The sequence below is a fragment of the Stenotrophomonas sp. YJH_SMC_40 genome, assembly GCF_059368615.1.
Genome location: NZ_JCAFRX010000001.1, coordinates 171,304 through 281,612 on the forward strand (window position 1 = coordinate 171,304; position 110,309 = coordinate 281,612).

General features: G+C 66.2%; 112 protein-coding genes and 5 tRNA genes (2 of these 117 only partly in view). 63 read left to right on the forward strand and 54 right to left on the reverse strand.

The annotated features are described in order from the left end of the window. A protein-coding gene (locus tag AC5P6X_RS00745; protein WP_088436327.1) for an NAD-dependent succinate-semialdehyde dehydrogenase crosses the window boundary here: on the forward strand, positions 1-1,151 show its 3' portion. It extends 214 nt beyond the left edge of the window; 1,151 of the gene's 1,365 nt are visible here — the last part of the coding sequence; its start codon lies beyond the left edge, outside the window; it ends in the stop codon at positions 1,149-1,151. 173 nt (positions 1,152-1,324) lie between these two features. Here AC5P6X_RS00745 and AC5P6X_RS00750 read toward each other — a convergent pair whose 3' ends face one another. The 8 genes from AC5P6X_RS00750 to AC5P6X_RS00785 all read right to left on the reverse strand — a co-directional run bounded on the left by AC5P6X_RS00750 (position 1,325) and on the right by AC5P6X_RS00785 (position 7,942). Next, positions 1,325-2,347, reverse strand: a complete 1,023-nt coding sequence (locus AC5P6X_RS00750; RefSeq protein ID WP_049451328.1) for a magnesium and cobalt transport protein CorA — start codon at positions 2,345-2,347, stop codon at positions 1,325-1,327. Positions 2,348-2,353: 6 nt separating this feature from the next. Then, positions 2,354-3,604, reverse strand: coding sequence for a lipoprotein N-acyltransferase Lnb domain-containing protein (locus AC5P6X_RS00755; protein ID WP_329755852.1), 1,251 nt, complete (start codon positions 3,602-3,604; stop codon positions 2,354-2,356). Further along, the gene (locus AC5P6X_RS00760; protein ID WP_005408827.1) at positions 3,601-4,482 is read right to left on the reverse strand and encodes a CorC family transporter; all 882 of its coding nucleotides are present in this window, start codon (positions 4,480-4,482) and stop codon (positions 3,601-3,603) included. Before AC5P6X_RS00760 ends, AC5P6X_RS00755 begins: the two co-directional genes overlap by 4 nt. 64 nt (positions 4,483-4,546) lie before the next feature. Further along, positions 4,547-5,134, reverse strand: a complete 588-nt coding sequence (locus AC5P6X_RS00765; protein ID WP_176414788.1) for a hypothetical protein — start codon at positions 5,132-5,134, stop codon at positions 4,547-4,549. After that, the gene (locus AC5P6X_RS00770; RefSeq protein ID WP_088436330.1) at positions 5,134-5,742 is read right to left on the reverse strand and encodes a hypothetical protein; all 609 of its coding nucleotides are present in this window, start codon (positions 5,740-5,742) and stop codon (positions 5,134-5,136) included. Before AC5P6X_RS00770 ends, AC5P6X_RS00765 begins: the two co-directional genes overlap by 1 nt. Positions 5,743-5,816: 74 nt before the next feature. Then, positions 5,817-6,425, reverse strand: coding sequence for a hypothetical protein (locus AC5P6X_RS00775; protein ID WP_049402731.1), 609 nt, complete (start codon positions 6,423-6,425; stop codon positions 5,817-5,819). A 48-nt stretch (positions 6,426-6,473) separates the two neighbouring features. Then, positions 6,474-6,959, reverse strand: coding sequence for an rRNA maturation RNase YbeY (gene ybeY, locus AC5P6X_RS00780; protein ID WP_049451332.1), 486 nt, complete (start codon positions 6,957-6,959; stop codon positions 6,474-6,476). Further along, entirely contained in the window at positions 6,956-7,942 is a 987-nt protein-coding gene (locus AC5P6X_RS00785; protein WP_033834734.1) for a PhoH family protein, read from the reverse strand. Before AC5P6X_RS00785 ends, ybeY begins: the two co-directional genes overlap by 4 nt. Before the next feature lie 481 nt (positions 7,943-8,423). Here AC5P6X_RS00785 and AC5P6X_RS00790 point away from each other — a divergent pair, with 481 nt between their 5' ends. The 3 genes from AC5P6X_RS00790 to AC5P6X_RS00800 are packed head-to-tail and all read left to right on the forward strand — an operon-like array spanning position 8,424 to position 11,433. Beyond that, entirely contained in the window at positions 8,424-9,380 is a 957-nt protein-coding gene (locus tag AC5P6X_RS00790; protein WP_049451333.1) for an HlyD family secretion protein, read from the forward strand. A gap of 20 nt (positions 9,381-9,400) precedes the next feature. Further along, positions 9,401-10,324 carry an ABC transporter ATP-binding protein gene (locus AC5P6X_RS00795; protein ID WP_088436333.1) on the forward strand — a complete coding sequence of 308 codons (924 nt, stop codon included), beginning with the start codon at positions 9,401-9,403 and terminating at the stop codon, positions 10,322-10,324. After that, positions 10,321-11,433, forward strand: coding sequence for an ABC transporter permease (locus AC5P6X_RS00800; protein WP_088436334.1), 1,113 nt, complete (start codon positions 10,321-10,323; stop codon positions 11,431-11,433). The genes AC5P6X_RS00795 and AC5P6X_RS00800 overlap by 4 nt, the downstream gene beginning before the upstream one ends. A gap of 158 nt (positions 11,434-11,591) precedes the next feature. Here AC5P6X_RS00800 and miaB read toward each other — a convergent pair whose 3' ends face one another. Together miaB and AC5P6X_RS00810 are read right to left on the reverse strand one after the other, a co-directional pair. Then, on the reverse strand, positions 11,592-13,010 hold the full coding sequence (gene miaB, locus AC5P6X_RS00805) for a tRNA (N6-isopentenyl adenosine(37)-C2)-methylthiotransferase MiaB (protein WP_012479666.1): 1,419 nt from the start codon (positions 13,008-13,010) through the stop codon (positions 11,592-11,594). Between the two features lie 165 nt (positions 13,011-13,175). After that, complete coding sequence (locus tag AC5P6X_RS00810; protein ID WP_012479667.1) at positions 13,176-13,796, reverse strand: glutathione S-transferase family protein; 621 nt, start codon at positions 13,794-13,796, stop codon at positions 13,176-13,178. Between the two features lie 80 nt (positions 13,797-13,876). Between AC5P6X_RS00810 and AC5P6X_RS00815 the strand changes: the two genes are divergently transcribed. The 7 genes from AC5P6X_RS00815 (at position 13,877) to AC5P6X_RS00845 (ending at position 19,935) form a co-directional block, all read left to right on the forward strand. Beyond that, positions 13,877-14,845 (forward strand): helix-turn-helix transcriptional regulator, encoded by a 969-nt coding sequence (locus AC5P6X_RS00815; protein WP_049451336.1) that lies wholly within the window; start codon positions 13,877-13,879, stop codon positions 14,843-14,845. A 46-nt stretch (positions 14,846-14,891) separates the two neighbouring features. Beyond that, a complete protein-coding gene (locus AC5P6X_RS00820) occupies positions 14,892-15,812 on the forward strand; it encodes a lytic transglycosylase domain-containing protein (RefSeq protein ID WP_005408839.1) in 921 nt (306 codons plus the stop codon). A gap of 194 nt (positions 15,813-16,006) precedes the next feature. Next, on the forward strand, positions 16,007-16,627 hold the full coding sequence (gene petA / locus AC5P6X_RS00825; protein ID WP_004151998.1) for a ubiquinol-cytochrome c reductase iron-sulfur subunit: 621 nt from the start codon (positions 16,007-16,009) through the stop codon (positions 16,625-16,627). After that, entirely contained in the window at positions 16,627-17,886 is a 1,260-nt protein-coding gene (locus tag AC5P6X_RS00830; protein ID WP_049451337.1) for a cytochrome b, read from the forward strand. The genes petA and AC5P6X_RS00830 overlap by 1 nt, the downstream gene beginning before the upstream one ends. Continuing rightward, entirely contained in the window at positions 17,879-18,628 is a 750-nt protein-coding gene (locus AC5P6X_RS00835; RefSeq protein WP_005408841.1) for a cytochrome c1, read from the forward strand. Before AC5P6X_RS00830 ends, AC5P6X_RS00835 begins: the two co-directional genes overlap by 8 nt. A gap of 134 nt (positions 18,629-18,762) precedes the next feature. Continuing rightward, positions 18,763-19,398 (forward strand): glutathione S-transferase N-terminal domain-containing protein, encoded by a 636-nt coding sequence (locus tag AC5P6X_RS00840; protein ID WP_005408842.1) that lies wholly within the window; start codon positions 18,763-18,765, stop codon positions 19,396-19,398. 84 nt (positions 19,399-19,482) lie between these two features. After that, a complete protein-coding gene (locus AC5P6X_RS00845) occupies positions 19,483-19,935 on the forward strand; it encodes a ClpXP protease specificity-enhancing factor (RefSeq protein ID WP_005412806.1) in 453 nt (150 codons plus the stop codon). A gap of 46 nt (positions 19,936-19,981) precedes the next feature. Here the strand turns inward: AC5P6X_RS00845 and AC5P6X_RS00850 are convergent, their stop codons facing one another. From AC5P6X_RS00850 to AC5P6X_RS00865, 4 genes are all read right to left on the reverse strand, one after another. Further along, a complete protein-coding gene (locus tag AC5P6X_RS00850; protein WP_005408844.1) occupies positions 19,982-20,332 on the reverse strand; it encodes a DUF3301 domain-containing protein in 351 nt (116 codons plus the stop codon). A gap of 67 nt (positions 20,333-20,399) precedes the next feature. Continuing rightward, complete coding sequence (locus AC5P6X_RS00855; RefSeq protein WP_088436335.1) at positions 20,400-21,401, reverse strand: DUF2272 domain-containing protein; 1,002 nt, start codon at positions 21,399-21,401, stop codon at positions 20,400-20,402. Between the two features lie 115 nt (positions 21,402-21,516). Beyond that, the gene (nadC, locus tag AC5P6X_RS00860; RefSeq protein WP_005408846.1) at positions 21,517-22,368 is read right to left on the reverse strand and encodes a carboxylating nicotinate-nucleotide diphosphorylase; all 852 of its coding nucleotides are present in this window, start codon (positions 22,366-22,368) and stop codon (positions 21,517-21,519) included. Beyond that, on the reverse strand, positions 22,365-22,634 hold the full coding sequence (locus AC5P6X_RS00865) for a Trm112 family protein (RefSeq protein WP_059033886.1): 270 nt from the start codon (positions 22,632-22,634) through the stop codon (positions 22,365-22,367). The genes nadC and AC5P6X_RS00865 overlap by 4 nt, the downstream gene beginning before the upstream one ends. Before the next feature lie 58 nt (positions 22,635-22,692). Between AC5P6X_RS00865 and purE the strand changes: the two genes are divergently transcribed. The 3 genes from purE to AC5P6X_RS00880 all read left to right on the forward strand — a co-directional run bounded on the left by purE (position 22,693) and on the right by AC5P6X_RS00880 (position 24,795). After that, the gene (purE, locus tag AC5P6X_RS00870) at positions 22,693-23,196 is read left to right on the forward strand and encodes a 5-(carboxyamino)imidazole ribonucleotide mutase (RefSeq protein WP_005412808.1); all 504 of its coding nucleotides are present in this window, start codon (positions 22,693-22,695) and stop codon (positions 23,194-23,196) included. Next, positions 23,193-24,341, forward strand: a complete 1,149-nt coding sequence (locus AC5P6X_RS00875; RefSeq protein ID WP_329755849.1) for a 5-(carboxyamino)imidazole ribonucleotide synthase — start codon at positions 23,193-23,195, stop codon at positions 24,339-24,341. Before purE ends, AC5P6X_RS00875 begins: the two co-directional genes overlap by 4 nt. A gap of 112 nt (positions 24,342-24,453) precedes the next feature. Further along, positions 24,454-24,795 (forward strand): carboxymuconolactone decarboxylase family protein, encoded by a 342-nt coding sequence (locus tag AC5P6X_RS00880; protein WP_005408850.1) that lies wholly within the window; start codon positions 24,454-24,456, stop codon positions 24,793-24,795. Positions 24,796-24,909: 114 nt separating this feature from the next. Here the strand turns inward: AC5P6X_RS00880 and AC5P6X_RS00885 are convergent, their stop codons facing one another. Further along, a complete protein-coding gene (locus tag AC5P6X_RS00885; RefSeq protein ID WP_099605690.1) occupies positions 24,910-25,488 on the reverse strand; it encodes a superoxide dismutase in 579 nt (192 codons plus the stop codon). Between the two features lie 121 nt (positions 25,489-25,609). On the opposite strand from AC5P6X_RS00885, the gene grxD reads away from it, so the two are divergent. The 12 genes from grxD (at position 25,610) to AC5P6X_RS00945 (ending at position 39,086) form a co-directional block, all read left to right on the forward strand. Then, positions 25,610-25,930 carry a Grx4 family monothiol glutaredoxin gene (gene grxD, locus AC5P6X_RS00890; RefSeq protein ID WP_005408852.1) on the forward strand — a complete coding sequence of 107 codons (321 nt, stop codon included), beginning with the start codon at positions 25,610-25,612 and terminating at the stop codon, positions 25,928-25,930. Continuing rightward, positions 25,927-26,703, forward strand: coding sequence for an SDR family NAD(P)-dependent oxidoreductase (locus AC5P6X_RS00895; protein WP_495215285.1), 777 nt, complete (start codon positions 25,927-25,929; stop codon positions 26,701-26,703). The genes grxD and AC5P6X_RS00895 overlap by 4 nt, the downstream gene beginning before the upstream one ends. Positions 26,704-26,935: 232 nt before the next feature. Beyond that, complete coding sequence (locus tag AC5P6X_RS00900; protein WP_495215286.1) at positions 26,936-27,247, forward strand: carboxypeptidase-like regulatory domain-containing protein; 312 nt, start codon at positions 26,936-26,938, stop codon at positions 27,245-27,247. A gap of 57 nt (positions 27,248-27,304) precedes the next feature. Continuing rightward, a complete protein-coding gene (locus tag AC5P6X_RS00905) occupies positions 27,305-30,184 on the forward strand; it encodes a TonB-dependent receptor plug domain-containing protein (protein WP_495215287.1) in 2,880 nt (959 codons plus the stop codon). A 252-nt stretch (positions 30,185-30,436) separates the two neighbouring features. Next, the gene (gene ppnN, locus AC5P6X_RS00910; protein WP_005408855.1) at positions 30,437-31,825 is read left to right on the forward strand and encodes a nucleotide 5'-monophosphate nucleosidase PpnN; all 1,389 of its coding nucleotides are present in this window, start codon (positions 30,437-30,439) and stop codon (positions 31,823-31,825) included. 161 nt (positions 31,826-31,986) lie between these two features. Further along, positions 31,987-32,502 (forward strand): GspH/FimT family pseudopilin, encoded by a 516-nt coding sequence (locus tag AC5P6X_RS00915; protein ID WP_005408856.1) that lies wholly within the window; start codon positions 31,987-31,989, stop codon positions 32,500-32,502. Then, on the forward strand, positions 32,499-32,999 hold the full coding sequence (gene pilV, locus AC5P6X_RS00920; protein ID WP_005408857.1) for a type IV pilus modification protein PilV: 501 nt from the start codon (positions 32,499-32,501) through the stop codon (positions 32,997-32,999). The genes AC5P6X_RS00915 and pilV overlap by 4 nt, the downstream gene beginning before the upstream one ends. Continuing rightward, positions 32,996-34,165, forward strand: a complete 1,170-nt coding sequence (locus AC5P6X_RS00925) for a PilW family protein (RefSeq protein WP_005408858.1) — start codon at positions 32,996-32,998, stop codon at positions 34,163-34,165. The genes pilV and AC5P6X_RS00925 overlap by 4 nt, the downstream gene beginning before the upstream one ends. 3 nt (positions 34,166-34,168) lie before the next feature. Further along, on the forward strand, positions 34,169-34,690 hold the full coding sequence (locus AC5P6X_RS00930; protein WP_005408859.1) for a pilus assembly PilX family protein: 522 nt from the start codon (positions 34,169-34,171) through the stop codon (positions 34,688-34,690). Positions 34,691-34,701: 11 nt separating this feature from the next. After that, positions 34,702-38,523, forward strand: coding sequence for a pilus assembly protein (locus AC5P6X_RS00935; RefSeq protein ID WP_049451346.1), 3,822 nt, complete (start codon positions 34,702-34,704; stop codon positions 38,521-38,523). Between the two features lie 13 nt (positions 38,524-38,536). Further along, positions 38,537-38,962, forward strand: a complete 426-nt coding sequence (locus tag AC5P6X_RS00940) for a type IV pilin protein (protein ID WP_005408861.1) — start codon at positions 38,537-38,539, stop codon at positions 38,960-38,962. Between the two features lie 47 nt (positions 38,963-39,009). Beyond that, positions 39,010-39,086, forward strand: a tRNA-Asn gene (locus AC5P6X_RS00945). 48 nt (positions 39,087-39,134) lie between these two features. On the opposite strand, the gene AC5P6X_RS00950 is transcribed toward AC5P6X_RS00945, so the two are convergent. Continuing rightward, complete coding sequence (locus AC5P6X_RS00950; RefSeq protein WP_262091504.1) at positions 39,135-39,671, reverse strand: GspH/FimT family pseudopilin; 537 nt, start codon at positions 39,669-39,671, stop codon at positions 39,135-39,137. Between the two features lie 129 nt (positions 39,672-39,800). Here AC5P6X_RS00950 and uvrB point away from each other — a divergent pair, with 129 nt between their 5' ends. The 3 genes from uvrB to AC5P6X_RS00965 all read left to right on the forward strand — a co-directional run bounded on the left by uvrB (position 39,801) and on the right by AC5P6X_RS00965 (position 42,180). Beyond that, positions 39,801-41,825, forward strand: a complete 2,025-nt coding sequence (gene uvrB, locus AC5P6X_RS00955; RefSeq protein ID WP_005408863.1) for an excinuclease ABC subunit UvrB — start codon at positions 39,801-39,803, stop codon at positions 41,823-41,825. A 107-nt stretch (positions 41,826-41,932) separates the two neighbouring features. Then, positions 41,933-42,007 (forward strand) — tRNA-Val (locus AC5P6X_RS00960). 98 nt (positions 42,008-42,105) lie between these two features. Next, a tRNA-Val gene (locus AC5P6X_RS00965) sits at positions 42,106-42,180 on the forward strand. Positions 42,181-42,274: 94 nt separating this feature from the next. Here AC5P6X_RS00965 and AC5P6X_RS00970 read toward each other — a convergent pair. From AC5P6X_RS00970 to AC5P6X_RS00980, 3 genes are all read right to left on the reverse strand, one after another. Continuing rightward, complete coding sequence (locus AC5P6X_RS00970) at positions 42,275-42,607, reverse strand: hypothetical protein (protein ID WP_123958394.1); 333 nt, start codon at positions 42,605-42,607, stop codon at positions 42,275-42,277. Positions 42,608-42,864: 257 nt separating this feature from the next. Further along, entirely contained in the window at positions 42,865-43,053 is a 189-nt protein-coding gene (locus tag AC5P6X_RS00975; protein WP_005408865.1) for a hypothetical protein, read from the reverse strand. 112 nt (positions 43,054-43,165) lie between these two features. Then, positions 43,166-43,735: a TlpA family protein disulfide reductase gene (locus AC5P6X_RS00980; protein ID WP_088436338.1), complete on the reverse strand. Its 570-nt coding sequence runs from the start codon at positions 43,733-43,735 to the stop codon at positions 43,166-43,168. Between the two features lie 162 nt (positions 43,736-43,897). Here AC5P6X_RS00980 and AC5P6X_RS00985 point away from each other — a divergent pair, with 162 nt between their 5' ends. Next, positions 43,898-44,038, forward strand: a complete 141-nt coding sequence (locus AC5P6X_RS00985; RefSeq protein ID WP_005408867.1) for a hypothetical protein — start codon at positions 43,898-43,900, stop codon at positions 44,036-44,038. 42 nt (positions 44,039-44,080) lie between these two features. On the opposite strand, the gene AC5P6X_RS00990 is transcribed toward AC5P6X_RS00985, so the two are convergent. Beyond that, positions 44,081-44,365 carry a hypothetical protein gene (locus tag AC5P6X_RS00990; RefSeq protein WP_005408868.1) on the reverse strand — a complete coding sequence of 95 codons (285 nt, stop codon included), beginning with the start codon at positions 44,363-44,365 and terminating at the stop codon, positions 44,081-44,083. A gap of 30 nt (positions 44,366-44,395) precedes the next feature. Next, on the reverse strand, positions 44,396-45,163 hold the full coding sequence (locus AC5P6X_RS00995; protein ID WP_088430695.1) for a MipA/OmpV family protein: 768 nt from the start codon (positions 45,161-45,163) through the stop codon (positions 44,396-44,398). 145 nt (positions 45,164-45,308) lie between these two features. Between AC5P6X_RS00995 and AC5P6X_RS01000 the strand changes: the two genes are divergently transcribed. The 12 genes from AC5P6X_RS01000 to pgsA all read left to right on the forward strand — a co-directional run bounded on the left by AC5P6X_RS01000 (position 45,309) and on the right by pgsA (position 58,868). Then, positions 45,309-45,980: a response regulator transcription factor gene (locus AC5P6X_RS01000; RefSeq protein ID WP_099480980.1), complete on the forward strand. Its 672-nt coding sequence runs from the start codon at positions 45,309-45,311 to the stop codon at positions 45,978-45,980. A gap of 1 nt (position 45,981) precedes the next feature. After that, complete coding sequence (locus AC5P6X_RS01005; protein ID WP_005408871.1) at positions 45,982-47,325, forward strand: sensor histidine kinase; 1,344 nt, start codon at positions 45,982-45,984, stop codon at positions 47,323-47,325. A 59-nt stretch (positions 47,326-47,384) separates the two neighbouring features. Beyond that, positions 47,385-49,784: a DNA internalization-related competence protein ComEC/Rec2 gene (locus tag AC5P6X_RS01010; RefSeq protein WP_329756580.1), complete on the forward strand. Its 2,400-nt coding sequence runs from the start codon at positions 47,385-47,387 to the stop codon at positions 49,782-49,784. 3 nt (positions 49,785-49,787) lie between these two features. Further along, a complete protein-coding gene (locus AC5P6X_RS01015) occupies positions 49,788-50,450 on the forward strand; it encodes a MotA/TolQ/ExbB proton channel family protein (RefSeq protein WP_495215288.1) in 663 nt (220 codons plus the stop codon). Positions 50,451-50,453: 3 nt separating this feature from the next. Further along, the gene (locus tag AC5P6X_RS01020; RefSeq protein WP_004152323.1) at positions 50,454-50,876 is read left to right on the forward strand and encodes an ExbD/TolR family protein; all 423 of its coding nucleotides are present in this window, start codon (positions 50,454-50,456) and stop codon (positions 50,874-50,876) included. Beyond that, on the forward strand, positions 50,873-52,621 hold the full coding sequence (msbA, locus tag AC5P6X_RS01025) for a lipid A export permease/ATP-binding protein MsbA (RefSeq protein WP_108270461.1): 1,749 nt from the start codon (positions 50,873-50,875) through the stop codon (positions 52,619-52,621). Before AC5P6X_RS01020 ends, msbA begins: the two co-directional genes overlap by 4 nt. Beyond that, positions 52,621-53,640: a tetraacyldisaccharide 4'-kinase gene (lpxK, locus tag AC5P6X_RS01030; protein ID WP_005408875.1), complete on the forward strand. Its 1,020-nt coding sequence runs from the start codon at positions 52,621-52,623 to the stop codon at positions 53,638-53,640. Before msbA ends, lpxK begins: the two co-directional genes overlap by 1 nt. 74 nt (positions 53,641-53,714) lie before the next feature. Further along, positions 53,715-54,488, forward strand: coding sequence for a 3-deoxy-manno-octulosonate cytidylyltransferase (kdsB, locus tag AC5P6X_RS01035; protein ID WP_049451354.1), 774 nt, complete (start codon positions 53,715-53,717; stop codon positions 54,486-54,488). Next, positions 54,485-54,973: a low molecular weight protein-tyrosine-phosphatase gene (locus tag AC5P6X_RS01040; protein ID WP_108270460.1), complete on the forward strand. Its 489-nt coding sequence runs from the start codon at positions 54,485-54,487 to the stop codon at positions 54,971-54,973. The genes kdsB and AC5P6X_RS01040 overlap by 4 nt, the downstream gene beginning before the upstream one ends. Further along, positions 54,970-56,382 carry a hypothetical protein gene (locus tag AC5P6X_RS01045; RefSeq protein ID WP_005412824.1) on the forward strand — a complete coding sequence of 471 codons (1,413 nt, stop codon included), beginning with the start codon at positions 54,970-54,972 and terminating at the stop codon, positions 56,380-56,382. Before AC5P6X_RS01040 ends, AC5P6X_RS01045 begins: the two co-directional genes overlap by 4 nt. Then, on the forward strand, positions 56,379-58,223 hold the full coding sequence (gene uvrC / locus AC5P6X_RS01050) for an excinuclease ABC subunit UvrC (RefSeq protein ID WP_164222323.1): 1,845 nt from the start codon (positions 56,379-56,381) through the stop codon (positions 58,221-58,223). Before AC5P6X_RS01045 ends, uvrC begins: the two co-directional genes overlap by 4 nt. 18 nt (positions 58,224-58,241) lie before the next feature. Further along, complete coding sequence (gene pgsA, locus AC5P6X_RS01055) at positions 58,242-58,868, forward strand: CDP-diacylglycerol--glycerol-3-phosphate 3-phosphatidyltransferase (protein ID WP_012510614.1); 627 nt, start codon at positions 58,242-58,244, stop codon at positions 58,866-58,868. Between the two features lie 75 nt (positions 58,869-58,943). On the opposite strand, the gene AC5P6X_RS01060 is transcribed toward pgsA, so the two are convergent. Continuing rightward, a complete protein-coding gene (locus AC5P6X_RS01060) occupies positions 58,944-59,267 on the reverse strand; it encodes a DUF7710 domain-containing protein (RefSeq protein WP_425524691.1) in 324 nt (107 codons plus the stop codon). Between the two features lie 75 nt (positions 59,268-59,342). On the opposite strand from AC5P6X_RS01060, the gene AC5P6X_RS01065 reads away from it, so the two are divergent. The 4 genes from AC5P6X_RS01065 (at position 59,343) to AC5P6X_RS01080 (ending at position 63,019) form a co-directional block, all read left to right on the forward strand. Next, positions 59,343-59,418, forward strand: a tRNA-Gly gene (locus tag AC5P6X_RS01065). 138 nt (positions 59,419-59,556) lie between these two features. Next, positions 59,557-60,663: an NAD(P)/FAD-dependent oxidoreductase gene (locus AC5P6X_RS01070; RefSeq protein WP_108270459.1), complete on the forward strand. Its 1,107-nt coding sequence runs from the start codon at positions 59,557-59,559 to the stop codon at positions 60,661-60,663. A gap of 115 nt (positions 60,664-60,778) precedes the next feature. Further along, positions 60,779-60,854 (forward strand) — tRNA-Gly (locus AC5P6X_RS01075). Between the two features lie 239 nt (positions 60,855-61,093). Further along, the gene (locus tag AC5P6X_RS01080; protein ID WP_027350564.1) at positions 61,094-63,019 is read left to right on the forward strand and encodes a tyrosine-type recombinase/integrase; all 1,926 of its coding nucleotides are present in this window, start codon (positions 61,094-61,096) and stop codon (positions 63,017-63,019) included. A gap of 27 nt (positions 63,020-63,046) precedes the next feature. Here AC5P6X_RS01080 and AC5P6X_RS01085 read toward each other — a convergent pair whose 3' ends face one another. After that, on the reverse strand, positions 63,047-63,670 hold the full coding sequence (locus tag AC5P6X_RS01085) for a LysR family substrate-binding domain-containing protein (RefSeq protein ID WP_222821537.1): 624 nt from the start codon (positions 63,668-63,670) through the stop codon (positions 63,047-63,049). Positions 63,671-63,774: 104 nt separating this feature from the next. On the opposite strand from AC5P6X_RS01085, the gene AC5P6X_RS01090 reads away from it, so the two are divergent. The 4 genes from AC5P6X_RS01090 (at position 63,775) to AC5P6X_RS01105 (ending at position 66,235) form a co-directional block, all read left to right on the forward strand. Then, on the forward strand, positions 63,775-64,074 hold the full coding sequence (locus AC5P6X_RS01090; RefSeq protein WP_027350562.1) for a helix-turn-helix domain-containing protein: 300 nt from the start codon (positions 63,775-63,777) through the stop codon (positions 64,072-64,074). Between the two features lie 120 nt (positions 64,075-64,194). Further along, complete coding sequence (locus AC5P6X_RS01095) at positions 64,195-64,644, forward strand: Rrf2 family transcriptional regulator (protein ID WP_222821613.1); 450 nt, start codon at positions 64,195-64,197, stop codon at positions 64,642-64,644. After that, positions 64,641-65,564, forward strand: a complete 924-nt coding sequence (locus AC5P6X_RS01100) for an NAD(P)/FAD-dependent oxidoreductase (protein ID WP_222821538.1) — start codon at positions 64,641-64,643, stop codon at positions 65,562-65,564. The genes AC5P6X_RS01095 and AC5P6X_RS01100 overlap by 4 nt, the downstream gene beginning before the upstream one ends. Continuing rightward, a complete protein-coding gene (locus tag AC5P6X_RS01105; RefSeq protein WP_222821539.1) occupies positions 65,561-66,235 on the forward strand; it encodes a class I SAM-dependent methyltransferase in 675 nt (224 codons plus the stop codon). Before AC5P6X_RS01100 ends, AC5P6X_RS01105 begins: the two co-directional genes overlap by 4 nt. Positions 66,236-66,299: 64 nt before the next feature. Here AC5P6X_RS01105 and mobH read toward each other — a convergent pair whose 3' ends face one another. Then, positions 66,300-68,096 carry a MobH family relaxase gene (gene mobH, locus AC5P6X_RS01110; RefSeq protein ID WP_329756865.1) on the reverse strand — a complete coding sequence of 599 codons (1,797 nt, stop codon included), beginning with the start codon at positions 68,094-68,096 and terminating at the stop codon, positions 66,300-66,302. 331 nt (positions 68,097-68,427) lie between these two features. Here mobH and AC5P6X_RS01115 point away from each other — a divergent pair, with 331 nt between their 5' ends. From AC5P6X_RS01115 to AC5P6X_RS01125, 3 genes are read left to right on the forward strand one after another with little or no spacing between them, the layout of a single operon-like run. Next, on the forward strand, positions 68,428-68,646 hold the full coding sequence (locus AC5P6X_RS01115; protein WP_006489017.1) for an AbrB/MazE/SpoVT family DNA-binding domain-containing protein: 219 nt from the start codon (positions 68,428-68,430) through the stop codon (positions 68,644-68,646). An 11-nt stretch (positions 68,647-68,657) separates the two neighbouring features. After that, the gene (locus AC5P6X_RS01120) at positions 68,658-69,059 is read left to right on the forward strand and encodes a putative toxin-antitoxin system toxin component, PIN family (protein WP_280156695.1); all 402 of its coding nucleotides are present in this window, start codon (positions 68,658-68,660) and stop codon (positions 69,057-69,059) included. A 56-nt stretch (positions 69,060-69,115) separates the two neighbouring features. Then, positions 69,116-69,487, forward strand: coding sequence for a DUF3742 family protein (locus AC5P6X_RS01125; RefSeq protein ID WP_222821542.1), 372 nt, complete (start codon positions 69,116-69,118; stop codon positions 69,485-69,487). Between the two features lie 13 nt (positions 69,488-69,500). Here AC5P6X_RS01125 and AC5P6X_RS01130 read toward each other — a convergent pair whose 3' ends face one another. From AC5P6X_RS01130 to AC5P6X_RS01150, 5 genes are read right to left on the reverse strand one after another with little or no spacing between them, the layout of a single operon-like run. Further along, positions 69,501-71,024, reverse strand: coding sequence for a conjugal transfer protein TraG N-terminal domain-containing protein (locus tag AC5P6X_RS01130; protein ID WP_222821543.1), 1,524 nt, complete (start codon positions 71,022-71,024; stop codon positions 69,501-69,503). A gap of 13 nt (positions 71,025-71,037) precedes the next feature. Next, positions 71,038-71,388, reverse strand: a complete 351-nt coding sequence (locus tag AC5P6X_RS01135) for a hypothetical protein (protein WP_222821544.1) — start codon at positions 71,386-71,388, stop codon at positions 71,038-71,040. Beyond that, a complete protein-coding gene (locus AC5P6X_RS01140; protein ID WP_222821545.1) occupies positions 71,385-72,782 on the reverse strand; it encodes an integrating conjugative element protein in 1,398 nt (465 codons plus the stop codon). The genes AC5P6X_RS01135 and AC5P6X_RS01140 overlap by 4 nt, the downstream gene beginning before the upstream one ends. An 11-nt stretch (positions 72,783-72,793) precedes the next feature. Next, the gene (locus AC5P6X_RS01145) at positions 72,794-73,744 is read right to left on the reverse strand and encodes a TIGR03756 family integrating conjugative element protein (RefSeq protein WP_222821546.1); all 951 of its coding nucleotides are present in this window, start codon (positions 73,742-73,744) and stop codon (positions 72,794-72,796) included. Further along, positions 73,741-74,178 carry a TIGR03757 family integrating conjugative element protein gene (locus AC5P6X_RS01150; protein WP_222821547.1) on the reverse strand — a complete coding sequence of 146 codons (438 nt, stop codon included), beginning with the start codon at positions 74,176-74,178 and terminating at the stop codon, positions 73,741-73,743. The genes AC5P6X_RS01145 and AC5P6X_RS01150 overlap by 4 nt, the downstream gene beginning before the upstream one ends. Positions 74,179-74,516: 338 nt before the next feature. On the opposite strand from AC5P6X_RS01150, the gene AC5P6X_RS01155 reads away from it, so the two are divergent. Beyond that, positions 74,517-74,672, forward strand: a complete 156-nt coding sequence (locus AC5P6X_RS01155; protein WP_226302237.1) for a DUF2958 domain-containing protein — start codon at positions 74,517-74,519, stop codon at positions 74,670-74,672. A 1-nt stretch (position 74,673) separates the two neighbouring features. On the opposite strand, the gene map is transcribed toward AC5P6X_RS01155, so the two are convergent. The 10 genes from map to soxR all read right to left on the reverse strand — a co-directional run bounded on the left by map (position 74,674) and on the right by soxR (position 85,128). After that, positions 74,674-75,441: a type I methionyl aminopeptidase gene (gene map, locus AC5P6X_RS01160; RefSeq protein WP_222821548.1), complete on the reverse strand. Its 768-nt coding sequence runs from the start codon at positions 75,439-75,441 to the stop codon at positions 74,674-74,676. Continuing rightward, on the reverse strand, positions 75,438-75,650 hold the full coding sequence (locus AC5P6X_RS01165) for a ParD-like family protein (RefSeq protein WP_121411132.1): 213 nt from the start codon (positions 75,648-75,650) through the stop codon (positions 75,438-75,440). Before AC5P6X_RS01165 ends, map begins: the two co-directional genes overlap by 4 nt. Before the next feature lie 455 nt (positions 75,651-76,105). Next, positions 76,106-76,639, reverse strand: coding sequence for an AAA family ATPase (locus tag AC5P6X_RS01170; protein ID WP_329756899.1), 534 nt, complete (start codon positions 76,637-76,639; stop codon positions 76,106-76,108). 5 nt (positions 76,640-76,644) lie between these two features. Further along, positions 76,645-78,021, reverse strand: coding sequence for a CoA transferase (locus tag AC5P6X_RS01175; RefSeq protein ID WP_222821550.1), 1,377 nt, complete (start codon positions 78,019-78,021; stop codon positions 76,645-76,647). A gap of 98 nt (positions 78,022-78,119) precedes the next feature. Then, positions 78,120-79,370 (reverse strand): RhtX/FptX family siderophore transporter, encoded by a 1,251-nt coding sequence (locus tag AC5P6X_RS01180; RefSeq protein ID WP_222821551.1) that lies wholly within the window; start codon positions 79,368-79,370, stop codon positions 78,120-78,122. 1 nt (position 79,371) lies between these two features. After that, complete coding sequence (locus AC5P6X_RS01185; protein ID WP_495215289.1) at positions 79,372-79,776, reverse strand: cupin domain-containing protein; 405 nt, start codon at positions 79,774-79,776, stop codon at positions 79,372-79,374. Beyond that, positions 79,773-81,383, reverse strand: a complete 1,611-nt coding sequence (locus tag AC5P6X_RS01190; protein ID WP_222821552.1) for a PepSY-associated TM helix domain-containing protein — start codon at positions 81,381-81,383, stop codon at positions 79,773-79,775. Before AC5P6X_RS01190 ends, AC5P6X_RS01185 begins: the two co-directional genes overlap by 4 nt. A gap of 64 nt (positions 81,384-81,447) precedes the next feature. Continuing rightward, on the reverse strand, positions 81,448-83,445 hold the full coding sequence (locus tag AC5P6X_RS01195) for a TonB-dependent siderophore receptor (protein ID WP_495215290.1): 1,998 nt from the start codon (positions 83,443-83,445) through the stop codon (positions 81,448-81,450). 219 nt (positions 83,446-83,664) lie between these two features. Then, positions 83,665-84,519, reverse strand: a complete 855-nt coding sequence (locus tag AC5P6X_RS01200; protein ID WP_495215291.1) for a helix-turn-helix transcriptional regulator — start codon at positions 84,517-84,519, stop codon at positions 83,665-83,667. A gap of 147 nt (positions 84,520-84,666) precedes the next feature. Next, complete coding sequence (soxR, locus tag AC5P6X_RS01205) at positions 84,667-85,128, reverse strand: redox-sensitive transcriptional activator SoxR (RefSeq protein WP_034036961.1); 462 nt, start codon at positions 85,126-85,128, stop codon at positions 84,667-84,669. A gap of 138 nt (positions 85,129-85,266) precedes the next feature. Here soxR and AC5P6X_RS01210 point away from each other — a divergent pair, with 138 nt between their 5' ends. Genes AC5P6X_RS01210 through AC5P6X_RS01230 form a run of 5 tightly spaced genes read left to right on the forward strand, consistent with a single transcriptional unit; the run spans position 85,267 to position 92,264 of the window. Continuing rightward, entirely contained in the window at positions 85,267-85,686 is a 420-nt protein-coding gene (locus AC5P6X_RS01210; protein WP_222821554.1) for a DoxX family protein, read from the forward strand. Beyond that, a complete protein-coding gene (locus tag AC5P6X_RS01215; RefSeq protein ID WP_329756903.1) occupies positions 85,683-86,789 on the forward strand; it encodes an efflux RND transporter periplasmic adaptor subunit in 1,107 nt (368 codons plus the stop codon). The genes AC5P6X_RS01210 and AC5P6X_RS01215 overlap by 4 nt, the downstream gene beginning before the upstream one ends. Further along, a complete protein-coding gene (locus tag AC5P6X_RS01220) occupies positions 86,786-89,881 on the forward strand; it encodes a MexW/MexI family multidrug efflux RND transporter permease subunit (RefSeq protein ID WP_329756904.1) in 3,096 nt (1,031 codons plus the stop codon). Before AC5P6X_RS01215 ends, AC5P6X_RS01220 begins: the two co-directional genes overlap by 4 nt. Continuing rightward, positions 89,878-91,359 carry a TolC family protein gene (locus AC5P6X_RS01225; protein WP_329756905.1) on the forward strand — a complete coding sequence of 494 codons (1,482 nt, stop codon included), beginning with the start codon at positions 89,878-89,880 and terminating at the stop codon, positions 91,357-91,359. The genes AC5P6X_RS01220 and AC5P6X_RS01225 overlap by 4 nt, the downstream gene beginning before the upstream one ends. Before the next feature lie 2 nt (positions 91,360-91,361). Then, entirely contained in the window at positions 91,362-92,264 is a 903-nt protein-coding gene (locus AC5P6X_RS01230; protein ID WP_329756906.1) for a LysR family transcriptional regulator, read from the forward strand. Positions 92,265-92,425: 161 nt separating this feature from the next. Here the strand turns inward: AC5P6X_RS01230 and AC5P6X_RS01235 are convergent, their stop codons facing one another. From AC5P6X_RS01235 to AC5P6X_RS01300, 14 genes are all read right to left on the reverse strand, one after another. Then, the gene (locus AC5P6X_RS01235; RefSeq protein ID WP_329756907.1) at positions 92,426-93,118 is read right to left on the reverse strand and encodes an alpha/beta fold hydrolase; all 693 of its coding nucleotides are present in this window, start codon (positions 93,116-93,118) and stop codon (positions 92,426-92,428) included. Next, complete coding sequence (locus tag AC5P6X_RS01240) at positions 93,115-93,723, reverse strand: LysE family translocator (protein WP_329756908.1); 609 nt, start codon at positions 93,721-93,723, stop codon at positions 93,115-93,117. The genes AC5P6X_RS01235 and AC5P6X_RS01240 overlap by 4 nt, the downstream gene beginning before the upstream one ends. A 61-nt stretch (positions 93,724-93,784) precedes the next feature. Beyond that, on the reverse strand, positions 93,785-94,405 hold the full coding sequence (locus tag AC5P6X_RS01245) for a glutathione S-transferase family protein (protein WP_329756909.1): 621 nt from the start codon (positions 94,403-94,405) through the stop codon (positions 93,785-93,787). 73 nt (positions 94,406-94,478) lie between these two features. Next, positions 94,479-95,078, reverse strand: coding sequence for an ATP-dependent Clp protease proteolytic subunit (locus AC5P6X_RS01250; RefSeq protein ID WP_222821562.1), 600 nt, complete (start codon positions 95,076-95,078; stop codon positions 94,479-94,481). A gap of 239 nt (positions 95,079-95,317) precedes the next feature. Next, the gene (locus AC5P6X_RS01255) at positions 95,318-96,094 is read right to left on the reverse strand and encodes a DsbA family protein (protein ID WP_329756910.1); all 777 of its coding nucleotides are present in this window, start codon (positions 96,092-96,094) and stop codon (positions 95,318-95,320) included. A 12-nt stretch (positions 96,095-96,106) separates the two neighbouring features. Further along, on the reverse strand, positions 96,107-98,986 hold the full coding sequence (locus AC5P6X_RS01260) for a conjugative transfer ATPase (RefSeq protein ID WP_329756911.1): 2,880 nt from the start codon (positions 98,984-98,986) through the stop codon (positions 96,107-96,109). Continuing rightward, complete coding sequence (locus tag AC5P6X_RS01265) at positions 98,986-99,417, reverse strand: TIGR03751 family conjugal transfer lipoprotein (protein ID WP_329756912.1); 432 nt, start codon at positions 99,415-99,417, stop codon at positions 98,986-98,988. Before AC5P6X_RS01265 ends, AC5P6X_RS01260 begins: the two co-directional genes overlap by 1 nt. Beyond that, the gene (locus AC5P6X_RS01270; protein WP_329756913.1) at positions 99,398-100,819 is read right to left on the reverse strand and encodes a TIGR03752 family integrating conjugative element protein; all 1,422 of its coding nucleotides are present in this window, start codon (positions 100,817-100,819) and stop codon (positions 99,398-99,400) included. The genes AC5P6X_RS01265 and AC5P6X_RS01270 overlap by 20 nt, the downstream gene beginning before the upstream one ends. Continuing rightward, on the reverse strand, positions 100,809-101,696 hold the full coding sequence (locus tag AC5P6X_RS01275; RefSeq protein WP_329756914.1) for a TIGR03749 family integrating conjugative element protein: 888 nt from the start codon (positions 101,694-101,696) through the stop codon (positions 100,809-100,811). The genes AC5P6X_RS01270 and AC5P6X_RS01275 overlap by 11 nt, the downstream gene beginning before the upstream one ends. Next, complete coding sequence (locus AC5P6X_RS01280; protein WP_032958271.1) at positions 101,693-102,382, reverse strand: PFL_4703 family integrating conjugative element protein; 690 nt, start codon at positions 102,380-102,382, stop codon at positions 101,693-101,695. Before AC5P6X_RS01280 ends, AC5P6X_RS01275 begins: the two co-directional genes overlap by 4 nt. Next, entirely contained in the window at positions 102,379-102,789 is a 411-nt protein-coding gene (locus AC5P6X_RS01285) for a TIGR03750 family conjugal transfer protein (protein ID WP_329756915.1), read from the reverse strand. Before AC5P6X_RS01285 ends, AC5P6X_RS01280 begins: the two co-directional genes overlap by 4 nt. A 6-nt stretch (positions 102,790-102,795) precedes the next feature. Continuing rightward, entirely contained in the window at positions 102,796-103,155 is a 360-nt protein-coding gene (locus AC5P6X_RS01290; RefSeq protein ID WP_009618155.1) for a TIGR03745 family integrating conjugative element membrane protein, read from the reverse strand. Between the two features lie 23 nt (positions 103,156-103,178). Continuing rightward, positions 103,179-103,412, reverse strand: coding sequence for a TIGR03758 family integrating conjugative element protein (locus AC5P6X_RS01295; protein WP_329756916.1), 234 nt, complete (start codon positions 103,410-103,412; stop codon positions 103,179-103,181). Next, on the reverse strand, positions 103,409-103,729 hold the full coding sequence (locus AC5P6X_RS01300) for an integrative conjugative element protein, RAQPRD family (RefSeq protein ID WP_427916875.1): 321 nt from the start codon (positions 103,727-103,729) through the stop codon (positions 103,409-103,411). Before AC5P6X_RS01300 ends, AC5P6X_RS01295 begins: the two co-directional genes overlap by 4 nt. A gap of 276 nt (positions 103,730-104,005) precedes the next feature. Between AC5P6X_RS01300 and AC5P6X_RS01305 the strand changes: the two genes are divergently transcribed. Then, on the forward strand, positions 104,006-104,473 hold the full coding sequence (locus AC5P6X_RS01305; protein ID WP_025513274.1) for a helix-turn-helix domain-containing protein: 468 nt from the start codon (positions 104,006-104,008) through the stop codon (positions 104,471-104,473). Between the two features lie 61 nt (positions 104,474-104,534). After that, the gene (locus AC5P6X_RS01310; RefSeq protein ID WP_025513273.1) at positions 104,535-106,160 is read left to right on the forward strand and encodes a DNA cytosine methyltransferase; all 1,626 of its coding nucleotides are present in this window, start codon (positions 104,535-104,537) and stop codon (positions 106,158-106,160) included. Here the strand turns inward: AC5P6X_RS01310 and AC5P6X_RS01315 are convergent. Next, positions 106,130-106,639 (reverse strand): very short patch repair endonuclease, encoded by a 510-nt coding sequence (locus tag AC5P6X_RS01315; protein ID WP_329756918.1) that lies wholly within the window; start codon positions 106,637-106,639, stop codon positions 106,130-106,132. The two genes, AC5P6X_RS01310 and AC5P6X_RS01315, sit on opposite strands and share 31 nt — an antisense overlap. A gap of 88 nt (positions 106,640-106,727) precedes the next feature. On the opposite strand from AC5P6X_RS01315, the gene AC5P6X_RS01320 reads away from it, so the two are divergent. Further along, positions 106,728-108,206, forward strand: coding sequence for an ATP-binding protein (locus AC5P6X_RS01320; RefSeq protein WP_025513272.1), 1,479 nt, complete (start codon positions 106,728-106,730; stop codon positions 108,204-108,206). Continuing rightward, positions 108,203-110,309, forward strand: the 5' portion of a protein-coding gene (locus AC5P6X_RS01325; protein ID WP_329756919.1) for a Z1 domain-containing protein. 554 nt of this gene lie beyond the right edge of the window; only the first 2,107 of its 2,661 coding nucleotides appear in the window; it begins with the start codon at positions 108,203-108,205; the stop codon falls past the right edge of the window. Before AC5P6X_RS01320 ends, AC5P6X_RS01325 begins: the two co-directional genes overlap by 4 nt.

Genomic DNA, 110,309 nt, shown 5'->3' on the forward strand with positions numbered 1-110,309 from the left:
AGATGGGCAAGCTCAAGGCCGAGGCGCTGGCCGAGGTCGACAAGTGCGCTGCCGCCTGCGAGTACTATGCCGATCACGCGGCCGACTATCTCAAGCCGCAGCTGATCGATACCGAAGCCCAGCGCAGCTACGTGCGCTACGAGCCGATCGGCTGCGTGTTCGCGGTGATGCCGTGGAATTTCCCGATCTGGCAGGTGTTCCGTTTCCTCGCCCCGGCGTTCATGGCTGGCAACGTCGCCCTGCTCAAGCACGCCAGCAACGTGCCGCAGTGCGCCGACCTGATCCTGGCGGTGTGCCGTGACGGCGGCCTGCCTGATGGCGTGTTCGACGTGCTGCACATCGACAACGACCAGGCCGCCGACGTGCTGCGCGACGCACGGGTGAAGGCGGTGACGCTGACCGGCAGCGAGCGGGCAGGTCGCTCGATCGCCTCCAATGCCGGCAGCCAGCTGAAGAAGTCGGTGATGGAGCTGGGTGGCAGCGATGCCTTCGTGGTGCTCGACGATGCCGACCTCGACAAGACCGTGGCCGCGGCAGTGAAGTCGCGCTTCGACAACAGCGGGCAGACCTGCATCGCGGCCAAGCGCTTCATCGTGGTCGAGGCGGTGGCCGATGAATTCGTCCGTCGCTTTGTGCAGGCGGCGGGCGAGCGCCAGTACGGCGATCCCGATGAGCGGGGCACCACGCTGGCGCCGATGGCTCGCGCCGACCTGCGTGACGAACTGCACAAGCAGGTGCAGGCCAGCGTGGCCAAGGGCGCGCGGGTGCTGATCGGTGGTGAGCCGATTGCCGGCACCCATGCCGGCTATCCGGCCACGGTGCTCGACCAGGTCGGCCCGGGCATGCCGGCGTATGACGAGGAGCTGTTCGGGCCGGTGGCCGCGGTGATCCGGGTCAAGGATGAGGCCGAGGCACTGCGCGTGGCCAACGACACCCGCTTCGGCCTGGGCGGCAGCGTGTGGACCGGCGATCCGGTACGCGGCGAGCGCTTCGCGCAGCGCATGGAATGCGGTGCGGCGTTCGTCAACGCCATCGTCAAGAGCGACGCGCGGCTGCCGTTCGGCGGCAGCAAGCAGTCAGGCTTTGGTCGGGAGCTGGCTGACCATGGCATCCATGAGTTCATGAACATCAAGACCGTCTACGTGGCTTGATCCCGAACGGTAGTGCCGGCCGTTGGCCGGCATTGCCGGGTTGCCGGGTTGCCGGCCAGCGGCCGGCACTACCAGAAGCGGGTCGCGTGCAACGACCAACGGTCGTGGCCTACCGGACTGCAGGGTATCGACGCCCATGTGCTTGGTGGGTATCGACCGTTGGTCGATACGCGCTACAACCACTTCGCGCGCTTGAACAACCGGTACAGCCCGACGCACACACCGCCCACGCCAACGATCATCAGCGGGTACGACCAGGGTTCGCTCAGCTCCGGCATGTGACTGAAGTTCATGCCGTACCAGCTGGTGATCAGCGTCGGCGCGGCGAGCAGCGCAGCCCAGGCGCCCAGCCGCTTGACCGTCTCGCCCTGCGCCAGTGTCACCAGCGAAAGGTTCACGCTCAGCGCGGTGCCCAGCATCTCGCGCAGGGTGTCGATCACATCGCTGATGCGCACCGCATGGTCATGCACGTCACGCACGTAGAGCTTCACTTCATCGGGAATCAGGTCGCCCTGGTAGCGGCGCAGCTGCGCCAGCACATCCTGCAGCGGCGCCACCGCCATCCGCATCTTGTTCAGCTCGCGCTTGAGCTCGTACAGCCGCACCACCGTGCTGCGCTTGTAGGTGTCGGCGAAGATGTCCTTTTCCAGCAGGTCCAGGGTGTCGCGGAAGCGGTGCACGATCGGCAGGTAGTTGTCGACCACGAAGTCGGTCACCGCGTACAGGCAGTACGACGGGCCCATCTTCAGCAGCTGCGGCTCGCGCTCGACGCGTGCGCGCACCGGCGCGTAGGACAGCGAGGCGCCGTGGCGGACCGTCACCAGGAAGCGCGGGCCGAGGAAGGCATGGGTTTCGCCATACTGGATGCGTTCGTCGACCATCTGCGCGGTGGTCACCACCACGAACAACGAGTTGCCATAGGTCTCGACCTTGGGCCGTTGGTGCGCGTTGCGCGCATCCTCGATGGCCAGGTCGTGCAGGCAGAATTCTTCCTGCAGTTTCAGCAGCACGTCTTCGTTGGGGTCGTACAGGCCGACCCAGACGAAGCCGTTGCCGCTGGCAATGACATCGCTGATGGCATCCAGGCTGATGTCGTGGCGCTTGCCCTCGTCATCGTAGTGGACGCAGTTGATGACGCAGGTAGGGTTGGCCGAAGCGGGGGCGGAAGCGGAGGCGGGCAATGACATGCCCGCCATCGTGCGTCAGGGCCGTGTTTCGGACAAGTGAGGACGACGCGCCAGCACCCACGCCAGTGCCACGTGCACCGGCAGCAGCAGCACGATCCACTGCACGTTGTACTGCGCCTGCAGGCTCAGCCAGTGCAGCACCAGCGCGGCCACCGCCTGTACCGCCAGCAGCCACAGCACGATCCTGAACATGCGTCCCGGCACGCGCCGGCGCAGCAGTGCGATCGCGCCCGGCAGCAGCAGCACGGCCAGTGGCGAAAGCAGCAGCAGGTTGCGGTTGGCCCATGCGGCGTAGTGGATGCTGAAGCCCCACAGGAACACCAGCACGCCACCGAACAGGGCGCACAGCAGCCAGAACGGCAGGGCCAGCCCGGCCAGCAGGCGCGGGCGGTTGCGCAGCGCCAGCACGCCAGCGGCGATCACCAGGCCACACAGCAGCCACGGCCACCAGCGGCGTGCGAACTCCTTCGGCTCCGGATCGATACGGTGCGGCAACAGTTCGTGTTCGGACTGCACCAGCGGCCGGCCATCGCTGTTGCGTGCCTGGCGCAGGGCATCGGCCAGGCGCATCGGCACGAACGCTTCCTGCCAGCGCGACAGCGGCTGGTCGGCGAACGGTCCGAGGCCTACATCGAAGCCCAGCCACATCCATGGTGCCGGCGAGGCCAGACGGACCGATTCACTGCGATAGGTGTTGCCACGCGAGCGCCCCGACAGCTGCGACTGCAGGCCGCCGCCGAGCGCCTTGTCCAGCGTGTCGCGCACCATCGTGGCGCAGTTGGCGGTGTAGTAATCGTAGTGGTAACGCGCGTTTTCCGGCTTGGCCCGCTCGGCCAGGCCGGCGGCCAGCGAGCGCGCCTGGTCCGGGCGCAGGTCCAGCCATTGCACGCTGGCGCCACGGCCGGTCTCGTCGTAGTACGACAGGTCCTGCTGCAGCGGCAGCGCCACCAGGTAGTACATCATGTCGCCGCGCGCGAAGCGGCTGATGAAATCGTCCTCGGACGGATCGAAGTAGCCGAAGTTGTACGAGGTCGCTTCACCGCTGAGCGGATCGACCACCACGATGGCGTCATGGCCGAAGCGTTCGAAGAACACCGTGCCCGGCTGCATGGTCACCACGCCGATGCGCGGAGCAGGGGCTTCAGCGCTGGCCGCGGGCACGGCAGGTATGGCCGGCGCCGGCTGCGCGAAGGCGGCCAGCGGCAGGGCCAAGGCCAGCACGTAGAGTGCCAGCCACACCATGAGGATCAGGCCGCGGCGCTTCAAGCGTCGTCCTGCGCGTCCGGCGGCAGCACGGTCACGTGGAAGGCCTGTACCCGGCGCGCATCGGCGCGGGCCACGCGGAACATGAAGCGGTCCAGCGCCAGCTCGTCACCGACTTCCGGCAGGTGGCCCACGGCCTCGGTGACCAGGCCGCCGATGGTGTCGTAGTCCTCGTCGGAGAACGTCGCGCCGAAACGCTCGTTGAAGTCGCCGATCGGGGTCAGCGCGTCGACCACGTACTGGCCGTCGGACTGGATCGCGATCTGCGCCGAGGGATCCTCGGCCTCGTCATGCTCATCGTCGATCTCGCCGACGATCTGTTCCAGCACGTCCTCGATGGTGACCAGGCCGGCGACACCGCCGTACTCGTCCACCACGATGGCCATGTGGTTGCGCGACAGGCGGAACTCCTTCAGCAGCACGTTGAGCTTCTTCGCCTCCGGAATCAGCACTGCCGGGCGCAGCAGCTCGCGTACGTTGGCCGGGCCGTTGTCGGCGACCACGCCGCGCAGCAGGTCCTTGGCCAGCAGGATGCCAAGGATGTCGTCCTTGTTCTCGCCGTGTACCGGGAAGCGTGAATGGCCGGATTCGACCACCTGCTTCATCAGTTCCAGGAAGGGCGCTTCAACCGGCAGCGAGACCATCTGCGAGCGCGAGATCATCACGTCGCCCACGGTCAGCTCGGCCACCGAAATGGCGCCTTCCATCATCTTGAGGGTATCGGCGGCGATCAGACCCTCTTCCTGCGCGGTGTGCAGGACAGCGACCAGCTCGTCGCGGGTATGGGGTTCGCCGGAGAAGGCGGAGGTCAGGCGTTCAAGCCAGCCGCGCTTCTTTTCACTGTGCTCCGCAGGGGAGCTACTACTGTCGTCTTCTGACATCTCTGGAAAAAAGGCACCCGGCAGGCCGGGCGTTGACCCAAGTCTAGCAGGATGTGACGGCCTGTCAGTGACTGCCGGTGGCCGGGGCTGGGGCGGCCGCGGCCGGCTTCTCTTCGGGCAGGTCCAGGCTGTAGGTGCAGCCGGCCAGGGTCTTGCCCGGGTGGGAGGCCACGGTGGAGACGCTGAGGATGATCGACTCGATCTGGACCTCGCCGGTCTTCGGGTCGGTCACGTCGCGGCTGACCAGCTCGCGGCCGGCCATGAACTTGCCGTCCTGGTCGTAGCCGGTCTCCAATTCCAGCCGTTTGGCCAGCGGGCGTGGGTCGGCCTGGTCGAGGACGGCCATGACGCTGGCGCCGGCCACCGCCACCCGATCGGTCTGTTGGCCGAAGACGGTGATCGGGCTGGCCAGCCGGAACTCGCTCATGAACTGGTTGCCCTGCGGCAGCGGCTGCAGGCCCTGGGCCACGGCCTTCAGCGGATCGGCCAGCAGCGGCGCCAGCGCGGCCTGCTCGGCCACGCCCTGGCGGCATTCGATCAGGGCCGGCAGGTCCAGGCGGGCGGCGAAGGCGGAGGGAGCGGCGAGGGCACAGAGCAGGGGCAGACAGCAGCGCAGTGACACGGTCGGTTTCCGCAGGCGAGGGGCCGCCATCATAGCCCCGGCGAGCGCCGGAACAGCCCGCTGAGAAGGTGCAGGAAACCGGTCATCGCCCGCCGTACGACCATCAGTGAGAGAGTCAGCACGACCGCAAGCATGGCGACCTGCATCGATTGCCCCGCGATGCGCACCACCGCCGGCCACAGGCCCGGGCTGGTCAGCCAGGGCATCAGTTCCGCCGCGGTTGTCCTGGCCACTTTCATGTACATCACGGCCAGCACGAACAGCACCAGCAGCGAGGTGCGGCTGGCGTGGAAGAACGGGAGTGCATTGGCCGGCCTGCCAAGCCACTGCTGCAGCAGCGTTCGCCACAGCACTGGCAGGGTCAAGGCACCGACCAGTATCAGCACCATCGACATTTCCCACAGCCCCGGCAGGTGGGCGGGTTCCGCTCTACCTGTGAGGTGCGGGCCGAACATGCCGATCGCCAGCCCGGCCAGCAGGCACACGGGCGACAGCAGGGCCAGGCTGCGCAGCAGCCAGTGCCTGCCGCCGGGGTCGCGGGCGCTGATGCGGCGCAAGGTGTAAGCGCCCAGCACCAGCAGGCCCGCGAGCAGGCCGGCGGCCATCGCAAACGTCGTGAAGCTGTTCCCTGGGTTCATCCTTTTTCCTTCCGCGTCCTGGCCGGTGTTGAACAGTAGCTCAGCGCATGGCGGGCACTCCAGCCGTGGCGCAGTCAGGGCGGATTCCAGCGCGTGGCCGCTGGGTACCAGCGCAGCCTGACCGGGTAGCCCAGTCGCGCCTGCAGGTGGTCACGCACGGCCGCCGCCGTCGCGCGGTTGGCTGGGGTATCCCGCAGCTCCACCTCCAGCTCCCCGGTCTTGACATCCAGGCCATGGCCGAACAGGTCGGGCAGCTGGGCCCGCAGCCAGTCCTGCTGTGCGTGCAGGCGGCGCGTCATCTCCGCTTCGGTCATCGCGGCGCCGGTGATGTAGCGCACACGTTGCGGGCCATCCGCCCCTGGATGTGTCTCATCGGCCTCGGGTGCGGCGCCTGTCAGTCGCACGACAACGTTCCAGCCCCTCGCATTGTCCACCCAGATGCCGGCCAGACGTGCCGCGTGCCGCGCTTCCAGGCGCTCGATCAGTGCCCGTTGCTGGGCAGTGGCGACGATGTTGCGGGTGTCGCGCTCGCTGCTGCCGAAGAACGCCCGTAATTCGGCGATCTTTGCGGCGATGTCGGCCTCGCTGTCGCTGGCGGGGAACGGTGAGGGACGGTCAGGATCGGGCATCAGGCCTGCCCCGGACTGCAGTAGCGCGGCAAGCACAAGTGCGGGCAGGGTCATGCTGCGCTCCTCTTCCGTGAGTGCGTGGGCTCGGAACAGGGCCCGGTGTCAGCGCTCGCCCGCGTAGGGGTCGTCGATGCCCAGCTCGGCCAGGATCTCCCGTTCCAGCTGTTCCATCGCTTCGGCTTCCTTGTCGTCCTCGTGGTCCCAGCCGAGCAGGTGCAGCACGCCGTGCACGGTCAGGTGCGCGTAGTGGGCGTTGAGCGCCTTGCCCTGTTCGTCGGCCTCCCGCGCTACGACAGGTGCACAGATCACCAGATCGCCGAGCAGCGGGAACTTGACGCCCTTGGGCAGGCCTTCGGGCACGTCGGCCGGGAAGCTGAGCACGTTGGTGGCGTAGTCCTTGCCACGGTAGTGGCGGTTCAACGACTGGCCTTCCTTGGCGTCGACCACGCGGATGGCCAGGTCGGCCTCGCGGATGCGGCCCTTCAGCGCGGCAGCCACCCACCTGCGGAAGCTCACTGCCGCCGGCAGACCGGCACGCGGCAGGGCATAACTGACGGCGACGTCCAGTCGCACGGGACCACGGGTCATGGAGTTGCTCCAGGTTGGATCTGATGCAGGTCGCGGCGGTCGTAGGCGCTGACGATACGCGCCACCAGCGGGTGGCGGACCACGTCGCGGGATTCGAAGAAGGTGAAGCTGACACCCTCCACGTCGCGCAGCACATCGATGGCGTCGCGCAGGCCCGACTTCACGTGCTTGGGCAGGTCGGTCTGGGTCAGGTCACCGGTGACCACCGCGGTGGAGCCGTAGCCGAGGCGGGTCAGGAACATCTTCATCTGCTCGATGGTGGTGTTCTGTGCTTCGTCCAGGATCACGAACGCATCGTTGAGCGTGCGGCCGCGCATATAGGCCAGCGGCGCGATCTCGATGACGTTCCTTTCCAGCAGCTTGACCACCTTTTCCACGCCCATCATCTCGTACAGGGCGTCGTACAGCGGTCGCAGATAGGGATCGACCTTCTGGCTCAGGTCGCCGGGCAGGAAGCCCAGCTTCTCGCCGGCTTCCACCGCGGGGCGGACCAGGATCAGCCGCTGCACCCGCGATTCGTTCAGTGCTTCGACCGCGCTGGCCACGGCCAGGAAGGTCTTGCCGGTGCCGGCCGGCCCGATGCCGAAGTTGATGTCGTGGGTTGCGATCTGGTGCAGGTAGCGGGCCTGGTTGGCACCGCGCCCGCGTACCGTGCCGCGCTTGACCTTGATCGCCACCTCCTGCGCTTCGTAGGAGCGCTCGGCGATCTGCTCGACATTGGCCTGCGCCAGGCGCAGGTGGATGGCGTGGTTGTCGAAGGTCGTTTCGCCGGCTTCGGCGTACAGCGCTTCAACCAGCTTCTGCGCCTCGACGATGGCTTCGTTCGGCCCGCTGATGCGGAACACGAAGCCACGGTTGGCGATTTCCACGCCGAGTTTCAGTTCGATCTGCCGCAGGTGCCCGTCGAACGGGCCACACAGGTTGGCCAGCCGTTCGTTGTCTTCCGGCGACAGGGTGAAGTCTCGATGCTCGATGCTTTTCATTGCTTCGGGTGGGGCGGACGCCTTCCACCGCAGTGTATTCAGGGGAGACAAGGGTAGCGCGCGTGCGGGGCACACGGCCAGCAGACGGTCGATACAGCGTTTTCCACACCCGGTGTGGACGGGGGGCGCGAAAACCTGTGGATAGACCTTCGCAATGCTTGTGCCACAAGGCCCATGAGGTCCTGGTGAAAAAAACGTCATGGTCGCTCGTCGCTTCGGCAGCACTGCCACGGGGGCCTGCACGGGGGCATTCATCGTGACGACAGTGCAGGTTTCGTTGCCGGGCGAGCAACAAAGCCGCGCGCTGGCGGATTTCCACAACGGTTGTGGAATGATGTCGAATCAACCTGTGGATAGGTGGTGCGGAGCCTTGCAGCAAAAGGCGTGCCGGCGCGTGGCGAAAAAACCGTCAGGGCTGATTGGAATCATTGAGGGTGCACGGGGCACATGGCACCGTGTCGCCGTCGCAGGAGGGGATGGCATGGGCATCGGCAACGGGATGCGAGGAATCGGACTGGCGGGCATCGGCCTGCTGGCCGGGTGTGGGCAGTCAACACCGACTGCACTGGGCACGCTGGAGTGGGACCGGATCACGGTGCCGGCGCCGGCGGCCGAAGTGATCGCCACGGTGGAGGTGCGCGAGGGACAGCAGGTCAAGGCCGGCGCCGTGCTGATGCAGCTCGACCCGGCCCGCGGCGACGCGCAGTTCGCCGCAGCGCAGGCTGATACGGCGCGTGCGCAGGCGCAGCTGGAAGAACTGAAGATCGGCCCACGCCAGGAGCAGATCGCGCAGGCCCAGGCGCAACTGGCCGCGCTGCGCGCACAGGCTGCCGAAGCAAGCGCCTATTACCGACGGGTCCAGCCGTTGGCACAGCAGCGCTTGATTGCCGCCGCTGAGCTGGATCGTGCACGTGCCGCCGCCGGCAATGCCGAGGCCAGCGTGCGTGCTGCCGAGCAGGCCTGGCTGGAGCGGGTGCACGGCAGCCGTGTGCAGGATATCGCCCAGGGCCAGGCCGCCGCCGATGCCGCGCAGGCGCAACAGGCAGTGCAGGCCGTGAACCTGCAGAAGCTGCAATTGCGTGCGCCGCGCGACGGCGTGGTCGATGCCTTGCCTTACCGGCAGGGCGACCAGGCGCCGGTCGGCGCGCCGCTGGCGGTGATGCTGGTCGGCGAGCGCCCCTATGCGCGCGTCTACCTGCCGCAGCCATTGCGGTTGCAGGTCAAGGTCGGGCAGGTCGCGCAGGTGCACCTGGAAGGGCAAGGCACTGCGTTGAAGGGGCATGTGCGCTCGATCCGCAGCGAGCCTTCATTTACTCCGTACTACGCACTGACCGGTGACGACGTCGCGCGCCTGAGCTACCTCGCCGAGATCGAAGTGGACGCTCCCTCCGACATGCAGAAGCTGCCGGCGGGAATGCCGGTGCAGGTGAGCTTCTGAACACCGGCAACGACATCGCGGTGCATGCCCAGGGCCTGACCCGCCGCTTCGGCGATCTGCTGGCCGTGGACAATGTCGACCTGACCGTGCCGCGTGGCCAGGTCTATGGCTTCCTGGGCCCGAACGGGTCGGGCAAGTCGACCACCATCCGCATGCTGTGCGGCCTGCTGGAACCGAGTGCCGGCCAGATCGAGGTGCTCGGCCTGGCCGTGCCGGAGCAGGCCGAGGCACTGCGCCGGCGCATCGGCTACATGACCCAGCGCTTCTCGTTGTATGAAGATCTTTCGGTGCGCGAGAACCTGGAATTCCTCGCCGCCATCCAGGACCTGCCGCGTACGCAGGCCCGGCAGCGGGTCGACGAACTGCTGCAGCAGTACCGTCTCCTGGACCGGCAGCCGCAGCTGGCCGGCACCCTCAGTGGTGGCCAGAAGCAGCGCCTGGCGCTGGCCGGCGCCGTCGTGCACGCGCCCGAGCTGTTGTTCCTGGACGAGCCGACCAGCGCGGTTGACCCGGAGTCACGCCGCGATTTCTGGGAGGCCCTGTTTGAACTTGCCGACGCCGGTACCACCGTGCTGGTATCGACCCACTACATGGACGAAGCCGAGCGCTGCCACCGGCTGGCGATCCTCGATCGAGGCGCGCTGGTCGCCGATGGCACGCCGGCCGAACTGTGTGCACGGCTGGATGGCCGCACGCTGCAGGTCACGTCGGCGCAGCCGCGGCAGGCCAGCCGCGCGTTGTCTGAGCTGCCCGGCGTGCTGAGCGTGGCACAGATCGGCACGCAGCTGCGCGTGCTGTGCAGCGAGGCGGCCGGCGATACGCCAGCGTTGCGGCGCGCGCTGGCCAGCGCCGATCCGCAGGCCCGCATCGAGGCGGTGGCGCCGAACCTGGAAGACGTCTTCGTCGCCGCCACCCGCGGCCGTGGCCGGGAGCCAGCGGCATGAACCTGCGCCGGCTGTGGGCGATCATGCTCAAGGAATTGCGCCAGCTGCGCCGCGACCGCATCACGCTGGCGATGATCGTCGGCATTCCGGTGATGCAGCTGCTGCTGTTCGGCTACGCGATCAATCTCAACCTGCGCCACCTCGACGCAGGTGTCGCCGACCAGGCCAACAGTGCGGCGTCACGCGCGCTGGTGCAGGACATGGTCGCCACCGGCGTGATCACGCCGCGCAGCGAAGCCTATACGCCCGACCAGTTGATGCAGGCGCTGCGGCGTGGCGAGATCAGTGTCGGCATCGTGGTGCCGGCCGACTTCGAGCGCCGTCGCTTCGATGGACGCGAGGCGGTGCAGGTGCTGGTTGATGGCAGCGACACCGTGGTGCAGAGCGCGGCGATCCAGCTGGCGCAGGTGCCGCTGGAGACGCGACCGACCAGCAACACGCGGCCGCTGCGCGAAGGCAGCATCGCCGGGGGTCCAATCAGCGTGACCAGCTTCTACAACCCGCAGCGGCGTTCGGCGGTGAACATCGTGCCAGGCCTGATCGGGGTGATCCTGACCATGACCCTGGTGATGTTCACGGCGGTGGCGGTGGTGCGTGAACGCGAGCGCGGCAACATGGAGCTGCTGATCGCCACGCCGGTGTCGCGCAGCGAACTGATGGTGGGCAAGGTGCTGCCCTATGCAGCCATCGGCCTGCTGCAGACCACGCTGGTGCTGGTGCTGGGCACCTGGCTGTTCCAGGTGCCGATCTGCGGCAGCCTGCTCGATATCTACCTGGCCGCGGTGCTGCTGGTGCTGGCCAACCTCGCACTGGGGCTGCTGATTTCCACGCGCGCGCGCTCGCAGTTCCAGGCGATGCAGATGACCCTGTTCCTGTTCCTGCCGTCGATCCTGCTGTCGGGCTTCATGTTCCCGTTCGCGGGCATGCCGCGGTCGGTGCAATGGCTGGCCGAAGTACTGCCGCTGACCCACTTCCTGCGCCTGGTGCGCGGCATCATGCTGCGCGGCGCCTCGCTGTGGGAGCTGTGGCACGACGCGCTGGCGCTGCTGGCCTTCATCGCGGTGATGATGACCCTGGCGATCCTGCGTTTCCGCAAGCGTTTGGATTGAGGCATGCCGACCAACGGTCGGCATCCACCCCGGCAGGTGCCGGCCGCCTGCCGGCATCAATTCCGGCAGGTGCCGGCCACTGGCCGGCATCAATTCGGTGGGTGCCGACCGTTGGTCGGCATCAACTCCGGTGGGTGCCGACCGTTGGTCGGCGCACCTTATTCCGCCACCACGCGCGCGCGCAGCGAATTGGTCAGCGCCTCGGTGATCACCACATCCACGAACTGGCCGATCAGCCGCGCCGGCGCCGGGAAGTTCACCGAACGCATGTTCTCGGTCTTGCCGGTCAGTTCGTTCGGGTTCTTGCGCGAAGGGCCTTCCACCAGCACGGTCTGCACGGTGCCGACCATCTTCTCGGAGATGCCGGCGGCGTGCGCATTGATGCGCTCCTGCAGGCGCGACAGGCGCGCGTGCTTCTCGGCATCGCTGATCGTGTCCTCCAGGTCGGCCGCCGGGGTCCCCGGGCGGCGCGAATAGATGAAGGAGAAGCTGTGGTCGAAGCCGATGTCCTCGATCAGCTTCATGGTCTTCTCGAAATCGGCATCGGTTTCGCCGGGGAAGCCGACGATGAAGTCCGAGCTGATCGAGATGTCCGGGCGCACCGCGCGCAGCTTGCGGATCTTCGACTTGAATTCCAGCGCGGTATAGCCGCGCTTCATCGCCGACAGTACGCGGTCGCTGCCGGCCTGCACCGGCAGGTGCAGGAAGTTGGCCAGCTGCGGCACGTCGCGGAACGCATCGATCAGCGAGTCGCTGAACTCCAGCGGGTGCGAGGTGGTGAAGCGGATGCGGCCGACGCCGTCGATCTCGGCGATGGTCCGGATCAGCAGGCCGAGATCGGCGAACTCGCCATCTCCATAGGGGCCGCGATAGGCATTGACGTTCTGCCCGAGCAGGTTGATTTCGCGCACGCCCTGCGCGGCCAGCTGCGCCACTTCCACCACCACGTCCTCGAACGGGCGGCTGACTTCGGTGCCGCGGGTGTAGGGCACCACGCAGAACGAGCAGTACTTGGAGCAGCCTTCCATGATCGACACGAACGCCGAAGCGCCTTCGGCGCGCGGTTCCGGCAGGCGGTCGAACTTCTCGATCTCGGGGAAGCTGATGTCCACCTGCGGGCGCTTCTGCTCGCGGCGTGCGCGGATCAGTTCCGGCAGGCGGTGCAGGGTCTGCGGGCCGAACACAAGGTCCACGAACGGCGCACGCTTGATGATCGCCTCGCCTTCCTGCGAGGCAACGCAGCCGCCCACGCCGATGATGACCTCGCGGCCCTTGTTCTTCAGGCCCTTCCACACGCCCAGCTGGCTGAACACCTTCTCCTGCGCCTTCTCGCGGATGGAACAGGTGTTGACCAGGATGACGTCGGCGTCTTCCGGGGTATCGGTCAGTTCCAGGCCATCGCTGGCGGCGAGCACGTCGGCCATCTTGGCCGAGTCGTACTCGTTCATCTGGCAACCGTGGGTCTTGATGTACAGCTTGCCTTTCACCTGGTCGGGCTTGCGCGGACCGGCGGGCAGGGCAACGAGCGGGGCACCGCCCGGCGTGGCGGGCGGAAAGACGTCTGGCGTCCCGGTCATGGCGCTTAATCCATTCGGGTGGCGGGAAAGCCGGCAATTCTACCTGCATCCCGGCGCGTACGCCGGCCCAGTAGAGCCAGGCCATGCCTGGCTGTATTCATCCACCCATGGCGTGGATCTACTGGAACTGCGGGTCCGCCCCCCGGCCGCGCCCGGCGGCACGCCTCAGGCCGCCACCAGCTCCGCATCGATCTGCCGCGAACGGTCGAACGCGGTCATCGCGCTCATCCGTGCGATGTAGTCAGCCGTGGCCGGCGCCGGCTGTACCAGGCCAAAGGCCGTGGTCCACGCCAGTGCATTGCCCCACAGCACGTCGGCGGCGCTCATGACCTCGCCCAGCAGGTACGGGCCCTGCGCCAGCTGGGCCTCGACCACCTGCAGCACGGTCTCGGCATCGTTGTACGGCGACATCAGGCGCGGCGGCGGCTCGCGGTGCATCGCCTTGTCGATCATCGCCGGCTCGAAACAGGCGCCATAGAAGGCCATCCAGCGCAGGTAGGGGCCGCGCAGGGCGTCGCCGATCGGCGGTGCCAGCCCGGCTTCCGGGTAAAGGTCGGCCAGGTACAGGTAGATCGCCACCTGCTCGGTCACCAGTGCGCCGTTGTGGACGATGGCCGGCACCTTGCCCATCGGGTTGATGGCCAGGTAGGCCGGGGCCAGGTTGGCGCCGGCTTTCAGGTCCAGCACCTGCATGCGGTAGTCGGCACCCAGCGCTTCGAGCAGGGCCACGGCGCCGCTCGAGCGGGAACGGGCGGCGTGGTAAAGGGTGATCTGGCGTGAATTCATGGCATTGCTCCTTGCGGTGGGTGGTGAACTGGAGGCCATCCTGGGGCACTATTGCGGACGACTTCTGTCCTCAATCCTTCATGCGCCATACCGCCCATCGTCTGCTGCGCCTGATCGCCCTGCTGCAGGCCCGCCGCCAGTGGTCCGGGGCCGAGCTCGCCGAGCGCATGGGCGTGGACCGGCGCAGCATCCGCCGTGATATCGAGCGGCTGCGCGAGCTGGGCTATCCGGTGCAGGCCTCGTCCGGGGTCGGCGGCGGCTACCAGTTGGGGGCCGGGGCACCGGTACTGCCGATGCTGCTGGACGAGGAGGAGGCGACCACCCTGGCGATCGCCCTGCGTGCCGCGTCCGCGACCGTCGCCGGCATCGACGACACCGCCCGTGGCCTGTTGTCCAAGCTCGACCCGCTGGTGCCGACCCGTCGCCGCCAGCAGGCCGGCGAGGTGCATGCGGCGACGGCTACCCTGTCCGACCTTCCGTCCACCGACGCACGCCTGCTCGGGCGGCTGGCCCAGCACTGCCGGCAGGCGTCACGGCTGGCCTTCGAATACCGCAGCGCGCAGGAAGCCGTCACCCAGCGCGAGGTCGAGGCCCAGCACCTGGTCAATTACGGGCGACGCTGGTATCTGCTTGCCTGGGACCTGGGGCGGCAGGACTGGCGCACCCTGCGCGTGGACCGCATGGGCGCCGTACGTGAGTGCGCCGGGCCGGGCCTGCACCGGCGCACCCCGGCGCCGCCGGATGTGATGGTGCGGCAGGCGGTCAGCCAGGCGCCGTTCGCGCTGCAGGCCATCCTCCGCCTGTCCGGCAGCCATTCCGAGCTGGAAGGCCGCATCCCGCCGTGGTGTGGAGTGCTGGAAGCGGATGGCCCCAACCACTGCCTGCTGCGCATGGGCGCCGAGAGCCGCGGCATGATGCTGGCGCAGATTCTCAGCCTGGACCGCCTGCCCGTGGCGCTTTGGACCACCCCGCCGGGCCTGCGCGACGAACTGGCACAGCGCCTGGCGGGCCTCGGCCAGCTGCTGGCTGTGCCGCCGGTCACAGGCTGAGCCACGTCGCTTGGCAAGCCCCGGCGAAGCTGGGACACTCGCCGCCATGAAGGGGATACTGGGGACAACGGCGATCATCATCGCTGCGCTGACCGCTGCGCCGGCCAGCGCTGGAACCCTGTACAAGTGCCAGGGCGCTGACGGCGTCACCAGTTATGTGAGCAAGCGGGTGGCCGGCGCGCGCTGCAGCACCATCAGCTACACCCGTGACACCCGCCCGGCACCTCGACCGGTGGTGGCCGCGCCCAGGCCGGCACCCACCACGGTGGCCAGCATCGAACGCAACCCGGTGGCCGTTGCTGCGAGTGCCGCAGCGCCGGCAACGGTCGCGCCTGCGTCCGTGCCGGCATCCGGTCCCGCACAGCCGGTCGCCTCGCGCAGCGGGCGCATGGTCAGTGGCCAGGTGTATTCCTTCATGAAGGATGGCGTGCGCCACTACACCAGTGCGCGCCCGACACAGGTGGCCAACCTCGGCCCGGTCCGGACCATCCGCTACAGCTTCATGGAGCGCTGCTATGCCTGCGGGGTCAATCCACGCGTGGACTTCGGCACCGTGCGACTGAACACCTCGGCCTTCCAGGCCGAGATCACCTCGGCCGCGCGCGAGTTCGGCGTGGAGGAGGCGGTGGTGCGCGCCATCATCCATGCCGAGTCGGCCTACAACCCGACCGCGCTCAGCCGTGCTGGCGCGCAGGGCCTGATGCAGCTGATGCCGCCGACCGCCGCGCGCTTCGGCGTAAGCGATTCCTATGACGCCGGGCAGAACATCCGCGGCGGCGTGCAGTATCTTGCGTGGTTGCTGAAACGCTTCAATGGCGACCTGACCCTTGCCGCAGCCGGCTACAACGCTGGCGAAGGCGCGGTCGACCGCCACGGTGGCGTGCCGCCCTACAGCGAGACCCAGTACTACGTGCGCCGGGTCGGGCAGCTGGCCGAACGTTACCGCACCGCCCTGAGTCACCAGTAGGCGCCAACCGTTGATCGGCACTCCTTTGAAAGGTAGTGCCGGCCGCTGGCCGGCAACCCCGCAATCAATGTTGTTGCAATGCGTTGTGTGGCGCGCGACGGTTCCGCTACACTCGACCGTGATTCAATGCGGCTCTGGCCCCCACCGGATCCGCTGGCAGCCTTAAAGCTACCTAATCAATATCGGAGTGCCGGATGGCCAACGATGGGGTACACGATCCAGTCAACACCGGACGTCGGCGTTTTCTTTCTGCCACCACAGCCGTGGTAGGCGCCGTCGGCGTCGGATTCACCGCCGTTCCTTTCATCAAATCCTGGAACCCCAGTGCCCGTGCCAAGCTTGCCGGCGCACCGGTGGTGGCCGACATCAGCGCCCTGCAGGAAGGCCAACGCCTGATCGTGGAATGGCGTGGCCAGCCGATCTGGATCGTCAAGCGGTCCAAGGCGATCCTGGACGCGCTGCACGGGCTGGATGGCCGCCTCAAGGACCCCGAGTCCGGCGAGAAGGACCAGCAGCCGGACTACGTGCTGAAGCAGAACCCCGAGCTGCGCTCGATCAAGCCGGACATCTCCGTGCTGGTCGGCCTGTGCACGCACCTGGGCTGCTCGCCGGAAATGGTCGCCGAGATCCGGCCCGAGCCCTACGACCCGCAGTGGAAGGGTGGCTACTTCTGCCCCTGCCACAAGTCGCGCTTCGACATGTCCGGCCGCGTCTTCAAGGACGTGCCGGCGCCGATCAACCTGAAGGTGCCCGCGCACCACTACCAGGACGACAACACCATCATCATCGGTGTCGATCCGCAGGGGGCAGCCTGATGGCCAATATCCTCGCCCGTACCGCCAGCGGCGTCGCCGACTGGGTCAATGCCCGCGCGCCGGGCCTGATGCCGGTCTACCGCAAGCACGTCACCGAGTATTACGCGCCGAAGAACTTCAACATCTGGTACTACTTCGGTTCGCTGGCGCTGCTGGTGCTGGTCAACCAGATCGTCACCGGCATCTTCCTGACGATGCACTACAAGACCAGCGCCGCCGAGGCGTTCGGCTCCATCGAATACATCATGCGCGATGTGGAGTGGGGCTGGCTGATCCGCTACATGCACTCCACCGGTGCCTCGCTGTTCTTCATCGTGGTCTACCTGCACATGTTCCGTGGCCTGCTGTACGGCAGTTACCAGAAGCCGCGCGAGCTGGTGTGGATCCTCGGCATGCTGATCTACCTGGTGTTGATGGCCGAAGCCTTCATGGGCTACGTGCTGCCGTGGGGCCAGATGTCGTTCTGGGGCGCCAAGGTGATCATCTCGCTGTTCGGCGCGATACCGGTGATCGGCAACGGCCTGACCGAATGGATCATGGGCGATTACCTGCCCAGTGACGCCACGCTCAACCGTTTCTTCGCGCTGCATGTCATCGCTCTGCCGCTGGTGCTGTTGCTGCTGGTGGTACTGCACCTGGGCGCGCTGCACGAAGTGGGTTCGAACAACCCCGATGGCGTGGAGATCAAGAAGGGGCCGAAGGGCAACCGCTGGTCGCCGAACGCACCGGCCGATGGCATTCCGTTCCACCCGTACTACACGCTCAAGGATGGCGTCGGCGCCGGTTTCCTGCTGATCATCGCCGCCTTCATCATCTTCTTCGCGCCCGGTTTCGGCGGCCTGTTCCTGGAGCACGACAACTTCACCGAGGCCAACCGCCTGGTGACCCCGGAACACATCAAGCCGGTCTGGTACTACACGCCTTACTACGCGATGTTGCGCGTGGTGCCGAACAAGCTCGGTGGCGTGCTGGTGATGTTCTCGGCCATTGCGATCCTGTTCCTGGTGCCGTGGCTGGACAAGGCCAGGGTGAAGTCGGTGCGCTACCGCGGCTGGATATCGAAGGTGATGCTGGGCGTGCTGGCGGTGTGCTTCGTGTGGCTGGGCGTGATTGGTTCCGGCCCGGGCACCGACGTGCACGAGACCTACATCGGGCGGGTGCTGACCTTCCTGTACTTCGCGTTCTTCATCACCATGCCGCTATGGACACGGTTGGACAAGACCAAGCCGGTACCGGAGAGGGTGACCACCCATGACTGATCGCTGGATGGTCCGGTTGGCCCTGACGGCCACCCTGATGCTGGGCAGTTTCCTGGCCTCCGCCGCCGAAGGTGGCACCAAGCTGCTGCAGGCCGGCAACGATCTGGGCGACCGCGCTTCGCTGCAGCGCGGCGCGCAGCTGTACATGAACTACTGCTCCGGCTGCCACGCGCTGAAGTACCTGCGCTATTCGCGGATGGCGCAGGACCTGGGCCTGACCGAGGAAGAGGTGATGAACAACCTCAACTTCACCGGCTCGGCGATCGGCGACCCGATCCCGGTGGCGATGCCCAAGGAGAACGCGGAGAAGTGGTTCGGCAAGATGCCGCCCGATCTCAGCCTGATCGCGCGCGTGCGGGGCAGTGACTGGGTCTACACGTACCTCAAGTCGTTCTACCTGGACAGCAGCCGGCCGCTGGGCTGGAACAACGCGCTGTTCGCCAATGCTTCCATGCCCAACCCGCTGTGGGAGATGCAGGGCCTGCAGCATGCGGTCCATGGCAAGGCGGAAGCGCCCGGCATGGACCCGCCGGTGACCGGCCTGAAGATCGAAACGCCGGGGTCGGTCGATGCCGGGCAGTACGACCAGGCGGTGCGGGACATCACCAACTTCCTCGAGTATGCCGGCGAACCGGCCGCGCTCAAGCGCCAGCAGCTGGGCGTGTGGGTGATCCTGTTCCTGGCCCTGCTCACCTTCCTGCTGTACCTGCTGAAGAAGGAATACTGGAAGGACGTTCACTGAATCTGCCGCCGGCCATCGCACGGGCCTATTGGCTTTTGTGATGGTCGGTTGCACACTCGGGGAGGAGTCGACCGCCGGCACGGTGCCGGCGGCGCCGATGCGGCAGGCGGTCTCCTGTCGTGGGAGAGCCTTTGATGGCGGCGAGCGTACGCATGCGCAATACACTGACGCTGTTTTCCTCGAACGACGATGTACTGTGCCACCGTGTACGCCTGGTGCTGGCGGCCAAGGGTGTGACCTTCGACTTCGTTCCGGTCGATCCACAGAACCCGCCTGAAGACCTGATCGACCTCAATCCGTATCACTCGGTGCCGACCCTGGTCGAACGCGAGCTGGTGCTGTACGCCGCATCAGTGGTCAGCGAGTACCTGGACGAACGTTATCCGCATCCGCCGCTGATGCCGGTCGATCCGCTCTCGCGTGCGCGCATCCGCCTGGCGATGCTGCGCATCGAGCACGACTGGGTGCCACAGGTGCAGGCCATCCAGCTCGGCAACAAGACCCAGGCCGAGGCTGGCCGCAAGCGCCTGAAGGAGCTGCTGACCGCCTCGCTGCCGCTGTTCAAGGCCAGCAAGTTCTTCCTCAACCCGGAAATGAGCCTGGCCGACTGCGCGATGGCGCCGATCATCTGGCGCCTGCAGTCGCTGGACGTACCGCTGCCGAAGGACGGCAAGGCGATCGAGGACTACGGCAACCGCATCTTCCGCCACCCCGGTTTCGTCCGCAGCCTGACCGATCAGGAAAAGAAGCTGCGCGATCTGCCGGTCTGATCCGGGCCTGCGTTACCCGTCTGCACGCCGACCGGCGTGCAGGTGATCCGCCCCGGCGGGGCGCCGGGCGCGTACACTTCACGCATGACCGAAGACTTCTTCCACATGACCAGCCACCGCCCGTACCTGCTGCGGGCGCTGGTGGAATGGATCAACGACAACCAGCTGACCCCGCACATCCTGGTCGACGCCGGCGTTCCCGGCGTGCAGGTCCCGCCTTCGGCGGTCAAGGATGGCCGGGTCGTGCTCAACATTGCCGAACGTGCTGTCGTGCGGCTGATGATCGACAACGAGATGGTGAGCTTCTCGGCGCGCTTCTCCGGTACCAGCTACCCGGTGCAGGTGCCGATCAGCGCCGTGCTGGCCGTCTACGCCCGCGAGACCGGGCAGGGCATGGCGCTACCGGATGACATCCCGGGCAACGAGACCGCTCCGACCAGCGATGAGCTGCTGCACGAGGAAGGCACGCCGCCGGACGATACGCCGCCAGCCAGCCCGCCGCCGAAGGGGCGCCCGAACCTGCGCGTGGTCAAGTAACCAGGTAACGGTGGGTGCCGACCGTTGGTCGGCACGCCTTCAGCCCTTACACATCCTCGGCATCGTCCACATCCGCGCGGATCTGGCTGATCCGCGCCGCGCCCGGACCAGTGAATGAGATCAGCTGGTCGCCGCGCAGCACCATGCGGCCCACGTGGCGATCGATGCCGTCGTAGGAATACTCGAACTTGAAGGTACGTTCGAAGCCGAGCCGGCCATCTTCGCCGCGCGACAGGCGCAGGCCGGTGGCGTGCACCGCCTGATCCAGCCATTGCACGTCGGCAGCACGGCAGGCATTGCGCCCCAGTTCGACCGCGCGCTCGGCGGCCGAACGCGCCGCGTTCCAGAAGAAATAGATGATTCCGCCGGCAATCAGCAACAGCAGCAGGGTGGGCATGGCGTCAGCCGTCAGGGGTCGATCCCGCAAAGATGGCGGCGAACGCGCGCTGGATCAAGCGCTGCACTCACCGCCGCGGCTGCGGTTCGCTGGACATCGGCTGCGCGGGCACGATGACCGGTTGCGGTGCCGGAGTGGGCTGCATCGGCGTCGCAGTGGGCGAGGGCATCACCAGCGGTGAGGTTGCAGTCAGCTGCAGCAGCGCTGCCCAGTCCTGCCGGTTGAAGCTGCATTCGTCCTCGCGACCTGGTGTGCAGCCGGGGTCGATGCCGGTGCTGTTGCGTTCGCGTGCCGGAGGCAGCTTGATCAGCCCCGTACGATCCAGCTGCAGCAACCGCATCGCTACGGTGTTCATCACGTTGCCACCGATCAGGTACAGGGTCTGGTCGCCGCCGAGGTTGGCCGCCACCACCACTTCGCAATGCGATTTCCAGTGGCCCACCGAGCCATTGCCCAGTGCCTGCACCAGCCCGCTGTAGCTGAGCGTGGTGCTGCGGTCGCGCAGGAAGCACAGCAGGTCGCCCGGTGCGGGTTTGGCCGTGGCCGGGTCGACCAGCCGGTACGGCACGCCCGAGGGGCCGCCCTGGTAGGCGGCACGGATGTAGTCGATGTGGCGTGGCGACGTATTGAAGCCAGGAACGCCGGACTGCACCATCACCCAGGAAATGAACGCGGCCGACCACGGGTTGTCGATCAGGAAGGCGCGGCAGTCGCTGTCGGTGTAGCGCGTGCCCAACGGCGCCAGGCAACTGCTGGCGCCCGCGATGCTGCCCATCGCATTGAGCGTGCCGCTGTTGCGCCAGTAGCCGGCCACGCGCTGCCAGGCGATCAGGCCATTGTCCGCCAGGTGATCGCTTTCGGCCTCGGTGACGCTGAGGCTGGCGGCACGGCCTTCACGATCGATGAAGGGCCGGTACCAGAGCCGATGCTCATTGCAGGCGGTGTTGCGGATGGCCACCGCCAACGGACTCAGGCCGAAGCGGGGCGGAACATCGCAGGCTTCGGCGGCCGCTGCGGACAGCGGCGCCGCGGCCAGCAGCAGGCAGGCAGGCAAGAGCATCCGGCGCATGCGCGGCTCCTGTGGGGGATGACCGCAGCGTCGCAGCGCTGTCGTGAACGCCGGGTGTGAGAACGGGGTCGGATCCCTTTTCCCATGGAAAAGGGATCGGCCCCCACGCCATGCCTCAACCCGGCGGCGGGCCCAGCTTCAGCGACAGATCGATGGCCTGCACGTGCTTGGTCAGTCCACCGATGGAGATGCAGTCAACGCCGTCCTCGGCGATCGAACGCAGGCCGCCCAGGCCCACGCTGCCTGACACTTCCAGCGGAATGCGGCCGGCCGTGATGCGCACTGCCTCGCGGCGCAGGTCGGGGCTGAAGTCATCCAGCAGGATGCGCTCGCAACCGGCTTCCAGCGCCTGGCGCAGCTGGGCCAGGTCCTCGACCTCGACCACCAGCGGCAGCGCGGGCCATTGCCGGCGCGCGGCGGCCACCGCCGCGGCCAGCGAACCGGCGGCACGGATGTGGTTTTCCTTCAGCATCACCGTGTCATAGAGGCCGAAGCGGTGGTTGTCACCGCCGCCACAGCGCACTGCGTACTTCTGCGCCAGGCGCAGGCCAGGCAGAGTCTTGCGGGTGTCGAGGATGCGCGTGCCGGTACCGGCCACCGCCGCCACGTAGCGGGCAGTGGTGGTGGCGGTGCCAGACAGCGTCTGCAGGAAGTTCAGCGAGGTGCGCTCGGCGCTGACCAGGCTGCGGCTGCGCCCGTGCAGCAGGGCCAGCACGGTGCCTGCGGTGACCGCGTCACCTTCGGAGACACGCCATTCGATGCGCACGTCCGGGTCGAGTGCGCGGTGGGTGGCGTCGAACCACGGACGGCCGGCAATCACCCCGTCCTGCTTGCACAGCAGGTAAGCGCTGTCGGCCTGGTCGGGCAGCAGGGCGGCGGTGACGTCGCCGCTGCCCAGGTCCTCGGCCAGCGCACGCGCGACATCGGCGGCGACAACGGCCGCATCCGGCGTCGGCAGCGCGCTCATGCGGCCGGGAAGTCGGCGATCTGGGCGGTCGGAATGGCTTCCTCGGCCAGCAGCACCGGGATGCCGTCGTCAACGCGGAACACCTGCTTGCGGTCGCGGGTGACCAGCGCTTCGCGCAGCGTCTGCGCCAGCGGGTTGCCATCGGCCTTGTTCACCGCGCCGGCGGAAATGGCCTTGTTGAGGGCTTCCAGGCCCTTGCCATCCAGCAGGGACAGGGGCTGGCGGGTGTCCGGCGACACCAGCAGGTCGAGCAGCTTGCGATCCATGGTTCTTCGTCTTGCGTGGAAGATGGCTAGAATACGTCTTTAAGGCAGGTGACGGCCAATGACCCCCAACCCGATCGCGCCGCTTGTCGGCATCGTCATGGGTTCCCGTTCCGACTGGGAAACCATGCAGCACGCCGCCCAGAAGCTTGAAGCCCTGGGTGTTCCGTTCGAAGTGAAGGTGGTGTCCGCGCATCGGACGCCGGATGTGTTGTTCAGTTACGCCGAGCAGGCGGGCCCGCGTGGCCTGCGCGCGATCATCGCCGGTGCCGGCGGTGCCGCGCACCTTCCGGGCATGATCGCCGCCAAGACCGCCGTGCCGGTGCTGGGCGTGCCGGTGCAGTCCAAGGCCCTCAACGGCATGGATTCGCTGCTGTCGATCGTGCAGATGCCGGCCGGCATCCCGGTCGCCACCTTCGCCATCGGCAATGCCGGCGCGTCCAACGCGGCGCTGTTCGCTGCTGCGATGCTGGCCAGCGACCAGCCGGCGATTGGCCAGGCGCTCGACGCCTTCCGTGCACGCCAGACCGAAGACGTGATGGCCCACGACGATCCGCGCCAATGAGCCTGACCGTCGGCATCCTGGGCGGCGGCCAGCTCGCCCGCATGATGGTCCTGGCCGGTGCGCCGCTGGGACTGCGCTTCCAGCTGTACGACCCGGCGGCCGACGCCTGCAGTGGCCCGCTGGCGCCGCTCACCGTCGGTGCCTTCGATGACCGCCACGCGCTGGCGGAATTCGCCGCCAAGGTCGATGTGGTCACTTTCGATTTCGAGAACGTGCCCGCAGACAGCGCGCAGTTCCTGGCCGACCGCGTGCCGGTCTATCCGTCGCCGGCCGCGCTGGCGGTGGCCCAGGACCGGTTGAGCGAGAAGACCCTGTTCCAGCAGTTGGGCATCCCGCTGCCGGCCTTCGCTGATATCCGCAGCCGTGACGAGCTGGCTGCGAAGGCGGCTGAGTTCGGCCTGCCGTGCATCCTCAAGACCCGCCGCCTTGGTTATGACGGCAAGGGCCAGTTCCGCCTGCGCAGCGAGGCCGACATCGACGCCGCGTGGGATGCACTGGGCGCGCAGGTCGAGCGTACCGGCCTGATCCTGGAAGGCTTCGTAGCGTTCCAGCGCGAGGTCAGCGTGGTCGCCGTGCGTGGCCGCGATGGCAGCTTCGAAGCCTGGCCGGTCACCGGCAACTGGCATGTCGACGGCGTGCTGTCGGCCAGCGTGGCACCGGCTGTGCTGTCCGATGCCGAGCAGCAGGCCGCGATCGGCTATGCCCGCCGTGTCGCCGAGCACCTGCAGTACGTCGGCGTGTTCGCGCTGGAGCTGTTCTGTCGCGATGGCGAGCTGTTGGCCAACGAGATGGCGCCGCGCGTACACAACTCCGGCCACTGGACCATCGAGGGCAGCGAGACCTCGCAGTTCGAGAACCATCTGCGTGCCGTGCTGGGCTTGCCGCTGGGCAGCACCCGCATGCTCGGCCACGCCTGCATGCTGAACTGGCTGGGCGCGATGCCGGATGCGGCACCGGTGCTGGGCCAGGCCAGCGGCCATTGGCACGACTACGGCAAGGAGCCGCGCGAAGGCCGCAAGGTCGGCCACGCCACGTTGCGCGATGACAATGCTGCCGCGCTGGCCGATGCGCTGGAGCAGGTCGGCCTGGAGCTGGATCGCCAGGCCCAGGTGGCCCCGGCGGTGCACGCGCTGCGCAATCGCTGAGCCCGGTAGTGCCGGCCGCTGGCCGGCAGTGCAACGCTGTGAAGCGCCGGTGCAGGCATCGGCGCAACATTCCCGGTGGTAGCGTGGAGCTCCTTTCACAGGAGTCACCCCCATGCTCGACTGGAATGCCTACCGCAAGGAACTGAAGGGTCGTATCGGTGAGATCGGCAAGCTCTCACCGGATACGGTCAAGGGCTACGCCACCCTGGCCAACGCTGGCGCGCAGACCAACCATCTCGATGCGAAGACCCGGGAGCTGATCGCGCTGGCGGTGGCGGTCACCACCCGCTGCGACGGCTGCATCACCGTGCACGTGGATGCCGCGCTGAAGCACGGTGCCAACCGCGAGGAAATCGCCGAGGCGCTGGGTGTGGCGGTGTCGCTCAATGCCGGTGCGGCGCTGGTGTACTCGGCGCGGGTGATGGATGCGGTGGCCGCGCACGAGAACGCGTGAAGCCACGCTCTGCTTTCCGGTAGTGCCGGCCGCTGGCCGGCAGATTCGCCATCTCTGTACACCGATGGGGATGCCGGCCAGCGGCCGGCACCACCCCGGGGCGGAGCCGTTGCCTCAGCGTAGCTGGCTCTCAGCGAATTCCCAGTTGACCATCTGCCAGAACGCGTCCAGATAGCGCGCGCGATCATTCTGGTAGTCGGTGTAGTAGGCGTGCTCCCAGACATCGCAGCACAGCAGCGGTGTGCTTTCACCCGTCAGCGGCGTGCCGGCATTGCGGGTCGCCTGGATGCCCAGCTGTCCGCCCGGATGCTGCACCAGCCACACCCAGCCGGAGCCGAACAGGCCCAGCGCGGTGCGGTTGAATTCCTCGCGCAGGCGCTGCACGTCGCCGAACTGGCGCTTCACCAGCTCGCCCAGGCGGCCCTGCGGTTCGCCGCCACCACGGGGTCGCAGGCATTGCCAGTAGAAGCCGTGGTTCCACGCCTGGGCGGCCGCATCGAACAGCTTTCCCTGGGCCTGGCGGACGATCTCCTCCAGTGACGCTTCTTCCCACTCGGTGCCGAGGATGCCGGCATTGACTGCATCCACATAGGCGCGATGGTGGCGGTCGTGGTGCAGTTCCAGGGTCTGTGCGGACAGGTGCGGCTGCAGGGAGCCGGGAAGGTAGGGCAGGGCAGGCAATTCGACAGGCATGGACAGGTTCGTGGCCAGAGGGGCGGCGGCAGCCGGTTCCATCCGCTTACAATGGCGGCTACCGTGGGCAGTCTAGCCGACCACCGCGGTCGGTTTGTCCGGCGAAGCAAGGAGTGAGGTTGTGGCGGTAATGCAGCAAATCCAGGCCGAGGTCGATCGTTACCCGCTCGTGCTGTTCATGAAGGGCACCCCGCAGTACCCGATGTGCGGCTTCTCCAGCCGCGCCGTACAGGCGTTGATGGCAGCCGGCGCGGTCACCCTGCGCACCGTCAACGTGCTGGAAGAGCCCGAGATCCGCGCCAACCTGCCGCGGTTCTCCAACCTGCCGACCTTCCCGCAGCTGTTCATCAATGGAGAGCTGATCGGCGGCTGCGACATCGTCCTGGAACTGTTTGAAGCCGGCGAGCTCAAGCGCATCGTCGAAGAGGCGACCCAGGGATGAGTGCCTGGCCATCGACGTCACCGACCAACGGGGCGCTCGATGGCCGCCCGTTGCAGGATCGCGTGGTGCTGGTTGCCGGCGCCGGCGGTGGGCTGGGCAGTGCGGCGGCCGTTGCCGCCCCCGCCGCCGGGGCCACCGTGGTTCTGCTGGGCCGCAAGCCGCGCCGCCTGGACCGTGTCTATGCCCAGGTCCAGGCCGTCGGCCCCGAACCGCTGCTGTATCCGCTGGATCTGGAGGGTGCGGGCCCCGACGACTATGCCGAACTGGCCCAGGCCCTGCAGCGCGAGCTGGGGCGCCTGGATGGAGTGCTGGTCTGTGCCGCCCATTTCCCCGGATTGACCCCGTTCGAACTGGCCGACCCGGCCAGTTTCGCCCGTGCGGTGCATGTCACGCTCACTGCTCCGGCGTGGCTGGCCCAGGCCTGCCTGCCGCTGCTGCGGCAGCGCGAGGACGCGGCCCTGGTGTTTGCGGTCGATGCCTCCGAACGGGTGGGGCAGGCCTATTGGGGTGGATACGGTGTGGCCCAGCATGGCCTGCGCGGGCTGATCACCAGCCTTCATGACGAACTCGGCCGCAGCCCGGTGCGGGTCAGCGGCCTGTATCCGGGCCCCCTGCGCACGGCGCTGCGCGCCAGGGCCTATTCCGTCGACCAGGACCCGGCCGCCCGGGGCCCGGAGGCCGCCGCTGCGGCGGCCGTGACCCTGCTGTCCGGCGCTGGGCTTTCCTGGCGGGGCCGGATTCTCGACGCCAGTGAGGCGCCCCTGCCGGAATGAGGCCGGGGGAAAGACGGAGTGAAGAACCCGTCACGATTGCGTTGCGATCCGGTGCCGTTTGTCGCACAACCGTCACATTGATGGCGTAGCGTGTTAATCTAGTGTTAACCGTTGTGGCTGCCTTCAGCCAAGCGGTAGGGAACCCCAGATAAATCTCCGACCAGCCACCCGCAGGGCTGTTTGGATGCGCTTTTTTTCCGCCATCGCCAACTCGCATCGAGGCTACCGAAAAATGACCCACCCACTCCGGATGTCCAAGCTCACCCTTGGTCTCGTGGCTGCGCTCGCCGCCGCTCCCGCCTTCGCCCAGAGCACCTCTGCCGGTGTCGGTGGCTGGGTGATGTCCGCCGCAGGCCAGCCTGTCGCCGGCGCTGAAGTCACCATCACCCACACCGAGTCGGGCACCGTTTCGCGTGCCACCACCGATGCGTCGGGTCGATACAACGCGCGCGGCCTGCGCGTGGGTGGTCCGTACACCATCACCATCACCAAGTCCGGTGAAGGCACCAAGACCGAAGAGGGTGTCTTCCTGAACCTGAATTAGGTCAACACCGTCAACGCCAGCCTCGGCGGTGACCTGGCTGCGACCAACTTGGACGCGGTGAACGTCGTCGCCACCGCAGGTGGCCTGGACCTGTTCAGCGCCACCAAGATGGGCAGCGGCAGCAACGTGACCCGCGAAACGATGGATGCGCTGCCGTCGGCCAACCGCAACATCCAGGACTACATCCGCCTGGATCCGCGCATCTCGCAGGTCAGCAAGGCTGACGGCGCGATCTCGGCCGGTGGCCAGAACACCCGCTACAACGCCATCCGCATCGACGGCATCAGCGCATCCGATCCGTTCGGCCTGGGCTCCAACAACCTGCCGACCGAGCGTCAGCCGGTGTCGATGGACGCCATCCAGGAAATCAACATCGACCTGGCCAACTACGACACCACCATCGCCGGTGGTACCGGTGCGGTGATCAACGCCGTGACCAAGTCGGGTACCAATGAGTTCCACGGCACCGTGTACGGTTCGTACCGCGACAAGGACATGGTCCGTTCGCGCCTGGAAGGCGACAAGTCGGACTTCAATGGCTTCAAGGACGAGAAGACCTATGGCATGACCTTCGGCGGCCCGATCGTCAAGGACAAGCTGTTCTTCTTCACCAACTATGAAAAGTACGAGCGTAGTGGTGGCGGTGTCAGCCTGAGCGACAGCCCGTACAACAAGGATCCGTCCAAGGGCGGTATCAGTGATGCCGACATTTCGGCTGTGCAGAAGCGCATGGCGGAATTGGGCCACCCGGTGGGCGGCGTCAGTGACTTGAACAACAAGACCGAGATCGAAGAGTACGCCGTCAAGCTGGACTGGAACATCAACGAGAACCACCGTGCGGCCCTGCGCTACAACAAGATGAAGCAGGACGTCGTCCGCTTCCCGCAGGTCAGTAGCAGCGCACTCTCGCTGAGTGACTTCTGGTACACCCAGCCGACCCAGTACGAAACCTGGATGGGTGAACTGTTCAGCGACTGGTCCGAAAACTTCTCGACCGAGTTCAAGGTCTCGCACAAGGACTACTCGTCCAACCGTGTCGCAGCCTCGCACCTGCCGCAGATGCGCGTCCGCTTCGGCAACAACTCGCTGTACCTGGGTACCGAGCAGAACACCCACACCAATCTGGTCGAGTCGAAGGAACTGAGCGCCTTCGGTGCCGGTACCTGGTACATCGGTGACCACACCGTCAAGTTCGGTTTCGATTACACCGACAATGACCTGATGAACTTCTACGGCCGTAACCTGTACGGCGCATATGACTTCCGTGACCTGGCCTCCTTCCTGACGGGCACCGCGAACGGCTACCAGCTGCGCGTTCCGCGCCCGGGCGGCAGCCTGGATGACATTCCTGCCAAGTTCCACCTGAAGAACACCGGTCTGTTCATCCAGGATACCTGGGCGGTCAACTACAACCTGAGCCTGATGTTCGGCGTCCGCGTGGACATTCCGGACTTCACCAGCCAGACCAAGTACAACGCCGACATCCAGGCTCGTTACGGCTACGACAACACCAAGCTGGTCGACAAGAGCCTGATCCAGCCGCGCGTTGGCTTCAACTACACCTTCGACAGCGATCGCCCGACCCAGCTGCGCGGTGGCGTGGGCCTGTTCGGCGGTGCTGCGCCCAATGTGTGGCTGGCAGGTGCTTACCAGAACACCGGCCTGAACTACGTCGAGTACAACGTTCCGGGTAATCCGGGTGGCTTCAGCGTCGATGCCGATAATCCGTTCATTCCGGACCCGTCGCGTATCGTTGCGCGCCAGAACGTCGACATCATCAACCCGGGCACCCGCCTGCCGTCGGTGTGGAAGGCGAACCTGGCCTTCGATCATGAACTGCCGTGGTACGGCATCGTGGCGTCGGCCGAACTGCTGTTCACCAAGGTCAAGGATGGCCTGTACTTCGAGCGCCTGGACCTGACCAATGGCAAGGGCAATGGCCCGACCTTCGTGTCTGCACAGGACGGTCGTGAGATCTACTGGAACGACAAGGGCCTGAACCAGGCCAACAGCAAGATCGACACCCGCACCGGCGACAACCTGGGCATGGAGAACGGCACCAACGGCGTGCTGAATCGCAACTACCGCCCGAACAACATTGGCGACGTGCTGCTCCTGCGCAACACCGACAAGGGTCGTGGCAGCCAGGCTACCTTCTCGCTGGCCAAGCCGCTGACCGAGAACTGGGGCTGGTCGCTGGGTTACACCTACACCCAGTCGAAGGAAGTGAGCCCGCTGACCAGCTCGCAGAACACCTCGAACTGGAACAACACCCAGATCCTGAACGCCAACGAGAACATCGCGTACAACTCGCGCTATGCGATCAAGGACCGTATCACCGGCACCCTGGAGTGGAAGCACAACTTCTTCGGTGACAATGCTACCCGTATCGGCCTGTTCTACGAAGGTCGCTCGGGCCGTCCGTACAGCTACGTGTTCTACAACGATGCCAACGGCGACAGCGCCATCGGCAACGATCTGTTCTACGTGCCGAAGGGTGTGGGCGACGTGCTGTTCACTGGCGGCGCAACGATGGAGAAGAAGTTCTTCGATTGGCTGGCGCAGAACCCGGAACTCGAGGCCTACCGTGGCAGCGTGGTCCCGGCCAACTCGCACCGCGCCAAGTGGGTCAACAGCTTCGACGTTCGTATCAGCCAGGAATTCCCGGGCTTCGTGAAGGGTCACAAGGGTGAAGTCGCCCTGGACATCATGAATGTCGGCAACCTGCTGAACAAGAAGTGGGGCCTCATTGACGACTACGGCTTCTATGCAACCCGCCGCGTGGGCAACTTCGCAGGTATCGATCCGGCCACCGGGAAGTATGTGTACTCGTTCACCGGTGCGGATGATTCCTCGATCCAGGAAAACAACAATGACAAGGGCAACACTGCCGTGTCGCGTTGGTCCATGCAACTGACTGTGAAGTACAAGTTCTGATCCGTCAGAGCTTGATGATGTAAACGGAAACGGCCGGGGAAACCCGGCCGTTTTCCGTTCAGGCGAAAGTCCTTGCAGGCCACTCCGCATCGGCGTAGCATCCAGAAATGTGCGCGGTGCCAACGCCGCCGATGCGGTCCCGGAAAGGCGAACGCGGGGAGCACACATCCAACGGTCGGGCTTCCCGGCCGTTTTGCTTTTTAAGGGGGCGGCAGTACAGTCGGAAACCTTGAAGGAAGCAAAAAATTGGACATGACCACGAACGAAAAATCAGCCCGCGCACTGCCGGTGCAGGACGCGCGGATCTACCCGCGTGGTGGGCTGGATGTGCTGTCGCGGGCCGAAGTGGCCCGCCTGCGCGATGCCTCTGCCGGCGGCATGCACGAGCTGCTGCGCCGCTGCGCGCTGGCCGTGCTGACCAGCGGCAGTGCCTCTGACGATCCGCGCGCGGCGCGCGATCTGTATCCCGATTTCGACATCCAGGTAGCGCAGCAGGATCGCGGCGTGCGCATCGACCTGGTCAACGCACCTGCCATGGCCTTCGTCGATGGCGAGATCATCCGCGGTGTTGCCGAACTGCTGTTCGCCGTGGTGCGTGACCTGGCCTACATGGCCATCGAGATGGGCCCTGCCTACGCGGCCGAACTGGAGTCCTCCGAAGGCATCACCAACGCGGTGTTCGGCCTGCTGCGCAACGCGCGCATCCTCAACCCCGGTGACCCGAACCTGGTGGTGTGCTGGGGCGGTCACTCGATCTCGCGCGACGAGTATCTGTACACCAAGCAGGTGGGCTACGAGCTGGGCCTGCGCGGCCTGGACATCTGCACCGGCTGCGGACCGGGTGCGATGAAGGGCCCGATGAAGGGGGCCACGATCGCCCACGCCAAGCAGCGCCGTACCGTGACGCGCTACATCGGCCTGACCGAGCCGGGCATCATCGCCGCCGAGTCGCCGAACCCGATCGTCAACCACCTGGTGATCATGCCGGACATCGAGAAGCGCCTGGAGGCCTTCGTCCGCATCGGCCACGGCATCATCGTGTTCGCCGGTGGCGTCGGTACCGCCGAGGAAATCCTGTACCTGCTCGGCATCCTGCTGCGCGAGGAAAACAAGGACCTGCCGTTCCCGCTGATCCTGACCGGACCGACCGTGGCGGCGCCGTACTTCGAGCAGATCGACCGCTTCATCCGCCTGACCCTGGGTGACGCGGCCGCCGAGCGCTACGAGATCATCATCGGCGACCCGGTGGCGGTGGCGAAGAAGATGGCCAACGGCATCAAGCGCGTGCGCGAGCACCGCCTGGCGCAGAAGGACTCGTTCTTCTTCAACTGGTCGATCGAGATTCCGTGGGAGTACCAGCAGCCGTTCGTGCCCACCCACGAGGCGATGGCCGCATTGGACCTGCACCACGGGCGTGCCCCGCACGCGCTGGCGGCCGACCTGCGCCGGGCGTTCTCGGGCATCGTCGCCGGCAACGTGAAGGAAGACGGCATGCGTCGCATCGAACAGTTCGGACCGTTCCAGATCCATGGCGACCCGGACATGATGCAGGCGCTGGACGCGTTGCTGCGCGCTTTCGTCGAGCAGCGCCGGATGAAGATCTCCGGCGAATACCAGCCCTGCTACCAGGTGCTGGCCTGAGTCCGGGCCGGTGCGATGGGGATCGCGCCGGCCGGGGTGGGAAGGTGCGGGTCGTCAAGGCTTTGACGCCCGTCGCCCTGGATTGACCGTTCATCCTGCCGCCGCTTGCCGGTGGCGGGACGATGGCCCATCGTGGCCATCAACACGCTGGGGAGCGTCCAATGTCTTTGCGCCGGCAAAACGGCTTCACGCTGGTCGAGTTGATGATCACGCTGGTCATCCTGGTCATTCTGGCCAGCATCTCCTATCCCAGCTTCCGCACCGCGATGCGCTCGAACCGGCTGACCACCACCAACAACGAGGTGATCGGTCTGTTGTCGCTCGCTCGCAGCGAGGCCATCCGCAACCGCCATGGTGGCGGGGTGTGCGGCAGCAGCAACGGCACGTCCTGCGATGGTGAGTGGAGCAAGGGCATGCTGGCCTGGGGCGACGCCGATGGCGATGGCTCCGTCAGCGGCAGCGAAAGCGTGCTGCGCTTCTCCAAGGGCAGCAGCAGCCTGGCGGTCGAGGCTCCCAGCCCAACCGTCATCACCTTCGATTCCCAGGGACGCCGCCGCGCGTCCGCCGACCAGGTCGTGAGCCTGGTGCCGCAAGGCTGCAAGACGGGTGACCCCATGCGGACCCTGACCGTCCTGTTCTCCGGCCAGGTCCGCTCCACCGCAGGAACCTGCAAATGAAACGTCGTCGTTCCGGCATGGGCGGGCCTGCCCGCAGTCGTGGCTTCAGCCTGATCGAGGTGCTGATCGCGCTGCTGGTGCTGGCGTTCGGCCTGCTTGGCTTTGCGCTGCTGCAGACCATGAACGTGCGGTTCGTGCAGAGCGCCAGCCAGCGCACCCAGGCCACCAGCCTGGCCTACGATCTGATCGAGCTGATGCGCGTGCAGCGCAGCGAAACCCTCAACGGTGGCGAATACACCAAGGCCTCCTTCACTGCCGGCTCGGTCACCGCGCCGGCTGGCCCCTGCACCTGGCCCAACAGTGCCGACGTGACAGCCTCCAAGGCGAACGTGGCGCGCTGGCAATGCCAGGTCGTCAAGGTGCTGGGAGGCAAGGCCAGCGCCAACGTGACCGTCAATGATGGTCTGGTCACGGTGGGCATCGGCTGGGGAGACGAGCGATGGAACGCAGCCAATCCCGACAGCATCACCACGTTCACCCTGGTTACCCGTCTATGAAGCGCGCGCCTTCCGCTGCCAGCCATGCGGCTGGCCTCTCGCTGGTTGAACTGCTGATCTCGCTGGTCATCGGCCTGGTGCTGATGCTGGGCGTGACCCAGATCTTCATGGCTTCGCGGGCGGCCTCGCAGCTGTCCGAAGGTGTCGCGCGCACCCAGGAGAACGCCCGATTCGCATTGGAGTTCCTCGAGCGCGACATCCGGATGGCCGGGCACATGGGCTGCGTGAATGACCAGGCGCACCTGGTGCGCGCCCAGGACAGTGTCAAGGTCAACATTGCCGGCGTGAAGTCGGGTGATGGCAGCCCGATGGACTTCTCGGTGCCGATCCAGGGTTACGAGGCGCAGGGCACCGCGCCTGGCAACAAGCTGACCCTCGGCGCAAGCTGGGGGGCTGCCGGCAGCACGCCGTCGGCGATCACCAATCTGAAGCCCAAACCGCTTGGCGGCAGCGACATCATCGTGATGCGCTACCTGGCGCCGGAAGGCTCGCCGGTGCTGTCCATCGGCTCCGGCACTTCGCCGGACATCACGATCGCCAGTGACGCGGCGGCCCGCCTGTCGGCCGGTGCCGTCACCACGCCCTCGGCGTTTGCCGTGGCCGATTGCAGCAAGGTGGACGTGTTTGCGGGAAAAATCGCCGGCAGCACGATCACGGCCAGCAAAGCCGATCTCTCGGCGTATTCGGCCAACAACGCGGTGACCATGGTCTATCGGGTGGAATCGATGGCGTACTACGTGGCAACGAATACCGCCGGCGAACCCGCGCTGTACCGCGCGCGTGGCGCTGGCGACAACACGTTCGCCACCGGTGAGGAGCTGGTGGAGGGCATTGAGAGCCTGCAGTTCCTCTACGGCCAGGATACCGAGACGGCGATCAGCAGCACCGCGCCACCGACCGGGGTAATCGCCTTCCAGAAGACTGCCAGCGGGGTCAGTACCGGTACCGATGCTGCCGCTGTCGCCGCGTGGCGACGGGTTGGCCTGGTGCAGTTTGGACTGCTGGTGCGCAGCCCGCAGCGCGCCGCGGCCGAGCAGGCCAATACGGCCGTGGCCCAGCTGGGTGTGCTCGGCGTTGGCTTCAATCCGCCCACGACCTACGACGATCGTTACCGTGCCTCCTACGAGGTGTCCGTGGCACTGCGCAACCGACTGTTCGGGAACTGACCCATGAAGCCCTCCGTCTCCCGTCGATTCCAGGGGCGTACGCAGCAGCGCGGTGCGGTGCTGTACGTGGCTCTGATGCTGTTGATCCTGCTGTCGCTGATCGGCGTGGTCGGCATGCAGGTGGCGAGCATGCAGGAGCGCATGTCCTCCAACTACCGGGCCGCCAACGTGGCGTTCCAGGCCAGCGAGCGGGCGGTCCGTGACGCCGAGCGGTCGATCGAGGAGATCGACAACAATACCGGCGACGGCGGCTCGTTGAAGGCTGACGCCATCAAGCGCATCTGCGATGACGGCTTCGATCCCACCCGCTGGGTGGGAGAGCAGAAACTGTCGGCGGCGCCGGTGGTCAGCGTGCGCCGCATCGACGCCTGCATCCAGGGCGAATCGACGCTGGGCATGGGCACGCCGGAAAGCGAAGAGCCCACCCGCGTCTACCAGATCACCGCGTTCGGCTCCGATCGCGATGCCGCCACCAGCAACGAGGGTACTTCCTCGGCGGCTGTCGACACTGTTTTCAAGCTTTGAGGAACCCGGTCATGGCGACCCGAAAGATCAAGATCCTGGCCGGCTCCGGGCTGTTGCTGGCGGTGGCTGGCGGCACCTGGCTTGCGATGAACCTGTTCGCCGCGCAGGCGCAGGGCACATTGTCGCAGCACCCGATGAACCTGAAGGTCTCCGCGCCGCCGTCATTCATCATGGCGGTGGATGATTCGGGTTCGATGACCTTCCAGACCCAGTTCCCAGGGCAGGATGGAACGGCGTGCTGGAACTATGCCCGGCAGAGCTTCTTCAGATCCAAGGGTGTACTGAACACCGTTGACGACATCATCAGTGGCTACGATCGCTATGGAAATCCCATCTATGGCGCGGGTGAGTGCGACTACTTCTATGTACTGCCAGGTGCCCGAATCAACGACAACAGCGGCATTCCCGCGCTGGACGTATTCGGGTTCGCGCGATCGGCCGCCTACAATCCGGCGTACTACGATCCGAACATCAAGTACGAGCCTTGGCTGAACATCGTCAAGGAAGAGGTCGTGTCCTATCCTCAGGCCAATACGACAGCCACCCTCATTGATCCGCGTGACACGGGTAATTCGCTGTCGCTTGCTGCGAGCTACCTGGGTAAATCCAGTTGGGATGTCCAACGGATGCAGAAGGGCATGGTTGCGCCGCAGGGGCAGGCCTATGCGAATGTGACCCGATACGAGGATCGCTCGGGGAACGTAACGTATACATTCGGTAGCGAAAACAGCAATGGCAATAGCGCTGGCCGAAGCTGGACTTCGGCGGATTACGCATCTCTCAGGTACGTTCCGGCAACATTCTTCATGCCCTACAGCAGTGATGCGGACCCCCGTCCCCAGCTGCCGGGGACGACCAATGCATATGCGGGCGTGAAGCGCACCAGAATTGCGGGTGCCTGTGGCCCAGGGTGTGACATGTGGAAGTATGTCATCGCATCCGGTGATGCCGCCGCGCTCCAGAATTTCGCCAACTGGTACTCCTACTACGGTAACCGAAACCGCGCGATGATCGCCGGCATGACGCATGCGTTGAACGTCAACGACATGTATGTCGGCTACTTCAAGATCAACGACTTCCTGAAGTACAACAGCTCGTCGGATGATGCGAAGCGTCTCGCGATCCAGGACATGAGCCTGATCTCGCAAAAGGCGAAACTGTACAGCGACATGATTGCGCTGACCGCCAATGGCGGTACGCCCAACCGAAATGCGGTCAATGCGGCCGGCCTGCAGTTCATGCGAACCGACGATGCGGCCCCCATCAAGCTTTCCTGCCAGAAAAACGCGGTGATGCTGTTCACCGATGGCTACAGCAACAACGGCAACGGGTTCCCATCGAGTTCGATTCCCACCCCAGGGAACATTGACGGTGCCATGGGTGCCCCGTTCAAGGACAGCAACTCGGATACGATGGCTGATATCGCGGCGTATTATTACGTCAATCCGTTGCGCACCGATACCGCGATGCCCAAGGGCAATGTGCCGGTGCCGGAGCAGTGCGCGACCAGTACCGACAAGTCGCTGGACTGCAACAAGAACCTGCATATCAACTTCTACGGGATCACCCTGGGTGCGCGTGGCAACCTGTTCGATCCGGACAAACAGCAGAATCCGTATACCGATTCGGCCATCTACAACAACTGGCCGCCACGTCAGAACAACAACCCCAGCACCGTGGATGACATCTGGCACGCCGCGACCAATACCCGCGGTGAGTACATCAACGCGCGTACTCCGGCAGACATCACCACGGCCATGCGCCGGGTGCTCTCGTCGGTCACCTCCGGGCCAGCGCCTTCGGGCAGCCAGGGCCTGACCGGCGCGCGTATCGGTACCGGGTCGCTGGCGGTCACGCCCCAGTTCGAAGTGGCCAACGAGGAAACCGATTGGTTCAGTCGCCTGAAGGCATCCAAGCTTGCGGTGAACGACAAGACGCAGCAGACCGAGTACACGCAGGTGTGGGAAGCGGCGGAGAAACTGGGGGCGCAGCGTTCGCGCACCATCGTTGCCACCAAGGGCAATGCTGCAGTTGACTTCAGCAGCACCAATATCGCCTTCACCGACCTCTGCAACAAGGATGAGAAGCAGTATCCGGGCATTGCGCGCTGTTCCGCGACCGAGGCTGAAAAGCTGGGCGGCGACATCGCCACGGCCATGGCTTATCTGCGCGGCGACGCATCGCGCGAAGTACGCAACTCGGGGGGCATCTATCGCACCCGTACCACCGTGCTGGGCGACATTGTCAATTCCAGCCCGGTGATCAGTTCGCCCCGCGATGACTATGGCTACCAGCGCATCAGCACCGCGATGGCGACCTCGTATGCGACGTACCTGACCCGCAAGCGCAACAATGGCCGCTACATGGTCTATGTCGGTGCCAACGACGGCATGCTGCATGCCTTCGACGGTGGCATGAACGGCAATGGCGTAAGTGACGGTGCCGGAGGCAGCGAGACCTTCGCCTACATCCCTGGAACCGCGCTGGGCCACATGGCCAACCTGCTGTATCCCTACGTGGCGGCCAACAAGTCCGACCAGCGCTTCCGTCATCGCTACTACGTGGATGGACCGATCGCGGTGGCGGATGCACAGATCGGTGGCAACTGGGCCACGGCGCTCGTCGGTACGGCGGGCGCCGGTGGGCGCTCGGTGTTCGCGCTGGATGTAACCACGCCGTCCAGCTTCGGCACCGGCAATCGCCTGTGGGAAATCAGTGACGTGGCGCCGGGGCTCGACAGCACCATAAAGGCGAACATCGGCCATGTCCTTGGCAAGCCGGTGATCGTGCCGGTGAAGGAAGGGACCGGGGTGGCGTGGAAAGCGATCTTCGGCAACGGTTACAACAGCCTCAGCCGCAAGGCCGTGCTGTTCGTGGTCGACCTGGGATCGGGCGCGGTGCGGATGATCACTGCTACCGAGGCCGCAGCAACCGCACCCGCCGGTGACAATGGCCTGGGCAACATCGTGGCTGTCGACCGTTGGCGCGCCGACAGCGCCGGTGGGACGGGGCGTGTACGTGGCCGTGACGGCCTGGCGGACACGATCTATGCGGCCGACCAGCGCGGCGCGCTGTGGAAGTTCGACCTGGAAAGCACGGCGACCTCGGTCACCACGCCGGTGTTCACCACGGCGCGCCAGACCAACAACAACAACCAGGTGTATCGCCAGCCGATTACCGGTGGCATGACCGCCGTGACCGGACCCGGTGGTGGCGTGATGCTGGTGCTGGGTACCGGCAGCTTCTCCTTCGACAATGACCCCCAGGATCTCACCGCGCAATCGCTGTACGGTGTCAACGACACCAGCAAGGACCAGCCGGAGGCCACGATCGTGCCCGCCAATCTGGTGGCCTATACGGTGACCACCACCAACAAGTTGCGCACGGTCACGGCCACGCCCTTCTCCGGGGCGGCGCGCGGATGGAGCATTGCACTGCCCGGCGCAGGTGAACGCTTTGTTGGTAATCCTGCCGTGGCGTCGGGAACGGTGTTCATGCCGACCTACATGCCTACCGCGGGTGGCCGTGGCTGTTCGACCGAGGGAAGCAACTGGCTGTTTGGCCTCAATCCGATCTCGGGTGTTGCATCGCTGGAGCAGGCGCGGGTCGGGTCCATTACCGGCACGCCCTACGGAGCGGGCACGGCTGGCGTGAGTCTCGACACCGGCGGCACCGCACCGGTGAAGGACGTCAATGTCTCGGTGATGCCACGCCTGGCAAAGGGTGCCGATCGAGGCGGACGTGCCTGCTGGATGGCGGTCAACGTGGCGGGTGCTCCGACGATGTACGTGCCTTATCCCTGCGGTCGCCAATCCTGGCGCCAGATCCAGTAACGAAGACATGCCCATGAGCCTGAACACTCTTTCCCGTACCCTGCGTCGTCCCGGCAAACAGCACGGTTTCTCCCTCATCGAACTGATGATCGTGGTGATCGTGCTCGGCATCCTGGCCGCGATTGTCGTTCCGTCATACCAGCAGTACATCCGCCAGTCGCACCGGGGCGTGGCCAAGGCGGACCTGGTGGAATACGCGCAGCGTGCTGAGCGCTACTACTCGGTGAACAACACCTACTCGGGTTTCGCGCTGCCCAGCAAGGTGTCGCCGCGCGAGGGCGGGACCACACGGTACGCCATCACGTTCGATGGCAAGGCGTCCTCGTTCACGCTGACTGCGACGCCCCAGGGCAACCAGACCAAGGACAGCTGCGGGACGCTGAGCGTGGACCAGGCCAACCGCAAAACGGCCAGCGGCACGGTTTCCGATTGCTGGTAAATCAGGTGTTGATCTTCCTCTGAACGCCCAGTACAATGCGCCTCCCCGCCCGAATAGCTCAGCCGGTTAGAGCACTTGACTGTTAATCAGGGGGTCGTTGGTTCGAGTCCAACTTCGGGCGCCAGATACTGCAAAAGCCGCGAGAAATCGCGGCTTTTGTCGTTTTGGCCCGTCAGCAGGGAAGGGTGCGGTCGACACGCTCGCTGCGGATGCGGCCGCCGTTGTTGATGACCAACCTGCCATGCAGCCGGTCTCCTGCACAGATGCGCAGCGTCAGATTGGCACCGGGACTGCGCCCGTCAGGCTGGAAGAACAGCAGCGGCCGTCCACCGCTGGCCTGGGCGACGATGGCGATGTCGGTCCGGCCTTGATGGTGGATCAGGATGTCCTGGGCGGATGCTGGTGTCCCCCGGTGCCTGCCGCTGCGATAGATGATCCACCCTGCGCTCCAGTCGCGGGAGCACTGCTCACCGTCGTCGCTGGCGCACAGCCCGATCAGTTCGCGGCGCTTCAGGGCCTCGCTTCTGGCGCTGGAAAGACTGGCATGCAGGGTCAGCTGCAGGGCGTCGGCGCGTTGCCGCAACAGCACCGGGCGCAGGGCCGGCCAGCTCACGGCCAGCAGAACGGAAAGGATGGCGATCACCACCAGCATCTCGACCAGATGCATGCCGCGTGATGCTGAACGACAGTGGGCGGGAGTGCGATGCATGGCATCAAGCCTCGCGCCGCAGGGGGGCGGCCGCCATCAGGCACTGCCGCGCCCGCCTGCCCGGAAAGCCCTCAGCCGGCCGTCACCCCTTGCCCCGTATACTTGTCCTTCCCGGGAACTGGCAACACCATGAGCGACCGTTTCGAACTCGTCTCGCCGTATTCGCCGGCAGGCGACCAGCCTGATGCCATCGCGAAGCTGACCAGCAACTTCGAGGCGGGCATCGCCAAGCAGACCCTGCTGGGCGTCACCGGCTCGGGCAAGACCTACACCATCGCCAACGTCATCCAGAACGTGCAGAAACCGACGCTGATCATGGCGCCGAACAAGACGCTGGCGGCGCAGCTGTATGGTGAGTTCAAGGCGTTCTTCCCGCACAACGCGGTCGAGTATTTCGTCAGCTACTACGACTACTACCAGCCGGAGGCCTACGTGCCTTCGTCGGACACCTTCATCGAGAAGGACAGTTCGATCAACGAGCACATCGAGCAGATGCGGCTGGCCGCGACCAAGACCCTGCTGTCGCGCCCGGATGCGATCGTGGTGGCCACGGTGTCGGCGATCTATGGCCTGGGTGCGCCGGAGGACTACCTGTCGCTGCGCCTGATCCTGTCCAAGGGCGAGCGCATCGACCAGCGCGACCTGATCAATCACCTGACCCAGCTGCAGTACACGCGCAACGAGTACGAGCTGCAGCGCGGCACGTTCCGCGTGCGTGGCGAAGTGATCGACGTGTTCCCGGCCGAGTCGGACAGCGAAGCGCTGCGCATCGAGCTGTTCGACGGCGAGGTCGAGAAGATCACCCTGTTCGACCCGCTCACCGGTGAGACGATGCGCAACATGCAGCGTTTCACCGTCTACCCCAAGACCCACTACGCCACTACCCGCGAACGCGTGCTGGCCGCGGTGGAAACGATCAAGGTGGAGTTGAAGGAGCGGCTTGAGCAGCTGTACGCGGAAAACAAGCTGGTGGAGGCGCAGCGCCTGGCACAGCGCACGCAGTTCGACATCGAGATGATGGCCGAGGTCGGGTTCTGCAACGGTATCGAGAACTACTCGCGGCACCTGACCGGCAAGAACGCCGGCGAGCCGCCACCGACGCTGTTCGACTACCTGCCGCCGGACGCGCTGCTGGTCATCGACGAATCGCACGTGACCATTCCGCAGATCGGCGCCATGTTCAAGGGCGATCGCTCGCGCAAGGAGACCCTGGTCGAGTTCGGATTCCGCCTGCCGTCGGCACTGGACAACCGACCGCTGCGTTTCGAGGAATGGGAGGCGCGTTGCCCGCGCGCGATCTACGTGTCCGCCACGCCGGGCCCGTATGAGTACCGCGAGGCCGGCGACGAGATCACCGAGCTGGTGGTGCGCCCGACAGGCCTGATCGATCCGGTGGTGGAGATCCGCCCGGTGGGCACCCAGGTCGACGACCTGATGAGCGAGGCCAACGCGCGCATCAAGGCCGGTGACCGAGTGCTGGTCACCACGCTGACCAAGCGCATGGCCGAGAACCTCACCGAATACCTGACCGAACACGGTATCCGCGTGCGTTACCTGCACTCGGACGTGGATACGGTCGAGCGCGTGGAGATCATCCGCGACCTGCGCCTGGGCAAGTTCGATGTGCTGGTGGGCATCAACCTGCTGCGTGAAGGCCTGGACATGCCCGAGGTGTCGCTGGTGGCGATCCTCGACGCCGACAAGGAAGGCTTCCTGCGCTCCACCGGTTCGCTGATCCAGACCATCGGCCGCGCCGCCCGCAATGTGCGCGGCAAGGCGATCCTGTATGCGGACAAGGTGACCCGCTCGATGCAGGCAGCGATCGACGAGACCGACCGCCGCCGCGCCAAGCAGGTCGAGTACAACGAAGAACATGGCATCGTGCCGCGCTCGGTCGCGCGCCCGATCGTCGACGTCCTCGAAGGTGCGCGTTCGGATGCGGCGGAGAAGGAAGCCAAGAAGGGCAAGGGCAAGGGCAGGGCGGGTGTTGCCGAGGACGGAGCCGATTACCGTTCGCTCGGTCCGGCCCAGCTGGCGGCGCGTCTCAAGGCGCTGGAACAGCAGATGTACCAGCACGCCAAGGACCTGGAATTCGAGGATGCCGCACGGGTGCGTGACCAGATCCGGCAGCTGAAGGAAGCGAGTCTGGGCTGAACGCGGCGGTGCAGCATCTTCTTCACAAAAGTGTTGCGCTTCACGGCCGGCATCCGTAATATACGCGGCCTGCACCGACGCAATCGCGGACGTTCAGAAGCAAAAACGGGCGGTTAGCTCAGCGGTAGAGCACTACCTTGACATGGTAGGGGTCACAGGTTCGAACCCTGTACCGCCCACCACGAAGTCTCCGGAAGGAGGCTGTCGTGAACTGAAGAGCCCGGCCCTGGCGCCGGGTTTTTACGTAGCAAGGCCAGCTTTCGGGCGGCAGGAACAAGATGGGCGGTTAGCTCAGCGGTAGAGCACTACCTTGACATGGTAGGGGTCACAGGTTCGAACCCTGTACCGCCCACCACCTGGCTCCCGGCATTGCCGGTGCAGCGGTGGATCACGATGAAAGCCGGCCCTGGGCCGGCTTTTTCGTTTACGACGGTTGCCGGTGTCGAGCGTCAGCGCTGGGCAACCCATTCGTCGATGCTGATCATGCGCTGCAGCCGCCAGTGCCCGTCCACGCGTTCCCAGACCTGCGCGAAGCGCGCCGAGCCGGCTTGCCGCTGCGGGGCGTCGGCCTGCAGCGGCTGATTGCCTACGCGCAATACGCGATCCTGGCGTAGCCGGTACAACTGCAGGGCCGTCGGCTCCGGTGTCTGGTCATGTGCCGGGGGCACGCCCGCATGCCCGGCGTCGGCCTGCAGGATCTGGCTGCGCAGGGAGGCATCCCCGGCGTCGGCATCGCGGCCGAACAGGCCAGCGCACAACAGCAGCAGGGCAAGCATCGGCATGGCACGGTGCTCCGGACAAGGGAGTCCAGCGTGGCACTGCCCCCTGCGCTGTGAAACCGGTATGCGACGAAAGCCGGAAAAGCGCCCGCCAAGTCGCTGCGGGAAGGATGAATCCGGGCCAGGAAGTGCCGGGCCGCGCTTCAAGGCGGCCCGGCGTGGTGGGCCACTGCGGCGTGGCCCGGTCATGGCCGCGGCGCTGGCTCAGCTCCGCGGCGGGTGTGGCAGGTCAGCGATGCCGACCCCATGCACGGATCCGGTTACAACGGATCGCAGCACAGCAGCTGGCCGTGCTTGCCTGCGTTGCCGAACGGGCACTGCGGGTGTGGTTCGCAGCCCGGTGCATATCCGGTCTTGGGCGAGACGGCGAAGGCCTGGCTGGCGCCGAAGGCCATGGCCGCGACAACGACGATACCGGCGACGGACGAAAGCACTTTCTTTCCGATCATGTGTATCTCCTTGGTTGGCGTTGTGGAGTTGCAGTTGCCGAAGGCACGGGAGTGCCGGTTGTGGCGCGAATGCGGTAACAGGGGGCCGCGACGCAATGCGCGGCACGCGGGATCAGGGCAGCGCCGGCTTCGGTGCGAGCGACGCGACGGCAGCCTGCACGACCTGGGCGTCGAGCTGGCCGACATGCTTGTAGGCAACGCGGCCATCGGCAGCCAGTACCATCAGCATCGGCGTGACGGTGGCGCGATAGCGCGTGGACGCGGCGGCTTCGTTGTCGATGACGATCGGGAAGCGCAGTGCATGTTTGCCGGCGTAGTCCGCCAGCTGGTCGTATGGCGGCATGCCGACACCGACCAGTTCGCTGTTGCCGCGGGCCGCAGCGATCTGTTGCAGCTGCGGTACCGAGGCCAGGCAGTAGCGGCATGCGGTGGAGAAGAAATAGAGGATCTGCGGAACCTCGCGGGCACCGCCGATATCGACGAAGGTCTGCTGCGTGGTGCGCAGCGCCAGCGCATCCGGGCGACTACCCAGTTCGAGGCCATGTGCTGCAAGACGCATGTCCTGCAGCTGCGTGGCCATCTGCTCATTGATCTGCCGCAGCTGGCGGTTCTGCCATCCGAGCGCGATGACCAGCACGGACAGCAGCAGGGCGACAACGGGGAACAGGACGCGCTTGAGCATCGATCATCCTTGAACACAGCGTTGGGTCGAACATACCCGAACTGGCGCGCAGGTTGTTAAGCGGATGTTCCCGGCACATCCTCCGACGGAGCGCATGTACTAGAGTTGTGCCCGCGCAGGCATGCGTGCATGCCCTCCACCCATCCCCAGGATCTTTCAACGATGAGCGATCATGTGCCGGTTTCCAGGCCCAATCCGTTCTTTGAACTGCTGTTCGGCGGCAACATGCTGGAAGGTACGTTCAAGGCAGTGATCTGGGTCGCCCTGTTGTCCGCTGTGCTGGCCTGGACCACGTTCCGCTGAGCGGGGGCGCGGCACTGCCGCCGCGTTGCGGCAGGCCGGTGCTCAGGCGCTGAAGGCCTGGCGCAGGCTGCGCAGGGTGGCCTGCCGGTGCTCTTTCGCGCTGGCCTCGCCCATTTCCAGTTCCTGCAGGCGCAGCCCGACCAGGGTCATCGAAAGCGCGTATCCCCGGGCCGCGTCGGCAACGCGCGACTGGCCGAGCGCGCGACGTGCAAGCGCGCTTACGTGCTCAAGGTCGGGCATCAGGCCAAGGTAGACGCGTTCGGCGCTGTCCAGATCGGGGGCTCGCAGGATCGCGTGTGCTTCGGAGGTGGGGGAGACGGAGGCCATGGGGAGTCCTTGTCCGTAGCGGGTGCTCGTTCAGAACGAGCGCATCAGGGAAATGAAGGCCGATGACTGAGTGCCGCGTCGTGCCATCGGGCTGTCCTTTACTGCATCGCCGAACCACTGGTTGGCGACCACGCCGGTCGCGCGCCACTTCGTGCCCAGGGGCGTGCTGACCGCGATCTGCAGGCTCGGTGATGTCGCGCTGCCCGGGTTGTAGACGGCAAGTCCCGAGCGCAGCGCTTCCTCATCGCTGATGCCGTAGTAGTAGTCGAGCAGGCGCGCACTGGAGTGCACCACGCCGACCTTGGGCACCCAGGTGAAGCGACCAGCCTGGATCGGATAGCTGTAGTGCAGGCGCGACTCCATGCCACCTCCGTGCCCGGTGACCTCGCGCATCACGCTGGCCTCGACGATGCCCCAGTCGGCGCTGTATTCACTATTGATGCCGGCCATGGCGGACATCTGCCGGCTGTGCAGCCGGCGCAGCTGCGGATCGTTCACGTCGTCGGTCTTGAAGCGCAGCGTGTAGGGCGTGACCGCCGCCGACAGGCGCAGGCCCTCGCGCTTGTACAGGTACATGCCCAGCGAGCCCGGGCTGGCGAAGAAGCGCTGGCCCTGCCAGGCAATGGACGGGACCACCAGTGGCTTGACGTCGTAGTGCGCATACGCGCCCGAGGTCGCGCCAGCACTGATGCCGGCCTGTACGCCCGGGTTGCTGTCGGCGGCCTGCGCGAACACCGGCAGGCCAAAGGCAGCGGAGAACAGCAGCGGGCGCAGCAGGGTCGAGGGCAGTGGCGGCATCGGTCAACGACGTTGCGGAGGATGGCTGCGCATGATGGGGGAGCAACATTGTCAGAACATTGCGTCGGCGCATCCGCCAGGCCGAAGCGGAAAAAGTGGGCGCCAGGCACTATGATCGGCACCGTTTCCGGTAGCCGAGCCCCCGATGCGCATCCTCCTGGTCGAAGACGATCCTGACCTGTCCCGTGCCCTGCAATCGGGGCTGGAGCGGCAGGGCGTGGTCGCCGATGTGGTTGGTTGCCTGGCCGAAGCGGCCGTCGCGCTGCGCGAACCGGTGCACCAGTTGATGCTGCTCGACCGCCAGTTGCCTGATGGCGATGGCGCTGGCTTCGTTGCCGTTGCGCGGGCCCTGCGTCCGAACCTGGCGGTGATCATGCTGACGGCCAAGGGCACGCTGTCGGACAAGGTCGAGGGCCTGGATGTCGGCGCCGATGACTATCTGGTCAAGCCGGTGGCGATCGAGGAACTGATGGCGCGCATCCGTGCGGTCTCGCGACGGCCCTCGGCAATGGTGACACCACGCTTGCGACTGGGCCGGCTGGAGTTCGATTTCGAATCGCTGCAGGCGCAGGTCGATGGCCAGCTGCTGGCGCTGCCCCGGCGCCAGGTGCTGGTGCTGCAGGCGCTGGCGATGCGGCAGGGGCGCACCGTCACCCGCAGTGCACTGGAGGCGGCGGTGTACGGCTTCGATGACGAGATCCAGTCCAATGCACTGGACGCGCACATCTCCAAGCTGCGCAAGGCGCTGCAACAGGCCGGGGCCGGCGTGGAGATCCATGTGATCCGCGGCGTCGGCTACCTGCTGGCGGAGGCCTGAGATGGCACGCCCGATCCGTTCCATCACCCTGGGCCTGGCCTGGCGCCTGTTCCTTGCGCAGGCGTTCACCGTGCTGTTCGCGGTGGTCGCGCTGATCCTGACCTGGGGTGACAAGGACTCCTGGGGCATGGACATGTTCACGGCCGAGGCGGTGGCCAAAGCCGTGCACAGCGAAGGCGGCCGGCTGGAACTGGACCAGGCGCGCTGGGACAAGCTCAATGCCGGGGCCGGCGGCAACCTCTGGTTCGCGGCGGTTGATGACAGGGGCACGTGGCTGGAGCGCGGCACGATTCCTGCGGTCCACGCGCCATTGCTGGCACGCTTGCCGACAGTGGGCGCCACCGAACTGGGTTCACTGGTGCCACCCTATCTGGACGTGGCGCGGGTGATGATCCGCAACGAGGATGGACGCCGCATCACGGTGATGGTCGGTGGTGCTCCAAAGGGTGGGTTGCTGGATGGCGCGCTGATGGTGCTGCGCCTGATCGGCCTGTGGTTCTTCCTGCCGTTGATCGTGGTCACGCTGCTGGTGATGCCGACGGTGATCCATCGCGCGATGCGCGGCGTGCGCCGCTCCGCGCAGCAGGCCAAGGAACTGGACATCGGCCAGCCGGGCGCGCGCCTGGATGCGCAGCTGGTGTCCACCGAGGTCGCACCACTGGTGGAAGCGTTCAACGATGCGATCGACAAGGTGCAGCAGGGCTATGCAGCGCGCGACAAGTTCCTCGCCGATGCCGCGCATGAACTGCGCGTACCGATCGCGGTGGTGCAGGCGCGCCTGTCGCAGCTGCCGCAGGGTGAACTGAAATCGCAGTTGCTGACCGACGTCGCCCGCCTCGGCAACGTGGCTGAGCACCTGCTCGACCTGCAGCGTCTCGATCGCAATGTCGGCGCGCTGCAGCGGCTGGACCTGGCGTTGCTGGTGCGCGAGGCGGCCGCCGATCTGGCGCCGCTGGTGGTCGGCGCCGGTTATGGCTTCGAGGTGGATGCGCCGGAGTCGCCCGTGTGGATCCATGGCGACAGCCTGGCGCTGGGGCGGGTGATCGCCAACCTGGTGCACAACGCCATCGTCCATGGCGGCGGGCGCGGCACGATCTGCGTGCGCCTCGATGCACGCGGCCTGCTGGAGGTCAGCGACCAGGGCGCCGGCATTCCGGTCGGCGACCGCGAAGCGATCTTCGAGCCCTTCCACCGCCTGCGTGCAGCCGGCAGCGGCAGTGGCCTGGGCCTGCACCTGGTGAAGGAAATCGTGCAGCACCACGGTGGCTCGGTCAGCGTTGGCGAAGCGGCTGGCGGCGGCGCCAGCTTCAGAGTCAATTTCCACCGCGGTACCGTACGGCGCTGACAGGCGCACGGGGAAAGGCCCGATAGGCAGCCTGCGGCCTCCAGCGGCAGGCTGGGGAAATGGTTCCCGATCGATCCGCCCCGGCCCTGTTTGGCTTTGGCTGCGCTGCAGGCCTGGTGCTGGGGGCGCTGGCCTGCGTGCAGATGCCGATGTTGCTGCCGCTGTGGCTGAGTGTGCCGATGGCGATCGCCGGCGCCGGCGGCTGGCTGTTGCCCTGGCGCGGCCGTGCCTGGGCCGCGGCCCTGCTCGGCCTGGCCTGGGCAACGGTGCACGGGCACTGGGTTTTGCATGGCCAGCTGCCACCCGGCGCGCCACCGCAGGATGTGCAGGTGCGGGGCCGGGTTGCCGACCTTCCCCAGCAGGGGCCCGGCTACACGCGTTTCGTACTGCATGTCGAAGATGCCGGCGCGCTGCCATCGCTGCGTGGCAAGCGCCTGCAGGTGACCTGGAGCGACCCGTGGCGCGGATCGCCAGCGCACGAGGCGGAGGGCGGGCGCCATGCGGTTCGCGCAGGATCGCATTGGCAGTTGTCGTTGCGCGTGCGCGCGCCACGCTCGCGGATCAATCCCGGCGGCTTCGATGGCGAGCGCCACGCCGTGCTGCGGGGCATCTCCGGCAATGCCTCGGTGCGTGATCCGGCCCGTGCGCGGGAGTGGCTGCCGGCGCAGGGCCTGCAGGCCTGGCGGGAACGCAGCAGTGCGGCGATCGCCGTGCAGGTGGCACATCCTGCCGCGCGGTTCGTGCAGGCGCTGGCACTGGGCGATACCCGTGGCCTGTCCGATGCCGACTGGGAACACCTGCGCGCGCTGGGCCTGACCCATCTGGTCGCCATCTCCGGTTTCCACGTGGGCGTGGTGGCTGGCTTCGGTGTACTGCTGTGCCGCTTGTGGTGGTGGCTGTGCCCGCTGCTGGGACGGTACTGGCCACGGCCGCAGGCCGCCGCATGGGGAGCGGCGCTGGCCGCAGCCACCTATGCCGTGGCGGCGGGTGGTGCGCTGCCGACGGTGCGCGCGGCGCTGATGATCGGGCTGGTTGCACTGGCCAGGGCCGGGCGTCGCCCGGTGGGCGCAGGGCAGGGGCTGGCGTTGGCTGCGATGGTGATGCTGTTGCCTGCGCCGCTGTCGGTGCTCTCGGCTGGATTCTGGCTGAGCTTCGGTGGCGTGCTGTGGCTGCTCTGGTGCCTGCCGAGGACGGGGCCGGAGGGAATCGGTGGCGGGCTGCGCGGGTTCCTTGCCGCGCAGGGTGTTGCCAGCCTTGGGCTGCTGCCGCTGTGCATCGCCTTGTTCGGCGGGACCGCGCGGCTGGGGCCGCTGGTCAACCTGCCGGTCATCCCGTGGTGGACAATGCTGGTTGTTCCGCTGTCGCTGCTCGGTACCGGCCTGCACGTGCTGCATGACGGCGCGGGGCGTTGGGCCTGGCGTGCCGCGGCCTGGCTGTTCGAGCTCAGCTGGGAGGCCCTGCAGCCGTTGGCACTGCATCCGCAGGCGATGTGGTGGCTGGCCGATGCGCCGCGCTGGGCGCTACCCGTGGCCTTGCTGGGCGTGTTCTGGTGGCTGCTGCCGCGCGGCGCCGGCGGTGGCCTGGCGGGCCTGCTGCTGTGCCTGCCGCTGCTGTGGCCCGCCCGGCATGCACCGGCCGAAGGAGAACTGGAGCTGCTGGTGCATGACGTAGGGCAGGGCACTGCGGTGCTGGTGCGTACGGCGCGGCACGCGCTCTGGTACGACGTGGGGCCGCCGACCGGCGGCGAGGGCAACGAACGCATCCTGGTCCCGGCCCTGCGCGCGCTCGGCCAGGGGCCGCCCCGGCAGGTGATGCTCAGCCATGACCATCTTGATCACACCGGCAGCCTGTCCAGCCTGCGACGGCAGCTGCCCGGACTGCAGCTGCTGGCGCCACCGGGCAGCACCATCGCTGGCGCCACGCCCTGCCAGCAGGGGCTGCGCTGGCAGTGGGACGGGGTAGATTTCCAGGTCCTGCACCCGGCGCCGGGCAGCCGTCAGGCCGAGAATGAAGACAGCTGCGTGCTGCGCATCGCCAGCCGCCACGGCGTGGTCCTGCTGCCGGGTGACATCGGCCGGCCGGCCGAGCGGACGCTGCTGGAGGCGTCTCCGGCAGCGCTGAAGGCGGATGTGGTGCTGGTGCCGCACCATGGCAGCGGCGGCAGCTCCAGCGCGCCGTGGGTCGAGGCTGTGGCGCCACGGCTGGCGGTGGTCTCGGCCGGGCACCGCAACCGCTTCGGGCACCCTCGCCAGGACGTGGTCCAGCGCTGGCAGGCGCAAGGGGCCGAGGTACTGGCCACGGCCGATTCCGGGGCGATCCGCATATGGCTTGGCGCACAAGGGCTGCAGCTGCGTGAACAGCGCATCCACGCATTCCGCTGGTGGGATGCCGCTGGGCGGGCGCGGTCGGCTGCTATCCTATCGCCGATCGAACAAGCGGCCGTTGGGCCGGAGGGTTGAAACGTGTGGGAACTGGTCAAGGCCGGTGGCTGGCCGATGGTGCCGCTGCTGCTGTTGGGCGTACTGGCTTTGGCGATCATCCTGGAGCGTTTCTGGTCCCTGCGGCGTACTGAAGTGCTGCCGCCCGGCCTCGGCCAGGAAGTGCGCAACTGGGCGGCACGCGGCAAGCTTGACCCGGCCCACCTGCAGACCCTGCGGGCGAACTCGCCGCTGGGCGCGCTGCTGGCTGCCGCACTGGAAGCCCGCAACCGCCCGCGCGACCAGATCCGCGAGCGCATCGAAGACACCGGCCGCCACCTGGTGCACCGCATGGAGCGATTCCTGAACGCACTGGGCACCATTGCCTCGGCGGGCCCGCTGCTGGGCCTGCTCGGCACGGTGATCGGCATGATCCAGATGTTCCTGGGCATCCTCGACCACGGCGTGGGCGACGTGAACCAGCTGGCCGGCGGCATCGGCAAGGCGCTGGTGTGCACCGCCACCGGCATGATCGTGGCGATCCCGGCGCTGATGTTCCATCGCTACTTCAAGGGCCGCATCCACGGCTACGTGGTGGAGATGGAGCAGGAAGCCAGCGCCCTGCTGGATACGCTCGACGGCCGCCCCGCGGTGATGAACCCGGCCCCGGCCGCGCGCCAGTCCGGCGCCGCCACGGCGAAGGCCTGATCGATGCGTATCGGCAACGACCGATCCCAGGATGAGCCGCATATCGACCTGGTGCCGCTGATCGACGTCATCCTGGTGCTGATCATCTTCTTCGTGGTCACCACCACCTTCGACGCGCGTTCGACGCTGCAGGTGCAGTTGCCGACCGCCAGCCAGCAGCAGACCAACGAGCCACCGCGCTCGCTCAGCGTGCTGATCAACGCCGAAGGCCGTTACTTCATCAACGACCAGGAAGTGCTGCGCAGCGACGTGGAGTCGGTCAAGCAGACCATCGCCGCCGTGGCCGGCAGCGATCGCGAGCAGACCGTGCTGCTGCGTGCCGACGCACGCACTCCCTACCAGGCCGTGGTGACCGCGCAGGACGCGCTGGGTCAGCTCGGCTTCCGCCGTATTGCCATTGCAACAGCACCCGAGGTGCGTCCATGAGTTCCAAACACGCGCCGGTGTGGCCGATCTACAAACGTCTGCTGGGATACACCCGTGCCTACTGGGGCATGATGGTCGCCGCCGTCATTGCCATGGCGGTGGAGTCGGTGGCCGGCTACCACTTCACCAAGCTGATGGAGCCGCTCGTCAACCGCGGTTTCGTCAACCCGGAACCGCGCATGGCGGTGATCCTGCCGCTGACCATCCTCGGCCTGTTCCTGATGCGCAGCGCTGCCACCTGGGTGAGCGACTACGCGCTGGCCAAGACCGGCCGCAGCGTGGTGCGCGACCTGCGTGAGCAGGTGCTGGCCAAGTACCTGCACCTGCCGTCCTCGCATTTTGATACCGAATCGACGCCGGTGATGGTCAGCCGCCTCAACTTCGATACCGAGCAGGTCACCCAGGCCAGTGCCGATGCGCTCAAGACCGTGGTTGCCGACACCCTGACCATCATCGCCATGCTGGCGGTGATGCTGCAGATGAGTGTCAAGGTGACCGTGGCGATGCTGGTGGTGGTGCCGATGATCGGCGTGATCGTGTCCTATGTTGGCAAGCGCTACCGCCGTATCAGCCGCGGCATCCAGGACGGCATGGGCACGATGGCGCAGACCGCCGAACAGTCGCTGGCGGCCCAGCAGGAAGTGAAGGTGCACGGCACCCAGCAACACGAAATGTCGCGCTATTCGCGCCTGGCCAACCGCATGCTGGCGCTGAACATGAAGGTGGAAATCACCCGTGCCGGTGCATCCAGCGTGGTCCAGTTCCTGGCCGCGCTGGCGCTGGCGGTGATCGTCTGGGTATCGACCCGTGAAGCACTGGCAGGCCGCCTCAATGCCGGCCAGTTCATGGGCCTGATGATCTCCATGACAGCGATCATCCCGTCGCTGCGCCGCCTGACCAGCGTGCAGTCCTCGATCTCCCGCGGTGTGTCCGCCGCCGAACGCCTGTTCGGCATCCTCGACATGCAGGTCGAGCGTGACGAGGGCCGCAACAACGTGCAGCGCGTGCGCGGCGAGCTGGCCTTCGACCACGTCATGCTGCGCTACCGCGAGGACAGCGGCATTGCCTTGGACGACATCAGTTTCGTGGCGAAGCCGGGTACGGTCACCGCCATCGTGGGTCGTTCCGGCAGTGGCAAGACCAGCCTGATCCGGCTGGTGCCGCGCTTCTATGAGCCCAGCGGTGGTGTGATCACCCTCGATGGCGTCGCGCTGGATGACTATCCGTTGGCCGACCTGCGTCGGCAGGTGGCGATGGTCGGGCAGAAGGTCATGCTGTTCGATGACACCATCGCGGCCAACATCGCCTATGGCATGGAAGCGAGCGAGGAGCAGATCCGTGCGGCGGCCGAAGCGGCCAATGCGTGGGAGTTCATCGCGCGCATGCCGCAGCAGCTGCAGACCCCGGTCGGCGAGAACGGCGCGCTGCTGTCCGGCGGCCAGCGCCAGCGCCTGGCGATCGCCCGCGCGATCCTGCGTGACGCGCCGATCCTGATCCTCGACGAAGCCACTGCCGCGCTGGACAACGAATCCGAGCGACTGGTGCAGGATGCGCTGCAGCGCCTGATGCCCGAACGCACCACGCTGGTCATCGCGCACCGCCTGTCGACCATCGAGCATGCCGATCAGGTGCTGGTGATGGACCACGGCCGCATCGTTGAACGGGGTACCCACAAGGAGCTGCTTGCCATGGGTGGCCTGTACCAGCATCTGCACAGCATGCAGTTCCGCGAAAGGCAGGACTGATGGCTGGCAAGGGTACCCAGACCCCGCCGTACTGGTACGACGGCAGCCCGGTTCCGTGGGCGATGCGCCTGCTGGCGCCGCTGTATGCCGGCGTCACCGCGCTGCGCCGCCGTGCCTACCGGCGTGGATGGCGCAAGCGCTACGCGCTGCCGGTGCCGGTCATCGTGGTTGGCAACATCACCGCCGGCGGCACCGGCAAGACGCCGCTGACCATCGCCCTGGTCGAGCGCCTGCGTGCGGCCGGCTGGAAGCCGGGCGTCGCCAGCCGTGGCTATGGCCGTGAAGACGCTGACAAGCCGCTGTGGGTGCAGGCCGACACGCCGACCGCCAAGGGCGGTGACGAACCGGTGCTGATCGCCTGGAAGACCGGCGTGCCGGTGCGCGTGGACGCTGACCGCGTGGCCGCAGGCAGGGCACTGATCCAGGCCGGCTGCGATGTGATCGTCTGCGATGACGGCCTGCAGCATTACCGGCTGGCGCGCGACATCGAGATCGAAGTGGTCGATGCCCAGCGGCGCTACGGCAACGGCCGGATGATTCCCGCCGGACCGCTGCGCGAGCCGGTCAGCCGTGCCGGCGAATGCGATTTCCGCGTGGTCAACCTGGGCCAGGCCGATGAGGAAAGCGCGGCACAGGCCTGCGGTTTCGGCCAGTGGCCGATGGCCCTGCACATCGACAGTGCGCAGCCGCTGGCCGGTGGCCGCGCGCGCCCGTTGTCGTACTTCAAGGGCCAGCGTGTTCATGCGGTGGCCGGCATCGCCCATCCGCAGCGCTTCTTCGACATGCTGCGCGCGCGTGGCATCGGCGTGGTGCCGCACGCCTTTGCCGACCACCAGGCCTACCAGCCGCAGGACCTGTCCTTCGGCAGCCAGCTGCCGGTGCTGATGACCGAGAAGGATGCGGTGAAATGCCGCGCGTTCGGCAACGATTGGCATTACGCGGTGCCGTTGCGTGCCGAGCTGCCTGCCGCGTTCTGGGTGGCGCTGACCGACCGCCTGGACAAGCTGCGACCGAACTGAGCGGCGCGGCGGCGCTTGCATTCACGCGTCGCCGGCCGCATCCCCGTTGTAACGAGCCTGCCGAGTATTGCTCCATGACCGAATTCGTCGTCGCCATTCCGGCCCGCTATGCCGCCTCGCGGCTGCCGGGCAAGCCGCTGCGCCTGCTGGGCGGTGAGCCGCTGGTGCTGCACGTGGCGCGCCGCGCGCTGCAGGCCGGCGCTGGCGAGGTCTGGGTCGCTACCGACGATCAACGCATCGCCGACGCGCTGTCCGGGCTGGCCGAGGTGAAGGTGGCCATGACCGCCACCTCGCATGCCTCCGGTACCGACCGCCTGGCCGAGTGCGCGCGCATCGCCGGCTGGGCCGACGACACCGTAGTGGTCAACCTGCAGGGTGATGAACCGTTCGCGCCGGCTGCGGGAATCCGTGCGGTGGCCCAGGCGCTGGTTGAAGGCAATGCGCCGATGTCGACCCTGGCGACCGCCGTGGAGGATGCAGAAACCCTGTTCGATCCGAACGTGGTCAAGCTGGTGCGCAACGTGCGCGACGAGGCGATGTACTTCAGCCGCGCGCCGATTGCCTGGCACCGAGATGGTTTCGCGCGCAGCCGCGACACGCTGCCGGAAGGGCATGCCTGGCTGCGCCACATCGGCATCTATGGCTACCGCGCCGGTTTCCTGCAGCAGTTCGCGGCGATGCTCCCGGGCCAGCTGGAGCGGGTCGAATCGCTTGAGCAGCTGCGCGTGCTCGAGGCCGGCTACCCGATCAGCGTGGCGATCTCGCCTGAACCATTCCCGGCGGGCATCGACACGCCCGAGGACCTGGAGCGCGCCGAAGCACTGCTGCAGACGTTGGCTGCCCGATGAAGCTGCTGGTCGTCTGCCTCGGCAACATCTGCCGTTCGCCGATGGCCGAAGGCGCGCTCCGCGCCCGCCTGGACGCTTCGCCACTGGCGGGGCGCGTGCAGGTGGATTCGGCCGGCACCGGTGACTGGCATGTGGGCGAGCCGCCGGACCGGCGTGCGATCGCCTGCGCGGCCGGGCACGGCGTGGACATCGGCGGCCTGCGTGCGCGCCAGCTGCACGCCGCTGATTTCGACCGCTTCGATTGGATCCTGTGCGCCGACGAGGCGAACCTGCGGGACGCGGGACGCTTGGTGGCACCCGCCCACCGTGAGCGGCTGGCGCTGTACCTGCCCTGGTCGGGCGGGGAGGGGCAGGCGGCCATCCCGGATCCCTACACCGGCGGCAGCGATCACTTCGAACAGGTCTGGACGCTGGTCGACAATGCTGCAAAACGTGCAGTGGCACGACTGTTGCATGACGCCGACTCCGGCATAATCGGGCCATGAACGTCCAGCCCGTCCCGGACCTGCCCGAGTTCGCCACCTGGCTCAATGCCGCCCCCTGTACCCTGACCGAACTGCGCGGTCGGCCGGTGGCCCTGTTGTTCGTCAACGCCGCTTCTGCCTGGAGCGCGCAGCGCCTGGCCGAATTCAGTCAATGGCTGTCGCGTCACCCTGGCATGCTGCAGCCGCTGGTCCTGCAGGTACCCCGCTTCGATTTCGAGCGTGACGCCGGCGCCGCACTCAAACTGCTGCGCCGCCAGGGGCTGTCAATGCCGGTCCTGCTCGATGCCGACTGGGATGGCTGGCGTCGCTTCGGCATCACATCGTGGCCGACCGTGGTGCTGTTGGACGCGCAGGGTCGCGAGCAGCAACGGCTGGTCGGGCTGGGGGCTCCGGGAGAGCTTGAGCGTGCGTTGAATGCGCTGTGCCACGGTGCGCCGTCGGCACCGCCGCGCGGCGGTACCGAGCTGCATCCGGAGCCGCGGCAGGCCCTGCGTTTTCCGCTGGGCCTGGCGGTCAGCACCGAACGCCTGTACATCGCCGACAGTGGCCATCACCGCATCCTCGAATGCAGCCACGGCGGCCGCATCCTGCGCCAGTTCGGGCTGGGGACGGCCGATTTCATGGATGGCAACCTCGCCGAAGCGGCGTTCCATCGCCCACAGGCGCTGGTGCTGGAGCGCGACGCGCTGTACGTGGCCGACACCGGCAACCATGCCGTGCGCCGCATCAACCTGCTGACCGGCATCGTCGACACGCTGTGCGGCAATGGCCGCCCCGGTGCGCCGGTGGAGGGCCCGGTAGCACAGGCGCGGCAGGTCTCGCTGGACCACCCGGTCGGCCTCGCCATCGCCGATAACCAGCTGCACATCGCCATGGCCGGCGACAACCGCATCTGGAGCTACCACCTGGGTCAGCGCAGCCTGCAGTGGCGCGCCGGCAGCGGTGCCATCGACGAGCGTGACGGCAGCGGCCACCTGGCTGCCTTTGCCCAACCGACTGCGCTGGCCGTGGTGCAGCAGGTGCTGTACGTGGCCGATGCGCTGGGCTCCTCGATCCGTGCACTGCAGCTGCGCGGGGATCTGGTGCAGACGCTGGTCGGGCAGGGCCCCTGGCGTTTCGGTGACGAAGATGGCCCGCGCGCGCAGGCCAGCCTGCAGTTCCCACAGGCGATCGCGCTGAGTCCGGATGCGCCGCTGCTGTGGATTGCCGATACTGGCAATGGTCGCCTGCGCACGCTGCGGCTGGGCGGTGGCGAACTGACCACCCAGCCGCTGCCGCGCCGCCTGCACGGCCCGGCCGGGTTGGCCGTGGGTGCCGGTGCGGTGTGGATCGCCGAGACCGATGCCCACGCCGTGCTGCGATTCGACCCCGAAAGCGGCGTGCTCAGCGAAGTGCCGATCAGCGAATGACCGACGTTCCCGCCCCGGCCTTCGACGGCAAGGCCTTCGCGGCCCAGCTCAGTACCGCCCCCGGTGTGTACCGCATGTACGCGGCCGACGACACCCTGCTGTATGTCGGCAAGGCACGTGCGCTGCGTAACCGAGTCGGCAGCTATTTCAACGGCAGCCCGAAGAATGCGCGGATCATGTCGATGATCTCGCAGATCGTGCGCATGGACGTGACGGTGACGCGCTCGGAAGCCGAGGCGCTGCTGCTGGAGAACCAGCTGATCAAGTCGCTGTCGCCGCGTTACAACGTCTCGCTGCGCGACGACAAGACCTATCCGCATGTGCTGCTGACCCGCGAGGACTGGCCGCGCATCGCGCTGCATCGCGGCCCGCGCGCCATTCCCGGCCGCTATTTCGGGCCGTATCCCGGCGTCACTGCGGTGCGCGAAACGCTGAACCTGATGCACAAGCTGTTCAAGCTGCGCAGCTGCGAGGACAGCGTGTTCCGCAACCGTTCGCGACCGTGCCTGCAGTACCAGATCGGGCGTTGCAGCGCGCCCTGCGTGGAGCTGGTGGCGCCTGCCGAGTACGCCGAATCGGTGCGTCGCGCCGCGCTGTTCCTGGAAGGCAAGAGCGACGAACTGACCCGCGAGCTGGGCGAGCAGATGCAGGCCGCCAGCGAGGCACTGGAATTCGAGCAGGCCGCGCGCCTGCGTGACCTGATTTCCTCGCTGCGCAGCATGCAGACCCGCCAGTACGTGGATGGCCGTGCTGCCGATCTGGATGTGCTGTCGGTGGCCATGCAGGGCTCGCAGGCCTGCGTGCTGCTGCTGGCCTTCCGTGATGGCCGCAATCTCGGCACCCGCCCATTCTTCCCTCGCACCAATGGCGAGGAGAGCCCGGAGGAAGTGCTGGCCGCGTTCGTCTCGCAGTACTACATCGAATTCGAGCCGCCGCGCGAGATCCTGCTGGACCGCGAGATTCCCGACGCCGACCTGCTGGTTGCCGCGCTGTCGGCCTCGGCCGAGCGCAAGGTGCAGCTGAAGTGGAACGTGCGCGGCGAGCGTGCCGGCTACGTGGAACTGGCCAGCCGCAACGCGCAGCTGACCCTGGCCACTGAACTCAACAGCCGCAACGCGCAGCACGCGCGCAGTGATGCACTGCGCGACATGCTGGGCCTGGCCGAGCCGGTCAAGCGTGTCGAGTGTTTCGACATCAGCCACACCCTGGGCGAGGCCACCGTGGCCTCATGCGTGGTGTTCGACGCCGCCGGTCCGGTGCGCGCGCAGTACCGCCGTTTCAACATCAGCGGCATCGAGCCGGGCGACGACTATGCCGCCATGCGCCAGGCCATCGACCGCCGTTTCCGCCGCGCGGTGGAAGAGCAGGGCGTGCTGCCGGATGTGCTGCTGATCGACGGCGGCGCCGGCCAGCTGGCACAGGCGCAGGCCGCACTGGCCGACCTGGGCGTGGAGGGCGTACTGCTGGTGGGCGTGGCCAAGGGCGTGGAGCGCCGCGCCGGCCACGAGGCGCTGGTGATGCCCGACGGCCGCGAGCTGCGCCCGGGCGCGGCCAACCCGGCGCTGCAGTTCATCCAGCAGGTGCGCGACGAGGCGCACCGTTTCGCCATCACCGGCCATCGCGGCCGCCGGCAGAAGGCGCGGATGACCAGCAAGCTGGAGGACATCCCCGGTATCGGGCCGCGCCGCCGCGCCAGCCTGCTCAAGCATTTCGGCGGCCTGGTGGGCCTGAAAGCCGCTGGCGAAGCGGAAATCGCCAAGGTGGAAGGCATCAATGACGCCCTCGCGGCACGTATCTACGCTAACCTGCACGGGTTGGCCACGCCTGATGCGGCCGAGTAGAGAGAGAAGCACGCAAGCATGAAGTTGACCCTGCCCACCTGGCTGACGTTGTTGCGGATCGTGATGATCCCGGTGCTGGTGCTGGTGTTCTACCTGCCCTACACCTGGACCAACTTCGCTTCGGCGGCGATCTTCGGCCTGGCCGCGATCACCGACTGGCTCGATGGCTGGATCGCACGCCGTTACCAGCTGGAGTCGGCCTTCGGCGCCTTCCTCGACCCGGTCGCGGACAAGCTGATGGTGGCAGTGGCACTGTTCCTGATCGTGCAGGGCCATCCGACGCCGTGGATGGCGTTCTGGGCGGCGGTCATCGTCGGCCGTGAGATCGCGGTATCGGCGCTGCGCGAATGGATGGCCGAGCTGGGCCAGCGTGCGAAGGTGCGCGTGGCGATGATCGGCAAGGTCAAGACCACCGCGCAGATGGTCGCGCTGCTGTGCCTGCTGTACTCGGTGGCCCCGAACGTGCCGGTGGAAGACATCTGGATGGGCTGGCCGGTGTTCCATATCGGCGACTGGACCCTGGCCATTGCCGCGGTGCTGACCCTGTGGTCGGGCCTGCAGTACCTGCACGCCGCCTGGCCGAGCCTGCGCGATGACGAGCGCGCCGCGCGTGAGCGTGCGCGGCAGAAGAAGCTGGGCAACTGAGCGCCGGGGTCGGATCCCTTTCCGCAGGAAAGGGCGCTGACCCCACGGCCGCCGCCATTCACGCATGGCCTGGATCTACTGGGGTATGCCGTCTTCGACGTGCACATGGTCCATTGATGCGGATGTAAATCCGCCAATGAAATGCGCTTCGCGATGCTCTGGGCGCTTGGGTGCAAAGGCGCCTGATCGGAGCGCCCAGTCGTACGCCCCTTCATTCAACGGATAGCAGGTGAGCACACCCGTCAGCGCGTGTTTGGCTGCCCATGACAAGCCTGCCTCACGATTGCCGAAGACGCCCCCGGCGAAGCGCGCGCCTGCGCCGTGGAAGACCCAGATCTCAGTTGGTTTGGTGTTGATGTTCGAGCCTCGGCTGGATGTACACCGACATGGATACAACATGTCGGTCGCTTCGCGAAGCCCCCTGAAAAAACCGCTTGACGCCCTTTCCAGAATAGGTAGAATTTCGCCTCCCAAGCGGGAATAGCTCAGTTGGTAGAGCGCAACCTTGCCAAGGTTGAGGTCGCGAGTTCGAGTCTCGTTTCCCGCTCCAGATTCAAGAAAAACGCTCCCGCAAGGGGGCGTTTTTCGTTTGCGTGTTCCACGCTTCATCCTCACTTCACCGCCACTCCTTCGCCTCACCACGCGGCAGTTCGAAGCTGCATCTCCGACTCTCCACGGCGATGTCGCAATGTCCCAAACTCCTTCCGCCTACGACCACGAGGTGGTCATCGTCGGCGCCAGCTTCGCCGGTGCCGCCTGTGCACTGGCCGCTGCCCAATATGGCCTGCGCGTCTGCGTACTGGAACGCAAGGCCGACCCCGGTGAGCGCCTGCACACCACCGGCATCGTGGTGAAGGAAGCGATGGAGCAGACCTGGCTGGGGCGCATGCCCGAGCACCTCGTGCAGCGCGTTGCCAACGTGCGCCTGTATGCGCCGAACCTGCGCAGCGTGTTGCTGGCCGCGCCGGGCTATTACTTCCTCACAACCGATACGCCGAACGTGATGCGTTGGCTGGCCAGCGAACTGCGCGCGAACGGTGTCGACCTGCGCCTGCAGCAGTCCTTCACCGACGCTCGTCGCTGTGGTGACGGCTGGCAGGTGGAAGGGGCAGGGCGCTGCGCCTATCTGGTCGGCGCCGACGGCGCACGCTCACGCGTGGCACAACGCACCGGGCTTGGCCAGGTGCGCGACACCCTCTACGGCGTCGAGCGTGAGTTCGCCGGCCTGCAGGTGTCGCAGGGCGACGCGCTGCATTGCTTCGTCAGCAAGCACTACGCACCGGGCTACATCGGCTGGGTCGCGCAGAATCCGACCGGGCTGCAGGTGGGATTGGCGCTGCGTCATGACCCGCAACAGGCACGGCCGCCGGATATCGATGGCTTCCTCGACCACGTGCGCGATGTGGTCGGCATTCCGCCTTCGGCGCGTCCCTCGGCCACCCGCGCCGGCTTGGTCCCGTGCGGCCGGCCGGATGGGCCGTTCACCGGCCAACGCGTGATCCTGACCGGCGACGCGGCAGGCATCGTCTCGCCGCTGTCCGCCGGGGGCATCCACTCCTCGTGGCGGCACGGCTGGGCGGTCGGCGAGGCGATTGCCCGCCATCTGCGTGGGCAAGGGCCGGAAGCGGAACGGGTGGCGCGGCGGGTGGCGCCGGCATTCCATGGCAAGCGCCTGCTGCGCTGGGCGATGGACCATCTGCAGGCGGACTGGCCGCTCAATGCACTGCTGCACACGGCGGCCACGCGGCGCATCGCCGAGCAGGTCTACTTCCACCGCCGTGGCCTGCGAACCTGAGGTATCGGTCCTGGGGGCCTGAACGCCTCCCCGCAATGCAGGCGAAAATTCCTGTTGACGCCGTGCAGCAATATCGACACAATAGCGCTCCTTCGACGCAGGTCGAACGAAATCTGCGGGAATAGCTCAGTTGGTAGAGCGCAACCTTGCCAAGGTTGAGGTCGCGAGTTCGAGTCTCGTTTCCCGCTCCACTTCAACTTTCCATGGTGTTCCAGGGACGTCCATGGAGTGTTGCAAGTCATTGTCACGGTTCGATTTTTTAAGAATCTTCGATCCAGTGACGTCCAGCGAAATCCACTGACAGCCGGTCAAAACCGGTACATTAGGTGGTACATCGCAATGCGGAGCTTCCCAGTTCCGCATTGTTGCTGGGGGAGCCGGGGCCCGATGGGAAACATGGCACTCAACTCGCTTTCAAGGAGTTGGGATCATGCTTTCGGACCTCACGGTTCGCCAGGCCAAGGCGACCGGCAAACCGTACACCCTGGCCGACACAGACGGCCTTTCCCTCTTTGTTTCAGCCACCGGTGCAAAGGCGTGGCACTTCCGCTTCTCGTGGGGCGGCAAGCGCGACCGCATGTCCTTCGGCACGTATCCAGCGCTCTCGCTGAAGGACGCCCGTGCGCTTCGCGATGAAGCCCGCTCGCTGCTCGCCAAGGGCGTCAATCCGCACAGCGAACGCAAGCGCAGGCGGCACGCGATCGTCCTGGCCGGCGAGCACACCTTCATGGCCGTCTACGAGCAATGGCTGGCCCATCGCCGGCTCTCGCTGGAGGAAGGACGGCAGACCAGCCTTGAACAGATCGGGCGCGTCTTCAAGAAAGACGTGTTCCCCTCGCTGCGGCACCTGACCATCTACGAGATCACCCGCGCACACCTGCTGGACATCATCGGCAAGGTGGAAAAGCGCGGCTCGCTGTCGGTGGCCGAGAAGCTGAGGACCTGGTTCACCCAGTTGTTCACCTACGCCACGGTGGCGATTCCCAACATGGGCGATAACCCGTCCAGGGACCTGGAAGTGGTCGCGCTGCCATTGCCGCCGGTCGAACACAACCCGTTCCTGCGCATGCACGAGCTGCCAGTCATGCTGCAGACACTGCGCAAGTACCGCGGGCGCCTGAACACGCAGTTGGGCTTGCGGCTGTTGATGCTCACCGGTGTGCGTACCGGCGAGCTTCGCTTCGCCACGCCCGATCAGTTCGACCTCGACCGGGGCCTGTGGATCATCCCGGTGGCCAGGCTCAAGCAGCGCAAGCTGCTCACCAGGAAGAAGCGCAAGCGTCTCATCGACATCCCGCCCTACATCGTGCCGCTGTCGGTGCAGGCGCAGGAGATCGTTCGCCACCTGCTCGACAACTTCAAGCCGGCCCAGGTCTACCTGATCCCGGGCGACTGGTGCCTCAAGCATCCCGTCAGCGAGAACACGTTTAACGGGGCGCTCAAGCGCATGGGCTACGAGGACCAGCTGACCGGCCACGGCATCCGTGCCACGATCTCGACGGCGCTGAACGAACTCGGGTACCCGAAGAAATGGGTGGACGCCCAGCTCTCGCATGCCGACCCGGACAGGATCAGCGCGACCTACAACCATGCCGAATACGTCGAGCAGCGCCGCGTCATGATGCAGGACTGGGCCGATCGCCTGGACCTGTTCGAGCAGAACCAGGTCGAGGTTGCCAGCCGGCATCTGACCATCACGCTCCAGGGCCTGCCGACCATCGCCGGCCAGGCGGCCGCGCAGCCGCCGGTGGTCGACCTCTCCGCGCCGCAACTGATCGTGACCGCGCCGGCGCCCGGCCAACCCGAAGCGCCGGCATCGGTGCAGCGGTTGTCGGCCGTGCGCATGCCCGAGTACGCACGGCCGCGCCTGTCGGAGGTGCAGCGCGAACGCCAGCAAGTGCTGGAGACCTTCGAGGCGCCGCACAACCTCTCAGTGGCGGACTACGCCAGGCTCGCGGGCAAGTCGCGCCGCTGGATCACCTACGAGATCCAGGCCGGCAACCTGCTGTCGATCCACATGGGGCATCGCGGGCAGCGCGTGCCGGACTGGCAGCTCGATCCGCTCAAGCGCAGGCTGGTCCAGTCCGTGCTGAAGCAACTGCCACCGGGCATCGACACCTGGGACATCTACCACGCACTCCTGCGCTCGTACGAGGCGCTCGGGACACGGCCGGCCATCGAAGCCGTCAACCCAACGAACCTGCACCTTGCCGCGCGGCTGGTGGCCGCACAGTGCACGCAGGCAAGCGAGCCGGTCGTGACGACCGAGTTCCCTGAGCCGGTCCGGCAAAGCGTGCAGCGGCTGGTGCGCGAAGCCGTCGCTGCCGATGCCGCCGAAGCGACGCCCGGAGATTGATCAAGCCAGGGTCGCGCCGAAGTTCGGTCAGGCGCTTGCCTGGAGCGCTTGGAAAAACGGCTCCAGGTGGGTGCTGTCCGTACTTCGACGGCTCAGGAAGTACGTGGTGAGCGTCAGCGCGCCCTCTTGCAAGGGACGCTGGACAACGCCAAGGGAACGATGACCCTCGATGCGGGCGGCGGGTGCGAGGCAGACGCCGTAGCCGGCGGCCACCAAGGTCATCATCAACCCGAACGATGTGGCCGTCGTGACGGCCGAGGGAACGACGCCGGCCGCCGTCAGCAATGAGTCGATCTGCTCGCAGTAGCCGACGCAGTCGCGGCCATCCAGGGCGATCCAAGGGTGGTCGGCGGCCTGCTCCAGGGACACTGACGCAAAGGCCAGCAAGGGGTGATGGGCCGACACGGCCAATGCCAGCGCGTCGCGCCAGACGGGGCGGACATCGATGCCTTCAGGTGCTGCGGGCGACTGGCAGAGGCCTGCCTCGAAGGCCCCCGTGAGCAGTCCTCGATGCAGATCCTCCAGGCGTTCTTCATGAAGGCGAATGGGGTGGTTCGGATGGCGCCGGCGATGTTCCGCCATCGGCACCGACAACCGGGGATAGGCCAGGCAGTCCGACAGGGCAATGTTCAAGGGATCGGGAGCGATCATCGTGTCACCTGCACAACGCCGACACTGGAAAAAACCGGGCGCGACCGGTCGATGAGATAAGTTTAACGTGGTTTAGATTCGCTTTGCGCGTGACGCTTCTGTTGATGCAGAAGCGATCGGTGCAACGCGGGAGACCCGCAGGGACAAGAACCTATGAAAGCGAGCCAGCGCGCGCTTTCGGCGTTGCCGTGCGCGAGGCCCGGTCCGCGCAGGGGCTGGCGCAGGAGGTGCTCGCGGAACAGGCGGGCATCGCCCGGTCGCACATGGGCAAGATCGAGCGCGGCGAGCACATGCCCACGCTGGTGTTGATCCTGCGGATCGCGAAGGGGCTGGGGTGCTCGGCCGCGACGCTGATGGCCGCGACCGAGGCGCAACTGTCCGAGGAAGAGAGCGGCACCGAATAGCCATGCCGTCATGGCGGTGAGGTGTCAACAACGTTCTTGTACGTCAAGGCTGTGACTTGTCAGGTGTTCATTGCCACCTCGCATTTGACACTCGGCCTTTTTCGTAACATCATTTGTTTCATGAAAAGAGACAGCCGCCTCTCGTCTGTCCTGCATGCGCTGCTGCACATGGCCGAGCAGGATGGACCCGTTACCTCGGAAACCTTGGCGCTGTGCCTGGGAACCAACCCGGTCGTCGTTCGACGCACGATGGGATACCTGCGGCAAGCGGGAATCGTCACCTCCGAACGAGGCCACGCAGGAGGATGGCGTATCCACGCCGACCTTGGCAGCGTCACCCTGCGTCAGTTGCACGAAGCCCTGGGAGAGCCGGCGACGTTTGCCATCGGCAACCGCAACGAGACACCGGGGTGTCTGGTCGAGCAGACGGTCAATGCGGCACTCGAAGGCACGTTTGCCGAAGCCGAGGCGCTGCTGCTCACGCGGTTTTCGGAAATCACCCTTGCCGATCTGGCCTCTGACTTCGCACGCCGGCATGCGGCCTTGCGACACTCAAGGAATAAATCATGAATCACGACGTGATCGTCGTCGGCGGAAGCTACTCAGGCATGGCCGCGACCCTGCAACTGGTGCGCGCACGCAGGTCAGTGCTGGTGATCGATGCGGGCCAGCGGCGCAACCGCTTCGCCAGCCATTCACACGGATTTCTCGGCCAGGATGGTGTGCCGCCAGGTGAAATCGCTGCAAACGCACGCCGCCAGCTCGAGGCCTATCCAACGCTGACCTGGCTTGAAGGTCGGGTGGAAGCGGTCGCCGGGCAGACGGATGAATTCACCGTCACGACGGCCGATGGCGAGTCGCACCTGGGGCGACGCATTCTGTTGGCGACGGGGGTGACCGACCAGCTTCCAGCCATCGACGGACTCGCCCAACGCTGGGGGAAGACGGTTTTTCACTGCCCGTACTGCCATGGCTATGAACTTGGACAGGGACGCATCGGCATCGTCGGTGCCAGCCCGATGTCCATCCATCAGGCTGAGCTGCTGACGGATTGGGGGGATGTCACCTTGCTCGTCAACGGTGCACTGGAACTCAGTCAGGAGACCAGATCCAATTTGGAACGCCGAGGTGTGGTCATCGAAGAGGCTCGCATCGACAAGATCGAGGGACATGCCGACGTGACGATGGTGGATGGGAGGCGACTGAGCTTTGCGGGCCTGTTTGTTGCAACGCGAACCGCCCCCTCCAGCCCTTTGGCCGAGACAATCGGTTGTGCACTGGAAGAAACGCCCATGGGCATCCAGATCCGCACGGATGCCGAGAGCAAGACCTCGGTGCCTGGGGTCTTTGCCTGCGGCGACGCGGCACGGTTTCCTCATTCGGTGTCGCTGGCCGTGGGCAACGGGGCCATGACGGGATTTCACATTCACCGATCACTGCTTTGGCCCGAGACGATCGAGCCAGCGCAAGCGGAAAGCCGCGCTCTATGACGTCGTTCTCCGACCCGGCGGCTGTATCGGGCTATGCGGAAAGAACCGCGAGGATCGTGCCGGGCCTGTGCGACCTGCACCGGATGGCGGGCGTGCTGCTGGCCGAACGCGCACCGGCCGACGCGCGCATCCTGGTGCTCGGCGCCGGCGGCGGGCTGGAACTGAAGGCCCTCGCTGAAATGCAGCCCGGCTGGCAGTTCGACGGCGTCGATCCTTCCGCAGAGATGCTCGAACTCGCCCGCACGATCCTGGGCCCGATGGCGCCTCACGTGCGCTTGCACGAGGGCTATATCGACAGCGCCCCCAAGGGGCCCTTCGATGGCGCGACCTGCCTGCTGACATTGCATTTCCTGCCGCCAGCCGAGCGCCTGAAGACGCTGCAGCAGATGCACCTGCGACTCAAGCCCGGTGCGCCCCTTGTCGTCGCGCATCACAGCTTTCCCGGCGAAGATCCCGGTCGGGACAGATGGCTCTCGCGCAATGCGGCGTTCGCGGCTACTTCCGGCGTACCCGTGCGTCAAGCCGAAGGCAGCATCGCGGCGATCAAGGAACGGCTGCCCGTGCTTTCGCCCGTGCAGGATGTCGATCTGCTCCGCGAGGCTGGATTCACGGACATCGACCTTTTCTATTGCGCGTTCACCTTCAAGGGTTGGGTCGCCCATCGAGCATGAGGGGTATCGACGATGCAAGACATAGGGTCGGCAGGTGCGCTGCCCGTGTGTGGCGAGGAGACTCCTAGCCGCGCGCCAGGGACAGGTAGGGGTTGTCCGGCGGGACTTCCGCGAACAATGCCGAAGGCGCCGCCAACAGATAGCCGTGCAACCGCCGCGACTTGCGCGGTCCTGTGACATCGCAGGTCCAGATGTTCAGGCCGCTGTCCTGTTTGCGGTGCAGCCCCAGCTTCTCGAAGCGCTTTTGCACCCATTGCCAGTCGTGCAGATCGTCCTGTCGGGCCAGCGCCTGGATCTCCGGATGTTCCTGCACGTAGCGCTGGAAGACGCCGGGGCTGACCAGGTACGCCGTGCCATCGACGGTATGCACCAGTGCCTTCGCATCGTTGATGATGAGCTTGCGCGACTCGATGCCTTGCCTGAGCCAGGCGATGAAGGCTTCCCCGGACGGCGTGGCCTTCGCGGGAGCCGGCATCGTGGCAGGACCGGTCAGCGCCGAATGGGTCACTGTCACAGTTGCTCCGGCGGATGGTGACGGCGGTTCCGCGCTGGCGGACGATGCACCGGCGGTGGCTGCGTCGGACGCATCGAGCATCGACAGCAGATCGGAGACCGGGTCCGCGAGCCCGGCCGGGGAATCCGCCACCCCAGGGGGCGGTGAGGTGGCCGGGATGCCGTCGGAGTCCGGCGCTGCCTCATCGCCAGGGAGGGGCTCTTCCGTCGTGACCGTGCCGGCGAACGGTGCGGGACGCTCGCCCGACTCCCAGATCAAGGCCGGCGACAGGCGCAGGAAGGTAAAGCTGTGCGACCAGCCGGTGCCGCTCGTGACGGTCGCCCGCCAGATCGCCTTCCCATCCGGGGCGGGCTGCACGATGCCATGGTCCTGGAGCACCGAGAAGACGGCGGTGTTGTTCGATGGGATGCCTTCGATGCCCTGCGACAGGAGATGCGCGCGCAGTTTGTCGCTGACCGTCTTGCTGACGAGCCAGAGTGCGTCCTGGGTCAGCCATCCATCCGACGGGCCGCCGGGCTGGTTCAGCTTGAACTCCTCGTGCAGCAGGTAGCGTAGGCCATCCAGCAGCTTGCGCTGCAAAGCATGCTTCGGCGCCGCCATGGCCCTGGCCGGATCACCGCCGAGCGCCAGGGCCACCGATGCCTGGTCAGCCTTGACGACCAGTTCTCCCAGCGTACCGGCATGCTCGTACTGGCCCGCCAGGACGTAGAGCAGCGCCGACCATAGATCGTGGTAGTCGCTCAGCCAGTCGAGGATGCCGGCATCGAGCACACGGGTGTAGAGCAGCCCAGTGGCGGCGCCATGCAGCCGGTACTCGCGATCCGTCCGGTAACGAAAGCGGTACGGCTGCCGCAGCGGCCCGTGCCAGGGGTGCCAGACCAGGCCATCGGCCTGCTCGACGTGCAGGTCGACCGCGATCTTGCCAATGTCGTGCAGCAGCGCGGCGTAGGCGGTACCGGCGGTCCAGGCCTCGGCTTGCGCGGCCTGGGCCTCGGGCGAGGCGCCGGCCGGGAGCAAGTGGGACTGCCTCAGTTTGAGCGCGTAGGCCACGATCTCCAGGCCGTGGTCCAGCATGCCGCCCGGCCAGGCATGGTGATGCGCCTCCGAGGCCGGGAACTGCTGGACCAGCTCGGCGTAGCGCTCCAGTGGCGCCAGGTACAGCGAGCGGAACTGCCGACGCGACAGCGAGGTGCGCTGCCAGATGTGTTCCAGCAATCGCTGCCGGCGCGGCTCCGCCAGCAGCGATGTGGCCGACTGCGGCCGGGTCAACCCTTTGGCAGGCTCGACGGGAGGCGGCGCCGCGGCGTTGGCCAGCGGCACCCGTTTGCGCTGGAACAGCGAAAGCATGGCGACATCCTGGTGATGGGCTGGCCGGAGGAGCCTTTTGGCCTTTTCGGGTAGGGCCTTTCCCGTTGAGGCCATTCCCTTGCCCCTTCCCCAGCCCTTTGGCCTTCGACAAGCCCTTTGGTATAGGGGCAGTTGGCTTCGTGTGCCGCAATCAATGCGGAGCCCGTGCGCTCCAGGATCGGACGGAACAAGCACTGTGTTTTCACCGGATCAGGCAGTTTCAACCGGCGCTGAAAGCACGGCAGGCCCTGAAACCCCTGCGCCCGAAGGCATGCTTGTCGGGAATGAAGTAAGGAAGTAAGATTTCCTTTGAAACTTACGGAGGCCTCCCATGCTTGCCAAGCTCACTTCGAAAAATCAGATCACGCTGCCCAAGGCGGCCGTGTCCGGCGTGGATGCGGCGGAGTACTTCGACGTAACCGTCGAGGGCGGTCGGATCGTCCTGACCCCCGTGCGGGTCCAGAAGGCCCAGGCCGTGCGCGAGAAGCTGGAGCAACTCGGGATCACCGAGCAGGACGTCGAGGATGCCGTGGCCTGGGCACGGCGCTGATGCGCAGGGTCGTGCTCGACACCAACATCGTGCTGTCGGCGCTGATCTTCAATGCAGGACGCCTGGCCTGGATACGCCACGCCTGGCAGCAACAGCAGTTGCAGCCGCTGGTCTGCCGGGAGACGGCCAGCGAACTGCTGCGCGTCCTGGCCTATCCCAAGTTCAAGCTGTCGACCTTGGAACAGCAGGAGTTGCTGGCGGACTTTCTGCCCTACGCCGATGTGGTGGAACTGCCGATGCCATGGCCAGACCTGCCGGTCTGCCGCGACGAGAAGGATCAGGTGTTCCTGGTGCTCGCGCATGTCGGCAAGGCAGATGCGTTGATCACGGGCGATGCAGACATTCTCGCCATGCGAGAGGACTTTCCTGGCCTGATCATGACCGCCGAAGCATTCGCGGCGCGGCAGGCATGAAGGAGAACGGCACGGCCATGCCCAACGACCGTGGAACGACCATGAGGTAGCCAACCATGAAGCACACCGCACGCATGACCACCGCAGCGCGACTCGGCCGCTGGCTGGGCGGTGTATGGGGCGGTTGCCTGCGCGCGGAGCGTCGGGTGCATCAGTGGCTGATGGCGCAGGGACTGCCGGCAGGCGGTGCAAGGGTGCTGATCTGGGTGGTCAAGCTGGCGACCCTCGGGGTGTTGCTGTACGTCGCGGTCTGGGCGGCGCTGTTGCTGGTCGCTCTCGCTGTGGCAGCCAGGATGGCGGAGCAAGCGCCGCAAGGTGACGATGATTTCCTCGGACGCAAGGCCGAAGAGCTGGATCATCGCGAAAGCCTGTTCTACCACCCTGCGTCGTACAACGATGATCCTGACCCGCGGTTTGAAGACGACTGACTCGCGATGGCCCCTACCTTTTCTTGGCTGCACTGATCAGCATGCCCGAGCCTTTACTGCCTGCCTGTCCCGCATCGCGAGTGCCCGTACCCAGTCCTTGCAGAACATTACCGGCCCTGACCCCTGCCCAAACCAATGCCGTCATCCAGAACGCCGGCAAGATCAAGAACATCGTGGCCATCACGAAGTTCAGCAGCATGTCTCCGAAGGTGTTGTTGAGGCCCACCAGCGGATCGAAGTTCGTGTGCGGCCGGTTCCAGCCCCACCCCCAGCCGTAGAGCGCATCGAGGATCGTCGAGTCGATCCAGCGGGCGAGCTGAAACCAGAATTCGGTGAAGAACAGCGCGAACTGCACCACGCTCACCGTGACCACGGTCTTGAGGTCATAGGTGCCGATCAGCAGCACCAGCGGGATGCAGATGACCAGCGCCATCTTGAGCAGGGACAGCACCATCGGCAGCGCCTGCCGCACCACGTCCATCGCCGGGAAATAGCCCAGTGATCCGACGGTCAGCCCCACGTCGCTGGCAGCGCGGGTGACGATGTTGGGCAGCGTCATGTCGATCTGGCCACCGTAGTCCGTGTAGACCGCCCCCTGGTTGAGCTTCTGCTGGCGAGGGCTTGCGACGGCGCGGATCACCGAGTCGTTGACCTCGGCCTGGCTCAGGAAGCCCGCCCAGCCGGCCAGTCGCGTCAGCAGGTTGGGATCGACCTGGGCCAGCAGTCGTGCCCGCAGGCCGTGGCCGCCGTCGGACCACCACTGCCGGCAGGTCGGGTAGCCGCCCCCGCCGGGCACCTGGGCCAGGCCGGCGTCGCGCGTGGCGTCGAACGGCCAGGCATCGCGCGGTGTCCTGGAGCGGTAGCTGTCATAGAAGCCGGCAGTGCCGACGAAGTAGCTGGAGCCGATCCAGGTGACGTCGTGCATCTGCTCCTCGCTCAGGCTGGGCCGGGTCATGAACAGCTTGGCGCGGGCGGGGCCATAGCAGTCGCGGGTGAAGTCGCTGACCTCCTGGGCCAGCACCGGGTCGTCGATGCGGGTCGCGTCGATGTCCATGCGGATCTGCCGCAGGTCGGTGCCGCAGGGAATGGCCGCGACCGAGGCGCCGGTGATCGCGCGTGAGGTCGCGTGCATGGCGAACCACCACACCGGCACCTTGGCCGACTGGTTGTTGATCGTGCTGAACGATTGCGACCAGCCCGTATCGGTCGGCTCCGGGACATTCACTTGGCATTGGGTCGAACGCGAACGGTCGTACTTGATGGTGTTGAAATCGACATCGATGAAGGGGATGCCCGCGAACATGATCACCACGATGGCAACGAAGACGCGGTTCTCGATGCGAGCCGAGGACAGCACCCCCTTGTTGCCTTCGTCCGCGCCTTCCGCGCGGGCCTTCAGCCATTCCTGGATGACGATCGCCAGGAACGGGACGGCGAACATGCCGCTGGCGACCAGCACCGACCAGATGCCGTTGTGGACTACCCAGGACACTAGCGTCAGGTAGTACTCCAGATAGTCGGTGGTGTACAGCGTCATGATGAACCTCGCGCTACCGCGCCTCCATCAGCAGGCTGGCCTCCAGCACGATCACGGCGACGATGGCCGCAACCTCCGCACGCAGCAGCCGCTGCCCGGCAGCGCGCTCCGGTTCCCGCGCGCGCAGGCGACGTCGCATCCGGAGCCAACCCCAGGCGGTGGCGGCGTAGAGCAACAACCGCCAGGCCAGGAAGGCCCCGGATTGCGCCGCCATCCAGCGCTGCCAGCTCTCGATGCCGCCCGCGATGCGGATGCCGACCACATTGACGGCGGTCGCGGCGATCAGCAGCGACACCGCCCACACCAGCACCAGGATGGCACGCCGGCTGGACAGCCAGCGCAGGCACCGCCCCACGGTATTCATGGATGGCTTCCACCGGACGGCGGCCGCTGCAGTTCATCGACCCGATTGCGTACCGGGTCACCCTCGTAGATGCCACGCGCACCGGCGGCACGGGAGCTGTGGCGCTGGATGATCGCCATCGGCGAGTTGCTGGACAGTTCGCGGCGCAGTTCCAGTTCTGCCTTCAGGTTGTGAATCTCGCGATCGAGGATGTCGCTTTCGTGGGTGACGGCCTTCTGGGCCAGTTCGTTGGCGGCCACGTTGGGCTCCTTGCGCCCGGTCAGCAGCGTGCGTTGCAGCAGCAGCGCCTTCTCCAGCACGCTGGCCAGCGCGACCTCCGAGGCCAGGCGCCGAGCCAGGATGTCTTGATCCGTCTCGTCGCGCAGCGCCTCGATCACGCCACGGGTGATGGGCAGCGACGCGCTGCCCGCAGCCTGCAGGTTCTGCGCCGTGGTCGGACGGCTGCCGGCGACCAGCTCCTGCAGGGCCTGCAGCTTGTCCTCGTATTCCTCCTGGATCAGCGGGGTCAGGCCAACGCCCGGCGTGGTGACGGTCTTGGTGCATGCATCGCAGGTGCGCTGTTCCTGCTCGCCCAGCACGCGAACGGCCCAAGCCGCGGCGGCATCGGGCGAACTCCAGGTCTGGCACGCCAGGTTGCCGCCGCAACTGGCTTGCGGAATGGAACTGGCATCGCCGACGCCACGGCCATTGAGCAGGTTGTAGCCGGCGCGGGTCACGTCGCCGACCACACGCACCGGAGGTTGGCCCGCACCACCGGCGTTGTCTCCGCCGACCCACGGAACGCCATTGTTGCCACGGTTCGCCTCGGCGTCGTCGATCGCCGAGACCGCATCGGTGCTCGCGACGGCCTGCTTCAGCGCCATGCCTTCGGCAAGCTGGTCCCAGCCGAGTTGCCCACCTGCCATGTCGGCCATGCGGTTGGCGATGGCGCGGCAGGTCAGCTTGCTGCGATCGAAATCCAGCCTGGCTTGCAGCACCCCATTCGTCAGCAGGTTGTACAGCCCTGGATCGGCGCGCTGGATGATCAAGGCGGGCAGCGACGCCACGGCAGCGGTGGCGTTCTGGATCACCGAGGACATGATGGCCTGGAAGCCGTTGGTGATGCCGTTCAACTGGTTCTGCAGCGTGGTGGTGATGCTCATGTCGCCACAGATCAGGTTGCTGTTCCAGCCGACGCCAACACCGATGGAGTGCATGTTGGCCGCACCGCTCATGGACACCGCGCGGCCGCCTCCAATGCTGTAGAGCACGTCATCGCCGATCACGCTGCCCTGATGCTGGACGCCGTACTCATTGACGCTGGTCTGTGCCCCGGCGCTGGAGCAGCACAGCGCTGCGACAACGGCCAATGCGACTTGCAGAAATCGACGGGCGTTCGGAAATGAAGTCGTCATGGCATCGGGCCTCACAGGAAATCGACGCTGCCGAGGAATATCTGGCCGCGGCGCTGGCAGCAGCTATAGGGACGCCACAATGCCCAGGCGTAGTCGCCTTGCCGGGCCTGCACCTTGGCATTGCCGTGGGGGAATACCGCGCAACTGCTGGACAGCGTGGGGGTCAGCTCCTGCCACTTGCCCGTGGCGGCATCGGTTTCCATCAGGGCGCCGGCTGGCCAGTAGCCATCGCGCGAACTGGCGAGCAGCGGCTGGTACACGTGGATCTGGTTGCGGCGCGTCACGATGTCACCCGCGCGCTGGGCGACCACGGCTGCGGCCTTGTGGTCATCCACCTGATGCAGGAAGCCGCCTCGCGGATAGACGTTGCCCCAGAGATTCAGGCCCGTGCGCGTGCCGATCTCGCGCCGCCCGGGAATCAGTGCTTCCGGATACAGCGCCTCGGGGATGTTGTAGCGCCATGCCAGCGTGTCGAGCGTGCTCAGCAGATAGGGCATGAAGGCGGTGCCGGCGCCCTCGCAGGTGTAGCCGGACGCGCTGGCGAACTGGCTGAACACATGGCCACCGGGATGGCCGATGACGTCGGCGTTCTTGAACTTCGCCAGGTTGTTCTCGTGATCCTCGTCGGTGGTGCCATCGCCACCGGCCTTCGCGGCCGGGTTCGGCAGGCTCATCGCCCGCACCTCGACCCAGGGGTTCTCGCCGGTGTTCGAGTAGCTCGACACCACGGCATCGGGGATGTAGTGGCGCACCTTGACCGAGGTGCGTACGGTGCATCCCGTCCAGGTGCAATAGAGCCAGTAGCAGATGCCGGTGACGCGATACTCCAGGCAATCCGGCGACAGGGTGGAGGCCACGATGGTGGCGGTGTTCAGTGCAAAGGACGATGCGGAACACCCCAGCAGCAGCGCTGCGATGGCCAACCGCTGGCGCCGGGATGGCGCGGACAGTCGCCTCGTCATGGCTGCGTCCTCCGGTATTGGTCGATGCGGGCTACCGCACGGGCCACGTCCGTCTCGCCATAGACCACGTATCGGCGATCCACCACGATGGCCGGAACCTTGATGACGCCAAGGCTCCAGGCGTCGGCAATGCCCTGGTAGGCGGTGCCGATCCTTCGCTGCAATTCTGTACCGCCCAGCTTCAGGCGTTGCTGGACGATGGCGCTGGCGCGCTCAGGATCGGTGGGCAGGTTGTCGGCCAGCTCCGCTTCGAGCACCGCGGCCGCGTCCAGGATGAGGTGTCGGTCAGCCTGGCCATGGACCGGATGATGCGAGTCGGTAACGACCCATACTTCCGCCGCGGCGGCGCGGGTGGCCAATGCCAGGATGGCAATGCCCGAAGCAAACCAGGCTGAGCGAGCGCGAGCGGCATGAGGAACAGCGCAAGAGTCCATGAGACAACACCGGAGGGAAGCCAATCCGGTGACAGTCGAACCGAAACCCGGCTTCGACACGACAAACAAACCGGAAACCGCCTCGCCCCGTTTTCGCCATCCCTGTCCGCCCCGACTCGCTGATCGGACCTGCGCGCTTGCCAGAAGCTGACTGTGTGCAGTGGATGGGTATGGGCCGATCCGGCCCCGTGGCCCAAGCTGTTCACATCGGGCGCCGATGTGGCTTGATTGCCGACCGAGATTGATATCGGCGATGACAACGACCACGCATTTGGCTTTTGCGACTTGGGCCTGGGGCGCCGGAAGTCGGCTGGGTCAGTCTGGGCGAACTGGCGACGGTGCTCGGCGGGCTGGGGCTGCTGATCGAACGCGACCTGTCGTTCCGTGCCGAGAAGCGATTGCGTACCTATGCGCACGATGTGCGGCTGGCCAGGCGGATCGTTGACTCACTCGGCCCTTGGATCACCGCAAGGTGCTCCTGTCCACTACATTGAATCAGTGCAACGCCTTTTCGCCCGGGCGCAGCGTCAAGACACGCACACCGCTCGCAGTGACGGCAACGGTATGCTCGAACTGAGCCGACAGTTGCCCGTCGCACGTGACGACCGTCCAGCCGTCGTCCTCAGTTCGAACGGCACGCCGTCCTTGGTTCACCATCGGCTCGATGGTGAACACCATCCCTTCCCGTAGCGCCAGACCCGTTCGCGGTTTACCCCAGTGCAGCACTTGCGGCTCCTCGTGCATTTCACGGCCGATGCCGTGGCCGCAGTATTCCCTGACGATCGAATAGCCATTCCTGCGGGAATGCCGCTCGATGGCGTGGCCTACGTCGCCGAGCGTAGCGCCCGGGCGGACGGCCTGGATGCCTTTCCACATCGCTTCATAAGCCACTTGCACGAGTCGCCGCGCCGGCTGTGACACCTCGCCGACCAGATAGGTCTTGCTGGAATCGGCGATGTAGCCGCTCTTTTCCAGCGTGATGTCGAAATTGACGATGTCCCCGTCCTGCAGGATGTCCTCGGCGGAAGGAACGCCGTGGCAGACCACATGGTTGCGGGAGGCGTTGAGCGCGTAGGCGTACCCGTATTGCCCTTTGCTGGCCGGGCGTGCGTTGAGTTCATGGACGATGAGGTCATCGACCAGATCGTTGACCTGCATGGTGGACATGCCGATCAGGTTCAATCGATCAAGATGGCCGAACACCTGAGCCAACAGCCGGCCCGACTCGGCCATCAGCGCGATTTCTTCTGGGCGCTTGGTCATGCCGACCCCATCTTGATGGGGTGCGCCACAACGCCCGCGGCCCGCAGTTCACGAGCAACGATATCGTTGAAACTCTGTGTCGGGTTCATTTCGCAGAGCATGCCGATCCTGATCCAGAAGGCCGCCTGCGCATTGATCGACCGGCACGACACCGCGCTTGCCTTGCGCAGTTGGTCATGCAGATCGTCGTCGATGTTCACGATACCCATGTGTTTTGGACTATATGAAACATATATGAATCATATAGTCCGCCTGGCTATGGCGCAAGTGAGCCGATGATGTGACCAAAGACTGGAGCATTGATGTCTGGGCGTTTCCGGCCAAGAAACATGGCTGGTCGCGCTATCGTGCTATGCATCAACCCCCTGCCGGGTTTCGCCCCTGTCGGGCTTCCATCGTTCCCTCGCTTCGCTCGGCTAACGCCTTCGGCCCGGCTTCCTAGATCCGGGGCTGGGTGCTTCGGTTGCCGTGTAGCCAGCGCTGAGGGAAGGCCGTTGCCATGTCCAGCCGTCTCCTCTGACTTCAACACCTTGTCCGCGACTGTTGCCCGTGTCCGTGTCCGTGTCATCGTATGCTCATCCCACAACCGTGCCGGTGAGTGTGCATGTTGGAGGGCCGCGTTCGGATCGGCAGCCAAGGCAGCCGCCACAAGTTGGTCTCGCCTTCAGTCGCGACGAATCGCTTCGAGAACGAAGTCGGCCCGCTCGGCCACGCTGGCACGCGGAAGCACCCTGACTTCGTAGCCGAGTGCCCGGTAGGTGGCATCCAGGTGGGCGTACTCCGCCTCCGCCTCGGGAAAGCCGTGCCGCCGCGCCTCGTCGGCGCAATGGATGTCCGGCCAGGGCGGTGCGAGGAACACGAGCCGCCCATAAGGGCGGGATTCGCCCAGGCTTTGCGCCAACGGTACCCCGCAGAGTCGTTGAAGCGCTGCAGCGGCGTCGATCAGCCCTCGGTCGAAGAAAACCGGACCAGCGTCCCGTGCCGTGCCTTCGAGATCCATGGCGGCGACGCGCAGCGCCTCCCGCAGAAAGGCTGCCATGTCGGTCCATGGCAGGGCGTTGCCGCCCTGTCGAGTCTGCTCGGCGATGATCCTCCGCCCGGGTTCGGCGACGGTCGCATGACCACGCCGCTGCAGTTCCCCGAGCAAGGTCGACTTGCCACCGCCGGAGCACCCCGAAATGACCACCTGAGATGACATCGACGTCACCAGTACGGCGCATCGTTGCCCGGCGGCACCGACGGTCGCGCATAGCCGGCCGGTGTTCGCGCCAGTTGCGCGCTGGGGCGCACGGCGCGCAACTGGCCGAAGCCGGAGATTTCGTCGGCGAGCCAGGGGCTGAGGTCCGGCCTGCCGGCCCGCAGGCCATCCTCGATGCGCCCCAGCCCGCGCAGCCAGTGCCCGGTCTGCGCCAGCGACACCTGCACGTGCCAGCTTCCCCCTTCGCGTTGTTGTCGCCACAGCGCGGCGGCGGCGCCGAAAGCCATCAGGAAACCGCTGGCCTGGTCGAGGATCTGCATCGGCAGCGCGCGCGGTTTGCCATCGCCCGCCGCTTCGCCTTCGGCGTGGTTGAAACCCATCGCCGTCTGCACCAGCGAATCGAAACCGCGCCGGTTGGCCCAGGGCCCTTGCGGGCCGTAGGCGGTCAGCGACACGGCGACGATGCCGGGCCGGCGCGCGGCCAGGGCCTCGGGCGAGAAGCCGAGCGCGGCCAGGCCGCCGGGCCGGTAGCCCTGCGAGAACACGTGGGCGTCTTCCACGAGCCGCCACAGCGCCTCGCGACCGGCCTCGGTGCGCAGGTCGATGTGCGCCGAGCGCTTGCCGCGGCTGGTCTCGGCGATGGCGGCGATGTTGGGCAAGTTCGGTGAATTGACCAGCATCACGTCCGCGCCGAACGAGGCCATCGCCCGCCCACCGACGGGGCCGGCCAGGATGCGCGTGAGGTCGAGCACGCGCAGGCCGGCGAGCGGCAGGTCGTCCGCCGCCAGGGCAGGCAGCGAGCGCGGCGGCGCGTCACCGATCCGGGTGATTGTCATCAGCGGTTGCGCGGCCAGGGCTTGGCCGTGGGGCGTGGTATCCCACTCGGCGAAGCTGCGCAGCGCCGTGGCCACCAGCGCGTGGTCGGCCGCGGCCTGCTCGAAGTCCAGCGCCTTCCAGCCCAGCAGGGCCTGCTCGGCGTCGGCGCGTGTGGCGGTGGCCGGGTCCAGGCCCAGCAGGCGCAGCGCACCATCGCGGTGGTGCCGGAAATTGGTATGGACGCGCACATAGCCATCGGCGCAGCGATACAGGCCGGCGAACGGGTCCCACAGTTCGGGCTCATGGCCGTCGAGCGTGAACCAGCCGGTGCATTCAGCGGCAGCGTGGGCCATGTCCACGGCGACCCGCTGGCGCGGAGCACCCCGCGCATGGCCCAGTTCGCAGGCGGCGAGCGCGGCCGCGGCAATGCTGGCCTGCGCGGCGGTGCCTACGGCTAAGGACGAGGGGAACACAGGGTCTTGTCCGGTCAGGTCGATCCAATCCAGGGCTTGCGTTGGCAGTCCGGACAGCGGCCATAGCGCGCTCAGCGCGTCACGCGAGTTCATCGAAGGGTCTCCTTACAGGTGGTTCGCCTGCCCAATCGACATTCCACCATGCCAACAGTGATTCGCCGCCAGCCTGTTCTGCGATCGAATAGGCAGGCTCACGATCCCGGGGCGTGGGATCGCCTCGCACGACGCGAGCGCATCATCCAGGCGGTCGCAAGCATGGTCAGCACCGCCAGCCCGAGGCCCAGCAGGAACCCTTCCTTGTAGCCCACCCTCGCGGCCAAAGCGATCAGGAACGAGGACGCCATCGTTTCGCCGAGGTCGCGCGCGCTTTGCACCATCGTCATGTCGGTGCCGGCCTGGGTGCGTCGCCGGCAGAAATTCATCGCGGCGGTCATGATCGCCACCGAGGCGCAACCCGATCCGATGCTGGCCAGCACCGTGGCCATGACGACAGCGGTCATGGGCATGGCCGGCGTCTGCGTTGCGAGCCAGGCCCAGGTCATGGCCGACAGGCCAGCGCTGGCGATCCCGAACTGGAACGCGGGCCAGGCCCCGAACCGACGCACCAGCCATGCGCCGCCACCGCACCCCACCAGGATTGTGAACGCGCCCCCCAGCATGCCGACCTGGCCAACGCGGGCCAGCGGCCATTGCGCATCGACCAGCAACAGCTTGCCCAGGCCGTGACATGCCACCACGGTGATGGCGGACAGACATGCCGCGACGACCAGCACCCATGCATTGCGGCCCGATCGCAGGAAGTGCCATTGACTGGCCTTGCTGGTTCTTGCTGCCACTTCAAGCGCCTGTGGTTCGCGCCATGACAGCGTGAGCACAAGGCTCGCGGCGATGGGCAGGACCAATCCAACGATGGCCCAAGTCAATCCGAGCGTCCCGTAGAGCATGAGAAAGACCGGACCGCCGTAGAAGAAACCCACCATGGTGCTGGCCACTTGAATCGCATTGGCCATGGGCAGGGATTCGGTCGCGAACTGCTCCGCGACGAGGGCATCCGTGGCCACATCCTGGGTGGCGCTGGCCAGCGAGGCGGTCACCGCCAAGCCTAGGATCCAGGGCAGCGTCTGCGCCGACAGGCCCAGCAGTGCGACCGCAAGCAGCGCCGCCAGTACCAGACCTTGCATGGGCAGGATCCAACTGCGGCGGCGACCGGTGCGTGGGCTCCAATGATTGTCCACCCACGGCGCCCAGAGCCATTTCAGCACCCAGGGCAGTCCCACGAGTGGCAGCCAGGCCAAGGCCTGCAGGTCCGTGCCGGCATGCCGCAGGGAGGCGGGCATGGCTTCCATCGCCAGGCCAAAAGGAATGCCCTGGGATACGTACAGGCAGGCGATCAGCGGCCAGAGCCTGGCGGGCGTGCGCGAGAACGATGGTGATCCGCTCATTTCAGCGTTCCGAATCTCGTTGCCGATGCTCGCTGTCGGTCGCCGGCGTCACGAACAGCAATTGCCCTGGCTGCACCACTTCCAGCCGGTGCCAGCATCCTTGGGGAACGACGAGGGAATGCCCGGCATCGACGTGCAGGCGCGTTTCCTCAAGGGGCGTATCCAGCACGACGTCGATACAGCCTTGAAGCACCGTGAGCATCTCGTCGCCGCGGGGGTGACGTTCCCAGTGACTGCCATGCACCGAGGTGGAATCACTGAAGGCGCGGATGCCGATGATCCAGTCGGACTGCACGCGGCCACGTTCGCTGAAGGGGACCAACTGCAAGGCGGAACCGGGTTGGGGCACTGCCAGTGTGCGAGTCAGGGAAAAAGGTTTCAGCATCTGGGTGGGATCGGTTTTCATGGTGGTGTTTCCAGTTTGCGGGCGGTGCCCCAGAACGCGATGGCGCTCGACAGGAGCAGGACATTGATCGACAGGGCTGGCCACGGCGCTTGCCAGGCACCACGCCATTGGGTCGCAAGGCTGGCTGCGACCGCCACAGCGAGAAGCGCCGCGGCAAGCCGCAGCAATGTGGTGGGCAGTCGTGCGCGCCATTTCCCCGGCAGCAGGCAGCAAATCAGCGCACCGGCCCAGGTCAGCCCGAAGCCCATGGCCTGCCAGCGCTCGCGCGACGGCCATGAGTCAGGCGTCAACGCCGTGATGGCAAACATGGCGCTGCAGGCCAGCACCAGGCCGAGGGTCATGCCGCTCAGCCATGGCCGCAGGGACTGGGCGTAGCGATCGCCGGCGTGTCGCTTGAGCCAAAGCCAGGTGCCACTGCCCGCCAGCACTGCGCCGGCCAAGCCCGCCAGGGCATGCAGCCAGCGGCTGGCCGCATCGGCATAGCGGGCAAAGTGCAGGGGCTGGATGGCGATGAAGCCTTGCGTGAACGGGCCTTGTCGGGCGGCGCTGTCGTGCCGCAACAGGCTCAGGTCGGCCAGCGCATAGTGGTAGCGCTCGAAGATGGCCGTGCTCAATTGCCAGCGCCGTGTGCCGCGCAGCGTGGCGTAGGCATGCGCGTCGCCCCAGTGGTGGACACTGATGCCCTGGACACGAAAGTCGGGATTCATCTGATGATGGCGCAGCATCAATTCGTCCATGCTGGCCATGGGCGCACGATGCCCGCTGGCCGGGCGCGCATAGGGCTGCATCAATGCCTGCATCACCTGGCCAGGCTTGTCGGGGAAGGCAAGCGGTGCCAACTGGACCGTGGCCAGCGCCCCGAGTCCCGAGAAGACGCCGGTGACCGCGATCAGCAACAGCAGCGGCGCCAGCCACAGGCCGAACAGCCGGTGGGCATCGTAGGCGGCGGTACGCAACCCGGCACCCAGGCGCAAACGCCACAGCGTGCCTTCCTGCCGGGGATGCAACACCACGCCGCCGACGACCAGGGCGCCCAGCGCAAACCCGAACAGGCTCACGAAGACGCGACCGGGGAAGCCCGCGAAAAAGGTGTTGTGCAGGCGGGTGACGATGCCGGTCAGGTCGCCATGCACGGCAGGCACGGGTGGCACAGACAGGCTTGGCGCCGGGCCTGCCCATCGTTGTTGCGACCGCATGGGTTGAACGTGCCATGGCCCAGGGCCGGCCTCGGGCCTGTCGAACTGAAGTGAATCTGCCTCGGGAAAGGCTGCCAGCGCCTTCGCGAGCAGGTCATCCAGCCCGATGGGCGCCTGGGCAAGCTGCCGTTCGGCGGGCATCTCCCAACTGCGCAGTTCCGGCTTCAGCACCGACAGCGCACCGCTCAGGCAGATGACGAAAAGGACGCCGCCGAGCATCGCGCCCATCCAGTGGTGGCTGATGGACACCGCCCTGCGCAGTGGCAAGCTGGCCGGACGGCCAGCCACCAGGCCGACCGAGAGCAGCGCACACTGCGTGAGCACGGCGCAGAACAGCCCTGCATAGAGGCGATTCAGTGGATCGGAGCCGGGCCCAAGGCATGTCATCCCGACGGCTACGCCGATACTCACCAGCGGTGCCACGACCAGTAAGAACAGTCCTCGCGCCCGGCCGTTGAAACCGGAGGGCCGCATGTCAGTACTGCGCTCGCAGTGTCAGCATGACGCTTCTCGGTTCCCCGTAGCGGTTGTTCCACTGCGGGCCGGAGAGGCTTTGGTAATAGCGGCGGTCGAACAGGTTGTTGAGATGCAGGGCCGCACTCAGGTTGCGGTTGATACGGTAGCCCAAGCGCGCGCTGACCAGCGCATAGCCGCCCTGGCGCAGCGTCAGGCCACCCGACTGCACGGTATAGGCGCTTTGCGCCTGCACGCCCATGCCGGCGCTGAGGCGGCCGCCGTCCCAGGGAAACGCGTAGTTGGCCCACAGGCGTGCGATGTGCCTGGGCGTGAAGCTGGCGAAGGCCTGTCCTTGCGACTGGGCATCCTTCAGATACTTCGTGGTGTTGTAGGTGTAGCCGAACGAGAGGTCGAGACCAGGCAGCGGCCGGCCGCTGATCTCGGCTTCCACGCCCTGGCTTTCCACCTCACCGCCACTGATGTAGAAGCAGGCCGTGCCGGCGCACGGGTACGCCGGGTCCACCTGGGCGCGATTGCGCTGGCGGATGTTGAAGAACGCCAGGCTGGTGTTGAGCTTGCCATCCAGCAACTCGCCCTTGATGCCCGCTTCCAGGTTGGTGCCCTTGACGGGATCCAGCGTCTTCCCGTCCCAGGTCGTCTGGGTCTGCGGCTGGAAGATCTGCGCGTAGCTTGCGTAGAGGGACCACTGGGGAGCGATGTCGAGGACCACGCCGCCGTAGGGCGTGAGTTCGTTGCCCAGCTTCGTGGATGTGGCCGCGCCTTCCTGCTTCCAGCGGCTCAGCCTGACGCCGGTGATCAACGTGAGCGGGTCGGCCAGCGAGAACCGTCCCACCGCATAGAGGCCGGACTGCGTCGTGCGGGTCGGGCCACGGGACGCGTAGGGTCCGATGCCGGGTTCGGGCACGCTGCCGGGGTCCCAGTCCCAGACGTTCACGGGCTGGTTCACCGGCGTCAGGAAGCTTGCCGAGAATTGCTCCAGGCTCGTGCGCTGGTAGTTCCATCCCAGCGTGGCCTCGTGGCGTCGCCCCAGGAGATGGAAGGGGCCATTCAGGTAGCCGTCGATGCTCTTCTGGTCGTTCTCGAACTTGTAGGCCCCACCAGTCAGGCGCGGCCCCGCGCCCGTGGCGGGGTCGACAGCCCCGTTGGCGCCGGCGTACTTCAGCGTGGAATCACCGTTCTGGTAGTTGACGGACAGCTTGGCGGTCCACGCATTGCCGAAGGCATGCTCGATGCCGCCGAACACGCGGGTGGTATCCCAGTCGAAGCGATCCCAGTCCACGTCCAGATAGGTGGAGCGAGGCAGGCCGATGTCTGAGCCGTCCTTGTAGAACGGCACGCCGGCCATGTTGGTGGTGGAGCGGATGCGTTGCCGCTGCAGGCCGACGGTCAGCACCGTGTCCGGCCCCAGGTCGAGATCGGCCGTGCCATAGACCGAACTGGTCTTCTGGCCGGCGACGTCGTAGAAGAAATCGCGATCCTCGTGGTTGGCAACGATGCGGGCCCTCAGGCTGCCGCTCTCGTTGAGCGGGCCACCCACGTCGAGCAGGCCGCGATAGCGATTCCAACTGCCGGCCGACAACTCGCCATTCGCCAGGAACTCGCGCGGAGCGCGCTTGGGAACGAGGTTGACCGTCGCGGCCGGGTTGCCAGATCCCTGCATCAGGCCGTTGGCGCCACGCAGGATCTCGACGCGTTCGTAGATACCGGCATCCTGGGGCGGGCTGGCCATCTGCCCCATCTGGATGGGGACTCCGTCCTGCTGGAACGAGTCGATCTTGAAGCCGCGAGCGTAGTAGCCGGTGGTCAGCAACTGGTACGGTTGCACCGTGATGCCGGGGGCGTGCTGCAGGACCTCGTCCAGGCTTTGCAGGTTCTGCTGGTCCATTCGTTCGCGCGTGATGATGGTCACGGACTGGGGCGTTTCCCTCAGCGTCTGCGAACCCTTCAGCAGCGAGGGCGTGGCTTCCCGGTCGGCTGTCACCGTGACGGTGTCCAACTGGCTGATTTCGGTGGTCGATTGTGCGAAGGCACCTGGTGGGAGCAACAGCAAGGCCGACAGGCTGGAACAACTGCTCGCGCGCAGCCATCCACGCGTTCTGGAGATAGACATGGCAAGGACTCAAAAGCAACTGGGAATCAATTGCATTGAGTCTAGGCATCGCGCAGCGCTGCCAATGGCGCTGGCCGGTATTCTTCTGGCGTTCGCCGATATCGTTCAGCGGCAGAGTGTGTGCGGCGCGATGCCGAAGCGCCTTTGGAAGGCCTTGGAGAAATGCGAGTCGGTATAGCCGCACATGCCGGCGGTGGCGGAGACGCTGCATTCCCCGGTGGCCAGCATTCGATAGGCTTGCTGGAGACGCTGCTCCCGCACGAACTCGTAGATGCTCATGCCGAACAACTGGCGAAAGCCACGCGTCAGGAGCGTGACGCTCAGCCCGACCTGGCTTGCCAGCCAGTCGAGTCCCGGTGGATGGCTGATATCGCGCATCAGTATTTCGTGGGCGCGATGGAGGCGATCGCGATGGCGTACCGGCAGGGTGATTGCTGTCGACGAGGGCGGTTGGACGTCCAGCGTTGCCAGCACGTTGGCCGTCAATTCCAGCGCCTTTCCAGACAGGTACAAGTCGCGCAACGCGCCCTGCAAGGGACATAGCAGCAATTGCTTTGCCAGTGCCTGCAGTGCCGGGCCAGCCTTCGCATCGTGGATGAACGGCGTCGAGCCGGCCATGTCCAGGAGGCGATCCATGGGCCTGCCTTGCGTGTCGAACCACTGCATCAGGCTCGACTGGGGCATGCGTACGGCCACATAGCGCAGGGGCGTATGGGCATGGAAGCTATGGGTGACCGTGAACGGCTGGTCGCTCAAGCTCAGGTGGAGGGCCGGCCCGCTCACCTGAGTGGGCTGCGACGGTGGCATGCGGTAGCGGACAGCGCCGTCCCCGAGCATGAGCACGAGTTTCAACCCCGGCTCGTTGTCTTCGGTGATGACCTGGTCCGGCTTCACGCGCATCGCGCCGCCGCCGATGGTCATCGGCGCCGTCGAAGCCTGTAACTGCCATTGCCCGGACATCATCACCCTGCCGCATATGTTAATGACAATCATTATTGCCCATTCGCATCGCCAGGCCGGTCAAGCCACCCTGTTGGCAATGCATCAGGTCCTTGCCGGACCTCACGAAGGCCCTCCGCATCGGCCGGCCATGAAAGGCTGCTGTCGTCACGGCCGTTCGAGGATGCGGGGACCGGGCCCTTCCGCCCCCAGTGCGTCCTGCGGATTGCGCAACGGGCATTCGTCCAGCGACAGGCATCCACAGCCAATGCAACTGTCCAACTCGTCGCGCAGCCGGGTCAGTTTGGTGATGCGTTCATCCAGATTGGCGCGCCAGCGTGTGGACAGTTCCCGCCACTGGGCCGCGGTGAGCTTGCTTCCCGGTGGATAGCGGCCAAGTGCCTCCTTGATTTCCTCAAGGGGAATGCCCGTGCGCTGGGCCACCTTGATCACGGCGATGTAGCGCAACACGACCGAGGCGAACCGGCGCTGGTTGCCGGCGTTGCGCGTGCTGGCGATCAGTCCCTTCGACTCGTAGAAGTGGATGGTGGAAACCGGCACGCCCGCGCGATGCGCCACCTCGCCCACGGTGAGCAGGCGCGAGAAATCGATCGGCTTCTTCGGTTGCATGGCTTGACCTCAACTTTACTTGAGGTTTTATAGTCCGCCGCATCGATCCTGGCAAGTCCCTTCGGGGCGGCCAGTCTTTCTCCAACCCACCGGTCGCGCGGCTGAGCCGTGCGGCCGTTTCTTCGAGAGCGGATACGCATGCGAAACATCGTTGACAAGACACTGGACAGCCGCTGGCTGTGGATTGGCGCCCGCATCCTGCTGGCGGTGGTGTTCCTTTCCTCCGGGCTGGCCAAGCTGCTCGACTTCCAGGGCGGGCTGGCCGAAATGCGCGCCGCGGGGCTGGAGCCGGACTGGCTGTTCAACATCACCACCATCGCGGTGCTGCTGGGCGGTTCGGTATTGCTGCTGCTCGATCGCGCGCTGTGGCTGGGCGCCGGTGCACTGGCGGTGTTCCTGCTGCTGACCATCCTCGTGGTGCACCACTTCTGGGCGCTGCCGGAACCGCAGGCCAGGCCGGCCATGTTCTGGGCCCTGGAGCACATCAGCCTCATCGGTGGCCTGGTCGCAGCGGCGATCGCCAGCCGCCTGCGCCGGCAGTTGGAGGGCAAGGCATGAACGCCCGCTTTGCTTTTCTCGGCCTGGTACTGGCGAGTGTGATCGGCTTGTCCGCCTGCTCATCGGGCTCGGACGGTGCGGGTGGCTGGCCGGCCACCAAGGTGGCGCTGGCGCCGGTCGAGCGTGCGCAGGCGCCGCGCGCGTTCCATGGGGTCGGAGGGCTGGAAGCGGCGCGGCAGGTGGAACTGGCGTCGGAAACCGCCGGTCGGGTCACGCGCATTGCGTTCACCTCCGGGCAGCGGGTGAAGCAAGGCGACCTGCTGGTGCAGCTCAACGATGCGCCCGAGCAGGCCGAGCGCCTGCGGCTGCGCGCGCAACTGCGCAATGCCGAGACCGTGCTGGCGCGCACTCGCCTGCTGGTGGCCGACAAGGTGGCCACGCAGGAGCAACTCGACCACGCCCAGGCCGCGCGCGACATGGCGCAGGGCGAATTGCGCGGGATCGAGGCGGTCATCGCGCAGAAGGCGATCCGTGCGCCGTTCGCGGGCACGATCGGCATTCGCCGCGTGCACGAGGGGCAAACCCTGGCTGCGGGCGATGCCATCGCCAGCCTGGTCGATGCCGGCACCCTGCACGTCAACTTCGCGCTGGAGGAACAGGCGGTTCCGCACGTGCAGCCGGGCCAACCAATCGAGATCCGGGTCGATGCCTGGCCGGAGCGCCGTTTCGAGGCGCAGGTGTCGGCCGTCGATCCGCTGATCGGCGCGTCGCGCACGCTGCGCGTGCAGGCGAGCCTGCCGAACGCCGACGGCGTGCTGCAGGCCGGCATGTTCGCCAACGTGCGCGTGCTGCGTGAGCAGCCCACGCCGGTGCTGGCGGTGCCCGAGACCGCGGTGACCTACACCGCCTACGGCCAGACGGTGTTCGTCGCCGAAGCCGCAGAGCCGCAGGGAATGACCGTGCGCCGCGTCGCGGTGAAGACGGGCGAACGCTGGGATGGCCGGGTCGAGATCGTCTCCGGCCTGAAGGAAGGCGACCGGGTGGTGGTGTCCGGCCAGCTCAAGCTCAGCGACGGCATGGCGGTCGAGCCAGTTGCACGCGACGCGCTGCACGGGGACGCCGCCTCGCCCCAGGCGAAGACGGCCCGGGAGCAGGCGACATGAGGTTCACCGACGTCTTCGTGCGCCGTCCGGTGCTGGCGCTGGTGGTCAGTAGCCTGCTCGTGCTGCTGGGCCTGTTCGCCCTGGGCAAGCTGCCGATCCGGCAGTACCCGACGCTGGAAACCTCCACCATCACGGTCAGCACCGAGTACCCGGGCGCCTCGGCCGAGCTGATGCAGGGTTTCGTGACCCAGCCGATCACGCAGGCGGTGTCCTCGGTCGAGGGCATCGACTACCTGTCGTCCTCGTCGACGCAGGGGCGCAGCCTGGTCACGCTGCGCATGGAACTGAACCGCGACTCGACGCAAGCGTTGACCGAGGCGATGGCCAAGGTCAACCAGGTGCGTTACCGCCTGCCCGAGCGCGCCTATGATCCGGTGATCGAACTGTCCGCCGGGGATTCGACGGCGGTGGCCTATGTGGGCTTCTCCACCGGCAGCCTGTCCACGCCGGAGCTGACGGACTACCTGTCGCGGGTGGTCGAACCCCTGTTCTCCGGCATCGACGGCGTGGCCAAGGTGCAGGTGGATGGCGGCCAGAAGCTGGCGATGCGCCTGTGGCTGGACGCCGAGCGCCTGGCCGGGCGCGGCCTGACCGCCACGGACGTGGCCGACGCGATCCGCCGCAACAACTATCAGGCCGCGCCGGGACAGGTGCGTGGGCAGTACGTGATCGCCAATGTGCGGGTCAATTCCGACCTGACCAGCGTGGAGGAATTCCGCGACCTGGTCATCCGCCAGGATGGCAACGACCTGGTGCGCCTGCGCGATGTCGGCACGGTGGAACTGGGCGCCGCCTCGACGCAGACCAGCGGCCAGATGGACGGCGAGCCGGCGGTCTACCTGTCGCTGTTCCCCACGCCCAAGGGCAATCCGCTGGTCATCGTGGACGGCATCCGCCAGTTGCTGCCGGACATCGAGAAGACCTTGCCGCCGGGCGTGAAGGTCGCCATGGTCTACGAGCGCGCGCGCTTCATCGACGCCTCGATCCAGGAGGTGGTCAAGACACTGCTGGAAGCGGTGCTGATCGTGGTGCTGGTGATCTGGCTGTGCCTGGGTTCGCTGCGCAGCGTGGTGATCCCGGTCGTGGCCATCCCGTTGTCCATGCTGGGCGCGGCGGCGCTGATGCTGGCGTTCGGCTTCAGCATCAACCTGCTGACCCTGCTGGCGATGGTGCTGGCCATTGGGCTCGTGGTGGACGACGCCATCGTGGTGGTCGAGAACGTGCATCGCCACATCGAGGAAGGCAAGTCGCCGGTGGCGGCGGCGCTGGTCGGCGCGCGTGAGATCGCGGGCCCGGTGATCGCCATGACGCTGACGCTGGCGGCCGTCTATGCCCCCATCGGCCTGATGGGCGGGCTGACCGGCGCGCTGTTCCGCGAATTCGCGCTGACCCTGGCCGGCGCCGTGGTCGTTTCCGGCGTGGTGGCGCTGACGCTCTCGCCGGTGATGAGTTCGCTGCTGCTCAAGTCCAGCCATCAGGAAGGTGGACAGGGTCGCATGGCCCGCATGGCCGAACGGGTCTTCGGCGGCCTCGCGGACCGCTACGGACGGGTGCTGGGTCGGTCGCTGCGGCATCGCTGGCTCAGCGGCGGCTTCGCCCTGCTGGTGGTCCTGAGCCTGCCATTCCTGTACCAGATGCCGCAGCGCGAGCTGGCACCGCCGGAAGACCAGGCGGCGGTCCTGGCGGCGGTGAAGTCACCGCAGCACGCGAGCCTGGACTATGCGGAACGCTTCGCCGATGAATTGCACCGCGTCATGTCCGCGGTGCCCGAGACGATCGGCACGTGGATCATCAACGGCACGGACGGCCCGGCCAACAGCTTCGGCGGCCTGATGCTGTCCGACTGGGGCGAGCGCGCACGCAAGGAGCAGCAGATCGTGGCCGAACTGCAGGGCGCCGTCGGCGAGATCGTCGGCAGCGACATCTTCGTGTTCCAGGTCGCGCCCCTGCCGGGCGGCAGCGGCGGCCTGCCGGTGCAACTGGTGCTGCGCAGCGCGCAGGACTACCCGGTGCTGTACGAGGCCATGGAGGGGATCAAGCAGCGTGCCCGCGACAGCGGCCTGTTCGTGGTGGTGGACAGTGACCTGGAGTACGACAGCCCCGTCGTGCAGGTGACGATCGACCGCGCCAAGGCGGCAAGCCTGGGCATGGCGTTGCAGGACATCGGCGACTCGCTGGGCGTGCTGGTCGGCGAGAACTACGTCAATCGCTTCGCGCTGTTCGGACGCTCCTACGACGTGATCCCGCAGAGCGTGGGCGAGCAGCGCCTCACCCCGCAGGCACTGGCGCGGCAGTACGTTCGCACTGCGGGCGGCGAACTGGTGCCACTGTCCACCGTGGTGCGCCTGGACATGGGCGTGGAGCCCAACCGGCTGAACCAGTTCGACCAGCAGAACGCGGCCACCCTGCAGGCCATTCCCGCGCCGGGCGTCTCCCTGGGCCAGGCCGTGGCCTTTCTCGAACAGGCCGTGGCCGAGTTGCCACCCGGCTTCAGCCACGACTGGCAGTCCGAATCGCGCCAGTACGTGCAGGAGGGCAACGCGCTGGTGTTCGCCTTCCTGGCCGCATTGGTCGTGATCTACCTGGTGCTGGCCGCGCAGTACGAGAGCCTGGTCGATCCGCTGATCATCCTGATCACAGTGCCCTTGTCCATCTGCGGCGCGCTGCTGCCGCTGGCGCTGGGCTGGGCCACGCTGAACATCTACACCCAGATCGGGCTGGTGACGCTGATCGGGCTGATCAGCAAGCACGGCATTCTCATGGTCGAGTTCGCCAACGAACTGCAGGTCCACGAACGGCTGGACCGCCACGCCGCCATCATCCGCGCCGCGCAGATCCGCCTGCGGCCGGTGCTGATGACCACCGGGGCGATGGCCTTCGGTGTGGTGCCGTTGCTATTCGCCAGCGGGGCCGGCGCCAACAGTCGTTTCGGCCTGGGGGCGGTGATCGTCTGCGGCATGCTGGTGGGCACGCTGTTCACCCTGTTCGTGCTGCCCACCATCTACACCTGGCTTGCGCGCGACCATCGCGTGCAGGGTGCGCGCAGCCGGCAACTGGCCGAGATCGAAAGGGCCGAGGGAGCGTCGACATGAGCACAGTCACCACGATCTTCCGCGCATGCTCGGCCACGGCGTTGGCGACGGCGCTGGCCGGCTGCGCCGTCGGGCCCCAGTATGTCCGGCCGCAGGCGTCCGCCATCGTGCTGGCCAGTCCGCAGGCCGCGGAACTCACCGCGCCTGGCGCCGAATCGATGCCCGCCGCGTGGTGGCGCGTCTTCGAGGACGACGACCTTGGTCGCTGGATCGAGATGGCGCTGGCGCACAACCACGACATCCGCCAGGCCCGCGCCAGCCTGCTGGCCGCGCGCGCCGTCTTCGACGAGCGCCGGCTCGACCGGCTGCCGGGCGTGACCAGCGGTGCTGGATACACCCGTGGCATCCAGCAGCAGCCCAGTCAGGGCGGTGCGCGCACGCTGTCGGAATCCTGGCAGGCCGGCTTCGACGTGCAGTGGGAGATCGACCTGTTCGGCCGGCTTGACCGGCTGCAGGAGGCTGCAATGGCGCGGGCCGAGGCCAGCGAGGCGGAACTGGAGATGACGCGCCAGAGCGTCGCGGCGGAGGTCGCCCGCACCTGGTTCGAGGCGCAGGGTGACCGGCGGCAACTGGAGGTGGCGCGACGGGAGGCCGACAACTGGCGGGAAACCGTACGGCTCGCACAGGCCCGCCTGCGCGCCGGCGCCGGCCTGCCCGAGGATGTGGAGAACGCCCAGGCCAACCTGTTGCGCAGCGAGGCGGCGATTGCGCCGCTGACGGCCGCGTTGCAGCAGGCCCGCCATCGGCTCGATGTGCTGGCAGGGCGGCGGCCGGGCCAGGGCGGCCTGCCTGAGCCGGGGCACGCGCAAGCCGCGCCGCTGGAGGCGCGGCTGCCACTGGGCGACGTCAACCGGCTGATCCTGGCGCGGCCCGACGTGGCGCAGGCGGAGCGGCTGCTGGCCGCCAGCGTCGAGGACGTGGGCGCGGCCACCGCCGACCTGTACCCGCGCATCGACCTGGGGGGCTTCCTCGGCTTCTTCGCCCTGCGCGACGGCGACTTCGGAAGCGCCGCCTCGCGCGCCTTCCAGTTCGCGCCCACGGTGACCTGGCCCGCCCTGCGCCTGGGCAATGCCCGCGCCCGCCTGCGCGGGGCCAAGGCCCTGTCGGACGGCGCGCTGGCGCGCTACGAACAGGTGCTGCTGGCCGCCCAGGAGGAAGTCGAGAACGCGGTGACCCAACTGGCCGAACAACAACGCCAATTGGCCGCGCTGCTTCGGGCGGGGCAGCATGCCCAGGCCGCGTTCGACATCGCCGACAGGCGCTACCGCGCCGGGGCCGGCAGCTACCAGGCGGTGCTGGAGAACCAGCGCACGCTGTTCCAGTTGCGTCGGCAGGTGGCGCAGCAGGAAGCCATTTCCCAGACCCGGATCGTGGCCCTGTACAAGGCGTTGGGATGGCCTGTCCCGAGTCCCGGCGACGTGGCGAGCCTATCTGCCGGCCCGGGCCGGCAGGACGCTGGGCGAGATTCCGGAGCGTAACGATGCTGATGCGCCATATCCGGTATTTCATCGCCGTGGCGGAGGAACTCAGCTTTACCCGTGCTGCGGAGCGGCTTCACATCGAACAGTCGCCGCTGTCGCGATCCATCCGCCAACTGGAGGATGACCTGGGCGTCCGGCTGTTCGAGCGCAACAGCCACGGCACCCGGCTCACCTGGGCTGGACAAGTCTTCCTCGAGGAGGCGCGGCGCGTGCTGGCGGCGGCCGAGCAGGCCCGTGCCGGCGCAAGGGCCGCCGCGACCGGATACCGCGGGCTCCTGCGAATCGCACTGTCCGACGGCATCTCGCCATCGCACCTGAGCAACCTGCTGGCCCGCTGCCGCGAGGAGTCGCCCGAGGTCGAGATCAGCCTGTTCGAAGTGACGCTCGCCCAGCAACTGAAAGGGCTGAGAGAGGGCGACTACGATGCGGGGTTCGCGAAGGCGGAGCATCCGGGGGAAGGATTGCTGGCCACGCCGGCGTGGAGCGAGCCTCTGGTGGTCGCGGTACCGGCGAGGCATCCCGCCTTGATCCATCCCGAGCTTTCCCTGATGGAACTGCTGTCCCACCCACTGGTGCTGTGCGACCCGGACGCGTGCGCAGGATGCAGCAGGCAACTCGACAGGCTGCTGCGTGCCGCGGAATGCGAGGTCAGGATTGCCGAAAGGGTGGCGTCCCATGACTTGCTGATGGCGCTGGTGGCGGCGGGCTACGGCCTTGGGATCACCACCCGCACGCATCTGTCGCTATGGCGGCATCCGGATGTCGTCTCGCGTCCGCTGGCCGGTGAAGTGCCCCCGTTGACGACCTACCTGTTGCGCCGGGATGCCGAGGACTCGGAGCAACTGCGGAGTTTCGTAGAGCGATTGCACGGTGCCACGATGCCCGAGCCCGACAAGGTGTAGTGAGGCGTTTGTGCCAGGGATCGGGGGGAGGATCGGAGCAGTCGGCCAACTCATGGGAAGCGGCCAGGTACTCTCCGGGAAGCTCGATCTCGCTGATACTCCCGTGCTCTGGCATGAAGTTCACATGGCGTGGATGGTGAAGGCTCGCGACAACCGCTTGTTCACATTGCAAGCAACAGATCGGCCAGTGCCTGCGGATGGGTGAGCATCGCATCGTGTGGTGCATCCAACTCCAGGTAGTTCCAGCCGTCGTTCCTGGCCCGGGCGACGGAGCGCGCGAGCAGATCGCCGGACGCCTGGCGACAGCGGATGTAGGTCTTGGGTCCGTCAGGCAATGGACTTTCTAGACGGACAGACTCGAAGTAACTGTGTGGAGGCTGGCTCTTCAGGCGCGCATCCATCCAGGTCTGGTCGGAGAGGGATACTCCGAAATCCGATGCGGGCAGTGGAGGGATACGCCAGTCAGGATCGGTGGCCACGGCACTGGCGTAACGATCAATGAGATGGGGCGCGTGGTCGAGCAACTTCTCTCCGTTGGCAGGCAGGAAAGCGTCGAGCAGCACGAGATGGTCGATCCTCTCGCCCAGCCGTGATGCGGCAACACAGACCGGGAATCCGGCATAGCTGTGGCCGACGAGCGTGATCGATGCAAGTCCTTCGGCAGCGGCAAGGATATCCTCGACGTGACGACTCAGCCCGAACCGCCCCGGCTCGCCATCCAGGCCGCTTAGCGTGGGTGCCACCACATGCCGCCCCGAATCGGCAAGCACGGGAATCAGGCGCTCCCGGCACCAGCCACCGTGCCAAGCACCGTGGACGAGGACGAAATCACTTTTTGTTGGCGATCGTGTCATTGCCACGCGTGGCCGGACAGCAGCGGATACAGGGACATCACGAGCAGCACGGCCATCGCGATGTTGAAGACGCGCAGGTGGCGCCGGTCCGTGAGCCAGCGGCGCAGCGTCGTGCCGAAGGCGGCCCAGACGGCGACGCTGGGGGCATTGACAACGGCATAGAGGACCGCGATGGCGATCACCGCCGGCACGCCGCCCTCTGCGGGTGCGTACGTGGCGATGGCCCCGATGGCCATGATCCATGCCTTGGGATTGACCCACTGGAAGGCGGCGGCCTTCCAGAAGCCGAATGGCCGACCGGGGGCCGCCGTCTCCTGCAACGGCTGTGAGGTCGCGATCTGCCAGGCGAGCCAGAGCAGGTAGATCGCACCGACCACGCGCAACGTGGTGTACAGGGATGGGTACGCGAGGAACAGGCGCCCGAGTCCCGCCCCCACGCCGAACACCATCGCCGCGAAGCCGATGCTGATGCCAAGGATGTGCGGCACGCTGCGAACGAACCCATGGTTGAGCCCCGAGGCGAGCAGCATGGTGTTGTTGGGGCCGGGCGTGATGGAAGTCACGAACGCATAGGTCATGAAGGCAAGGAGCAGGTCGGGGCGCATGGGCAAAGGGGCATCGCGGTCATGGAAGAGGAAGGTGGTCGAGGTCGATCGCTGCGACGGGTCACGGTACGCCGATGCAGTGCGCGATGAATCCGCTGCGCTGCTCGATGCGGCGGTAGTAGGCGTCCACCGCATCCAGGCGCGGATGCTCGAAGGGCGTCTGGTACCAGCGATGGACCGACAGCCCTATGGCGATGTCCGCCAGGCTGAAGTCCCCGCCCGCGACGTAGGCGCCGGTATCGACCAGTTGGCCGTCCAGTACGCGCATGAACCGATGCCAGTCTTCCAGGGATCGCTGGATCTGCCGGGCGTCCGCGTGCTCCGGCGAGCGTCGCACCAATGCCATGAAGGCATGGCTCCACGCACGGTTGAGGTCCGACGCCTGCCAGTCCAGCCACTGGTCGACGCGGGCGCGCGCCATGGCATCGCGTGGATACAGCGCGCCGTCGCCATGGCGATTGGCGAGGTAGCGCAGGATGGTGTTCGATTCCCACAGCACGAAGTCCCCGTCGATCAGCACGGGCACCATCGCGTTCGGGTTGAGTGCCTTGAACATGTCCGTGTTCACGTCGCTGTAGCCGCTGCCCCAGTCCTCCCGCTCGAACGGCAGGCCAAACTCGGCGCAAGCCCAAAGGACCTTGCGGACGTTGATGGAGGATCGCTTTCCAAGAATCTTGAGCATGTGCTGTCCCAGTGGGAGTCAGGGCGCAATGGCGTCCAGGGTGTTGCGGACGGGAGCCGAGAGGGGCCGGACGTCAGGCGGGCATGAGTTCCTCGCGGCGCTGGATGATGCGCGACACGAGCCCGTAGGAAACCGCCTCCTCGGCCGGCATCCAGAGGTCGCGCTCGATGTCCTTCAGCACGCGTTCCAGGGGCTGGCCGGTCTCGCGCGCGATGACCTGGGCAATGCGCTCCCGGGCCTTGATGATCTCCTTGGCCTGGATCGCGATATCGCTCGCCGGTCCACCGGCACCGCCGCTCGGCTGGTGGATCAGGAACCGGGTCTGCGGCAGGCAGAAGCGTCGCTCGCGTGGGGCCCCCAGGTAGAGATGGGTGGCTGCGCTGCCGACCCACCCCGTGCCCACCATGTTGACGGGCGAGGAAACGAAGCGCACGACATCGTGGATCGCATCGCCCGATTCGAGGTGGCCTCCCGGAGAGGAGACGATCATGGTGATCGGTGCGCTGGATTCCGCGTCCAGCGCCAGGAGCTTGCGGACGGTCTCCGAGGCCAGCGCATCCGTCACGGTCCCGAACACGAGTACCGTGCGTGCGCGAAAGGCCTTTTCTTCGAGGAAGGTACTGGCGCCTCCTGGCTGGGCGACGGAGGGCGATTCTGTATTGCTGGCGAACATTGAAGGAGGACTCCGGGGTTTCAAGGGGGCGTGTCGAACCCACGCGCATGGCGGGAATGCACGGGCAGCATCAGGATAAAACCTCAGGTTAACTTGAGGTCAAGCGAGGTGTCAGGCAGCGCGAATCGGATGTTGGCGATCGGCCACACCCTCGCCAAGCGACCTTCTCGCGTGGACCCATGGCAAGAGCCGGACAGGCCGCGAACTCGGGTGCGGGGGACGAAATCACCGGATGGTCGTCATCGCGGAGTGCGGGTGTCTCCGCTGAGTGCCGCATCGGCGGCATGGTTGGGCCCTGGAGCACCCGACGCATCGCTGGCGACCAGGTCCAGCGCCGACAGCAGCGCATCGCCCTCGACCAACCCATGCAGCAGCAGTGATCTTCCCGTGAGGCTGTCTTCCAGCCGCACGGTGGGCGTGGCGTTGATGCCGCTGCGCAGGGCCTCGTCGGCCTGCGCGCGAACGATGGCTGCGGGTCGGTCGCTGTCCAGGCATGCCTGGATGGCGGTCGTCATGCCTGGCCAGGCATGATCAGTGGGCAGCCCCTGGCCATCGCCTCGGGTGTTTTGGTAGAGCCATGCGATGGCATCGAAGAACGCCTCGTGGCCTTGGGCCTCACCTGCGCACTCGGCCATGCGGGCCAGCCGACTCGCCTCGGGATCGTGCATCGCCAGCGGCAGGTGATGCCACCGCAGGCTGGCCTCGGGATGGGCATCGATCCAGGCCATCAGGGTCGGGTAGTAGGCCTTGCAGAACGGACACTCCAGGTCGGCGTACAGCGTCAGCGTGAAGCGCGCATCGGCTGGGCCGCGGCGCCAGGGTGGGCCGGCCGGATGTGCCTGCGCGACCTCGGGCCCCGTGCGCGGTGCCGGCGCACCGGGCGTGCGGTACAGGAGCCAGCCCAGCAGGCCGACTACAAGGATGCCAGCGACCACCCAGGGCAGCCGTGGCAGGCGCCCGGCGCGCTTGCGAATGGCCTGGGACCGGCTCGGCAAGGTGGTTCGCTTCGAGGACATGACGCGCTCCGGTCATTTCGGCAGGGACAGCGGCGGCGATGCGATGCCACGCGCCTGGTCGATCTTTTCGGCCACCTTGAAGGCGGCATCCAGTTCGCCGATGCCGTACTGGCGCATGAGCTGGTAGCGCTCGGCCTTCTCTTCCGGTTCGGTCTGCGCAAGGGCCAGATAGAGGCTGGGCGGCACGGCGCGGAACAGCACTTCCATCGACTTGGACAGGATGACGCCCTCGCTGAACTTGCCCGCCTCCTTGCGCGCGGACAGCATCAGCGCCTTCTGCGCGGGTGAAAGTTCGCGGAACCGGGCGATCTTCTCCACCTCGTCGGGCGGCATCGACAGGCAGATCCACCACTCGATCATGTTGAGCATGGGCTCGGCGGCCTTGGGCAGGTCGTCGATGTTCTGCGTCGCCAGCCAGTACCACGCACCGAGCTTGCGCCACATCTTGGTGATCTTGACCACGTAGGGCGCGAGCAGCGGGTTCCTGGTGATGATGTGGCCTTCGTCGGTGACGTTGATGATCGGCCGGCCCAGGAACTGGTCGCGCTCGGCGATGTTGTTCACCGTGTTGATCAGCGAGATATAGGCGATGGAGAGCTGCGCGTTGTAGCCCTCGCGCGCGAAGGTGGCCAGATCCACGATGGTGATGTCCGCCTCGGGCCAGGGCGTGCCCGGACGGTCGAACATCTCGCCGTCCGCGCCCTGGCAGAGCATGTCCATCGCATCGGCCATCTCCAGCAGCCGCGCGCGCCGGGCATCCGGCAGGTTGGCGTCGCGGGCGCGTTCGCGCAGCGCGTCGCGCACGTCGCGGGTGAGCACCGTGCGCGCCTGTGCCACGCAGCGCTGGGCGGCGTCCAGGATGCACTGGCGAATCAGGCTGCGGTCGGCGCGCGTCATGCGCGCTTCCTCCTTGTCCTCGCCGCCGGTGATCATCAGCCGGGCGGTGATTTCGAGTTCGCCGAGCACATCGCGCTGGTCATCCCCGTCGTCGGCTGGATGGGTGTCGCCGTCCTCGTCCAGGGCGTCGGCGTCCAGCGTCTGCACCTGGCCCGGTGTATCCACCAGGCGCCAGGCATCGGCGAATGGCGCCAGGCTCACGCCCGCGCCGGGCGCCAGCTTCACGCGATGCACGCTCAGGCCCAGCCGAGCGGCGAAGTCACCGAACAGGCCAAAGCTGTTGCCGGCCTCGACGATGAACAGCCTGGGCCGGTAGATCGCCGTGACCTGGTTGAGGATGTTGTTCAGCGTGGCGCTCTTGCCGGAGCCGGTCGGACCGAAGAGGAACAGGTGGGCGTTCATCTGCCGGTCGAGCCGGTTCAGTGGATCGAAGGTGATCGTGCCGCCGCCTCGGTTGAAGAAGGTGATGCCCGGATGGCCGGTGCCCTGGCTGCGCCCCCACACCGGCGCCAGATTGGCCGCGTGCTGCGCGAACATCAGTTGCGTGTACCACTGCCGCTTGTCCGCCGCCGGGTCGAACAGGCAGGGCAGCCAGCGCAGGTAGGTGTTGAGCGGCGCCACCTCGTCCTCTTCGCGCACCGGCTGCAGGCCCGCATTGAGCATGACATTGACCAGTTGCAGGCCGCGGGCGTCTAGCTGCGCCATGTCGCGGCCGCGCAGGTAGAAGGCCAGCGTGCCCCGGTACAGCTTGTGCGCACTGCCGATGAGGCCGCGGGCCTGCTGCACGTCCTGGCGCGCCTGTTCGCTGGCGAGCGTCTCGCCGACCGCCTTGCGGGCCAGGTGGTTGAGGTGCGCCTCCAGCACATCCTGCGGCGTGGCGACCAGGGTCAGGCACATCACCGTGTCCTCGGGCATCTGGTCGAACAGCGCGTTCATCGCATCGCCGCCCTTGCGCGTCTCGCCGGTCACGTGTCCGGTCGCGGGGGGCGAGCGCAGGCGGTCCATGACGATGACCCGGTGCGGCATGCCGTCGAAGAACCATAGGCCGTTGGCGACATCCGAGCGCGGCTGGCCGAAGAACAGGCGCTGCGCGAAGTCGCCGCTGGCCAGCTCGATCTCGCCCTCTTCCCGTTCCTCCGGGTAGCGGGCCAGCGCGTAGAAGCGCTCCCGGTCTTCGGCCGTGCTGCCCAGCGCGCCGGGATTCGGGTTGAACCAGCGCAGCAGCCAGTCGTGAATGTCCGCCGCGCCAAGGCGCCGGGCCTTGACGCCGGCATTCGCCAGGCCGCCGACCAGGCGGTCGCAGATCGTCGCCAGGGCCTGCTCGGGCGATTGCCCCCGCCGGGCCGATGCGGCGTCCGGGGTGCGCCGATAAACCACCATGCGCACGCGCCGGGTCTGGCCGCGCCACGGCAGGCGTGTGACCGTGGTGTCCTCGAACAGGCCGCCCGGCTTGGCGATCGCGCGCAGGTGGTGACCGAAGAAGCGCAGGTAGAACTCGCTGAACGCGCTGCCCTGCGCGCGTGGATGCAGGTATGCCCCCAGCGTGCGCAGGTAGTGGTCCCAATCGGCTTCGTCCTGCGCGTAGAGCTGCACCACCCACGGGTTCTCGTCCAGCTCGTCGAAGGAGTCCTGCAGCGCATTCTCCAGGGCATCGCGGGCCTGCCACAGCCAGGCGGTCTCGCGCCCTTCGGTACCGATCGGCTGCAACTCGAAGAACGCCGCCACCGATTGGCCATCTTCGAGCAGCATGCACTTCGGGGCCGGCAGGTACTCGACCCAGGGCAGCAGGTCGGCGAAGGACGGCGCCACGTCGTAGAGCGCCGCATGGTCGGCCTGCGTCGCGGGTCGCCGATGGTTCGACCCAGGGGCGTCGCCAGGTGCCTCGATGCCCTGCGCGGCGAGGCGGGCGACATGCCGCGTCCAGGCGTCCGGCTCGATGTCGGCCTGCACTGGCCTGGGGGCCGGGCGACGCGGCCACGGCAGTCGCCAGCCCATCAGTAGTCCTCCAGCCGCTCGCCCGGCAACGCGTACTGCACGCGCTGGTAGAGCGGGAAGACGGTGCTGTAGCCAGGCACCGGTACCGGGTCGGTGCCGGCCAGGTGCGGAAAGACGTACATGACCAGATCGGGGTTTGGCAGTCGATGGAACTGTCGCTGGATCTCGTTCGCTGCCGTGCGGGTGTAGGCCGCGTTCCGGGCGGGTGCCGCGAGGGTGCCGGCGTCGGTCAGCGGGCGGCGCAGGTCCTGGCGTGCGTCGAGCAGCAGGCGGCCGGCCTGGCCTCCGCTGTAGCCGCCAGTCTCGTGCTGCCAGATGTCCAGCATGGTGTGCTCGCCCCGGGGCAGCAGCTTTTCCGAGCTGGCGGCACAACCCGCGAGAACGGCGGCGGCGAGCAGGACAAGGGGGAGGTCAATCCAGGTCCGACGCATGCACTTCTCCCATGAGGTGATTCACCCGGCGCCCCTGGGCGTCGTGGTCGATGGCGATCGGCTGCTCCAGGTGCACGGCCACCCTGGCGCCGGGCTGCACGTAGACCGCCGCGAAGGCCTGGCCGTAGAGCTTGTTGACCCAGTCGGCCATGTCGCGCACGCCACCGGCCAGGATGCGGCCCATGGCCTCGTTGCCCGAAATGCCGACCGTGCCCAGCGAACCGCTGTTGTTGGCGACCACGGCCACGCTGCCGTTGTCGGACTTGATGAGCGAGGCGGCGCCTGCGCCGGCCGCGGTGATCAACGCCTGCGATCCCAGGTACTGCTGGGCATTGCTGCGGCGCTCGCCCGAGACGCACGGGATGCCGTAGGGATCGCTGATCCAGCCCAGGCCGTCCAGCAGACTGGTGCTGTTCTGGCTTCGACTGCGCTTGCCGTCGTCCTCCGGCACCGTGCGGATGGTGCCGTCGCTGAACACGAAGGTGATGGAACGAACCTGCCCACGCACGCACGAGAGCGTCCAGTCGCCCGAGGCCGTGCCGCTGACCACCGCACCGGCCACGTCGGGAATCTCGATGCCGTTGGCGGCCAGGTTGTCGGCCCCGATCAGCACCTTGAAGGGAAACGGGTCGTTGACGGTGCCGTCGATGGGAATGCGCCCGATCAGCGCAGTCATGGCGACCGAGCCCATCAGCGTGGCGTTGGTGGGCACCGTATAGACCGCCTGGGTGGTGCCGGCAACGGCCTGCGCCGTCCTGTCGCTGACGGCCTCCGCCGCGGCCGTCAGCCCCGGCGAGGCTGGGCCGAAGCCGGAGGGAAATCCCGGCAAGCGCTGGCCGCCAGCCGAACCGCCCTTCGGATCGGGCCGGGCGTCATCCGGTTCGATCCAGCGCATGCCACCATCCTTGAGCGGCCCGCCGTCATGCCCCTCCAGTCCAAGGCCGATCGGCAGGTCGGCGGCATCGCCCTTGCCGGACAGTCCGTCCAGGCGGCGCTGCAATTCCTGCATCAGCCCTTGCGTCTGCTGCCGGTCGTTGGCGGCCTGGGTTCGCTCCTGTTCCAGGCGGCGGCGTTCGCTGTCGAGGGCGTTCTGGATGCGCTGGTCGATCGCACCCTCGCGGGTACGCAGGCGCTCGTTCTCCGCCTTGTGCTGGCGGTTGTCGCTCAGCGCGGTCTGCAGCTCGGTGCGGAGCTGCTTGACCTGCGCGACCAGGGTGGCGACGGTATCGCGCGGGGTGTCGCCCGCGATGCCGAGCGCCTTCATTTCTTCGGGAGTGAGCTGCCCCGGGACATCCTGCTTGCCAGGTGCAGCGTCACTGCCTGAGAACAACCTGGCACCGACAAACACCAGCAACAATGCCATCGGAATCAGCAGCCAATTCAACAGGGGATTACTCCTCATCGGACGTCCTCCCCGCAGCGGCGGCCGGCGGGAAGTTCGTGCCGGCATCGATGGGGCTGAGCACCGGCATCAGGGACTCGGCCAGGCCACGGCCGCGCGTGACCAGATAGACCACCGTGGTGTCGGTCGAAGCGCCCGCCGGCCCCAGGTCGGGATGCTGGAAGGTCGCGGCCACGAAGTCGCCTTGCAGCACCCTTGGATCGAGATCGATCCGGTGAGGTGAGGTGTTGGTCAGGCGCACGGCGGTGACCCACTGGTCTTCGAGTCGCCAGGCCGCCAGCGCCCGCGCCTTCAGCGGCAGCGTTGGCAGCAGTGTGTCCAGCGCGAGCGGGCGCCGCAGCGGCACGCGCCCGATGCCGGCCACGGGCTCGACGGTGCGCAGCGGTGCGTAAAGGTTCTGCGCCGCGTAGCGCGTCAGGACAACGGCTACCGGCGTCTGCCGACGCTTGGCGGGTTGCGCTGCTTGGCTCGGACCGGCGGCAGTGTCACCGCTGGCCTCCGCGGCGGCGTCCTGCAGGACGATGCGTACAGGCTCCAGCGGCTGCTCGTCTTCCCGGGCCTCCGTGGCGGCGATGTCGACCAGCACGATGGCGCCGGATTCCACATCCTGCAGTTGCAGCCGCGTCGGCGCGATGGCCTCGCTGGCGCGCAGGTAGATGGCTCCACCCGCGCTCTGCACGCGCAGCCGCTCGCCCAGGCTCGGGGGCAGGCCGACACGCACGTTGCGGTCGATGAAGACCACGCGCTCCTGGCCGACGACCAGCGGGACGGCCAGCGGCAGCCGCTGCCAGCGCAGGATCTCGATGGCATGGCTGTCCGGCACCAGGCCGAAGCCGAGGGCCAGGCTCGCCACGATGGTGAAGACGTGGTGTTTCATGGGTTGCCTCCCTGCGAAAGGCCGCCGCCGGGCGTGCCGGACGGAGGCACTGCCGGCGACGGTGCCTCGATGCGCTGCGGCGCGCCGTCATAGCAGTCCAGCGCAAGGCCGAAGGGGTTGTGCTGGGGATCGACGTCCAGCCGCACCACTTTCAGCGGATAGCGCACCAGGGCCCGCTTGACCTGCTCGGCGCCGTAGTACTCGTCCGCGCTGACATCGAGCGTGACGATCCAGTCGCGGCTGGAAACCGTCTTTACCCGCATCGTGGGGTTGTCGCCAAAGCCGCGCCCCGGAATCTCGTAGATGCCGCGCACCCGCTGGCGCAATTCGCCACTGCTGCGCCGGTGCTCGTAGTCCTGGCGCAGGAAGGCCTGGCAGGCCGGTGTGAAATAGGCCGACAGCGCGTGGAGGTTGCGCGGGTAGTCCTGTTCGCCATCCGTCGGCCAACGTTGTACCTGCTGCCAGACGTAGAAGGCGAACGCATAGACATTCTCGGGCGGCACATCCCACCAGGCGCGGGTGCTGCCCGAGCGCAGATCGGGGGGCACGTGGATCGTCAGTTGCCTCGGCGCACTCCACCAGCCGAAACCGAGCAGAAGCGCCACCACGAACAACGCACCGGCGCCCAGGCGCAGCGTGCGCACATGGGCCTGCAAGTGATGGACTTCGTTCCTGAAACGGCTCATGAGGCGGCTGCTCCGCGTGAGCGCCGGGTGGTCCAGTACCCCAAACGCGTGATGAGACGGTGCCCACCGAGCCAGGACGCTGCCAGCGGATGGCGCAGCGCCAGGCGCCACTGCAGTTGCCGGTACAGCCAGGTGTCCGGGCGGCCGCGCTTCTGCCGGCGCAGGAAGCCGCCACCACCGAACACGCCAGCCGCCACGCCGGCCACGATCAGGGTCGGTACCATGGCGACGCTGTGCGTGGCCCAGGCCAGCGGCACGCCGGCGATGAACCCCGCCACCGCGGACAGACCGGCGCAGATCCAGAGTTCGTCGGCGGTCAGGCCCCTCACCACCACGGGCTGGCGGTTCAGCCTGTGCGGCAGGAAGGTCACCAACCCGTCACGCGCGATATCGTTCAAGGCAGCCATCGCCGATCAGAGCACGCCAGTGGCCTTGGTCAGCAGCCAGATGCCGACCACCAGCAGGATCGCGCCCACGGCCACGGTGAGACCGAACTGGCCCCATGTGGCGCGACCGGTATGAATTTCCGAGTAGCGCGTATAGGCGTGGTAGCACACACCGACGAACATCGAGGCGACCACGAGGAGCGCGATCAGCAGCACGATGTCGTAGCCGTAGTTCTGCAACGTCTGCATGATGCCGCTGCCCTGGCCGCGCGACGGATCCTCGATGGTCGGCAGGCCCTGCGCCCGGGCCGCCAGCGGCAGGCCCAGCAGCATCAGTGGCGCGAGGATGGTGGTGGCAACGCGATGGGGAATCGGATGGGTCTTCATGGCGGTAGGACCTTTCGTGGTGGTCAGGACAGGAGGAAATAGGTCAGCACCAGGTACATCGCGACGAATCGCACGACGACACCCAGGAACTGACGCTGGGACAGGCGCTGCTCGGCCCACCCGGTGTAGGCGGTACGCATGGCCCACACGCCCCACAGGAGCAGGACGGCGAACACCAGGCCGAGCACCACCGTGGCCACGGTGGCGGGGGCGAAGCCGCCGTTGGCCTGGAAGGCGCTGACCTGGGCGGCGTTCATTGGGGTGCCCCCTCGTCGGAGGGCGGGCTGGACTGGCGGTAGTCACCGGACAGCTCGACCGGATCGCGCGGCTGGGCGCGCGGCGGCGTCAGGTAGTCCTGGATGCCCGCCCGAACGCGCTGGAGGTCCTCGCGCAGGCGGGCATGGTCGAAGTGGTAGCGGGCGCGCTCCTGCGGAGCGGTATGGGCGGCGTGCTCGGCGAGGCGATCGATCAGGTCGAGCTGGCGAACCAGGGCCGCAAGCTGCTCGCGTTCGATGCCATCGTCTGCTGCGGCCGCCGATTGGTAGGTCGAAGGTGCGATCAACAGTATCGCCACCCAAAGGCCTGTCCAATGCGTGCAACTGTCGATCCGAAGTGCCATGCCAATCCCCATGAAGCGAATGACACGATGTTGCGGTGAGGCAGTCTCTGGTACCTCAATCAATGCGAACCGGTCAGCTTCCGGATTCGTGCGCCGAAGCGGAAGCCGGCCAACTGCGACCGCGAGCCCACGTCAGCGACGGGCATCATGGCTGGCGTTTTCGTTTGTTTCGTTTTCGTTTGTTTCGTTCTAGAATGCTGTGCCGTGCACTTCAACTGACCGAGATATCACATGAACACCTCAGCGCACGCCCGCATGAAGCTGCCTGACGAGCAGGAGGTTCAATTGGCGGCCCAAGGTCAGCGGGCTCTCGCATCCTGTCTTTCTGGCAAGCGCAAAACCAGGCGTATCCGGCTTTACGATGAAGCAGACCGGGCACATGAGATGGAATTGCCTGTCTCGACGCTGCGCCTCGTGGAAGAAGTTCTCAACGGACTCGCTAGGGGTGACGCCATAAGGGTGGTGTCGGTAAATGCCGAATTGACTACCCAGGAAGCGGCTGATCTCCTCAATGTGTCCAGACCTCATCTGGTGAAGCTTCTGGAGGATGGTGAGCTGCCATTTCTTCGCACAGGCAAGCACCGGCGTGTTCGCCTGGCCGATCTGCTGCAGTTCAAGGACGCGAGGGAACAGGCCAGTGCGCAGGCCATGGACGAACTGAGCCGTCAGGCTCAGGAACTGGGGATGGGTTACGAATGAATGCCAAAGAAATCGGCACAGTCAAATCTGCGCTCAATGACGAACAGCAGGAAAACGAGAAATGCCGATTCCAATAATCGACCTCTTTGCTGGTCCCGGCGGGCTGGGAGAGGGCTTTGCCTCTCTCAAGGGACACAAGCGGCAGCCATTCTTCGAGATCGGTCTATCCATCGAGAAGACTGAGGTTGCGCATCGAACACTGATGCTGCGAGCGGCGTTCAGGCGCCTGCGCGGTACCAAGGATGTCAGGCATTACTACAGCTACGTACGGGGTGAGCTCGACGAAGCTTCGTTCCGTCGGATTCCTGCCGTGGCCAGCGCCTTCGAGCATGCCGCCAAGGAAGCAAGATGTCTCGAACTTGGCAAGTCCGACGAAGCCAGCATCGACGATGAAATCCGGTCTGCACTGAATGGGCAGGAGACCTGGGTACTCATCGGCGGTCCGCCCTGCCAAGCGTATTCCCTTGCCGGACGGTCACGGCGCGCCAACGACAAGGATTTCCACAAGGACGAGAAGCACTTTCTCTACAAGGAGTACCTGCGGATCATCCAGGTTCACAAGCCCACCATCTTCGTGATGGAGAACGTCAAGGGATTGCTGTCGTCCAAGCACTCCGGAAATCCGATGTTCGAGAAGATCATTGCGGATCTCTCTTCTCCCGCGGATGGACTGGAGTATGAAATTCGCTCCTTCACGAAGAAGGGAAACAGCGCTTCTCTGGAGCCTGCGGACTACCTGATTCATTCCGAACGCTATGGCATACCCCAAAGCAGGCATCGAGTCATCCTGCTTGGAGTTCGAAAGGGACAGGGCGTGCCACAGCATCAATTGCTGGAACCTGTATCAAAGCCTGTGACTGTCAGGCAGACCATTGATGACCTGCCACGAATTCGGAGCCGACTGTCCAGAGGAGATTCTCTGGAGGCTTGGCGCAAGGCGGTTCAGGCGGCACCTGCCTACGTCAAGGGATGGAGAGCCGAGAACGAGTCCGCCATGGTCGAATCGATGCGGGCCTTTGCCGCTTCAGCCACCAGTGTCAGCACCGGAGGTGCCTTCATACAGAAGGAATACAGAAGGCCCAAGAAACCAACCGAACTGCAGCAGTGGCTGCATGATCGAAGCCTTGGTGGTATCTGCCAGCACGAGGCACGTGCGCACATGGCCTCCGATCTGGCCAGATACCTTTTTGCGGCGACCTTTGCTCATTCGCAGGGTTATTCCCCTCGGCTGGATGTCTTTCCGCCCAAGCTGCTGCCGGATCACTTCAATGTGCAATTCGGCAGTGAGTTCGAGGCCATCCCATTCAAGGATCGGTTTCGCGTGCAGTGCAAAAACGAGCCGGCCACAACGGTGGTGGCGCACATTGCCAAGGATGGGCATTACTACATTCATTACGACCCTTCGCAATGCAGAAGCCTCACCGTCAGGGAAGCCGCGCGCCTGCAGACATTCCCGGACAACTATTTCTTCGCAGGCAATCGCACGGAGCAATACACGCAGGTCGGGAATGCTGTTCCTCCGCTGCTGGCGCACAAGTTGGCCAAGATCGTGCGGAGTCTTTTGAACGAAATGAACAGGAAGAGGCGCAGGCAGGTCAGTGACCGAGCGAACAGCAAGCCGATGGAAAACCCGAGGCGCAACGCTCCCGAGCAGGCTCAGGTTCCGCTGCTTGCCGAGGCCGACTGACCGATCACCAAGGCTTCCTCGTCGCCATGCAGCCACTCCTCAACCAATCGCGCAGTGTCCTCGACCGACTGCTTCAGCGCGCACTCCCACACGGTGGCCACGCGCCAGCCAAGAGACCGAAGCGTCTCCACGTGTCGCCTGTCACGGTCAACATTGCCCAGGAACTTCCGTTGCCAGAACTCTTCGTTGGTTCGAGGGGTAGTGGTATAGCGGCAGCCTTCGTGCCGATGCCAGAAGCAGCCATGGACGAACACCACCGCTCTGTGCCTTGGGAACACAAGATCCGGGGAGCCGGGCAGCTTTCTGACATGAAGTCGATAGCGAAATCCTCTGGCGAAAAGAAGCGATCGAAGGGTTCGCTCCGGCCAGGTATCCTTTCCGCGAATGCTCGACATCATGCGGCTGCGCTGAGGGGTGGTCGGGACGCGCATGACCTTGGGGACATCCAGCCTGGATATTTTCAGCAACCGCTGCTTCACACCGCTGTCAGTCAATCGGACAGAGGGGATGCAGACGCTGAAAGATTAGCAGAAGTCGATTCACGAGAGATCACGAGGGGGCATCCTGATGGCAAGGGAACATAGACATCCACCAAGCGCGGCCTGCCTCTCGGCATCGATGAGGGATCTCGGGTACTCCCTCGAAACGGCCATCGCGGATCTGATCGACAACAGCATTTCTGCCGGGGCAGACAGGATCGACATCATCTGCGATGTGTCCGGCGAGCTTCCTCTGGTCGTCATTCTCGACAACGGCAAGGGAATGACGGAGGAAGAGTTGCTGGCGGCAATGCGTCATGGAACCGATAGCCCCAGACGACACCGTTCGCCAAGGGATCTCGGGCGCTTTGGTCTTGGACTGAAGACGGCGTCGTTCTCGCAGTGCCGCTCCCTGACAGTGGTCAGTACAGGTGATGCTTCCATCTGTGGTGCCGAGTGGAACCTGGATCGCATCGATGCGGCAGACGACTGGATCCTGAGCATCCTTGATGAGGCCGACATCCAGGCGCTGCCCTATGTCGATCGCCTCGGAAGGCACGGCACCGCAGTCCTCTGGCGAGAACTCGATCGCATGCTCGAAGACGAAGTCGGGGATCGGCGGCAGGAAATCGTGAACGAGAAGCTTGAGGTGGTGGGGCGACATCTCGCCCTCGTCTTCCATCGCTTCCTTTCGGGCGAGGTCAAGGGGCATCCCAGAGTCACGCTTGCCATCAACGGTCACCCCATTGCCGCATTCGATCCTTTCTGCAGAAAGAATCCGGCCACTCAGGTTCTTCCGGAGGAAATTGTCCGCATCGGCGATGCGGAAGTGCGCCTGCAGCCCTATGTGCTGCCACACCATAGCCGTCTTTCCGCGTCCGAGTACGACTACTACCAAGATCGCAGTGACTTCATCTCCAACCAGGGAGGCTATGTCTATCGGAATGGGCGTCTGATGGCGTGGGGAGACTGGTTCCGGCTGGTGCCCAAGGGTGAGGCCACCAAGCTGGCGCGGGTGCAGATCGACTTCCCCAACAGTCTGGACGAAGCCTGGACAATCGACATCAAGAAGTCGCGCGCGCGCCCCCCACATGCGGTGCGTGAGCGCCTGCGCCAGATCATCGCCAAGATCACCAACCGTAGCGTGACGGTACATCGGGGACGCGGACAGAAGCTGTTTCAGGAAACCCAGGCACCGTTCTGGGAGCGCTATGCCGATCATGATGGCATCCGGTTCGCGATCAACGACCAGCACCCGATCATCGTCTCACTGGCAGAAAGACTCTCGCCAGAGGACGCAGACCTGATGCGCACGCTGCTTGATTCGGTTGCTGCCTCATTGCCGGTCGAGATGATCTATTCCGACTACTCGACCCACCCGCGCGAGATCAATCAACGATCGGTGGATGAAAGCCAGACCATGGATCGCCTGAGAAGCCTGCGCCAGGTGCTGTATGGCGACGGGCCGGGCGATGCGAAGGTCTTTCTTCAGATCGTGCGCTCCACGCATCTCTTCGATGGCCAGATGGATCTGGTCGAAAAATTCATCAATGAGGCCTTTGCATGAGCATTGCAGCCATCACGGCAGAACGAAACATCGCCAACGCGCTCATCTCGGGCCTTGCCAACATGGCGGAAACGCCGACGCGCGATCAGGTGGAGGAAAAGGCAAGGCAGATTGCTTCAATCTTCGGCTATGCGGGAGACCTCCGCAACATTGTCACCGAAGCCATGGAATCGGTTGTGACCCGCATGGGAGCAGGCATTTCATTGGTCGATGTCAGTGCGAAGCATGACGATCAATGGGTTCACAAGCGCGAGGACGTCACCTGGACCTATGCCGGTGCATACGAGGAATTTCTTCGCAACGAGGGCTGGCCTCCACAGATGGTTCAGTCGCTGAGCGATGTGACCACCCGCATTCTTGGCCACCTTCAGGATCCACTGAGCGAAGGCACGAGCTGGAACCGCCGTGGCTTGGTCATCGGCCATGTGCAGTCAGGGAAGACGGCCAACTACACGGGTCTGATAGCACGTGCAGCCGATGCGGGCTACAAGTTCATCGTCGTCATCGCAGGCATTCACAACAACCTGCGCAGGCAGACACAGCAGCGAATCGACGAGGCCTTCATCGGTCGGTCGAGTGATCCCGAGGATCGCCGCAACATCGGTGTCGGTCTCGCTCCGGGATATCCGCATCCGGCAACGCTCACCAACATCAACGAGGACTTCAACAAGAATACAGCCGCCAAGAGTGGCTGGAAGATCAACGACTTCAGCAAGCCGATCATCCTGATCATCAAGAAGAACGTCACGACGCTCACTGCGTTGCACAAATGGCTGAAGGCACTGAACGCCGAAGGGGAAGACCGCATTTCCGATGTGCCGATGCTGCTGATCGATGACGAGGCCGACAACGCATCGATCAACACGAACAAGGAAGACCTGGACCCGACCCGGACGAATGCGATGATTCGCCGCATCCTGGGGCTGTTCGCGAAGTCCTGCTACGTCGGATATACGGCAACCCCGTTCGCCAACATCTTCATCAATCCGGATGCCTATGGCGATGACGTGCGGGAAGAGCTTTTCCCTCGCGACTTCATCTATTGCCTGGATGCGCCCACAACCTATTTCGGGGCGGAGAAGGTCTTCCTAAATGAGGCGACCAGCGAATCGATCGTCAGCCCGATCGACGATTGCGAGGATTTCATTCCCTACTCGCACAAGCGCGACGCCCCTGTCCATGAGCTGCCCCCGAGCCTCTATCGCGCATTCGACGAATTCATCATTGCACGCGCCATTCGAAACCTGCGCGGACAGGCCAGCAAGCATTGCTCGATGATGGTCAATGTGTCGCGCTTCGTGCCGGTGCAGAAGGCTGTGCGCGATTTCCTGAGCCTCAGGGAGAAGAAGATCAGGGAAGCGGTTCTCGCAAACTACGCGATGCCGGAAGATGTTTCTTCAAGGAACATGTACATGCAAGGCCTGAAGGATGCCTTCCTCGCCGAGTATGCCGATGTCGGGGTGACCTGGGAGGAAGTGAAGGCAGCCCTCGTCGGTGTCTTCGAGCACCTTCATCTCTACGTCATCAACAGCAAGAGTGACGAAGTGCTCGACTACACCCGGTACGAGAAGGAAGGCATCGGGCTGACGGCGGTCGCGGTCGGTGGCCTGAGCCTGTCGCGAGGTTTGACCATCGAGGGACTGACCGTCAGCTACATGTACCGCAACACGAAGATGTACGACACCCTCATGCAGATGGGGCGCTGGTTCGGTTACCGACCGGGATTCGAGGACCTCTGCCGAGTCCACCTCTCTCGCGATTCGATCAACTGGTATTCCCACATCGCTGATGCCGCCGAAGAACTTGTGCAGCAGGTCAAGCGCATGCGACGTGATCGCCTCAGCCCAAAGGACTTTGGGCTTTACGTCCGCTCGCATCCGGACAGCCTGCTGATCACGGCCGCGAACAAGATGCGGGCTGGTCAGGAAGTCACCGTCGAACAGAGTTTCAGCGGGCGACTGCGTGAAAGCTACATTGTCTCCACAGACCCCGATGTGAATGCCAAGAACTTTGAGCTGATCGCCGATCACTGGCGAAATGGATTCGGCGGACGGCCGGAGGAGTTCACCGAGAAAGGCGTCATCTTCAGAGACGTGCCCGTCG

Excerpts from the sequence above, each read along its gene's own strand:
- ybeY (WP_049451332.1), bottom strand. The coding sequence starts at position 6,959 with ATGACCCGTGGTCCCGTGCGACTGGACGTCGCCGTCAGTTATGCCCTG.
- AC5P6X_RS00990 (WP_005408868.1), bottom strand. The coding sequence starts at position 44,365 with ATGGCCTCCGTCTCCCCCACCTCCGAAGCACACGCGATCCTGCGAGCC.
- AC5P6X_RS00855 (WP_088436335.1), bottom strand. The coding sequence starts at position 21,401 with ATGCGCCGGATGCTCTTGCCTGCCTGCCTGCTGCTGGCCGCGGCGCCG.
- AC5P6X_RS01230 (WP_329756906.1), top strand. The coding sequence starts at position 91,362 with ATGCTGATGCGCCATATCCGGTATTTCATCGCCGTGGCGGAGGAACTC.
- AC5P6X_RS01270 (WP_329756913.1), bottom strand. The coding sequence starts at position 100,819 with ATGAGGAGTAATCCCCTGTTGAATTGGCTGCTGATTCCGATGGCATTG.
- AC5P6X_RS01225 (WP_329756905.1), top strand. The coding sequence starts at position 89,878 with ATGAGCACAGTCACCACGATCTTCCGCGCATGCTCGGCCACGGCGTTG.
- AC5P6X_RS01260 (WP_329756911.1), bottom strand. The coding sequence starts at position 98,986 with ATGGGCTGGCGACTGCCGTGGCCGCGTCGCCCGGCCCCCAGGCCAGTG.
- AC5P6X_RS01000 (WP_099480980.1), top strand. The coding sequence starts at position 45,309 with ATGCGCATCCTCCTGGTCGAAGACGATCCTGACCTGTCCCGTGCCCTG.
- AC5P6X_RS01005 (WP_005408871.1), top strand. The coding sequence starts at position 45,982 with ATGGCACGCCCGATCCGTTCCATCACCCTGGGCCTGGCCTGGCGCCTG.
- AC5P6X_RS01080 (WP_027350564.1), top strand. The coding sequence starts at position 61,094 with ATGCTTTCGGACCTCACGGTTCGCCAGGCCAAGGCGACCGGCAAACCG.
- AC5P6X_RS01115 (WP_006489017.1), top strand. The coding sequence starts at position 68,428 with ATGCTTGCCAAGCTCACTTCGAAAAATCAGATCACGCTGCCCAAGGCG.
- AC5P6X_RS00765 (WP_176414788.1), bottom strand. The coding sequence starts at position 5,134 with ATGGCGGCCCCTCGCCTGCGGAAACCGACCGTGTCACTGCGCTGCTGT.
- AC5P6X_RS00750 (WP_049451328.1), bottom strand. The coding sequence starts at position 2,347 with ATGGCGGGCATGTCATTGCCCGCCTCCGCTTCCGCCCCCGCTTCGGCC.
- AC5P6X_RS01165 (WP_121411132.1), bottom strand. The coding sequence starts at position 75,650 with ATGGGTATCGTGAACATCGACGACGATCTGCATGACCAACTGCGCAAG.
- AC5P6X_RS01295 (WP_329756916.1), bottom strand. The coding sequence starts at position 103,412 with ATGAACGCCGCCCAGGTCAGCGCCTTCCAGGCCAACGGCGGCTTCGCC.
- AC5P6X_RS00925 (WP_005408858.1), top strand. The coding sequence starts at position 32,996 with ATGAAGCGCGCGCCTTCCGCTGCCAGCCATGCGGCTGGCCTCTCGCTG.
- AC5P6X_RS00895 (WP_495215285.1), top strand. The coding sequence starts at position 25,927 with ATGAGTGCCTGGCCATCGACGTCACCGACCAACGGGGCGCTCGATGGC.
- AC5P6X_RS00985 (WP_005408867.1), top strand. The coding sequence starts at position 43,898 with ATGAGCGATCATGTGCCGGTTTCCAGGCCCAATCCGTTCTTTGAACTG.
- msbA (WP_108270461.1), top strand. The coding sequence starts at position 50,873 with ATGAGTTCCAAACACGCGCCGGTGTGGCCGATCTACAAACGTCTGCTG.
- AC5P6X_RS00775 (WP_049402731.1), bottom strand. The coding sequence starts at position 6,425 with ATGACCCTGCCCGCACTTGTGCTTGCCGCGCTACTGCAGTCCGGGGCA.
- AC5P6X_RS01105 (WP_222821539.1), top strand. The coding sequence starts at position 65,561 with ATGACGTCGTTCTCCGACCCGGCGGCTGTATCGGGCTATGCGGAAAGA.
- AC5P6X_RS00835 (WP_005408841.1), top strand. The coding sequence starts at position 17,879 with ATGACTGATCGCTGGATGGTCCGGTTGGCCCTGACGGCCACCCTGATG.
- AC5P6X_RS01090 (WP_027350562.1), top strand. The coding sequence starts at position 63,775 with ATGCAGAAGCGATCGGTGCAACGCGGGAGACCCGCAGGGACAAGAACC.
- pilV (WP_005408857.1), top strand. The coding sequence starts at position 32,499 with ATGAAACGTCGTCGTTCCGGCATGGGCGGGCCTGCCCGCAGTCGTGGC.
- AC5P6X_RS01220 (WP_329756904.1), top strand. The coding sequence starts at position 86,786 with ATGAGGTTCACCGACGTCTTCGTGCGCCGTCCGGTGCTGGCGCTGGTG.
- AC5P6X_RS01200 (WP_495215291.1), bottom strand. The coding sequence starts at position 84,519 with ATGTCCGGGCAATGGCAGTTACAGGCTTCGACGGCGCCGATGACCATC.
- AC5P6X_RS00975 (WP_005408865.1), bottom strand. The coding sequence starts at position 43,053 with ATGATCGGAAAGAAAGTGCTTTCGTCCGTCGCCGGTATCGTCGTTGTC.
- uvrC (WP_164222323.1), top strand. The coding sequence starts at position 56,379 with ATGACCGACGTTCCCGCCCCGGCCTTCGACGGCAAGGCCTTCGCGGCC.
- AC5P6X_RS00830 (WP_049451337.1), top strand. The coding sequence starts at position 16,627 with ATGGCCAATATCCTCGCCCGTACCGCCAGCGGCGTCGCCGACTGGGTC.
- lpxK (WP_005408875.1), top strand. The coding sequence starts at position 52,621 with ATGGCTGGCAAGGGTACCCAGACCCCGCCGTACTGGTACGACGGCAGC.
- ppnN (WP_005408855.1), top strand. The coding sequence starts at position 30,437 with ATGACCACGAACGAAAAATCAGCCCGCGCACTGCCGGTGCAGGACGCG.
- AC5P6X_RS01285 (WP_329756915.1), bottom strand. The coding sequence starts at position 102,789 with ATGGCTGCCTTGAACGATATCGCGCGTGACGGGTTGGTGACCTTCCTG.
- AC5P6X_RS01210 (WP_222821554.1), top strand. The coding sequence starts at position 85,267 with ATGCGAAACATCGTTGACAAGACACTGGACAGCCGCTGGCTGTGGATT.
- AC5P6X_RS01170 (WP_329756899.1), bottom strand. The coding sequence starts at position 76,639 with ATGTCATCTCAGGTGGTCATTTCGGGGTGCTCCGGCGGTGGCAAGTCG.
- AC5P6X_RS00950 (WP_262091504.1), bottom strand. The coding sequence starts at position 39,671 with ATGCATCGCACTCCCGCCCACTGTCGTTCAGCATCACGCGGCATGCAT.
- AC5P6X_RS00980 (WP_088436338.1), bottom strand. The coding sequence starts at position 43,735 with ATGCTCAAGCGCGTCCTGTTCCCCGTTGTCGCCCTGCTGCTGTCCGTG.
- AC5P6X_RS00840 (WP_005408842.1), top strand. The coding sequence starts at position 18,763 with ATGGCGGCGAGCGTACGCATGCGCAATACACTGACGCTGTTTTCCTCG.
- pgsA (WP_012510614.1), top strand. The coding sequence starts at position 58,242 with ATGAAGTTGACCCTGCCCACCTGGCTGACGTTGTTGCGGATCGTGATG.
- AC5P6X_RS01060 (WP_425524691.1), bottom strand. The coding sequence starts at position 59,267 with ATGTTGTATCCATGTCGGTGTACATCCAGCCGAGGCTCGAACATCAAC.
- AC5P6X_RS01130 (WP_222821543.1), bottom strand. The coding sequence starts at position 71,024 with ATGACGCTGTACACCACCGACTATCTGGAGTACTACCTGACGCTAGTG.
- AC5P6X_RS01175 (WP_222821550.1), bottom strand. The coding sequence starts at position 78,021 with ATGAACTCGCGTGACGCGCTGAGCGCGCTATGGCCGCTGTCCGGACTG.
- AC5P6X_RS01070 (WP_108270459.1), top strand. The coding sequence starts at position 59,557 with ATGTCCCAAACTCCTTCCGCCTACGACCACGAGGTGGTCATCGTCGGC.
- AC5P6X_RS01265 (WP_329756912.1), bottom strand. The coding sequence starts at position 99,417 with ATGCGTCGGACCTGGATTGACCTCCCCCTTGTCCTGCTCGCCGCCGCC.
- petA (WP_004151998.1), top strand. The coding sequence starts at position 16,007 with ATGGCCAACGATGGGGTACACGATCCAGTCAACACCGGACGTCGGCGT.
- miaB (WP_012479666.1), bottom strand. The coding sequence starts at position 13,010 with ATGACCGGGACGCCAGACGTCTTTCCGCCCGCCACGCCGGGCGGTGCC.
- AC5P6X_RS00885 (WP_099605690.1), bottom strand. The coding sequence starts at position 25,488 with ATGCCTGTCGAATTGCCTGCCCTGCCCTACCTTCCCGGCTCCCTGCAG.
- AC5P6X_RS01185 (WP_495215289.1), bottom strand. The coding sequence starts at position 79,776 with ATGAAAACCGATCCCACCCAGATGCTGAAACCTTTTTCCCTGACTCGC.
- AC5P6X_RS00770 (WP_088436330.1), bottom strand. The coding sequence starts at position 5,742 with ATGAACCCAGGGAACAGCTTCACGACGTTTGCGATGGCCGCCGGCCTG.
- AC5P6X_RS00940 (WP_005408861.1), top strand. The coding sequence starts at position 38,537 with ATGAGCCTGAACACTCTTTCCCGTACCCTGCGTCGTCCCGGCAAACAG.
- AC5P6X_RS01135 (WP_222821544.1), bottom strand. The coding sequence starts at position 71,388 with ATGAATACCGTGGGGCGGTGCCTGCGCTGGCTGTCCAGCCGGCGTGCC.
- nadC (WP_005408846.1), bottom strand. The coding sequence starts at position 22,368 with ATGAGCGCGCTGCCGACGCCGGATGCGGCCGTTGTCGCCGCCGATGTC.
- AC5P6X_RS00820 (WP_005408839.1), top strand. The coding sequence starts at position 14,892 with ATGAAGGGGATACTGGGGACAACGGCGATCATCATCGCTGCGCTGACC.
- AC5P6X_RS01040 (WP_108270460.1), top strand. The coding sequence starts at position 54,485 with ATGAAGCTGCTGGTCGTCTGCCTCGGCAACATCTGCCGTTCGCCGATG.
- uvrB (WP_005408863.1), top strand. The coding sequence starts at position 39,801 with ATGAGCGACCGTTTCGAACTCGTCTCGCCGTATTCGCCGGCAGGCGAC.
- AC5P6X_RS00995 (WP_088430695.1), bottom strand. The coding sequence starts at position 45,163 with ATGCCGCCACTGCCCTCGACCCTGCTGCGCCCGCTGCTGTTCTCCGCT.
- AC5P6X_RS01275 (WP_329756914.1), bottom strand. The coding sequence starts at position 101,696 with ATGAAACACCACGTCTTCACCATCGTGGCGAGCCTGGCCCTCGGCTTC.
- AC5P6X_RS01150 (WP_222821547.1), bottom strand. The coding sequence starts at position 74,178 with ATGGACTCTTGCGCTGTTCCTCATGCCGCTCGCGCTCGCTCAGCCTGG.
- AC5P6X_RS00930 (WP_005408859.1), top strand. The coding sequence starts at position 34,169 with ATGAAGCCCTCCGTCTCCCGTCGATTCCAGGGGCGTACGCAGCAGCGC.
- AC5P6X_RS00800 (WP_088436334.1), top strand. The coding sequence starts at position 10,321 with ATGAACCTGCGCCGGCTGTGGGCGATCATGCTCAAGGAATTGCGCCAG.
- soxR (WP_034036961.1), bottom strand. The coding sequence starts at position 85,128 with ATGCAACCGAAGAAGCCGATCGATTTCTCGCGCCTGCTCACCGTGGGC.
- AC5P6X_RS01215 (WP_329756903.1), top strand. The coding sequence starts at position 85,683 with ATGAACGCCCGCTTTGCTTTTCTCGGCCTGGTACTGGCGAGTGTGATC.
- purE (WP_005412808.1), top strand. The coding sequence starts at position 22,693 with ATGACCCCCAACCCGATCGCGCCGCTTGTCGGCATCGTCATGGGTTCC.
- AC5P6X_RS00970 (WP_123958394.1), bottom strand. The coding sequence starts at position 42,607 with ATGCCGATGCTTGCCCTGCTGCTGTTGTGCGCTGGCCTGTTCGGCCGC.
- AC5P6X_RS00810 (WP_012479667.1), bottom strand. The coding sequence starts at position 13,796 with ATGAATTCACGCCAGATCACCCTTTACCACGCCGCCCGTTCCCGCTCG.
- AC5P6X_RS01245 (WP_329756909.1), bottom strand. The coding sequence starts at position 94,405 with ATGCTCAAGATTCTTGGAAAGCGATCCTCCATCAACGTCCGCAAGGTC.
- AC5P6X_RS00785 (WP_033834734.1), bottom strand. The coding sequence starts at position 7,942 with ATGAAAAGCATCGAGCATCGAGACTTCACCCTGTCGCCGGAAGACAAC.
- AC5P6X_RS01010 (WP_329756580.1), top strand. The coding sequence starts at position 47,385 with ATGGTTCCCGATCGATCCGCCCCGGCCCTGTTTGGCTTTGGCTGCGCT.
- AC5P6X_RS01085 (WP_222821537.1), bottom strand. The coding sequence starts at position 63,670 with ATGATCGCTCCCGATCCCTTGAACATTGCCCTGTCGGACTGCCTGGCC.
- AC5P6X_RS01180 (WP_222821551.1), bottom strand. The coding sequence starts at position 79,370 with ATGAGCGGATCACCATCGTTCTCGCGCACGCCCGCCAGGCTCTGGCCG.
- AC5P6X_RS01240 (WP_329756908.1), bottom strand. The coding sequence starts at position 93,723 with ATGCGCCCCGACCTGCTCCTTGCCTTCATGACCTATGCGTTCGTGACT.
- AC5P6X_RS00790 (WP_049451333.1), top strand. The coding sequence starts at position 8,424 with ATGGGCATCGGCAACGGGATGCGAGGAATCGGACTGGCGGGCATCGGC.
- AC5P6X_RS01320 (WP_025513272.1), top strand. The coding sequence starts at position 106,728 with ATGGCAAGGGAACATAGACATCCACCAAGCGCGGCCTGCCTCTCGGCA.
- AC5P6X_RS01255 (WP_329756910.1), bottom strand. The coding sequence starts at position 96,094 with ATGTCCTCGAAGCGAACCACCTTGCCGAGCCGGTCCCAGGCCATTCGC.
- AC5P6X_RS00935 (WP_049451346.1), top strand. The coding sequence starts at position 34,702 with ATGGCGACCCGAAAGATCAAGATCCTGGCCGGCTCCGGGCTGTTGCTG.
- AC5P6X_RS00760 (WP_005408827.1), bottom strand. The coding sequence starts at position 4,482 with ATGTCAGAAGACGACAGTAGTAGCTCCCCTGCGGAGCACAGTGAAAAG.
- AC5P6X_RS01100 (WP_222821538.1), top strand. The coding sequence starts at position 64,641 with ATGAATCACGACGTGATCGTCGTCGGCGGAAGCTACTCAGGCATGGCC.
- AC5P6X_RS01250 (WP_222821562.1), bottom strand. The coding sequence starts at position 95,078 with ATGTTCGCCAGCAATACAGAATCGCCCTCCGTCGCCCAGCCAGGAGGC.
- AC5P6X_RS01290 (WP_009618155.1), bottom strand. The coding sequence starts at position 103,155 with ATGAAGACCCATCCGATTCCCCATCGCGTTGCCACCACCATCCTCGCG.
- AC5P6X_RS01310 (WP_025513273.1), top strand. The coding sequence starts at position 104,535 with ATGCCGATTCCAATAATCGACCTCTTTGCTGGTCCCGGCGGGCTGGGA.
- AC5P6X_RS00880 (WP_005408850.1), top strand. The coding sequence starts at position 24,454 with ATGCTCGACTGGAATGCCTACCGCAAGGAACTGAAGGGTCGTATCGGT.
- AC5P6X_RS00915 (WP_005408856.1), top strand. The coding sequence starts at position 31,987 with ATGTCTTTGCGCCGGCAAAACGGCTTCACGCTGGTCGAGTTGATGATC.
- AC5P6X_RS01235 (WP_329756907.1), bottom strand. The coding sequence starts at position 93,118 with ATGACACGATCGCCAACAAAAAGTGATTTCGTCCTCGTCCACGGTGCT.
- AC5P6X_RS00865 (WP_059033886.1), bottom strand. The coding sequence starts at position 22,634 with ATGGATCGCAAGCTGCTCGACCTGCTGGTGTCGCCGGACACCCGCCAG.
- AC5P6X_RS00900 (WP_495215286.1), top strand. The coding sequence starts at position 26,936 with ATGACCCACCCACTCCGGATGTCCAAGCTCACCCTTGGTCTCGTGGCT.
- AC5P6X_RS01145 (WP_222821546.1), bottom strand. The coding sequence starts at position 73,744 with ATGACGAGGCGACTGTCCGCGCCATCCCGGCGCCAGCGGTTGGCCATC.
- AC5P6X_RS01125 (WP_222821542.1), top strand. The coding sequence starts at position 69,116 with ATGAAGCACACCGCACGCATGACCACCGCAGCGCGACTCGGCCGCTGG.
- AC5P6X_RS01045 (WP_005412824.1), top strand. The coding sequence starts at position 54,970 with ATGAACGTCCAGCCCGTCCCGGACCTGCCCGAGTTCGCCACCTGGCTC.
- kdsB (WP_049451354.1), top strand. The coding sequence starts at position 53,715 with ATGACCGAATTCGTCGTCGCCATTCCGGCCCGCTATGCCGCCTCGCGG.
- AC5P6X_RS01305 (WP_025513274.1), top strand. The coding sequence starts at position 104,006 with ATGAACACCTCAGCGCACGCCCGCATGAAGCTGCCTGACGAGCAGGAG.
- AC5P6X_RS01095 (WP_222821613.1), top strand. The coding sequence starts at position 64,195 with ATGAAAAGAGACAGCCGCCTCTCGTCTGTCCTGCATGCGCTGCTGCAC.
- AC5P6X_RS00875 (WP_329755849.1), top strand. The coding sequence starts at position 23,193 with ATGAGCCTGACCGTCGGCATCCTGGGCGGCGGCCAGCTCGCCCGCATG.
- AC5P6X_RS01020 (WP_004152323.1), top strand. The coding sequence starts at position 50,454 with ATGCGTATCGGCAACGACCGATCCCAGGATGAGCCGCATATCGACCTG.
- AC5P6X_RS00815 (WP_049451336.1), top strand. The coding sequence starts at position 13,877 with ATGCGCCATACCGCCCATCGTCTGCTGCGCCTGATCGCCCTGCTGCAG.
- mobH (WP_329756865.1), bottom strand. The coding sequence starts at position 68,096 with ATGCTTTCGCTGTTCCAGCGCAAACGGGTGCCGCTGGCCAACGCCGCG.
- AC5P6X_RS01280 (WP_032958271.1), bottom strand. The coding sequence starts at position 102,382 with ATGAGCCGTTTCAGGAACGAAGTCCATCACTTGCAGGCCCATGTGCGC.
- AC5P6X_RS00850 (WP_005408844.1), bottom strand. The coding sequence starts at position 20,332 with ATGCCCACCCTGCTGCTGTTGCTGATTGCCGGCGGAATCATCTATTTC.
- AC5P6X_RS01140 (WP_222821545.1), bottom strand. The coding sequence starts at position 72,782 with ATGACGACTTCATTTCCGAACGCCCGTCGATTTCTGCAAGTCGCATTG.
- map (WP_222821548.1), bottom strand. The coding sequence starts at position 75,441 with ATGACCAAGCGCCCAGAAGAAATCGCGCTGATGGCCGAGTCGGGCCGG.
- AC5P6X_RS00845 (WP_005412806.1), top strand. The coding sequence starts at position 19,483 with ATGACCGAAGACTTCTTCCACATGACCAGCCACCGCCCGTACCTGCTG.